This window comes from Achromobacter sp. ISS7 (assembly GCF_056523125.1).
In genome coordinates this window covers 4,609,204-4,722,207 of the sequence record NZ_JAWRZD010000001.1, presented here as the reverse complement: position 1 = coordinate 4,722,207, position 113,004 = coordinate 4,609,204, and the positions used below count along the sequence as shown (strand labels likewise).

The following is a 113,004-nucleotide window of genomic DNA, read 5'->3' as shown; positions in this document are numbered from 1 at the left end:
GCGTCGCCACCGGCTTCGGCGGATTCGTGACGCTGAACGACTACTAGATCCGCGCCCATGGCAGATGCCGCCGACTCCAACGACCGGGCCTCGCGATCAGGCCTGTGGTTGACGGTGGCGCTGGCGCTGCTGGCCGCGCTGCTCGGTTCCTTCAACGGCCTGGGACGCATCGACCAGATCCTGTATGACCGCGCCGTCGCGCTGACGGGCCGCGACATGTCGCCCGACATCGTGATCGTGGCGATCGACGACACCAGCATCGACGCGCTCGGCCGCTGGCCCTGGCGCCGGGCGGTGCACGCCGCCCTGCTGGACCGCCTGCAGGGCGCGCGCGCGGTCGGCCTGGACCTGATCTTCGCCGAACCCGACACCACCCATCCCGGCGACGACGCGATCCTCGCCGACAGCCTGCGCCGCAATGGCCGCACCGTGCTGCCGGTGGTGCTGGACCGCCTGGCCTACCCCTCCTCCATCAGCACGCCCATCCCGATCCTGGCGCAGGCCGCGGCGGGCAGCGGCTTCATCAACGCCAACCTCGATGCCGACGGCGTGCTGCGCTCGGCGATGCTGACGGCGCGCTTCGCCGGCGAGCGCTGGCAGCATTTCGCGTTGAGCATGCTGGACGTGGGCGGCCAGACGGCGATGGCCGACCGGCTGCTGCGCCGCGCGGGCAAGGACGGCGGCATCCTGATCCCCTACGCCGGCCCGGCGGCGCATACCCGCGCGGTGTCCTACCTGTCGGTGCTGCGCGGCGACGTGCCGCCCGAGCAGTTGCGCGGCAAGTACGTGCTGGTGGGCGCCTGGGCCACCGGCCTGGGCGACGCCTACACCACGCCGGTCTCGCACGAGGTCAGCGGCATGCCGGGCGTGGAGATCATCGCCAACCTGCTGCAGGCGGCCAACGACGACATCGCTTTCCGCCCCCCCGCCCCCTGGCTCAATGCCCTGTTCTCGGCCCTGCCGGTGCTGCTGGCCTGCCTGGCGCTGTGGCGCCTGTCGCCCAACCTGGCGCTGCTGGTCAACATCGGGCTGCTGGCGCTGGTACTGCTGGCCAGCCTGCTGCTGCTGGGCCACAGCTATCAATGGTTCGCGCCCACCGCCGCGCTGGTGGGCGTGGCGCTCTGCTATCCGCTATGGAGCTGGCGCAGCCAGGAAGCCGCGCTGCGCTACATGGACAACGAATTGCGCCGCCTGCAGCGCGAATACCCGCCGGTGCTGAACGAAGCCCGGGCGCAATCGGGCGGCCCCAGCGCCTCGCTCGAAAGCCGCGTCGGCGAACTGCGGCGCGCGCTGGCGCGGGTGCGCAACCTGCGGCGCTTCCTGGCCGACGGGCTCGACGGCATGCCCGACGCGACACTGGTGTTCGACCAGGACGGCCGCATGCAATTTCGCAACCAGGCCGCCGTGATGTACTTCCAGCGGCTGGGCATGCGGCCACCGCGGGTCGGCCATCCCGCCATCCACCTGCTGGAAAAGACCATCGGCGACGACGCCACCCGACAACGCGTGGCCCAGGTGCTGAGCGGCCAGGGACCGGCCGCCGAACAGTCGCCCTGGAGCGCCGACCTGGAAGTGCGCGACCACGCCGGCCGCGACCTGATCCTGAAATGCGTGCCGATCCATACCGCCGAGGGCAACTTCGCCGGCACCGTCGCCACCCTGACCGACATCTCCGGCATCCGCCAGGCCGAACGCCAGCGCGAAGAGACGCTGCGCTTCATCTCGCACGACATGCGCGCGCCGCAAAGCTCGATCCTGGCGCTGGTCGAAATGAAGCAGGATGGCGCGCCGCGGGATGGCCGCGACGACACCCTCACCCGCATCGCCGCGCTGGCCAACCGCACGCTGCATCTGGTCGACGACTTCGTGCACCTGACGCGCGCCGAATCGATGGCCATCAACGCGGTCGACCTCGACCTGGGCAGCCTGCTGCAGGATGGCGTCGATGAATTCTGGGCGGCCGCGCACAAGCGCGGCATCACGCTGGCGGTCGCGCCGTCTTTGCCGGTGGCGTACGTGCGCGGCGACCAGACGCTGCTGATGCGGGCCTTGAGCAACCTGATCGACAACGCCATCAAGTACAGCCCGGCCGACAGCCGCATCACCTGCGACATCGACCAGGCATCCGGCTACTGGCGCGTGCACATCCGCGACCAGGGGCAAGGCATCGCGGCGCAGGACCTGGCGCGGCTGTTCGAACCGTTCGCGCGGGTCGGGGTCGCCACCCGCGGGGACGTGGGCGGCGCGGGATTGGGATTGGCCTTCGTGCGCACCGTGGCGCAACGCCACGGCGGCGAGGTCGAGGTGACCAGCGAAGCGGGCGCCGGCTCGGTGTTTACGTTGCGCCTGCCGATGGCGCCCGAGGACGGCACGGCCCAGGATTAGGGCCTGGCGGCGTTCACGTCACTGGAAGGCGTGCGAGATGACGGCCGGCTTGCCCGGCTTGACTTCCAGCGTCGCCCGATAGGGCGGCAGATCGGCGTTGCGCAGCAACACCTGGTACTTGCCGGGGATCAGCCGCAATTCCTTGACCGGCGGACTGATGCCGCGCGCCACGCCATTGATCCACACCTCGCCCCACGGCCGGATGTCCAGGCGCACCAGCACGGGCACGGGCTTGGGTTTGGGCGCCTCTTCCGGTGACGCCGCGGCCGGCGCGGCGGGTTCCTGCGCGCCCGGCGTCGCGGGCGCCGCATTGGCGTCCGGCGCCGCCGTGGCGGGCGCCGCGGCGGGCGTGGCGGGTCCAAGTCCGGCAGGCGGGGCGGCGGGCGGCGTCGCCGTGCCGCCCGCGTCCGGCGCGGATGTCTCGGGCAAGGCGGCCTGCGGCGCGGGCGCCGCCGCCTGCGGTGGCGTCGGTTCGGTGGCGGGCGGCGCGGGGCTCGCGGCGGGTGGCGCAACGGGCGCCGCCGGCGGATTCGGCTGCACCACTTCGGAACGGGTGATCAAGGCATTGCCGGTGCCGAGCCCGGAACGGATCCAGGCGTAGGCGCCGGCCCCGATCAACGCCACCAGCAGCAGCAGAAGCAGCAGCGGCCGCCCGCCGCCACCGCGCGGCTTGTCGACGACTGCCGCCGGCGCGGCGGGCGCGGCCATCACCTCGGCCGCGGCCGCTTCCGGCGCGGCGGGCGACTCATCCACGTAGACCGCGATGTCCAGCAGGGCGGCCAGCTCGCCCAGGGTCTGCGGCCGGTCGGCCGGCAGCATGGCCAGGCCGCGATCGATCGCCTCCAGGAACGCCGGGCTGTATTTCGTCAGGCCCAGCGAGGCCAGCGGCTCGTAACTGTCCGTGGCGCGGCGCTCGGGCGCCGGCGGCGGGCGCAGCCCGATCACCAGCGCGTGCATCACCGCACAGAGCGCGTAGACGTCGGTCCAGGGGCCGCGCGGCCATTCGGCCGAATCCGTGTACAGCTCGAACGGCGCGAAGCCCGGCATCGGAGTCAGCCCCGAGCGGCGCGACCGGGGCACCGACAGCTCCGGCAGCAGGTGCGCGCGCGCGCCTTCGTCCATGCCCACCGTATCCAGCGAGATGTCGCCACATATTTCGCCCTGCGCATGCAGGCCCATGAGCGAAGGCAGCAGATCCGACAACAACCGCTTGATGCGGGTTTCCGGCACCCCGCCCGCCGCGCTGGCGGCGATGGCGCTCAAGGGGCGCAACGCGAGCGGCGCGGCGCCTGAAAAAGGGCTGCGCGGCGTATGCAGGCCGGCGGGTGAGGACATGTTCAACATACTGCGCAAGGGGCGCGAAAACGGGTTGAGGGCGGATAGGCGGAATATTATCCAATCCGTTACGCAAGGACATTGCCGAAAATGTCGGAGCGCATCAGGCTGTGGCACGATAGCGTATCGCCAAATTCCCCCACCTAGATGAAAGCCCATGAAAATTCGCCTGCTCGGCAGTTTGCTCGGATTATCGTTCGCCCTGGCCGGCTGTTCCGGCCTGCCGGTCACCCAGCCCGACCATCCGCCCACGCCCGAGGCGCTGGAGCAGTTGCAACAGGTTCGTGACCAATATAGCGCCGGGCATTACGGCGAGGTCATCCGCCGGGTGGCCAAGTCCGACGAGCTGGCCGGCTCCAGCAAGGCCGTGCGCATCGAGGCCTACAAGCTGCAGGCGTTCAGCTACTGCGTCAGCAAGTACCCGCAACTCTGCGAAGACAGCTTCAGCCGCATCCTGCAGCTGGACCCCGCCTTCGAACTGGCGCCGAACGAAGCCGGCCACCCGGTCTGGGGCCCGGTATTCCAGCGCGCCAAGGGCCAGGCGGCCAAGTAGCGCCAGCGCCCCGCCGCGCAGACAAAAAAAGGCCGCTGATTCGCATCAGCGGCCTTTTTGTTTCTGGCCTCCCCCGCCGGTCCCGCGCGGGGGGTGCACCGGACGTCGCCCTTATTCGGCGGCGTCCTCGCTGCCCAGGTCGGACGACGGGGCATCGGCGTCCGAGCCCACCGTGACCGGCGAGTCTTCGAACGGGTTGGCCAGCTGGCGGGCGGCTTCGCGTTCCGCGGCCTCCAGGGCTTCCTTGTCCTTGCGGGCATGGTGGTACGCCAGGCCGGTACCAGCCGGGATCAGGCGGCCGACGATGACGTTTTCCTTCAGGCCACGCAGGTCGTCGCGCTTGCCCATGATGGCGGCTTCGGTCAGGACACGCGTGGTTTCCTGGAACGAGGCGGCCGAGATGAACGAGTCGGTCGACAGCGAGGCCTTGGTGATACCCAGCAGCACGTTTTCGTACGAAGCCGGACGCTTGTCTTCAGCGTTGACGCGGTCGTTCTCGTTCAGCAGCTCGGAGCGCTCGACCTGCTCGCCCGGGATGAACTCGGTATCGCCCGCATCGACGATGTTCACACGGCGCAGCATCTGACGAACAATCACTTCGATGTGCTTGTCGTTGATCTTCACGCCCTGCAGACGGTACACGTCCTGCACTTCGTCGACGATGTAGGTCGCCAGCTTCTCGATGCCCTGCAGGCGCAGGATGTCGTGGGGATCGGCCGGGCCGTCCACGATCATTTCGCCCTTGTTCACCACCTGGCCGTCGTGCACCAGCACCTGCTTTTCCTTCGGAATCAGGAACTCGTGGCTGACGCCTTCCAGGTCGGTGATGACCAGACGCTGCTTGCCCTTGGTGTCCTTGCCGAACGAGACCGTGCCGGTGACGTCGGCGAGCATGCCGGCATCCTTGGGCGAACGGGCTTCGAACAGCTCGGCCACGCGCGGCAGACCGCCGGTAATGTCGCGGGTCTTTTGCGATTCCTGCGGAATACGCGCCAGGACTTCACCCACGGCAACCTGCTGGCCGTCACGCACGGTGATCAGCGCGCCGACCGGGAACGAGATGTTCACCGAGTGATCGGTGCCGGCGATCTTGACGTCTTCGCCGTTCTCGTTGGCCAGCTTGATCTGCGGACGCATGACGATCTTGCCGCCACGGGTCTTGGGCGTGATGACGACGAGCGTCGACAGGCCGGTGACTTCGTCCACCTGCTTGGCCACGGTCACGCCTTCTTCGATGTTCTCGAAGCGGACGGCGCCACCGTATTCCGACACGATCGGACGGGTCAGCGGATCCCACGTCGCCAGGCGCGCGCCGGCCTTCACGGCCTCGCCATCGCCCACCAGCACGGTCGCGCCGTACGGGATCTTGTGGCGTTCGCGTTCGCGGCCGTTGTCGTCGAAGATCGCCAGTTCGCCCGAGCGCGAAATCGCGACGCGTTCGCCCTTGGCGTTGGTGACGTAGCGCATGGTGCTGGCAAAGCCGACCACGCCGCTGGACTTGGTTTCCACCGCGCTGGCCAGGGCCGAACGCGACGCCGCGCCACCGATGTGGAACGTACGCATCGTCAGCTGCGTGCCCGGTTCACCGATGGACTGGGCGGCGATGACGCCAACCGCTTCGCCCTGGTTGACCGGCGAGCCGCGGCCGAGGTCACGGCCGTAGCAGTGCGCGCACAGGCCGTGGCGCGTTTCGCACGTCAGCGGCGTGCGGACCTTGACTTCGTCCACGCCGATGCGGTCGATCATGTCGACCATGTCTTCGTCCAGCAGGGTGCCGGCGGTGATCGCCGTTTCCTGCGTGTCCGGGTTGACGATGTCGATGGCAGCCACGCGGCCCAGGATGCGGTCGCGCAGCGGCTCGATGACTTCACCGCCTTCCACCAGGGCCTTCATGTTGTAGCCCTGCGACGTACCGCAATCGTCCTCGGTGATCACCAGGTCTTGCGTCACGTCGACCAGACGACGGGTCAGGTAACCCGAGTTCGCGGTCTTCAGTGCCGTGTCGGCCAGACCCTTACGCGCGCCGTGAGTCGAGATGAAGTACTGAAGCACGTTCAGGCCTTCACGGAAGTTCGCGGTAATGGGCGTCTCGATGATCGAGCCGTCAGGCTTGGCCATCAGGCCGCGCATGCCGGCCAGCTGGCGGATCTGGGCGGCCGAACCGCGGGCGCCCGAGTCAGCCATCATGTAGATGGAGTTGAACGATTCCTGGCGCACTTCCTCGCCGTGGCGGTTGACCACGGGTTCGGTTGCCAGCTGTTCCATCATCGCCTTGCCGACCTTGTCGCCGGCCTTGCCCCAGATGTCCACCACGTTGTTGTAGCGTTCCTGGGACGTGACCAGACCCGACGAGTACTGCTTGTCGATTTCCTTCACTTCGCGGCTGGCTTCGGCCAGGATGCCTTCCTTGGCCGACGGGATCAGCATGTCGCCCATGGCGATCGAGATACCGCCGCGGGTGGCCAGGCGGAAGCCCGACTGCATCAGCTTGTCGGCGAAGATCACCGTGTCGCGCAGGCCGCAACGGCGGAACGACTGGTTGATCAGGCGCGAGATTTCCTTCTTCTTCAGCGCCTTGTTCAGGACGGTGAAGGGCAGGCCCTTGGGCAGGATCTCGGACAGCAGCGCGCGGCCGACGGTGGTTTCGTGGCGGCGGATCACCGGCTGCCATTCACCCGCTTCGTCGCGCTCGTGTTCCTTCAGGCGCACGGTGATGCGCGTCTGCAGTTCCACTTCGCCGTTGTCGTAGGCGCGTTGCACTTCGGCGACGTCGGTGAAGAAGATGCCTTCGCCCTTGCCGTTGATGCGCTCGCGCGTCGTGTAGTACAGACCCAGCACGATATCCTGGGACGGCACGATCGACGGTTCGCCGTTGGCCGGGAACAGCACGTTGTTCGAAGCCAGCATCAGCGTGCGCGCTTCGAGCTGGGCTTCCAGCGACAGCGGCACGTGGACGGCCATCTGGTCACCGTCGAAGTCGGCGTTGAACGCCGCGCAAACCAGCGGGTGCAGCTGGATGGCCTTGCCTTCGATCAGCACCGGCTCGAACGCCTGGATGCCCAGGCGGTGCAGCGTCGGCGCGCGGTTCAGCATCACCGGGTGTTCGCGGATGACTTCTTCCAGGATGTCCCAGACCACCGGTTCCTGGCTTTCCACCAGTTTCTTGGCGGCCTTGATGGTCGTGGCCAGGCCCATCATCTCCAGGCGATTGAAGATGAACGGCTTGAACAGTTCCAGGGCCATCAGCTTGGGCAGGCCGCACTGGTGCAGCTTGAGCTGCGGACCCACCACGATGACCGAACGGCCCGAGTAGTCGACGCGCTTGCCCAGCAGGTTCTGACGGAAACGACCGCTCTTGCCCTTGATCATGTCGGCCAGGGACTTGAGCTGGCGCTTGTTGGCGCCGGTCATGGCCTTGCCGCGGCGACCGTTGTCCAGCAGCGAGTCGACGGCTTCCTGCAACATGCGCTTTTCGTTGCGCAGGATGATTTCAGGGGCCTTCAGCTCCAGCAGGCGCTTCAGACGGTTGTTGCGGTTGATGACGCGGCGGTACAGGTCGTTCAGGTCGGAGGTCGCGAAGCGGCCGCCGTCCAGCGGCACCAGCGGACGCAGGTCCGGCGGCAGCACGGGCAGCACTTCCATGACCATCCACTCGGCCTTGATGCCGGACTTCTGGAAGCCTTCCAGCACCTTCAGGCGCTTGGAGATCTTCTTGATCTTGGCTTCCGAGCTGGTGGCCTTCAGTTCGCCGCGCAGCGTTTCCACTTCGCGGTCGATGTCGATGGTGCGCAGCAGTTCGCGCACGGCTTCGGCGCCCATCAGGGCACGGAAGTCGTCGCCGTATTCCTCGGTCTTGGCCAGGAAATCGTCATCCGACATGATCTGGCCGCGCTTGAGCGGCGTCATGCCGGGTTCGATCACGCACCAGGCTTCGAAGTACAGGACGCGTTCGATGTCGCGCAGGGTCATGTCGAGCACCATGCCCAGACGCGACGGCAGGCTCTTCAGGAACCAGATGTGCGCGACGGGGCTGGCCAGCTCGATGTGGCCCATGCGTTCACGGCGAACCTTGGCAACGGTGACTTCAACGCCGCACTTCTCGCAGATCACGCCACGGTGCTTCAGGCGCTTGTACTTGCCGCACAAGCACTCGTAGTCCTTGATCGGGCCGAAGATCTTGGAGCAGAACAGACCGTCGCGCTCGGGCTTGAACGTGCGGTAGTTGATGGTCTCGGGCTTGCGAACTTCGCCGTAGGACCACGAACGGATCTTCTCGGGCGAGGCGATGCCGATCTTGATGGCATCGAATTGCTCGTCTTGCGAGACTTGCTTAAAGAGGTCGAGTAGCGCTTTCATTAGTTACGCTCCAAATCCATGTCCAGGGCCAACGAGCGGATTTCCTTGACCAGCACGTTGAACGATTCCGGCATGCCGGCATCGATGACGTGATCGCCCTTGACGATGTTTTCGTATACCTTGGTGCGGCCGGTGATGTCGTCGGACTTCACCGTCAGCATTTCCTGCAGGGTGTAGGCGGCGCCGTATGCTTCCAGCGCCCACACTTCCATTTCCCCGAAGCGCTGGCCACCGAACTGCGCCTTGCCGCCCAGCGGCTGCTGGGTCACGAGCGAGTACGGGCCGGTCGAACGCGCGTGCATCTTGTCGTCGACCAAGTGGTGCAGCTTCAGGTAGTGCATGTAGCCGACGGTGACCGGGCGCTCGAACTTCTCGCCGGTGCGGCCGTCGTACAGCCACGCCTGCGTGCGCGAGGGCGTCAGCGCCATGCGCTTGGCGACTTCGTCCGGATAGGCCAGTTCCAGCATCTTGGTGATTTCCTCTTCGGTCGCGCCGTCGAAGACGGGCGTCGCGAACGGCACGCCGTTCTTGAGGTTCTGGGCCATTTCCATGACTTCTTCGTCGGTCAGCTCGTCGATGCGCGCGCCGGTGCCGGTCGTGTTGTAGACCTTGTCCAGGTACGCACGGACGTTCTTGACCTGCGCGGTGCGCTCGTCGCGCAGCATGTCGGCGATGCGGTGACCCACGCCCTTGGCAGCCCAGCCCAAGTGCACTTCCAGCACCTGACCCACGTTCATCCGCGAGGGCACGCCCAGCGGGTTCAAAACGATGTCGGCCGGCGTGCCGTCAGCCATGTGCGGCATGTCTTCCACCGGGGTGATGCGCGAGACCACGCCCTTGTTGCCGTGACGGCCTGCCATCTTGTCGCCAGGCTGCAGACGACGCTTCACGGCCAGGTAGACCTTGATCATCTTCAGCACGCCCGGGGGCAGCTCGTCGCCCTGCGTCAGCTTCTTGCGCTTCTCTTCGAAGGCCAGGTCGAACTGGTGACGCTTCTGCTCGAGCGATTCCTTGGCCTGCTCCAGCACCACGGCGTGGGGCTCGTCGGCCAGGCGGATGTCGAACCACTGCCAGCGATCCAGGTCGGCCAGGTAGGCCTTGGTGATCGTCGCGCCCTTGGCCAGCTTGCGCGGGCCGCCGTTGACGGTCTTGTTGACCAGCATCTTCTCGATACGGTCGAACTGGTCGTTTTCAACGATGCGCAGCTGGTCGTTCAGGTCCTGGCGGTAGCGGCGCAGTTCATCGTCGATGATGGACTGGGCGCGCTTGTCGCGCACGATGCCTTCACGCGTGAACACCTGCACGTCGATCACGGTGCCGGTCATGCCCGAAGGCACGCGCAGCGAGGTGTCCTTAACGTCGGACGCCTTTTCACCGAAGATGGCGCGCAGCAGCTTTTCTTCCGGCGTCAGCTGGGTCTCGCCCTTGGGCGTGACCTTGCCGACCAGCACGTCGTCGGCGCTGACTTCGGCGCCGATGTAGGTGATGCCGGAATCGTCCAGGCGGTTCAGTTGCGTCTCAGCCAGGTTGCTGATGTCGCGCGTGATTTCTTCCGGACCGAGCTTGGTGTCGCGGGCGACAACCGTCAGTTCCTCGATGTGCACCGAGGTGTAGCGGTCATCGGCAACGACCTTTTCGGAGATCAGGATCGAGTCTTCGAAGTTGTAGCCGTTCCAGGGCATGAACGCGATCAGCATGTTCTGACCCAGGGCGAGTTCGCCCAGGTCGGTCGATGCGCCGTCGGCCAGCACGTCACCCTTGGCGACCTTGTCGCCACGCTTGACGATGGGACGCTGGTTGATGTTCGTGTTCTGGTTGGAACGCGTGTACTTGATCAGGTTGTAGATATCGACACCGACTTCGCCGGCGACGTTTTCTTCGTCGTTCACGCGGATAACCACGCGCTCGGCGTCGACGTGGTCGACCAGGCCGCCACGCAGCGCCTGCACGGTGGTGCCCGAGTCAACGGCCACGGTGCGCTCGATACCCGTACCCACGACCGGCTTTTCCGGACGCAGGCAAGGCACGGCCTGGCGTTGCATGTTGGCGCCCATCAGTGCGCGGTTCGCGTCGTCGTGCTCCAGGAACGGAATCAGCGAGGCGGCGACCGACACGATCTGCGACGGGGCAACGTCCATGTAGTGCACGTTGGCCGGCGAGGTCAACATCGTTTCGCCCGCTTCACGGCAAGCGACCAGGTCGTCGACAAAGGCGCCCTGCTCGTCCAGCGCGGCGTTGGCCTGCGCGATGACGTAGTGGCTTTCTTCGATGGCCGACAGGTAATCGATCTGCTCGCTGACGCGACCGTCGATGATCTTGCGGTAAGGCGTTTCCAGGAAGCCGTACTCGTTCAGGCGAGCGTACAGCGCCATGGAGTTGATCAGACCGATGTTCGGGCCTTCCGGCGTTTCGATCGGGCAGACGCGGCCATAGTGGGTCGGGTGCACGTCACGGACTTCGAAGCCGGCGCGCTCGCGGGTCAGGCCGCCCGGGCCCAGTGCGGAAACGCGACGCTTGTGCGTGATTTCCGACAGCGGGTTGGTCTGGTCCATGAACTGCGACAGCTGGCTCGAACCGAAGAACTCCTTGATGGCGGCCGAGATCGGCTTGGAGTTGATCAGGTCGTGCGGCATCAGGTTTTCGGTCTCGGCCTGGCCCAGACGTTCCTTGACGGCGCGCTCGACGCGCACGAGGCCGGCGCGGAACTGGTTCTCGGCCAGTTCGCCGACGCAACGCACGCGGCGGTTGCCCAGGTGATCGATGTCGTCGATCTGGCCACGGCCGTTACGCAGCTCGACCAGCACCTTGATGGTTTCAAGGATGTCTTCGTTGGTCAGCGTCATCGGGCCGGTGATGTCTTCACCACGGCCCAGGCGGCTGTTGACCTTCATGCGGCCGACGCGCGACAGATCGTACGTTTCTTCGCTGTAGAACAGGCGCTGGAACAGCGCTTCCACCGCTTCTTCGGTGGGCGGTTCGCCAGGACGCATCATGCGGTAGATGGCAACGCGCGCGGCCATCTGGTCGGCGGTTTCATCGGTGCGCAGCGTTTGCGAGATGTACGGGCCGCGATCCAGGTCGTTCGTGTAGAGCGTCTGGATGTCGTGCACGTTGGCGGCGCGCAGGGCGCCCAGCACGCTTTCGGTGATCTCGTCGTTGGCGTTGGCGATGACTTCGCCGGTATCGGCGTCAACGATGTTCTTGGCCAGCACGCGGCCGTACAGGAAGTCTTCCGGCACGGAGATGCGCTGGATGCCACCGGCAGCCAGGTCGCGCAGATGCTTGGCGTTAATGCGCTTGTCTTTTTCGACGATGACCTTGCCGGAGCGGTCCGCGATGTCGAAACGGGCCATTTCGCCCTTCCAACGCTCGGGCACGAACTCCATCATGCCGCCTTCGCTCTTCAGTTCGAAGTTGTCGAAGTCGAAGAAGTTGGCCAGGATCGATTCGGGCGTCATGCCGATCGCCTTGCACAGGATCGTCACGGGCATCTTGCGGCGACGGTCGACGCGGAAGAACAGGACGTCCTTGGGGTCGAACTCGAAGTCCAGCCACGAGCCGCGGTAGGGAATCACGCGGGCCGAGAACAGGAGCTTGCCCGAGCTGTGCGTCTTGCCGCGGTCGTGCTCGAAGAACACGCCAGGCGAGCGGTGCAGCTGCGAGACGATGACACGCTCGGTGCCGTTGATGACGAACGAACCGGTGCCGGTCATGAGCGGAATTTCGCCCATGTAGACTTCCTGTTCCTTCACTTCCTTGACGGTGGGCTTGCTGACTTCGCGGTCAAGCAGCACCAGGCGAACCTTGGCTCGCAGGGGCGAGGCATAGGTCAGGCCACGTTGCTGACATTCCTTGACATCGAACACCGGTTCGCCGAGCACATAGCTCACGAACTCCAAGCGCGCCATACCGTTGTGACTAACGATCGGGAAAATCGACGAGAACGCCGCCTGCAAACCGTCGGCTACGCGATCGGACGGGGCGGTATCCGCCTGCAGGAAAGTTAGGTAGGATTGAAGCTGAGTCGCCAAAAGGAAGGGAACGTTTTGAACGTCTTCACGCTTGGCGAAGCTTTTGCGGATGCGCTTTTTTTCGGTGTACGAGTAAGGCATGAGCACTCCGACTCGAGGTTGCATGGGCCGTCAACCACGGCCCCAGGTGATACGACTCCAGGAAACCCCTCTGGAAAGGGCCTGACCCCAGCAGGGGTTTCCTGGAAACGCAAAAGCCCGGGGACGGCAAATTGCGCTGTCCCCGGGCAAGTTGACGCAGGTCTTACTTGACTTCGACCTTGGCGCCAGCTTCTTCCAGCTTCTTCTTGGCGGCTTCGGCGTCAGCCTTGGCCACAGCTTCCTTGACGGGCTTCGGAGCGCCGTCGACCAGGTCCTTGGCTTCCTTCAGACCCAGACCGGTCAGCTCGCGCACGGCCTTGATGACGGACACCTTGTTGGCGCCGGCTTCAGCCAGGATCACGGTGAACTCGGTTTGCTCTTCAGCAGCGGCGGCAGCGCCACCAGCGGCGGGAGCAGCGACAGCGACAGCGGCGGCAGCAGCCGACACGCCGAACTTCTCTTCCATTTCCTTGATCAGCTCGGACAGCTCGAGCACGGTCATGCCAGCGATGGCGTCAAGGATTTCAGCTTTGTTAAGTGCCATTTTTCAGAACTCCAAAAATTTTGGTAATGCCAGGGTTTGGGTGTCGCTCGGTCGTTCAGCGAATTCCGTGAAGGGCGGGGATTAAGCCGCGGCCTTCTGGTCGCGCACGGCGGCGAGGCCACGGGCGAACTTGGTCGGAACTTCGTTGAGCGTACGCACGAATTGCGCGATGGGGGCTTGCATGGTGCCCAGCAGTTTCGACAGCAACTCTTCGCGCGAGGGCATGGTGGCCAGGGCCTTCACGCCGTCTTGGTTCAGCAGGCTGTTGGGCAGAGCGCCCGCCTTGATGACCAGCTTGTCGTTGCTTTTCGCGAAACCTGCGAGGACCTTGGCCGCCGAAACCGGATCAGTGCTGATGCCATAGATCAGCGGACCGGTCAGTTGCTCAGCCAACGGCTCGAAAGCCGTGCCGGCAACAGCACGACGGGCCAGCGAGTTCTTCAGAACACGCAGATACACGCCCGATTCACGCGCAGTTTTGCGCAGTACGGTGACAGAGGCGACGTCCAGACCACGGTACTCGGCGATAACAATCGATTGCGCCTTGGCCACTTCGGCCGAGACTTCCTCGATTACCACCGCTTTCTCTTGACGATTGAGACTCACGGTTTGAACACTCCATCAAAAGACGCTTGGGGCCGAAGCCTTGCACGTCAACCGAATGCGGCGCCTGGTCGAGTTCTTCATATAAAGAAATCTTCCTGGGGACGCCGTCTACGCTGGATCCGAACTGTGCGAGCTTCGGGATTAAGCGGGGCAGCGGGGGTACTGCTTCCAGCGGAAGGAGAACCTTCGCGCCGACCTGCTCCAGCGGTCTTTGACAGCAGCATCCGGAGGAATCCGGATGCGGCCCAAAGTACGTTTACAGCTGTTGGCTTAGTTGGAAGCCGACAGCGAGGCAATTTCCACGCGCGCACCGCCGCCCATCGTGGACGAAACGGCCAGCTTGCGCAGGTAAATGCCCTTGGCAGCGGCGGGACGAGCCTTTTGCAGGGCGTCGACCAGAGCGGCCAGGTTGGTTTGCAGCTGTTCCACGCCGAACGACGCGCGGCCGATCGTGGCGTGGATGATGCCGGCCTTGTCGGTACGGTACTGAACCTGACCGGCCTTGGCGTTCTTGACGGCGGTGGCGACGTCGGGGGTCACGGTGCCGACCTTCGGGTTCGGCATCAGGCCACGCGGGCCCAGGATCTGACCCAGGGCGCCGACGACACGCATCGTGTCGGGCGAGGCGATGACCACGTCGAAGTCCATTTGACCGGCCTTGATCTGGTCAGCCAGGTCGTCCAGGCCGACGATGTCGGCGCCAGCGGCCTTGGCGGCTTCAGCCTTGTCGCCTTGGGCGAACACGGCGACGCGGACCGACTTGCCGGTACCGGCGGGCAGCACGACCGAGCCGCGGACCAGTTGGTCCGACTTCTTCGGGTCGATGCCCAGCTGCACGGCCACGTCAATCGATTCGTTGAACTTGGCGACAGCGGTTTCCTTGACCAGGGTCAGGGCTTCGGCGACCGGGTACAGCTTGGTGCGGTCGATCTTTTGCGCAATGGCGGCGGCGCGCTTGCTCAGTTTTGCCATGATTAGATCCCCTCAACCGTGATGCCCATGCTGCGGGCGCTGCCAGCGATCGTGCGGACGGCGGCGTCCAGATCAGCGGCGGTCAGATCGGGGCCCTTGGCCTTGGCGATTTCTTCAGCTTGCGCGCGGGTCAGCGTGCCGACCTTGTCGGTATGCGGCTTGGACGAACCCTTTTGCACGCCGGCGGCCTTCTTGATGAGGACCGTCGCGGGCGGGGTCTTCATGATGAAGGTGAAGCTCTTGTCGGCGAAAGCGGTGATCACCACCGGAATCGGCAGACCAGGCTCCATGCCTTGGGTCTTGGCGTTGAACGCCTTGCAGAATTCCATGATGTTCAGGCCACGCTGACCCAGGGCCGGGCCAATCGGGGGGGAGGGGTTAGCCTTACCAGCCGGCACTTGCAGCTTGATAAAGCCGACGATCTTCTTCGCCATGCTTTGCTCCTTGCGGGTTATATCGCCCTAGCGCGCGGCCAGGGCTCCCCGGGGGTTGAAATCAGGTCTTTTCGACCTGGCTGAAATCCAGTTCGACGGGGGTGGCACGACCGAAAATCGTGACAGACACGCGAACCTTGCTCTTTTCGTAGTTGACTTCTTCGACGTTGCCGTTGAAGTCCGCAAACGGACCTTCCTTGACCCGAACCATCTCGCCCACTTCGAACAGGATCTTGGGGCGGGGTTTCTCGACGCCCTCTTCCATCTGGGAGAGGATCTTTTCGACTTCCTTTTCGGAAATCGGGGTCGGACGATTGCCCGAGCCACCCAAAAAGCCGGTGACGCGGTTGGTGTTCTTGACCAGGTGCCACGTTTCGTCGGTCAGGTCCATTTCAACCAGGACGTAACCGGGGAAAATGCGGCGCTCGGTGATCGACTTCTGGCCACCCTTGACCTCGACGACTTCCTCGGAGGGCACAAGAATGCGGCCGAAAGACGTTTGCAGGCCCGCGCGCTCGATGCGCTCGTTCAGGGCCTTGTGTACGCTTTTTTCCATGCCGGAGTACACATGGACGACATACCAACGCTTACTCATTCGCCGTCCTTATTTCCAGCCCAGCAGCAGGCCGTAGAGAATCCATTCGATGCCCTTGTCGAGCACCCACATGAAAATGCCCATGACCGCCACGAACGCGAAAACGATGCCCGTCATCTGGGTCGTTTCCTTGCGGGTGGGCCACGAGACACGCTTGACTTCGTTGTAGGACTCGCTGGCAAAGCTCAGCGTGCGACGACCCGGTTCGCTGAACCAGGCGATCACGGCCGCGATCACGAGGCCGCCGACAAAGACGCCGATACGAGCAGGCATCGGTTGTGCGCTGAGCACGGAAAACCCGACGATGCCAGCAATAACGACAAGAACCGCCAGCCCGAGCTTGACCCGGTCGGCGGTACTGGTTACGGTTTCTACGCTGGTATTAGACATATTGCGACGCGAGCCGCCGTGAATGCGTAACTCGCGATGATCTCCCGCGGGTTTATCCTGGCGGTGGCAGGGGCAGTAGGAATCGAACCTACAACCTTCGGTTTTGGAGACCGACGCTCTGCCAATTGAGCTATGCCCCTAAAACACTCACATTCGCACTCACGTGCACTGCACTTTCATCGTTCCGCTTCATCTATCTAGCCACTACCATGCGTAGCGGCTTGCGGAACCATACATCATACTACTTTTACAGCAAAGATGGATAGAGGGGCTTGAGAGCCCACTCTACCCATCCGGGTATTGCTTACTTCAGGATCTTGGCGACGACGCCGGCGCCGACGGTACGACCGCCTTCACGGATGGCGAAACGCAGACCTTCTTCCATGGCGATCGGGGCCAGCAGCTTGACGGTCATCGTCACGTTGTCGCCCGGCAGAACCATTTCCTTGTCGGCCGGCAGGTCGATCGTGCCCGTCACGTCCGTCGTGCGGAAGTAGAACTGGGGACGGTAGCCGTTGAAGAACGGGGTGTGGCGGCCGCCTTCTTCCTTGGACAGGATGTACACCTCGGACGTGAAGTCCGTGTGCGGGGTGATCGAGCCCGGCTTGGCCAGAACCTGGCCGCGCTGGACGTCTTCACGCTTGGTGCCGCGCAGCAGGATGCCCACGTTGTCGCCGGCTTGACCTTGGTCCAGCAGCTTGCGGAACATTTCCACGCCGGTGCAGGTCGTCTTGACCGTCGGGACGATACCGACGATTTCGATTTCTTCGCCGACCTTGATGATGCCGCGTTCGATACGGCCGGTCACCACGGTGCCGCGACCCGAGATCGAGAACACGTCTTCAACCGGCATCAGGAACGCGCCGTCAACGGCACGCTCGGGCGTCGGGATGTAGGTGTCCAGGGCTTGGGCCAGCGACAGGATCGCTTGCTCGCCCAGTTCGCCCTTGTCGCCTTCCAGCGCCAGCTTGGCCGAACCCTTGACGATCGGGGTGTCATCGCCCGGGAAGTCGTACTTCGACAGAAGTTCGCGAACTTCCATTTCCACCAGCTCCAGCAGCTCGGCGTCGTCAACCATGTCGGCCTTGTTCAGGAAGACGATGATGTACGGCACGCCAACCTGGCGGCTCAGCAGGATGTGTTCGCGCGTTTGCGGCATCGGGCCGTCAGCGGCCGACACGACCAGGATCGCGCCGTCCATCTGGGCGGCGCCCGTGATCATGTTCTTGACGTAGTCAGCGTGGCCCGGGCAGTCAACGTGCGCGTAGTGGCGCGATTCCGTTTCGTACTCGACGTGAGCCGTGTTGATCGTGATGCCGCGTGCCTTTTCTTCAGGAGCCGCGTCGATCTGGTCGTAGCCCTTGGCTTCGCCGCCGAACTTGGTCGACAGAACGGTCGTGATGGCCGCCGTCAACGTCGTTTTGCCGTGGTCAACGTGACCAATCGTACCCACGTTCACGTGCGGCTTGGTACGTTCAAACTTGCCTTTTGCCATGGCTGACTCCTGACCTGGATTGCGCTTTTGACTGAAGCTGCTGACTGAAGATAAGACTTTGGAATTTGTGGTGCCCATGGCGCGGATCGAACGCGCGACCTCTCCCTTACCAAGGGAGTGCTCTACCACTGAGCCACATGGGCATGTGTACTGCTTGGAGCGGGTGAAGGGAATCGAACCCTCGTCGTAAGCTTGGAAGGCTTCTGCTCTACCATTGAGCTACACCCGCGGCTGTCCTTTCACCACCTCACTACTCTTTCCCAGACTTTCAAAATCAAGGCCCGGAGAACTTACCACCTTCGTTGCGAAGGCCGCTCAGTTCCCTAGGCCTACATTTTAAAATCCAGGCAAACATCGCCTGGATTCAGGTTTGGGTCTCTGGTGGAGGAGGTTGGATTCGAACCAACGTAGGCGCAAGGCCAACAGATTTACAGTCTGCCCCCTTTAACCACTCGGGCACCCCTCCAGCGGAGAACTTGAGATTATGAACACTTTCAAATCCGCTGTCAAACGCCTGGGACGAAAAATATTCAAATCTTTTGTTCTTCCTGCCGCGTTTCCGCGCAGAGGGGGCGAAGCTTACAAGATTCCGCGAACGGCTGCACGAAAAAGTTCAGCGTACTGCTCCGGCGTGTAGGCGACGGGGTTGGTGCCGCCCGACGGATCCTCGCTTGCCATGCGCCCCACCCGCTCCGCCTCGGCGTCGTCAATGCCGATGTCGGCCAGGGTGTGCGGGATGCCGACGGTCTCTCGCAGCGCCAGCACCCAGTCGAGCACCGCGCCCGGGCTGTCGTCCGCCAAGGCCAGGTAACGCGCCAGCGCCTGCAGCCGCGGTGCGACCGCGTGCTGGTTGGCCTTGAGCACGTAGGGCATGAGGATGGCGTTGAGCATGCCGTGGTGGGCGTCGTACAGCGCCCCCAGCGGGTGCGCCAGCGCATGCATCGCGCCCAGTCCGCGCTGGAACGCGGTGGCGCCCATGCTGGAGGCCACCAGCATCTGCTGGCGCGCCTGCAGGTCGGCGCCGTCGGCCACGGCCTGCGGCAGGTACTCCTTGATCATGCGCATGCCTTCCAGCGCGATGCCGGCGGCCATCGGATGGAAGAACGGCGAACAGTAGGCCTCGAGGTTGTGCGACAGCGCATCCATGCCGGTGGCGGCGGTGATGCGCGGCGGCAGGCCGACGGTGAGTTCGGGATCGAGGATGACGATGGCGGGCAGCATGCGCGCATGGAAGATGATGCGCTTGACCTGCGCCGCCTCGTCGGTGATGACCGAGGCGCGCCCCACTTCCGAACCGGTGCCCGCGGTGGTCGGCACCGCCACCACCGGCGCCATGCCGGCCACGTTCACGCGCAAGTAGTTGTCGCCCACGTCTTCGAAGTCCCACAACGGACGCTTCTGGCCGGCCATCAGCGCGATGGCCTTGGCCGCGTCCAGCGCCGAGCCGCCGCCGAACGCGATGACGCCGTCGTGGCGGCCTTCGCGATAGCGCGCCACGCCATCGTCCACGTTCCTGCCGGTGGGGTTGCCCTTCACTTCGTGGAACAAACCGCATTCGAGTCCGGCCTGGCGGCAGCCGCGTACCGCCTCGGCAATCATGGGCAACGCGGCCAGGCCGGGATCGGTGACCAGCAGCGGCCGCGCCATGCCGAGTTCGCGGCACCAGTCGGGCAATTCCTTGATGCGGCCGGGGCCCGCCTTGATGGCGGTGGGATAGTTCCAGTTGACGCTGGGGACGGTCATGTCGGCTCCTGGTCGCGCTCAGACGTTGCGGCGCAGATGGAAGGATTTGGCTTGGGTGAGCTGTTCGTAGCCGACGCGCGATAGCGAAACGCCGCGGCCGGTGTGCTTGACGCCGGTCCACGCCAGCGCGGGGTCGAGGTAGTCGCAACGGTTCATGAAGACGGTGCCGGTGCGCAGCTGGCGGCCGAGATGCAATGCGGCCTCCTCGTCCTGCGTGAAGACGGCGGCGGTCAGGCCGTAGGGACTGTCGTTCATCAAGGCCACGGCCTCTTCGTCGCTGTCGACCGGCATCACGCCGACCACGGGGCCGAAGCACTCGTCGTTCATCACGCGCATGCGGTGATCCACCTGCGTCAGCAGCGCCGGCGCCACGTACGGCGTGCCGGCACGCGCGGCGTCGAAACGCGCCGCCTCGACCAGGTTGCGGGCGCCGCGCGATTCGGCTTCGGCGATGACCTCGCGCACCTCGTCGGCGGCGCGTGTGCGCACCACCGGACCCAGCGTGGTGTCTGGCTGCAGGGGATCGCCCAGCACATATTCGCGGGTCAGGGCCGCGGCGCGGTCGATGAAGTCCTGGTAGCGCTCGCGCGCCACGTAGATGCGCTGGATGCCGCAGCAGGACTGGCCGGAATTGAAGAAGGCGCCGTCCACCAGCGTCTCGACCGCGTGCGCCAGGTTGGCGTCGGCGCGCACGTACGCGGGATCGTTGCCGCCCAGCTCCAGGCCCACGCCGATGAAGCGGCCGGCGGCGGCCTGTTCCACGCTCTGGCCGCCGCGCACGGAACCGGTGAAGGACACGTAGCCGATTTCGGGCGCGCGGATCAGGCGCTGCGCGATGTCGTGGTTCGCGTGCAGGTACTGGAACACGCCATGCGGCACGCCGGCTTCGCTGAAGGCGCGGCCGATGAGCTCGGCGCACAGCGGAGTCTGGTCGGAGTGCTTGAGCATGACGGTGTTGCCGGCCATCAGTGCCGGCACGATGCTGTTCACCGCCGTCAGCAGCGGATAGTTCCACGGCGCGATGGTGAGCGCCACGCCGATCGGCTCGCGGCTGATGAAGCGGGTGAAGCCCGCGATCTCCGGCACCTGGATCGGCGCCAGCGCCTCGGCGGCGATGCCGATCATGTGGCGCGCGCGCGCTTCGAAGCCGTCCACTTCGCCGGGCGTGTAGCGCAAGGGGCGGCCCATCTGGATCGTGATGGCGCGCGCGATCTCGGCCTTGCCCGAGACGAAGCGCGCTACCGCATCGGACAGGATGCGGCCGCGCTGCTCGATGCCGAGCGCGTGCCAGGCGCCCTGCGCGGCCTGCGCGTCGGCCAGCGCCTGCGCGACCTGCGCCTCGCTGGCATAGGGGCGGCGCACGACTTCGCGGCCGTCGATGGGACTGATGGTGATGAGTTCCTGCGTCATGGCGACCCTGTGCATGCGTGGTGGAAGGGTGAAGCGGCGGTGTTCAGATGATCTCGAAGTAGCGCGCCAATTCCCAGTCGGTGACGTGGCGGCGGAACTGGCGTTCTTCCCATTCGCGCGTGGCGGCGTAGTGCTCGACGAAGGCAGCGCCGAACAGCTCGCGCGCGGCCTCCGACTGCCGCAGGCGCTGCGCCGCTTCCCACAACGTCGTGGGCAGGCGCAGGTGTTCGGGGAACTGCTGCGTGTAGGCGTTGCCCTGCACCATCGGCTCGGGTTCGAGGCCCTGCTCGATGCCATACAAGCCCGACGCCAGCGCGGCGGACAGCGCCAGGTACGGATTGGCGTCGGCCGAGCCGATGCGCACTTCGACGCGCTGCGATTTGTCGCTGCCGGGAATCAGGCGTAGCGCGGTGGTGCGGTTCTCCATGCCCCAGGTGGCGTCCAGCGGCGCCCAGTAGCCCGGCACCAGGCGCGAATAGCTGTTGATGGTCTGCGCGTACAGCGCCATGAATTCGGGCAGGTAGCGCTGCACGCCGGCCATGAAGGCGGTCTGCGTCGCGCTCATGCCATGCGGGCGCGACTCGTCGTAGAACGCCGAGCGGCCGCTGGTGCGGTCGCGCAGCGACAGGTGGATGTGGCCGCTCTGGCCCGGATGATCGTGCGACCACTTCGCCATGAAGGTGGCCATCAGGCCGTTCTGCTGCGCCAGCGCCTTGGTGAAGGTCTTGAAGAGGAAGGCCTTGTCGCCCGCGGCGGCGGCCTGGTCGACGGCGATGGCCGCTTCCAGCACGCCGGGACCGGTCTCGGTATGCAGGCCTTCGATCGGCATGTCCATGCGTTCGCACATGTCGAGCAGCTTGCGATAGAAATCGCCCTGCACGGTGCTGCGCAGCACCGAGTAGCCGAAGTTGCCGGGGGTCCAGTTCTCCATGTCGCGGTAGTGCTTGGCGCGCACCGAGTGCGGCGTTTCGCGGAACATGAAGAACTCGTATTCGAGCGCGGCGTAGACCTCGAAGCCCATGCCGGCGGCGCGGTCCAGCGTGCGGTGCAACAGGCGGCGCGGGCAGATGTCGGCCGCGGGCCCTTCGAACTCGGCCAGGAACAGCAGCATGTCCTCGCCGCCTGGCCCCTGCTCCAGCGGCAGCCGGCGGCAGGTGCTGGGCACGATGCGCAGCTTGGCGTCGGGATAGGCCGTGTGCCAGCCGGTGTACTTGGTGTTGTCGTAGAGCTGGTCGTCCAGGTCCCAGCCGAACACCACGTCGCAGAACGCCAGCCCGCCGCGCAGCGCGGCCAGGAACTTGTCGCGCCTGACGTACTTGCCCAGCATGACGCCATCGACGTCGGACAGGCCAATCTTGATATGCGAGAGCGTGCTGGCCTGGACCAGCCGCTCCGCGTCTTCCACCGTTGCTACCCCTAGTGCATGCATGGCTCGTTCACCTTGTCGTGGCTGAAGCGTTGCGTTGACGTGCGGGGTCGCGGGGCGCGGTGTTTCAGGTCACGGCCGCCCCCAGCACCCGCATCGCCTCGCGATGCAGTTGCGGCGTGGCGGCCGCGATCACGCGGCCCTGCGACGCGAGGCCTAACGGCTGCCCCGACCAATCGGTAATGACGCCGCCCGCGCCTTCGATCACGGGCATCAGCGCCAGATAGTCATACGGCTGCAGGCCGGCCTCGACCACCAGGTCGACATGGCCGCTGGCCAGCAGGCCATAGCTGTAGCAATCGCCGCCATAGCGGCGCATGCGCACCGAGCGCGCCAGCGCGTCGAACGCGCCCAGGTCGGCGCCTTCGAAGATGTCGGGCGAGGTGGCGTAGAGAATCGCCTGGTCCAGTTCGGTGCACTGGCGCGCGCGGCAGGGCTCGCCATTCAGGCGCGCGGGCGAACCGGCGACGCCGAGCCAGCGCTCGGCCATCATGGGAATGTCGATCAGGCCCAGCACCGGGCGGCCGCGGTGCAGCAGGCCCAGCAGCGTGCCCCACAGGGGATTGCCGGAGATGAAGGCCCGGGTGCCGTCGATGGGATCGAGCGACCACACCCACTCGGCCTCCGCATGGCTGGCGCCGTATTCCTCGCCAAAGATGCCGTGGTCGGGATACTGGCGGGCGATGGCTTCGCGCAGCGCCGCCTCGACCTCGCGGTCGGCACGGGTGACGGGACTTTCATCCGCTTTGGTTTCCACCATCAGGGGGTGGCGGAACCACTGGCGCGACAAGGGCCGGACCTGGTCCGCCAGCGTCTGGGCGAACGAGGAAAACGCGGCCAATTGCTGCGCATTGAGCGGCGGCGAAGTTTGCATGACGAGCTCCGAGGCGTGGCGCGGCGCTGAAAGACCCATGCGATTCGGGTTTTTCCAGTCTAGACACGTTGCCACAAATTTGCAAATATACCTAAAAACGCAACCCGGGAAACGCAACGTTTCCTCGCGCAACCCTACCGCCCCGCCCGCAGGTCGCCGTCCGCAGAAAAGCAGCTCATCGCCGTTGCCGTGTATTCCTTTCCGGAGTTCCATCATGCAATGTAAGAAGAAGCTTGGTCTCGTGGTTGCAGTAATTTCCCTAGGTTTTGCCCAGGCCGTCCACGCCGGCGCCATCACCGTCTACACGGCGCTGGAGGAAGACGAGATCGCCGCCTACCTGAAGGCCGCCAACGCCGCCCTGCCGGACGTGAAGGTGAACGTGCTGCGGCTGTCCACCGGCGACCTGGGCGCGCGCCTGATCGCCGAGGCCGGCAATCCGCAGCAGGACGTGATCTGGGGCTTCGCGGTCAGCAACATGCTGGATCCGCGCCTGCAGAAACTGCTGGAACCGTATGCGGCCAAGGGCATCGACGCCCTGCCCGCGCAATACAAGGCCGCCGACAACAAGTGGTTCGCCGCCACCGGCTACGTGGCCGCGTTCTGTGTCAACACCGACCGGCTCAAGTCCAAGAACCTGCCGATGCCGACCTCGTGGGAAGACCTGGCCAAGCCGGTCTACAAGGGCGAGATCGTCATCCCCAGTCCGGCGGCATCCGGCACCGGTTATCTGCAGATCGTCGCGCTGCTGCAGGGCCTGGGCGCCGAGAAAGGCTGGGCGCTGCTCAAGGACCTGGACAAGAACGTGGCGCAGTACACGCCATCGGGGTCGCGCCCCTGCAAGATGGCGCGCGCCGGCGAGTATGCGATCGGCGTGTCGTTCGCGTTCCCGGCGATGCAGTCGATCGAGGAAGGCTTTCCCGTGAAGATGGTGATCCCGTCGAAATGGGTCGGCTACGAACTCGAGGCCTCGGGCCTGATGAAGACCGCCAAGAATCCCGCGGACGCCAAGCGCTTCCTGGACTGGACCCTGTCGGCGCAGGCCGGCGGGCTCTACAGCAAGTACAAGGAACTGGTGACGATTCCCGGCGCCGCCCCCAACAAGGCGGCCGAGGCCGCGGGCTTGCCCAAAGACCTGACCACCGTGCTGTACCCGGTGGACTTCCAGAAATCGGCGGCGGAACGCGACGCTACCATCAAGACCTGGCAGGACACCATCAAACGCTGACGGCGCGCGCGGCCGGCGCCCCCGGCCGCCACGCCACCGCCTGGAGCGGCCATGTACCTGGAATTGCGCGGGATCCGCAAGACCTTCGACGGCGCGGTGGCGCTGGAAGGCATCGACCTGTCCGTCGGCGAACACGAATTCGTCTGCCTGCTGGGCCCCAGCGGCTGCGGCAAGACGACCCTGCTGCGCATCGTCGCCGGGCTGTTGCCATTCGACAGCGGCACCATCACGCTGGGCGGACGCGACCTGTCGGCGCTACCGGCGCGCAAGCGCGGCTTCGGCATCGTGTTCCAGTCGTATTCGCTGTTTCCCAACATGACCGTGGCCGAGAACGTCGGCTACGGCCTGCGCATCCGCGGCGAGAGCCGCGAGCGCATCGACGCGCGGGTGCGGGAATTGCTGGCGCTGATCAAGCTGCCGGATTATGCACAGCGTTATCCCCATCAGCTGTCCGGCGGCCAGCAGCAGCGCGTGGCACTGGCGCGGGCGCTGGCGGTGGACCCCGCGCTGATCCTGCTGGACGAACCGCTGTCGGCGCTGGATGCGCGCGTGCGCACCGACATGCGCGCCGAGATCCACGACGTGCAGCGCCGCCTGCAGATCCCGACCATCATGGTGACGCACGACCAGGAGGAAGCGCTGACGCTGGCCGACAAGATCGTGTGCATGAACGATGGCCGCGTCGAGCAGGTGGGATCGCCGTCCGACCTGTACCTGCGACCGCGCACGCGCTTCGTCGCCAACTTCGTCGGCCTGAGCAACCTGCTGCCGACCGACTGGGTGCGCGAGGCCATGCCGGCGCTGCTGGCCACGCGGCCCGATGGCGCCAGCGAGCGTTTCGAGGCCTGCCTGCGGCCGGAAAGCCTGCGCATCGCCGCCGATGAACGCGGGCCGGGCCGGGTGCGCGAAATGACCTTCATGGGCAACCTGACGCGCGTGCGGGTGGCGTGGCAGGGCCGCGAGCTGCTGGTCGAACAGCAGGGCGCGGCGGGGTTGTCGCAAGGCGCGCCGGTGCGCCTGGACATGGCGCCGGAACAATGCGCCTGGGTCCGCGTATGACTGCGTCCGCCACGCCGGCACGCGCGGGAGCCATGGCATGAACACGGTTCGTATCGGCGCCGCCACCTCGCCTCGCGCCCACCGCGCGCCGGCCTCCCTGGACCGCCTGCTGCTGTGGACCTGCGTCGGCATCCCGATGGCGGGCCTGGCGCTGTTCTTCCTGTATCCGCTGGCCACGGTCGGCTGGCGCAGCCTGGTGGAAAAGGACGGCGGCATCGGCCTGGGCAATTACGCCGAGGTGTTCGCCACCCGCGGCATCCTGACCGCCACCGCCAACAGCCTGACGATGAGCGCGGCCACCACCGCCGTCAGCCTGCTGCTGGGCTTTGCCATTGCCTTCGGACTGGACCGCAGCCGCATGCGCGGCAAGGCGCTGGTCAAGCTTGCGCTGGTGCTGCCGCTGCTGGCGCCATCGCTGGTGCAGGGCCTGGGGCTGATCTTCATCCTCGGGCGCAACGGCCTGGTGCATCGCTGGACCGGCTGGGAGTTCGACATCTACGGCTTCTGGGGCCTGCTGATCTCGAACGTGTTCTATGCCCTGCCCCAGGCCGTGCTGATCCTGCAGGCGGCGCTGCGCAATACCGATGCGCGCTACTACGACGCGGCCGAAGTGATGGGCGCGTCGAGCCCGCGCCAGTTCTTCGACATCACGCTGCCCAACTGCAAGTTCGGCCTGCTGAGCGCGGCGTTCGTGGTGTTCGTCATCACCATCACCGACTTCGGCAACGCCGCGGTGATCGGCGGCAACTACCGCGTGCTGGCCACGGAGATCTACAGCCAGGTGTCGGGGCAGATGAACTTCGGCATGGGCTCGGTGGTCGGCATCCTGCTGCTGCTGCCGTCGCTGATCTCGGTGCAGATCGAACGGGTGGCGTCGCAGCGCCAGTTCGGCGCCGCCTCGCCCAGCGGGCTGCGGGTCACGCCGCAACCGGCGCGCGGCCGCGACCTGGCGTTCACGGCCGGCGTGCTGCTGTGCGCCAGCACCATCGTGGTGACGGTGGGCACGGTGGTGTTCGCCAGCTTCATGCGGTTGTGGCCATACCGCATGGAGTGGACCTTGAAGCATTACGACATCACGGTCAGCGGCGGCTATGCGCCGCTGTGGACCTCGCTGTACCTGTCGCTGGCGGCCGCGGCCGGCGGCGTGCTGCTGCTGTTCTTCCTGACCTTCGGCGTGTGCCGCATCCCGCGCGCCTGGGCCAAGCTGGTGTACCTGGTGTCGGTGCTGCCGGTCGGCGTGCCGGGGCTGGTGCTGGGGCTGTCGTACATCTTCGCGTTCAACTCGCCCGCCACGCCGCTCTACGCGCTGTACGGCAGCGCCGCGCTGATCGCGCTGTGCAACTTCTACCACTATCACACGCAGGGCTTCCTGACGATGATGACCGGCATGCGCGCCGTGCCGCAGGCGCTGGAGGAAGCGGTGAGCTGCCTGGGCGGCGGCACCTTGCAGGTGCTGCGCGACGCGGTGCTACCGCAGATCGCCGCGACGGTGCTGGGCGTGTTCTTTTTCCTCTTCATGCGTTCCATGGTGACGCTGTCGGCGGTGATCTTCCTGGTCACGCCGTCGGTCAGCGTCGCGCCGGTTTCCGTACTGCGGCTGGACGAAGCGGGGTTCGTCTCGCAGGCGGCGGCCTATTCGACGCTTATCATGCTGGTCGTGGGCGGCTCGCTGCTGGCGATGCGCGCGTTGATCGCGCTGCCGGCGCGCCGCCGCAAATAGATTAGGAAGCATCCGATATGTGGCAAGAAGAGCGGTATCAGAGAATCCGCGCCCTGCTGTCTTCCCTGCAGCAGGTATCGACCGACCGTATCGTCGGCGAACTGGGGGTATCGCGGGAGACCGTCCGGCGCGATCTGCTGGAGCTGGAAGCGATGGGCGAGCTGCGCCGCGTGCATGGCGGCGCGGTGCCGGTGCACAGCGAACCGCCGATCACCGAGCGCGTGCACACCCGCGTCAAGTACAAGCGCGCCATCGCCCGCGCCGCCGCCGGCCTGGTCAGCAGCGGCCAGACGCTGTTCCTGGACGCCGGCAGCACCACCAGCATGCTGGCCGACGAACTGGCCAAGCTGAGCGGCCTGACCATCATCACCAATTCGTTCGACGTGGCGCTCAAGGTCGGCGCCGCAGGCAGCGGCGCCAACGAACTGCTCATGCTCGGCGGCTCGGTCGGCGGGCCGGTCTGCGCCACCGCCGGCGACATCACCATCTCCGAGATCCACCGCTACCGCGCCGACGTGGCGCTGCTGTCGCCGGTGGGCGTGGACGCCGAGTGCGGCGCCACCAGCTACGACCTGCGCGAGGCCGAGGTGGCGCGCGCCATGGCGGCCAACGCCAAGCAGCGCATCCTGCTGGCCGACTTCAGCAAGATCGGCCTGTGCAGCCGGGTGTCGTACTGCGAGGTGAACCGCATCGATCACCTGGTGACCAACAGCAACGCGCAGAAGCAGCCCGCCTATGCAGCCGTGAAGGCCGCCGTGGGCAAGCTGCTGGTGGTGTAGTTCAATCCACCGAGACGCCGGCGACCTTGACCATGTCGGCCCAGTACGCGGTGTCCTGCTGCAACCGCTTGCCGAAGGCGTCGGGCGCGCTGCCCACGGGCTGGCTGCCGCCGGCCTGGATCTTGGCGATGACGTTGGGCGACTTCATCGCCTGCGCCACCGCCTGGGCCAGATAGGCGACGCGTTCGGGCGGCGTGCCGGCCGGCGCGAACAGGCCATACCAGTCGTCGGCCGTGATGCCGTCCATGCCGGACTGCCCGAGCGTGGGCGCGCCCTTGAAGATGCCGATGCCGTTCTCATGGCTGAGCGCCAGGATGCGCAGCTTGCCGGCCGCCACCATCGGCTCGGCCGAAGCCGGCGACGTGATCAGCATGTCGACCGTGCCGCCCATCAGGTCGGTGATGGCGGGCGCGGCGCCGCGGTACGGCACGTGCACCAGCTTCACGTTGGCCTTCTGCGACAGCAGCGCCCCCATCAGGTGGCTCATGGTGCCGTTGCCGGGCGTGGCGTAGGTGATGACGCCCGGCTGCTTGCGCGCGGCCTCCAGGTAGTCGCCGAGCGATTTGTAGGCGCTTTCGCTGCGCGCCACCAGCACCAGCGGCGCCGAGGTGATCTGCGAGATCGGCACGAAGTCCTTGAGCGGATCGAAGCCCACGTTCTTGTACAGGCGCGGGTTGACCGCCATGACGCTGGTCTGCGACATCACCAGCGTGTAGCCGTCGGGCTTGGCGCGCGAAACCTGCGAGGTGCCGACGTTGCCGCCCGCGCCGGAACGATTTTCCACCACCACGCTCTGGCCGATGAGCGTGCCCAGTTCCTGCGCGATCAGACGCGCCACGCCATCATTGCCGCCCCCGGGCGGGAACGGCGACACCACGGTGATCGCCTGCTTCGGATAATCGGCCAGTGGCGCCGGCGCCTGGGCGTGGGCATTCATCCCCCAAGCCAGGCAGGCCAGGGCCGCGGCGGTCTTGCAGGCATGCTGCAGGTTGAGCTTGTTCATCGGTATTTCCCCTTGTGGTTGGCGGCCGGATGCTCGGCCGTCCATTGCATTTCGGTTCGCCATGAACCGTCCGCGCCCCGCCGGCGAAAGCGCCGGGGCGTGCTGATCGGATGAAGCGTTGCGCGCGGCCGCCGTGGCGGCCGCGAGGGTCATTCAGTCCCGGCGGTCACCCGACCGGGAAGCGGTACGCGGCGCGCTCGCGCGCGTCGATCTGCTTGACCAGGTTGGTTTCCCAGGCGAGGTATTGACGCGCCGCGGCCTTGTTGCCGTCGTGACGGTCGTGCACGAAAAACAGGTAGTCGATGCAATCGGCATCGGCCGGTTCGGCTGGCGTCGACACCAGCGCCAGGCCGGACGCCGACCAGCCCGCGGGCGTGCCCAGGTTGGCCTGGACGTCGCGCACGCCGAGCGCGCGCAGGTCCGCCGCGGCCCACGCGGCCACCGCGCGTTCTTCGGCCAGCAGCACCAGCGGACGCGCGGGTTCCAGCGCCAGGTCGGCGAAGCGCGGCCGCACCGACCAGCGCGCGCCGTCGATGTGCTGCGCGCGATAGCGCATGCTGGAACGGATGTCGAGCAGCTGCGCGCCTTGCGCCAGCGCGGCGGCCAGCGCCGCGTCGTCGAGCACCGGCAACGCCGGCTCCGCCACCGGGGCGGCGGGCGCTTGCAGATCGGCGGCCACGCCTTCCTGCAGCACGCTCGCGTCCCACCCCATCTGGCGCAGCCAGCTGGCCACCACCGGCGCGCGCACGCCTTCGCCATCGAACACCACGATGCGCGCGCCGCGCACCGCCAGGTATTGGTCGGTGGCCTGCACCAGCTGGCCGCCAGGCGTGTGCTGCGCGCCGGGCAGCGAGCCGCGCGCGAATTCCTCGGCGCTGCGCACGTCGCACAGGAAAGTGCTGCGGCTGGCATCGTTCAGCCAGGCGCGCACCTGCGCGGCATCCACCTCTGGCACGCCGTGACGACGGGCCAGGCCGGCCGAGCGCTGCGCCAGGTCGGGCAGGTCCGCCGGCGCAACGGCGTCGTCGTAGCGGCGGCTGGCGCCGTGGTCCAGCTTGAAGTCCGCCAGGTACCAGCCCTGGGTGCCGTTCTCCAGCGCATAGACCGGATTGGGCACGCCCAGGTTGATGAGTGTCTGCGCGCCGATGATGCTGCGCGTGCGGCCGGCGCAATTGATCACGATGGTGGTGTTGGGGTCGCGCGCCAGCGTGTGGGCGCGCAGCGCCAGCTCGCCGTTCGGGCAGCAGACGCCGCCGGGAATGCTCATCTTCTGGTATTCGCTGTAGGGCCTGCCGTCCAGCACGATCAGGTCATCGCCGCGGCGCTGGCGTTCGGCCAGTTCGGCGGCGCTGATGCGCGGGGTGTGGAAAACTTCCTCGGCCAGTTCGCCGAAAGTCTTGCTCGGCACATTGACGCCAGCGAAGGCGGCGTAGCCATCACGCTGCCATTGCGCGATGCCGCCGGCGAGGCGATAGACCCGCGTGTAGCCCAGCGCGCGCAAGGCCGTCGCCGCACGCGTGGCGACGTTGTCATCGCCGCCTTCGTCGTAGACCACTACGCGCACGTCGCGGCGCGGCGCCAGGCGCGCGATGTCGGCCTCGAGCCGGCTGAACGGCACGGGCGCCGCATAGAACAGGTGGGACTCGCCGTACTGGCCATGCTCGCGCACGTCCAGCAGCGCAATCTCGCCGCCGTCATGCAGCCAGCCCTTGAGGGTGTGCGAGTCGATATCGGCCAGTTTCAGGTCGGAATGGGAATGCATCGTTAAATCCGCAGGGAATCGGGGGAATGGGAGTTCAGGGCCTTCTGGGCAGGCCGCAATTGGCCGAATGCCTGTTCGAGGTCGGCGATCAGGTCGTCCGGATCCTCCAGCCCGATATGCAGGCGCAGCATGGCGCCATGCAGGGCGACGGGCAGGGATCGCGCCTTGGCCAGATTGACGGGAATCACCAGGCTTTCGAAGCCGCCCCACGAGGCGCCAATGCCGAACAGGCGCAGCGCGTCGATGGCGCGTTCCATGTCGGCGTCAGCGATGCCGGCGGCGAACTCCAGCGTCAGCAGGCCGTTGGCGCCCGAGCATTCGCGCCGCCAGACCGCATGCGCGGGATCGTCGGGCAGGGCCGGGCACAGCACGCGCGCCACCTCCGCCCTGCCCTGCAGCCACTGCGCCACGCGCAGGGCGCTGCGGGCGTGCTGTGCCATGCGCAGCGGCAGCGAACGCATGCCGCGCAGCACAAGGTAGGCGTCGTCGGCGCCGACGGTCTGGCCGAAGTCGATGCTGGCGCGTTCCAGCGCGCGCCAGGCGCGGGCATTGGTCACGACCGCGCCCATCATCACGTCGGCGTGGCCGCCCAGGTACTTGGTGGCGGCGAGGATCGAGATATCCGCGCCCAGCGCCAGCGGCTGGCACAGCAATCCCGACGCCCAGGTGTTATCCACAGCCAGCCAGCAATCGTGGCGCCGCGCCAGGTCGGCCAGCTGCCGCAGGTCCGGCATTTCGTAGGTCAGCGAGCCGGGCGACTCGGCATAGATCATGCGCGTGTTGGGACGCAGCAGCTGCGCCAGGCCGGCACCGTCCGGCGGATAAAACGTGAATTCGATGCCCAGCCGCGCCAGGTGCTCGGCGCAGAAGCGGCGCACCGGTTCATAGACCGCGTCGGTCACCAGCACGTGGTCGCCGGCGCGCAGATAGGCCAGCAGCACGACGGCGATGGCGGCCTGCCCCGTGGGATACAACTGCGCGCGATGGCCCTGCTCCAGCTCGACCAGCGCGTCTTCCAGCGCGTGCGTACTGTCGGTGCCGCGCGCGCCATACGACGGCAGGCGTTCCTGTTCGCGGCGGGCGCGGGTGTCACGCCAGGCCGCGACACTGTCGAACACATACGTGCTGGCGCGCGTGACCGGGGTGTTGACCCAGCCGGCATGGGGACGCCCGGCGCGCAGCAGGCGCGTCGCGGGCCGCAGGGGCTTGTTCATGATGGTCAGCGGCGGGTCTGCACGCCGATCTGCATGACTTTGCAGGTGCCGGCGGCCAGGTCGAAGGCCAGGCGCTCGGTCAACGTCTCGAGGGCGCGGCCGTACATGTGCAGGTGGCGGATGACGCTGTCGCCCTGGATCTCGACGGCGTGGATGTCGTCGGGCATCAGCGCGATGCCGGCGCCCGGTCCCACCACCACCGTGCCGGTCTTTTCCAGGTGGCCCACGCCCGGCACCGAGCCATCGTCGGTGCGGTCGTAGACGTAGTTGTATTCCACGCCTTCCACGGCGGCGATACAGGCCCAGGTGGTGTGGTTGTGCGGCACGATCTGCTTGCCCGGGCGCATCACGTTCAGGTAGAGCGCGTAGCTCTTGTCGGCGTCCTCGGCGATCAGGTAGCGCGCCTGGCGCTCGCCCTCTTCCGGCGCCGGGTAGCGGTCCTGGGCCCACCAGTCGGCATGGCCGGCCAGGCCGATCAGCTCGTCCAGCACGACCTTCAGGCTGTCGCGGTTCAGGCCCTTATTTCCTAAAGTATTTTTAATATTTCCGATGGCGCTGTCGATGCCCTGCTGCTGGGGGTGCGTGGTGCTCACAATGACTTTCCCTCTTGTTTCATGAGTTATTGCAGTCACTGTATCGCCGCACCGGGGCGCCAACAATTTAAATTGCCTTAATATTCCATAAGCATCCCTAATACTTTCGGCCCCGCCGCTCCCATGCGTAATCTCGATCTGGACCTGCTGCGCACGCTGACCGCGATCGCGCGCTACGAAACGTTTTCGGAAGCGGCCAACCGGCTGCACAAGACCCAATCGGCGGTGACGCAGCAGATGCAGCGGCTGGAAGCGGCCATCGGCCTGCCGCTGTTCGAGAAACAGGGGCGCAACAAGGCGTTATCCACGCATGGACGGCGCCTGGTCGAATATGCGCGCCACATGCTGGCCATCAACGATGAAGCGCTGCGCGCGCTGCAGGATGCGCCGCTGGAAGGCGATCTGCGGCTGGGCGCGCCGCTGGACGTGGCCGACACCATCCTGCCGACCCTGCTGACCCATATCGCGCGCTCGGCGCCGCGCGTGAAACTGGAGATCCGCACCGATCGCAGCCCGTTCCTGATGGACGCGTTGCGCGCCGGCGAACTGGACCTGACCATCTCGACCCGCTTCGACCAGGAATTCGAGGGCGTGGCGCTGCGCACCTCGCCCACCGTGTGGCTGGCCTCGGCCGACTATGTGCATGACATCAACGCGCCGGTGCCGCTGGTGCTGGCCGACGAACCCAGCATCTTCCGCCGCCTGGCGCTGACCGCGCTGGAACAGGCGCAGGTGCGCTGGCACACCAACTACGTGGCGCCCAACCTGGTCGGCATCAAGGCCGCGCTGCGCGCGGGCCTGGGCGTGACGGCGCGCAGCGTCGAGCTGCTGGCGCCGGAAATGCGGGTGCTGGGGGAAAAGGAAGGCCTGCCGCCCCTGCCGGACGTGACGTACTTCCTGTGGATAAGGCGCGACCTGATCAATCCGCTGACGCGGCAGGTCTACGACATGCTGCGCACCAGCCTGGGATTGGCGCACGGCGCGGACGCGCCGCCCAATCCGTGACGACGGCGTGCAACGGAAGGGCCCGTTGCGCGCCGCCCTGCGCGGCGCTCAGTAGCGGTCGAAGCAGCGCTGCAGCGCCGCGGGTTCGCGCGTGACGCACAAGGCCAGCATCAGCAGGACGCGGGCCTTTTGCGGATTGAGGTCGCCGGCTGCGACGAACCCCAGCACCGCGTCATCCAGTTCGACATCGCGCGCGACGAAACCGCTGCCGGTGCGGCTGGATCGCACCACCGCGACGCCGTCGGCGGCCGCGCGGGTCAGGGCGTCGATGGCCAGGTCGGTGGCGTTGCCGTCACCCACGCCCGCCAGCACGATGCCGTCGGCCTGCCGCGCGATGAATTCGATGACGTCGCCTTGCAGGTCGGCGTGCGCATGAACGATGTCCACGCGCGGCCAACCGGCCTTTTCCAGCAATGCGAGTGAAAACTCGCTTTGTGTGGTGTGCGTGGTGGTGTTGCGCGAATAGAAGCACGGCGTGCCGCCATGCATCACGCCGGCGCGGCCGCGATTGGGCGAGGCAAAGGCGTTGATGCCGGCGCTGGCGATCTTCTGCAGTTCGCGGGCGTAGTGCACGTCTTCGTTCATGACGACCAGCGGCCCGCGGCCGCGCGCGTCGGGGTGGCGCGCCAGCGCCACGGCGTTGTACAGGTTCGCCGGGCCTTCGGCGCCCAGCGCGGTGGCCGGACGCATCGCGCCCACCAGCACCACCGGTTTGTCGTGCTGGATCACCAGGCTGAGGAAGTACGCGGTTTCCTCAAGCGTATCGGTGCCATGCGTGATGACGATGCCGGCCACCGACGGATCGGCGCACAGCGCATCGACACGGCGCGCCAGCGCAAGCCAGACATCGTGCGTCATGTTCTGGCTGCCGACGTTGGCGACCTGTTCGGCGCGGATGTCGGCCAGGCCGGATAGCTGCGGCACCGCCGCCAGCAGGTCGCTCACCGAGAACGAGCCCGACTTGTAGCCGGCGGACGTGGCGTCGGCCTGCGCGCCGGCGATGGTGCCGCCGGTGGCCAGGACCGCGACGACCGGCAATGCCTGCTCAGGCATCGACCACTCCCGACAGGCCCTGCCGTTCGAGCAGCGAATTCAGGTGTTCCCAGCCATGGAAGTCGATGACGATCTGGCCCTTTTCCTTGGCGCCGACCTTCAGCGCCACGCGCGTGCCCAGATGGTCGGACAGCGCCTCTTCCAGGCGCGTCAGGTCGCGCGAGACGCCGTTGGCCTTCTTCTTGGGCGAGGCGGCGCTCTCGGCTTCCTTGGCGGTCTTGGCGACCAGCTTTTCGGCTTCGCGCACCGACAGGCGGCGCGCGATGATCTGGTTGGCCAGCTGGATCTGCGTGGCGGCGTCCACCGCCAGCAGCGCGCGCGCATGGCCCATGTCGACGTCGCCGGCCAGCAGCATGGTCTGCACCGCGGAAGCCAGGTTCAACAGGCGCAGCAGGTTGCTGGTGGCCGAGCGCGAGCGGCCGATGGCCTGGGCGGCCTGCTCGTGGGTCAGGCCGAATTCGTCCAGCAGGCGGCGCACGCCATGCGCCTCTTCCAGCGGGTTCAGGTCTTCGCGCTGGATGTTCTCGATCAGCGCCATGACGGCCGCGTTTTCGTCGGCGACTTCGCGCACCAGCACCGGCACTTCCTTCAGGCCGGCCAGTTGCGCGGCGCGGAAACGGCGTTCGCCCGCGATGATTTCGTAATGGCCGGGCGCATCGCCCAGCGCGCGCACAAGAATGGGTTGCATGATGCCTTGTGTGCGAATCGACTCGGCCAGCTCGCCCAACGCGCCCTCGTCCATGCGGGTGCGCGGCTGATACTTGCCGGCCCGCATCTTCGAAACAGGCAGGGTGGACGGCAGACCCTCGGGCTTGGCCGGGGCCTTGCCGATATTGTCGATGGCGGGCGCGTCGGCGCCCAGCAAAGCGTCAAGTCCGCGACCCAATCCCTTGGGTTTCTTGGTGGCCATAGTTAAATCCTCTTTCCTTCTGTTTTTGGTATCCCGAGCGGAGCTCAGGCGGCCGCCTGCTCGGCGGGCAGGCGGTACCAATACGCATAACAGTCTTTGAAACCGTAGCGGCCATACAAAGCGCGCGCGGCGGTGTTTTGCGGCTCCACCTGCAGATAAGCCGTGGTGGCGCCGTCTTCGACGCACACAGCCAGCAGATGCTCGACCAACATCGCGGCATGGCCCTTGCGCCGCTGCGCGGGGTCCGTCACGATATCGAACAGCCCCGCGAGATCGCCATCCCGCACGGCCATGCCACCCGCCACGCATTCGCCGGCGGCGTCGAACGCCAGCACCGGCGAGATATCCACAGCCAGTCCCTCCAGGCGCGCCTGATGCTCGGCGACATGCTCGGGCCGGGAATCGCGCATGCGTCCGACCGCCGCCGCGAAGCGGGCAGCGTCCACTGTCCTGAAAAGCAGATCGCCCCGGGCGGCCAGCCTGGGGGCGAGCGGCATGCTCATGACTCGGGTCTCTTCGGTGAGGAGGTAGCCCCGCGACGCCAGTTCGGCATCCAGGGCGAAATCGGGGCCGATGGAGGTCAGGCGCAGCACCATGGGCAAGCCATGGCGCGCGTACAACGTTGAACAATACGCCAGCCGCTCATCGAGCGGACGTGTGGATAACCCCAGCACATTGATGCTGCGTACCCGTTTGGCGGACGACGGCGCGAAACGCACCAGCCAGCCGTCGTAGAGCACCTGCGCGCGCACCGCGGTGGCGTTGAGCGCGGCCTCTTCCAGCCGCACGCGCAGCCCGTCCCGCACGTCGACGGGCGGCGTGTGGGTGGAGTCCGGGGACAGGCGCGTGACGGCGGACATGCGGGCGGCTCAGCTGAGTTCGCGGACGCGCTCGATCATTTCGGCGCCAAAAGAGATGTACGCCTGCGCGCCACGCGAGGCACGGTCGTACACCACGCCGGGCATGCCGTAGCTGGGCGCTTCGGCCAGGCGCACGTTGCGCGGCACCACGGTCTTGAAGACCTTGTCGCCGAAGTGCGATTCGAGCTGCGCCGACACCTGCTGCTGCAGGGTCATGCGCGGATCGAACATCACGCGCAGCAGGCCGATGACGCGCAGATCGTCGTTGATATTGCGGTGCACGCGCTTGATCGTGTTGACCAGGTCGGACAGGCCTTCGAGCGCGAAGTACTCGCACTGCATCGGAATGATGACGCCATGCGCCGCGGCCAGGCCGTTCAGCGTCAGCAGCGACAGCGTCGGCGGGCAATCGATCAGCACGAAGTCGTACTGGCTGCCGACCGTGTCGATGGCGGCCTTGAGCTGGCGCTCGCGTTCATCCATCTGCACCAGGTCGATCTCGGCGCCGGACAGTTCGCGGTTGGCGGGCAGCACGTCGTAGCCGCCCGACTCGGAGCGCACGCGCGCCTGCTCGATGGTGGCTTCGCCGATCAGCACCTGGTACAGGTTCGACTCGAGCGAATTCTTGTCGATGCCGCTGCCCATGGTGGCGTTGCCCTGCGGGTCCAGGTCCACCAGCAGCACGCGTTGCTTGTGCGTGGCCAGCCCGGCCGCCAGATTGATGGCGGTGGTCGTCTTGCCGACACCGCCCTTCTGGTTGGCGATGCAAAAGACGCGGGCGGTCGAGCTGGGGGGTAAGTTCTTCATAGGGTTCCTTGACTGCGGCGCATCCAGATCAGGCAGCGTTCTGCTTGCAGCTCCGGCACCCGGAGCGGCTGAATATGGTCGACTTGCCATTCCCCACGCGCGTGCAGCGCCTGGATTTCATCATCCGGGACCTTGCCCTTCATGGCGACGAGGGTACCACCGTTGTCCACATGTCTGCCCGCGAGCATCGCAAAATCCTCCAAGGAGGCGAATGCGCGCGACGTCACAATGTTGCAGCCGGCGGGTTCCAGCGTTTCGATGCGCGCGTGGCGCGCCTGCAGGTTGGGCAGCGCCAGCGCGCCGCTCATCTGCCGGACGAATGCGGTTTTCTTTTCAACGGCGTCGATGCAGGTCACCGACCACTCGGGCCGCATGACCGCCAGGACGACGCCAGGCAGGCCGCCGCCGGAGCCGACGTCGTAGACCTTGGCCGGCGTGCCGGGCGCGCCCAGCGCCTCGCTGAACGGGCCCACGGCGGCCAGGCTGTCGAACAGGTGCTGCACCAGCATCTGTTGTGGATCGCGGATGGCGGTCAGGTTGTAGGTGCGGTTCCAGCGCTGCATCTGCGCCAGGTAGTCGAGCAGCTTGGCGGCCGCGGCGGCATCCGCCTGCAGTCCGAGCTGCTCGAAGGCATGCGAGAGGCGGCCGGCCATGTCCGCGCCGGCCGGTTGGGGATGGGCGCTCATGCGGCTTGCTTGCGCGAGCCGTAATGCAGGCGCTTCAGGTGGATCAGGAGCAGCGAGATCGCCGCCGGCGTCACGCCCGAAATACGGGCGGCCTGGCCGATGGTCTCGGGGCGATGCGTCTTGAGTTTCTGGCGCACTTCGAACGACAGGCTGGTCACGGCGTCGTAGTCGACGTCGGCCGGAATCGGCTGTTGTTCGTGCGCGATCTGTTTCTGTACTTCGTCCTGCTGGCGGGCGATGTAGCCGGCGTACTTCACCTGGATCTCGACCTGCTCGGCCAGGACTTCGTCCTCGACCACGCCCGGACCGGCCAGCAACGTGCCGTCGGTGTTGCGGGCGGCCATCAGCGCTTCATAGGAAACATTGGGCCGTTTCAGGAGGTCTGCAAGTGAGTACTCACGTTCAATTGCCTTGCCCAGCAGCGGTTCGGCCACTTCCAGCGGCAGCACGCGCGGATTGACCCACGACGATTTCAGGCGCTCGACCTCGGCCGCGACGGCGTCGCGCTTGCGGTTGAAGGCATCCCAGCGGGCGTCGTCGACGATGCCGAGCTGGCGGCCGATCTCGGTCAGTCGCAGGTCGGCGTTGTCTTCGCGCAGGCTCAGGCGGTATTCGGCGCGCGAGGTGAACATGCGGTAGGGCTCGGTCACGCCACGGGTAACCAGGTCGTCCACCAGCACGCCGAGATAGGCTTCGTCGCGGCGCGGCGTCCATTGGTCGCGGCCGAGCGACGACAGCGCGGCGTTGAGCCCGGCCAGCAGGCCCTGGGCCGCGGCTTCTTCGTAGCCGGTGGTGCCGTTGATCTGGCCGGCGAAGTACAGGCCGGAGATCGCCTTGGTTTCCAGCGTGCTCTTCAATCCACGTGGATCGAAGTAGTCGTATTCGATGGCGTAGCCGGGGCGCAGGATGTGCGCGTTCTCCAGGCCGGGCAAGGAATGGATCAGGTCCAGCTGCACATCGAACGGCAGGCTGGTGGAAACGCCGTTCGGGTAGACCTCGTGCGTGTCCAGCCCTTCGGGTTCCAGGAAGACCTGGTGCGATTCCTTGTCGGCGAAGCGATGGATCTTGTCTTCGATCGACGGGCAGTAGCGCGGGCCGATGCCCTCGATGACGCCGCTGTACATCGGCGAACGGTCCAGGCCGCCGCGGATGATGTCGTGGGTCCGGGCATTGGTGTGCGTGATCCAGCACGGCAGCTGCCGCGGGTGCATGGCCACGTTGCCCATGTACGAGAACACCGGGATCGGATCCAGGTCGCCCGGCTGCTCTTCCAGGATGCTGTAGTTGATGCTGCGGCCGTCGATGCGCGGCGGCGTGCCGGTCTTCAGGCGACCTTGCGGCAGCTGCAGTTCCTTGAGGCGCTGCCCCAGCGAAATGGCCGGGGGATCGCCGGCACGGCCGCCGGAATAGTTCTGCAGTCCCACGTGGATCAGGCCGTTCAGGAACGTGCCGGCGGTCAGGACCACCGTCTTCGCCCGGAACTTCAGGCCGACCTGGGTCACGGCGCCGACCACGCGGTCGCCCTCCACCATCAGATCTTCCACCGCCTGCTGGAACAGCCAGAGATTGGGCTGGTTTTCCAGGCGGCCACGAATGGCCTGCCGGTACAGCACCCGGTCCGCCTGCGCGCGGGTAGCGCGCACGGCCGGCCCCTTGGAGCCGTTCAGGATACGGAATTGAATCCCCGCCTCGTCCGTCGCCAGTGCCATGGCACCGCCGAGGGCGTCGACTTCTTTGACGAGATGGCCCTTGCCAATCCCGCCGATGGAGGGATTGCAGGACATTTGGCCTAGGGTCTCGATGTTGTGGGTCAGCAGCAGCGTCTGGGCACCAGTGCGTGCCGCAGCCAGCGCCGCTTCGGTACCGGCGTGGCCGCCACCGACGACGATGACATCGAATTCGCGGGGATAATCCATGATGGGGAGATAAGAGAGCGTTCGGTGCTCATTATAGAGGCAGGGTGTGCATGTTTCACGTGAAACATGGTTCGGTGCAGCAATGGAGGTAGTAACACTCGCCTTCGTGTGCAGATTGGCAACGAGGAAGGGTGGATCGGCGTTTGAATATGTCGGCATCTGCCGCTGTTAGGGGGTGATGTTTCACGTGAAACACCGGATACCCACGGGGGCGGGGCGATGTTTCACGTGAAACATGCCAGACTGCGGAGCCAGGTGCAGTGTCCAATACCGTTCATCAAAGACATCCTGGCCTGAGTTGGGACCAGGCTATCGTCGCCTGAAGTCTCCCCTGCCCCAGCGCTCGCTACCTGGCCGGCTGATGTTTCACGTGAAACATGCGAAGCGTGGGTCACGTATGAAGGATTTCCAACTCGTCCAGTACGGGGATTCCGGTCAAGCAGCCGCCAATGCATCGGTAGTGCACCCCTCATCGGTTGCCGTACTCCACCCTCGATAACTGCCAATGTTTCACGTGAAACATCGCTTCATAGCGCACCGTCGGCTAAAGATACATGCCTCCTAGCAAGCTGGCGAACAAAGCTGCAACTCAAAAGGCCGGTGCTTTGATTCGATGTTTCACGTGAAACATGCCGCACCTGAACCTTAGATTCGGTGCTCCAACCGGCTGCCGGACCGAGCACTGATAGCTGTTTCACGTGAAACATAGCGAGAGCACATCGATCCCGGGCAGCCCATCACATTGAAAATGCCACGGAAGCAAGCACTTCATCTTCTGGATTTCCCTCAAGCCCGCCCGATAAGGGAGGAACGACGCTCCCGTTGCACAACAAAGCGGAGCCTGGGCTCATGCAGAAAAAAAGCTTTTTATCACCCCTACCCTACCCCTATCCCCAAAACATCATCATTTTTCCTGTTCCACGTGAAACAGCACGTCGATTCAGCTCAACTTGCGTGCCCTGAATCTCACAATCTTCACCATCGCATTCGCCGCTATTCGTCTTGAATATCTCCCGTCATTCAGCTGAAACACTAAGCCCCTATGACAATTCCAGCACGTCGACCAACAGCCACAAGCCGGCACCCGCAAGTACGTGGCCCGGAAATGGCGTGATTGGAAATCGGGTTCACGCGGAACGCCGGAGCAACCCCAGCCCGCCCGCACTTTATGCACAACGCCATCCACAGCCACGAACACCTCCCGTGGCCTGGGTTTCACGTGGAACAACTTTGGGGATAACTCGGAGAGGTGGTCGACGCCAGAAGTGGAAAATGCAGGCCCGAGGCGACCCGAGGGAGAATTACCCAGATTGCGGAAAGCGCACAAATTCACAACGCGCTACCCGGGGAAAGGCGGACGACAAGCGCGAAATCGCCATGCCTGCAACGTCTGCGATCTGGCCGCCAGGTATACCCGGGACGATACAGAAGGAGGGAGAAAAAACAGTGGAAAAGATTGTGGATAAGCTGCCGCTATCGATTCGATAAGCGCCGCCAAAACCCGAATCCCAAAGCCGCCGCGGAAAAAAATCTATCTCTGCTCCGGCCGCGCAGGTGAGACATTGCCGCGACTTCACGGGGAACTTCAAACCCGGTCAAAAGTCCAACCGCGCCTTAAGCGGACGCCGGCACCTTATTCACATATTTATCCCGTGCCGCCGGTTCGCATCACGCGGCTGTGCACAAGTCAGGGCAGGACGCTTGATCGGACAATCATATTGCCCGTCCTGGAAGTTTCGCGCCATCATCCATTCGGCTGACACGCTTCCATCCCCACGGCCAACTCGCCGCCAACTGTGGAAAACTCGTTGGCGGAAAATCCCGGCGAAAATTCGCCTTCACATGAAATCCACAGCCAGGCGGCCAGATGCAAAAGCCGACGACAGCATGCCGCCGGCCGATCCGGAAAACCCGATTTTCGATTCGCTATCCCCATTTCTATCCACAGGCTGAGCACCCACCTTTTGGCTATCCAAGGTGTCATTCTGTGCATAACCGGGATGGGGATATCTTTGTGAACAACCACGGCGCGAAAGGACAAAAATGCGTCATGACGAGCATCAATGCTTCCCCGCCCGCACCGGATTCAGCGCCGCCAGGCACACCAAAAAAAGCCGTAAACGCCCGGTTTTCCTAGGGAAACGCCCGGTTTCCCATGAAGCGTGCCCAGGCGGGAAGCAGGCCACCGATGACATGCGAATCACAATTTCACGTCGACGGATCTTTCCAGAAATTGTGCAAAACTACCTCGCGCAAAAGCGGTGTGCTTCATTACTGCGCAGCGCAATGCACATGCCTGAAAATAATTATCCACAAACTTATCCAACGCTCGAGGATATGTTAGTAATCACTAACATCATGGCGAGAACGGGCCACGGAAACCCGCGCCGCAAATGAAACAACGCCCCAGACCGCGAGGTACTGGGGCGTTGTAGCCAGGCCAAGCCTGGCGGACGGGAAATTGGGATTTCCCGATTTAGAGCGGGCGAATTTCGGCCGCTTGAGGTCCTTTCGGACCATCCTTGACTTCGAATTCGACTTCCTGCCCTTCGTTCAGGCTGCGATAGCCGCGGCCCTGGATGGCGGAAAAGTGTGCGAAAACGTCGGTGCCACCGGCATCCGGCGTAATGAAACCGTAACCCTTGTCAGCGTTGAACCACTTGACTTTGCCCTTCTGAGCCATTTTCCTAGCGTCCTGTAATTAACGAAATGCAATGAATCAAGGACGCCGTGAGAACTGAACGACCGGTAGGGATACCTGCGTTGCTGCTGCGTTCTCGCATGCCGCAAAAGCGGCAGAACAAGTCCGCGCGCTGCTTGAATCAACTGCGGAACCAGCATACTCATCCCGCATTACAGACTCATATAGTTGTTTTCCCCAATGTCGTATTTTTCTGACTGGAACGCCAGTACCGCTACGCGGAATTTGCCTGCCGCCGCGCCAGAAACGCGTACATCGGACCGGTCACGATCACCACGAACACCATGCGCGATACGTGGAACGCGGTCACCACCGGCACGCCCAGCTGCAGCACCTTGGCGGTGATCGCCATCTCCGCAATGCCGCCCGGCGTGGTGCCCAGGATCAGCGTCGGCACCGGCGCCGCGGACCACAACGACAACAACGCGCCCAGGCCGAATGCCAAGGCCAACGCGATCACCGTGAACACCGCCACCGCCGCGATGAAGCGCGGCGCCGCGCGGAAGAAGTCCGGCCGATAACGATCCCCCAGCGACCAGCCGATGAAGAGCTGGCCGATCTTCGGCACGAAGTCCGGCAACGCGGACAACTCGATGCTGCTGGCCGTCAGGATCATCGCCACCAGCATCGGCCCCAGCACCCACGGATTGGGCAGGCGCAGCTTCATGAAGCACAGGCCGCCAACGCAGGTCAGCGCCACCAGCGCGGCCAGGCCGGCGCCATGCACGGTTCTGGGCCCCGGCACCGTGGGGTCGATGCCCGCGACACCCCACCACTGGAAAATGAACGGCACCGTCACCACCACCAGCAACACGCGCACGCTGTGCGCCGTCGCCACGCGGTCGATACGGGCGCCATGGCGTTCCGCCAGGCTGGCCATTTCGCTGGCGCCGCCCATGGCCGACGAGAACCACGCCGTCTTGAAATCGGCATCGGTGTAGCGCCGCAGGATGGCCGTGCCGATGAACGCCAACCCCAACGCGAACAGCATGCCGACGATGATGGGGCCGGCATTGCTGCCGATGTGCCCGATCACCTGCGGCGTGAAATACAGGCCCAGCGATGTGCCGATGACCCATTGCCCGGCATTGCGCGCCGGCCGCGGGCACACCGTGCCGCCGCCCGCGATCCGCACCGCCGCCGTCAACAGCAACGCGCCCAGCATCCACGGCAACGGCAAATGCGCCCACAGCGCCAGCACGGCGCCCGCCAACGCGATCGCCAAGCCGCCGACGACCCTCCACAACATGTTTTGAACCACGATACCGCCCACGCCAATAAGCTCATGAGAAAACCGAATTATGAGTTAGTGGGATACTTACGAAAACTCTCTTGCACACCCAGCGTTCCACTTCGCGTCCACCATGATCCGATCCAAACTTCCCGACGTCGGCACCACCATCTTCACCGTGATGAGCCGCCTGGCCATCGAGCACAAGGCCATCAACCTGGGCCAGGGCTTTCCGGACTTCGATCCCGATCCGGCGCTGTGCGCGCTGGTCAGCAAGGCCATGGCCGACGGCCATAACCAATACCCCTACATGCCCGGCGTGGCGCCGCTGCGCGAAGCCATCGCCGCCAAGACGCAGGCCCTGTACGGCCGCGCCTACGATCCCGAAACCGAGATCACCGTCACCAGCGGCGCCACCGAAGCGCTGATGGCCACCGTGGCGGCCGCGGTCAACAGCGGCGATGAAGTCGTCGTCATCGAGCCGTGCTACGACTCCTATCTGCCGGCCATCCGCCTGGCCGGCGGCACCGCGGTGCCGGTGCCGCTGCGCGCGCCCACCGCGGACGATCCGTACTACCGCATCGACTGGCAGCGCGTGCGCGACGCCATCACGTCCAAGACCCGCCTGCTGATGCTGAACTTCCCGCACAACCCCACCGGGGCGGTGCTGGACGACAGCGACCTGGACGCGCTCGAAGCCATCGTGCGCGACACCGGCGTGCTGCTGGTGTCTGACGAGGTGTACGAACACATCGTGTTCGACGGCAAGCCGCACGCCAGCATCGCGCGTCGCCCGCTGCTGGCCGAACATGCGTTCGTGATCTCGTCGTTCGGCAAGACCTATCACACCACCGGCTGGAAGATCGGCTACTGCTGCGCGCCGCGCCAGCTCAGCGCCGAGCTGCGCAAGGTGCACCAGTTCATGGTGTTCACGGTGCCCTCGCCGATGCAGTTCGCGTTGGCCGAATTCATGCGCGATCCCAAGCCCTACCTGGAGTTGCCGGCGTTCTACCAGGCCAAGCGCGACCGCCTGTCGCAAGGCCTGGCCAAGACGCGCTTCAAGCCGCTGCCCAGCCCCGGCACGTTCTTCCTGCTGGCCGACTACAGCGAGATCTCCAGGCAGAACGAAGCGGACTTCGCGCGCGACCTGACGGTGCGCCACGGCGTCACGGTGATTCCCGTTTCCGCCTTCTACCAGAAGCCCGACGCGGCCGAATCGAACCATCGCATCGTGCGCTTCTGCTTCGCCAAGAAAGACGCCACGCTCGATGCCGCGCTGGAGCGCCTGGCGCAGGTCTGACGACGCGCCGCGCAGCACGACAAAGCGCCCTGCCAGGGCGCTTTTCTTTTGTCTCGACACAACACGCGGCGATGAAAAAAAGGAGCGCCGCGGCGCTCCTGAACAACCGCCGGCGTGACACGCTCCGACAGCACGCGGCCCCGTGCCGGCGGGGCCGCGGCGCGGAACCCGTCACACCGGTTCGGCGGCAACCTTGCGGGCGCGGCGCACGCGGCGCAGGATCTGCGGCACCACCACCACGGCGATCGCGGCGGTCCAGAGCGCGATGGCGACGGGGCTGGCGAACAGCACCGACAGGTTGCCATCGGTGATCGACAAGGCGCGGCGCAGGTTCTGCTCCATCATGTTGCCCAACACCACGCCAAGCACCAGCGGCGCCATCGGCACGCCGAACTTGCGCAGGAAGTAGCCCAGCGCGCCAATGCCCGTCACCAGCAGCAGATCGAACGTGCCGGCGTTGATGGCATACACGCCGATGTAGCTGATGCACAGGATGCCCGGCACCATCAGCCAGCCCGGCACCGACAGCACTTTCGAGAACAACCGCACCATCGGCACGTTCATGACGAACAGCAGCACGTTGGCCACGAACAGCGACGCGATCAGGCCCCACACCAGTTCCGGCTTGGTGTCGAACAGCACCGGGCCCGGCGTGATGTTGTAGAGCGTCAGCGCCCCCATCATGACCGCGGTGGTGCCCGAACCCGGCACGCCCAGCGTCAGCATCGGCACGAACGAACCGATCGCCGACGACGTGGCGGCGGCTTCCGGCGCGACCAGGCCGCGCATGTCGCCCTTGCCGAACTTGGCGTTCGGATCCTTGGCTTCGATGATGCGTTTTTCCTGCGAATAGGCCACGGCCGCGGCCACGCTGGCGCCGGCGCCCGGCAACACGCCAACGCCGAAGCCGACCAGCGCGCTGCGCACCACGCTCCACCAGGTGAAAGCCAATTCCTTCAGGTTGAACAGCTTGCGGCCGCTGGGCTTGACCTCGACGCTGTGGCCCGCCATCACCTTCTCGAGCATTTCCAGCATCTCGCTGACCGCGAACAACGCGATCACCACGACCACGAAATCGATGCCATCGGCCAGGTGCACGGAGTCGAAGGTATAGCGGTATACGCCCGAGTTCGCGTCCACGCCAATGACCGAGATCGACAGGCCGATCATGGCCGCCAGCACACCCTTGATGGGTTGCTTGCCGAGCAGGCTGGTGAGGCAGCAGAAGGCGAAGATCATCAGCACGAAATACTCGGCGGGGCCGAACGCCAAGGCCCATTTGGCCAGCAGCGGCGCCAGCAAAATGATGCCCACCACCGACACGATCGCGCCGAAGAAGGCGGACCACGCCGACAGCGACAACGCGACGTTGGCCAGGCCCTGGCGCGCCAGCGGATAGCCGTCCAGCGTGGTCATGATGGCGCTGGCCTCGCCCGGCACGTTCAGCAGGATCGAGGTGATGCGGCCGCCGTATTCCGCGCCCACGTACACCGCCGCCAAGAGGATCAGCGCGGTCTCGGGCGGCAGGTTCATGGCGAAGGCGATCGGGATCAGCATCGCCACGCCATTGATCGGCCCCAGGCCCGGCAGCACGCCCACCATGGTGCCGAAGAACGAGCCGATCGCGGCCACCAGGATGTTGTTCCACGACAGCGCGACGCCAAAGCCGATCGACAGATGATCGAGGATTCCGCTCATATCAGGTTCTCCAGCAAACCACCGGGCAGGACCACGTCCAGCACCTTGTCGAACAACACGAAGAAGAAGACGCTCATGACCACGCCGCCAAGCGCGCACTTGGCCCAGCCGCCACCGAACAGGCGGCCGACGAACACCGTCATCAGCGAAGTCGCGATGATGAAGCCGAGCCACTGGAACAGGAACGCGTAGGCGGCGGCGAACACCACCATCAGCACGATGCGGCCGTTGGCGCCGGCGGGGTTGGGTTCGACCGCGTTGCCGCCCTTGTAGGCCAGCCGCAACCCGCACAGGCCGATGATCAGCGCCAGCAGCAGCGGGAAGGCGCGCGGCCCCACCGGTTCGTAGGCGAACGGGGCTTCGATGCCCCACCCCGCCCAGGTCATGAAGGCCGCCAGCAGCAACGCCGCGATGCCGAGGATTCGATCGTTCATGATTGGCGGCCTACTTCTTGACCAGGCCGAAGGAGCCGGCCAGTTCGGCGTACTGCTTGACCTGCTGCTTCACGTAGGCGTCCAGGTCGGCGCCCGTCTTGTTGAAGGGGAACAGGCCCTGCTGTTCGCGCAGCTTGGCGAACTCGGGCGCCTCGGTGACGCGGTTGAAGGCGTTGACCCAGAACTGGTAGTCGGCGTCCGACACCTTCGGGCCCACGTAGAAGCCGCGGATGATGGGCCAGACGATGTCGTAGCCCTGCTCTTTCGCGGTCGGCACGGTGCCGAGCTTGCCCGGCAGGCGCTGGTCGTTGAACACCGCCAGCACGCGGATGGGGGCTCCGCCCTCGAGCATGGTGAAGGCTTCCGCGGCGTCGCCCATGTAGGCCTGGATGTGGCCGCCGCGCAGGGCGGTGACGGCCTCGCCGCCGCCTTCGAAGGCCACGAAGCGCATCTTCTTGAAATCGACGCCGGCCGCCTTGGCGGTCAGCGCGGCCTTCATCCAGTCCTGGCTGCCCACGGTGCCGCCGGCGCCCAGCACGATCTTGGTCGGATCCTGCTTGAAGGCCTCCATCAGGCCCTTGAGGTCGGTGTACGGCGAATCGTTGCGCACCACGGCCACGCCGTAGTCGGTGCCGATGGCCGCCAGCCAGCGCACGTCGTCGACGTTGTACTTGCCGAACTTGCCTTGCGCCAGGTTGAGCAGCGAACCGCCCGAGAACGCGACGATCGTGCCGGGCTCGTTGGGGTGCTGGGCCACGATGTTGTTGTAGGCCACGGCGCCGATGCCGCCCGGCATGTAAACGATGCGCATGGCGCTCTTGAGCGCCCCGCTCTGCTTGAGGCCTTCGGTGGCCAGGCGGCAGGTCAGGTCGAAACCGCCGCCGGGCTGGGCGGGGGCGATGCACTCGGGGCGGCGCGGCTCGTCGGCGGCATGGGCGGCGCCCAGGGACAGGGTGATCGCGCCGAGGGCCGCGACGGCGGCCAGGCGCAGCTTGAGGCTGGTCTGCATTCTTGCGTCTCCGAATTTATAGGTCTAGGCATGGCTGGCGATCCCGGCGGTGTTCCGCCGGTCAGGGGTCCAGCGGATGCCACCGTACAAAATCGAAGCTTTCCAAAAGCTTTCAAAAATCGCTGTTTTCCTGGTGCGGCGCAACATCCACGGCCGTTTTCAGGGAAAACACCAGCGAGGCGCGCAGGCCCGGCCCGGGAATCCGGTTCTCCAGCACCAGGCGGGCGCCCAGCAGCTCGGCGATGGTGCCGACGATGGCCAGCCCCAGTCCGGCGCCCGGCTTGTTCTTGCCGGCGGCGCCGCGGCGGAAACGCACGCCGGCGCGGGCGATGTCCTCGGCCGACATGCCGGGACCGTCGTCTTCCACCGTCAGCCAGGCCTGGCCGGGCAGGTTGCGGACCTGCACCGTGACCATGCCGCCGGGGGCGGTGTAGCGGATGGCGTTGTCGACCAGGTTGCTGACCGCCTCCCGCAGCAGCCAGTCGGCGCCGTTGACCACGACCGGACCGGTTTCGGCGTCCAGGCCGATGTCCAGCTGACGGGCGCGGGCGGTCGGCAACAAGCCGCGGATCACTGCGTGGGCCAGTTCGGCCAGGTCGACCGGTTCGGGCGCGAAACCGGCTTCGGGCAGGGAAGCGTCCTTGGCGCGCGCCAGGGCGAGCATCTGGTTGGTGGTGCGTACGGCCCTGTCCAACCCCTCCTGCATCGCCAGAAGGGCTGTACGGACCTCCTGAGGGCATGTTTCGCGCAAGGCATATGCCGTCTGGGTCCGCAAGACCGACAGCGGCGTGCGCAATTGATGCGAGGCGTCGTCCAGGAACTGGCTCTGGACCCTCGCCTGAGCCGCGTAGCGGGCCATGTGGAGGTTTACGGCCGCGACCAGGGGTAGGACCTCCCCTGGCATCTCCGACGCGCTGACGGGGCTTAAATCGTCCGCAGAGCGCCTTTCCACTTCCTGCTTCAGGCGCTGCAGGGGGCGCAGGGCCATGAAAACCCCCAGGACGATCACCAGGACGCTGATCAGGATCACGGCCAGGTCGCGCTCGACCGAGCGCACCAGCACCTGGTGCAGGAACGCCTGGCGGCTCTGCAGGCCCTCGGCGACCTGCACGATAACCCGTCCCCCATTGTTCGCATAGAGCGGCGGATCCATCGCCCGCGCCAGCGCGGCGACCCGCACCGGGGTGCCCAGGTAGGTCGCGTAGAAAAACTGGGCCTCGCCGGATTCCAGCGGCTGGGTCGGCATGGGCAGCCCCGGATGGCCGATTTCGGCCAGCCCGTCCTCGGTGGCCACGCGGTAGAACACGCTGCCATTGGCCGTCAGCTCGAAAAATTCCAGCATCAGGTAGGGCTGTTCCATGGCTAATCCACCGCTGGCTGTGGATATGTTGTGGTCGATCGCGCGCAGCGCGCCAGCGAGCGACCGGTCATAGGCGATATCGACCTGGTTTCGCAGCTGGTGGTTGGACAGCCAGAGCGCGCCGACCATGACCAGCACCAGGGTCGGGATCAGCCACCAGAGCAACTGCGTTTTCAGGGTCCGGTTGCGGCTTTTTTTTCTGGAAACCGGGGTTTTTTCCGGAAAACTAGTTGTCAACAGCGTTCTCCAGGCAGTAGCCCATGCCGCGCATGGTGGTGATCTGCACGCCGGTTTCCGCCAATTTTTTGCGCAATCGGTGCACCAGCACCTCGATGGCCTCGAGGTTGATGTCGGCATCGTCGGTCACGATCCGATCCAGGATCTGCTGCTTGTTGATCGGTTCGCCGCTTTTCTGGATCAACACCCGCAGGACCGCGTGTTCACGTGGGGATAACTGCAAAGCCTGTCCGGAGACCGTGAATTTTTGCGCGGAAGTCTCGAAAACCAGGTTTCCCAGGGTGAGTCGCGGATGGTCGCGGCCGCGGCTGCGGCGTACGAGTGCGATCAGGCGCGCTTCCAACTCTTCCACGACAAACGGTTTCGGCAGGAAATCGTCCGCGCCTTCGTGAAGTGTCCCGATTTTTTCGGCCAGTGAATCGCGCGCGGTCAGGACCAGCACCGGCGTACGGTCGTCTCGCGCGCGAATCTTCGCCAGCAAGGTATGGCCATCCATGCCCGGCAGTCCCAGGTCGAGGATGACCGCATCGAATTCTTCGACCGCCAGTCTTCTTTCGGCGACCAGGCCGTCGTCAGCCCAGTCGACCACGAAGCCCGCATGTCGGGCCAGGCTTCTTGCAAGCCAGCGAGCAAGTTCGGCTTCGTCTTCTATGAGAAGGATGCGCATGGACGGAGTCCGGGGGGGCGTGGCTGGGAGATAGGAGAAAGCATGTTTGTCTTTTCCCTGTATTTCTCTTTATATAAAGACTAATGATTAATAAGGCCTGTGGATAACTACCTTAACCTTGGAAACCTGTTTTTTTTCATCAGGTTGCGAGCGTTTTTGGCTGTGCAAGAACTCTGTGTGGGAAAAGAGTCGAAGTTGGACAAGATTTCGGACCCGGTCGAAAACCCCCGCTTGTTCAACTTGCCTCCACACAATGTGCACAACCTGCCGCCTTAGGAGTTATCCACAGCCCTTTTCTGCCGAACCGGGTCGGGAAGCGGCACTTTTACCCCGAAAAAACGCCCCTTGCCTACCCTGGTTTTCGCCTCTTTCCAGGCCCGTAAAAGCCCCTGGAGGCGCTGCTGGAATCAGCCATGTGAGGGGTGGCGTCCCCGTGCGGTTGACGTTGGGCTGAACAAAAAGTGAGCAGATTTCCGCCGTAGAATTCCGCCCATGGCACGACAACTCAGAATCAAAAAACCGGCCTGGGCGACTTGGCTGAGAGGCCGTTTGCTGGCCGACAACCTGCCCGCGACCCTGTGCGCGGCCGCCCTGATGGGACTGGCCGGCGCGCTGGCGACGGTGATCTTTCGGGAATTGCTGGGCTGGATCCAGATGGTGCTGGGCGGGTTCGATTCGCCGCACGGCATGGTGTCGCTGGCGCGCGGGATGTCGCCCTGGGAACGGCTTCTGCTTCCGGCGGCCGGGGGCGCGATCGCGGGGGTGATCCTGCAGGCGGCCGCCCGGTGCCTGCCGCCGCGAGGGGCCGCCGACTATATGGAAGCGATCTCCATCGGCCGCGGCGTGATCGGTTTTCGCCAGACCGTGGCGCGCAGCATTTCTTCTTTGTTTTCAATCGGTTCGGGCGCATCGATCGGCCGCGAGGGGCCGATGGTGCAGCTGGCGGCGATGTTCTCGTCGCTGTCGGGCCGCTACCTGGTCCTGCCGCCCCGGCATCTGCGGCTGCTGGTGGCCTGCGGCGCCACCGCCGGGATCACGGCCGCCTATAACGCGCCGATCGCCGGCGCGTTGTTCATTTCCGAGATCGTCTACGGCGCCATTTCGTCGGCGACGCTGGTGCCGCTGGTGGTGTCATCGGTGGTCGCCAATATCGTGACGCGCCAGATCCTGCACTACGACGCGGTCTTTCACATGCCGCCGTTCGAGTTCGTGTCGGGCTGGGAAGTGGTCAATTACCTGGGGCTGGGCTTGATCGCCGGGATGGTGGCGCCGCAATTCCTGCGGTTTCTCGATGGGTCGAAGGCGCTGTTTCGCCGCCTGACCCTGCCGCTGTGGGCCAAGATGGCGCTGGGCGGACTGATGGTCGGCGCCCTGTCGGTGTTCAAGCCCGAGGTCTGGGGCAACGGCTACAGCGTGGTCAACAGCATGCTGCATACCGAATGGGCCTGGCAGGCGGTGGCGGCGATCCTGCTGTTCAAGATCGTGGCCACCGGCGCCAGCGTCGGCTCCGGGGCGATCGGCGGCGTGTTCACGCCGACCCTGTTCGTGGGCGCGGCGGTCGGGGCCCTGTATGGTTCCGGCCTGCATGCGCTGTTTCCCGCTGGCGACCTGTCGGCGGTGTCGAGTTATGCGGTGGTCGGCATGGGGGCGCTGCTGGCGGCCACGACCTACGCGCCGCTGATGTCGATATTGATGATCTTCGAGATGACGTTGAGCTACGAGGTGATGTTGCCGCTGATGCTGGCGTGCATCACGGGCTTCGTGATCGCGCAGCGCATCCGGCCGGATTCGGTGTATGCGAAATCGCTGGCGAGCAATCGCATTGCGCGCGAGACGTTGAAGGCCGCGCCGGTGCTGCCGGCGGATAAGCCGCGGGATTCTTGATCGGCGTTTTTCGCTAAAAAACCCCTTAAAAATAGGTATGAGCAAAAGCTCATATTATTCGGTTTGCAGGCAGCGGTTGACCGGCGTCAGGGTTAAACAATTAAGTGAGCTATTGCTCACTTATTGTGATTTGATCAATCCAGGCGTTTTGTCATGAACACGCGCTTCAAGCCGATCTCTTCGGCGCGATGCGTTTCGACATAGCCATAGCGCTGGTAGATGGCGATGTTCTCGCTCATCGCTTCCTGCGTGTACAGCCGGATACGCGGGTAGCCCGCCTGCCGCGCCGCGGTTTCCGCCCATTGCATCAGCACGCGGCCATAGCCGCGCCCTTGCGCGCCCGGCGACACCGCCACATTGTCGAGCAGCAGGCAATCCGCTTCGCGCACCAGGACCAGCACGGCCTGGATACCGGTTTGGTCCTCCAGCACCTGCGCCTGTCCTTGCGCGATGCGGGCGCGGTAATCGTCGCGCATTGGCCCCGGCGTGGCGCCGATGCGCGCCACGTAATGTTGGTAGGCGTCGTGGACGATGCGCTCGACCGCCGCCAGATCGTCGGCCGTCGCCAGGCGGATCCGGTGGGGCGTGCTGGCGGCCGTGGCCATGCGCTATTTCCCGATGCAGAAGCTCGAGAAGATCTCGCCCAGCAGGTCGTCGCTGGTGAACTTCCCGGTGATGCTCGACAGGCTGTCATGCGCCAGCCGCAGTTCCTCGGCGAACAGGTCCAGCACGCGGTCGTCCTGCTCGGCGTGTTCGGCCGCCAGGGCCAGGTGGTCGGCGGCGTCCTGCAGCGCGTGCAGGTGACGTTCGCGTGCCAGCCAGGGCGATTCGGCGCCGGGATTCCAGCCGGCGATCCGCAGCAGTTCGGCGCGTAGCGCGTCCAGGCCGGCGCCGCGCTTGGCTGAAATGCCGAGTTCGCCGGGGCCGGCCGCAAACGCTGTGGATAACAAATCCACCTTGTTGAAAACCTTCAGCACCGGCGTGCGCGGCGGCAGGCGCGCGGTGATCTGCGCGTCCAGTTGATCGCCCGGCTGGGTGGCGTCCTGCAGGTGCAGGATGACGTCGGCGCGCTCGATTTCCTGCCAGCTGCGGGCGATGCCGATGCTTTCCACGGTATCTTCGGTTTCGCGCAGGCCGGCGGTGTCGACGATGTGCAGCGGCACGCCGTCGATATGGATCTGCTGCACCACTTTGTCGCGCGTGGTGCCGGCGATCGGCGTGACGATGGCGACGTCGTCGCCGGCCAGCGCGTTCAGCAGGCTGGACTTGCCCACGTTGGGCTGGCCCGCCAGCACCACGTGCAGGCCTTCGCGCAGGATCACGCCCTGGCGCGCCTGGGCGATCAGGTGGCCGAGGTCGCCGGCCAGCTTTTCCAGCGTGGGGCGCGCCTGATACTTTTCAAGGAAGTCGATTTCCTCTTCCGGAAAATCGAGCGTGGCCTCGACCAGCATGCGCAGGTGGATGATGCGGTCGGACAGGTCGTTGACGCGCGCCGAGAATTCGCCCGACAGCGAGGCCATGGCGCCGCGCGCGGCGGCCACCGAGGAGGCCTCGATCAAATCGGCGACGGCCTCGGCCTGCGCCAGGTCCATGCGATCGTTGAGGAAGGCGCGGCGGGTGAATTCACCTGGTTCGGCCAGCCGCAGGCCCAGGTCGCGGCCCGCGGCGAGGCAGCTTTCGAGCACGCGGCGCAGCACTGCGGGGCCACCGTGGCCTTGCAGCTCAAGCACGTCTTCGCCGGTGTAGGAATGCGGCCCCTTGAAGTACAGCGCGATGCCTTCATCGAGCAGTTCGCCATCGACCGCCTTGAACGGCAGATAGTGCGCGTGGCGCGGTGTGAGGTCGCGTTGAAACAGGCGCCGCACCAATTCGGACAGGTCCGCACCAGAAACGCGCACGACGCCGATGCCGCCTCTTCCGGGGGCGGTTGCAATGGCGGCGATGGGGGCATGGACGGACATATCGGGGATAACGCGAAGCTAGGACAATAGGGGAATATAACTGTTGCGCGGCGGCTTGTTTGCTGGTTACTGTGCCCCAGAGGTTTAAAACCCGAAACAACCCTGGGAGATCACGATGGCATCTCGGTTTTCGCGTGTGTTGGCCTGTAGTTCGGTCGCGGTCATGTTGGCGTTCGGCACCTGCAATTCGGCGCTTGCGCGCGACCTGGTGATCGGCCTGAAGACCGAGCCGTCGTCGATGGATCCGCAGTACCACGCGCTGACACCGAACACCCAGATCTCCCAGACCATCTTCGACACGCTGGTGGCCACCGACGCGCAGCTCAAGCCGGTGCCGGCGCTGGCCGAATCCTGGACCGTCGATGGCAAGGTGTGGACCTTCAAGCTGCGGCCCGGCGTCAAGTTCTCGGATGGTTCGCCGTTCACGGCCGAAGACGTGGTCTTCACCTACGATCGCGTGCCGAAGGTGCCCAACAGCCCCTCGCCGTTCACGCTCTACCTGGGCTCGGTGGCCAAGGCCGAAGCGGTGGATCCGATGACGCTGCGCATCACCACCAAGGAAGTGGCGCCGAACCTGCTGGTGAACCTGGCGCAGCTGCCCATCATGTCGAAGAAGGCCGCCTCCGGCCCCGCGGCCGAAGGCAAGACCACCACGGAATTGAACAGCGGCGATGGCCTGATCGGCACCGGCCCGTACAAGTTCGTGTCGTGGAAGCGCGGCGCCGAATTCGTGCTGGCGCGCAATGAAAACTACTGGGGCAAGAAGCCCGCCTGGGACAAGGTGATCTATCGCCCGATCAGCAACGCCGCGGCGCGCGTGGCGGCCCTGCTGGCCGGCGACGTCGACATGATCGAGGATCCCCCGACCGATGACCTGCCCAAGCTCAAGGGCGACAAGAAGCTGTACGTCGAAGAGACGCCGTCGGTGCGCGTGGTGTACGTGGCGCTGGACCAGTACGCCGAGCCCTCGCCCGGCATCCAGGGCACCGACAAGAATCCGCTGAAGGACAGGCGCGTGCGCGAAGCGCTGTCGCTGGCCATCAACCGCGATGCGCTGGTCGAGCGCGTGATGGGCGGCGTGGCGCTGCCCGCGGGCAACCTGCTGCCCTACCCCATGTTCGGGTCGAGCAAGGAGCATTCCAAGGCGCCCAAGGCCGACGTGGAAAAAGCCAAGGCGCTGTTGAAGGAAGCCGGCTATCCCAACGGCTTCTCGATCACGCTGGGCTCGCCGTCGGGCCGCTACGTCAACGACTCCAAGGTGGCGCAGGCCATCGCCTCGATGTGGACGCGGGTGGGCGTGAAGACCAGCGTCGACGCCATGGCGCCCCCGGTGTTCTTCAAGAACCGCGACAGCTACGCGTTCTCGGCCTACCTGGCCGGCTGGTCGGTGACCAGCGGCGAGATGTCGAACGCGCTGACCTCGCTGCTGGTGACGCGCAATCCCGAGGCGGGCCTGGGCACCACCAACCGCAGCCGCTACTCGAATCCCAAGATGGACGAACTGGTGAAGGAAGCCTCGTCCACCATGGATGACGCCAAGCGCGCCGAGCTGCTGTCCAAGGCCAGCAACATCGCCATGGACGACTTCGCGATGCTGCCGGTGCACTTCGAGCTGTCGGTGTGGGCGATGAAGAACGACATCCGCTACCAGGGCCGTCCCGACCAGGTCACGCTGGCGCAGTTCGCAACGCTGAAGAAGTAATGCGCGCAGCGGGCGGTATGACGTGCTAGCGACAATCGTACGAAGACTGCTGCAAACCATCGTCGTCATGCTGGTCATGTCGGCGCTGGTCTTCGCCGGCATCTACATGGTCGGCGATCCGGTGTCGATGCTGGCCAGTCCGGAGGCCACCGAAGCGCAGCGCGCCGCCATCCGCGCGTCGCTGGGCCTGGACCTGCCGCTGTGGCGGCAGTACCTGATCTTCATGGGCCAGGCGGTGCGCGGCGATTTCGGCAACAGCTTCCTGACGGGCGAGCCGGCCATGCGCCTGATCCTGGAGCGCATGCCGGCCACGGTCGAGCTGGCCTGTGTGGCCATGCTGCTGTCGGTGCTCATCGGCGTGCCGCTGGGCATCATCGCGGGCCTCAAGCCCAAGGCGGCCGGCTCGCGCGCCATCATGACCGGATCGGTGCTGGGCTTCTCGCTGCCGAACTTCTGGGTCGGCCTGATGCTCATCATGGTGTTCGCGGTGATGCTGGGCTGGGTGCCGGCCGGCGGCCGCGGCCAGACCGTCAGCATCGGTTCGCTGCAGCTGAGCGTGCTGACGCTGGATGGCTGGCTCAGCCTGGCGCTGCCGGCGGCCACCATCGCCTTCGCCAAGTGCGCCATGATCATCCGCGTGACGCGCGCCGCCACGCGCGAGGCGCTGCCGATGGACTACATCAAGTTCGCGCGCGCCAAGGGCCTGTCGGAAAAGCGCGTGCTGGGCGTGCACCTGCTCAAGAACATCCTGATCCCCGTGGTCACCGTGGCGGGCCTGGAGTTCGGCCAGGTGATGGCCTTCGCGGTGGTGACCGAGACGGTGTTCTCGTGGCCCGGCATGGGCAAGCTGCTGATCGATTCCATCATCAACCTGGATCGTCCGGTGGTGGTGGCGTATCTGCTGCTGATCGTGTTCTTCCTTGTGATGCTGAACCTCGTGGTGGACATCATCTATACGGTGCTGGATCCCCGCGTACGCCTGGATAGCCGCCGATGACCGCCCCCGCGACCGCCACCGTACCGACCGCCGCCGCCAAGGAACAGACGCCGTGGCGCCGCTTCCTGGGCGATTTCTTCGCCAGCAAGCTGGCCACGCTGGGCCTGGTGATGCTGGTGCTGATCGTCGGCGCCGCGCTGCTGGCGCCGTGGATCGCGCCGCAGAATCCGTATGACCTGGCGACGCTGGACATCATGGATTCCAAGCTCAAGCCGGGCAGCGAAAGCGGCGACGGCAGCATGCATTACTGGCTGGGCACCGATGGCCAGGCGCGCGACCTGCTGTCGGCCATCCTCTACGGCATGCGCACCAGCCTGATGGTGGCCGCCGTATCGGTGCTGGCGGCCTTCGGCATCGGCGCCACGGTGGGCCTGATCGCGGCCTACTTCGGCGGCCGCATCGACGCGCTGCTGATGCGCATTGTGGATATCCAGTTGTCGTTCCCGGCGATCCTGGTGGCGTTGATGCTGCTGGCGATCCTGGGCAAGGGTGTGGATAAGGTGATCATCGCGCTGATCGTGGTGCAGTGGGCCTATTTCGCCCGCGCCGCGCGCGGCGCGGCGCTGGTCGAGCGCGGCAAGGAATACGTCGAGGCGGCGCGCTGCATGTCGCTGTCGTGGGGGCGGGTGCTGTTCCGCCACGTGCTGCCCAACTGCATGCCGCCGCTGATCGTGATCGCCACCATCGACCTGGCGCACGCCATCGCGCTGGAAGCCACGCTGTCGTTCCTGGGCGTGGGCGTGCCGGTGACCGAGCCGTCGCTCGGCATGCTGATCTACAACGGTTTCGAATACCTGCTGTCGGGCCAGTACTGGATCTCGTTCTTCCCCGGCATCGCGCTGGCGCTGGCCATCATCGCCATCAACCTGGTGGGCGACCACCTGCGCGATGTGCTCAACCCGCGCCACGCGAATTGAAGGCGGACGCGATGCAGACGCAAGCTGTGGACAAGTCGCCCGCCCCCGCCGTGCTCGATGTGCGGGGATTGAAGACGCATTTCTTCACCCGCAACGGCGTGGTGAAGGCGGTCGATGGCGTCGACCTGACGGTGGCCGAAGGCGAGATCCTCGGGCTGGTGGGCGAGTCGGGGTCGGGCAAGAGCATCACCGGCTTCTCGCTGATGGGCCTGCTGGATGAACCGGGCCGCATCGTCGAGGGCGAGCTGCGGTTGAACGGCGAGGACCTGCGCGGCGCCTCGCCGGCGCGCTGGCGGCAATTGCGGGGCCAGGAGATCGCCATGATCTTCCAGGATCCGATGATGACGCTGAACCCGGTGCTGCGCGTCGATACGCAGATGATCGAAGCCGTGCAGGCGCACCACAAGGTATCGCGCGACCAGGCGCGTGAACGCGCCTTGCAGACGCTGACGATGGTCGGCATTCCGTCGCCGCAGGAACGCCTGCGCACCTATCCGCACCAGTTGTCGGGCGGCATGCGGCAACGCGTGGCGATCGCGATCGCGCTGCTGAATTCACCGCGCGTCATCATCGCCGACGAACCCACCACGGCGCTGGACGTGACCATCCAGGGGCAGATCCTGTTCGAAGTGCAGAAGCTGTGCCGCGAGACCGGCACCGGCCTGGTGTGGATCACGCACGACCTGGCGGTGGTGGCGGGCCTGGCCGACCGCGTGTCGGTGATGTACGCGGGCCGCGTGGTCGAGACCGGCAGCACGCGCGACGTCATCAGCCATCCGATGCATCCGTACACGCACGGCCTGATCGCCTCGATTCCCACGCCGGAATCGCGCGGCCGGCCGCTGGTGCCGATTCCCGGCATGACGCCGTCGCTGCTCAACCTGCCGCAGGGCTGTGCGTTCCGCGGGCGCTGCCCGCGCGCCAGCGACGCCTGTCTGGTCGAACCGCAGCCGGTGCAAGTGCGCCCGGCGCAATGGGTGCGGTGCTGGCATGCCGGCGCGCCGGAGGTCCAATGAGCGCCGCCGATCGCAACGCCCCCCCCATCCTGTCGCTGCGCGGCGTCGAGCTGCGTTTCACGCAGCACGTGGACCTGGCCGGACGCATCGCCAACCTGCTGGGCGCGGGCCTGAAAACACAGGTGGTGCACGCCGTGGCCGGCGTGGACCTGGACGTGCAGCCGGGCGAGGTCATCGGCATCGTCGGTGAATCCGGTTGCGGCAAGTCGACGCTGGGACGCATCGTCTCGGGCATCCTGCCGCCCTCTTCCGGCGAGGTGCACTACCAGGGCCAGGCGGTGAAGGCCATGGCGGGCCCGCAACGGCGCGCCTATGAGCTGGGCGTGCAGATGATCTTCCAGGACCCCTACGCCTCGCTCAACCCGCGCATGCGGGTGCGCGAGATCATCGGCGAGGCGCCGGTGGCGCATGGCCTGATCCGCGCGCGCGACAAGGCCGAGTACGTGGCCGGACTGATGCGCCAGGTGGGACTCGACCCGGCCTTCGCGCAGCGCTATCCGCACCAGTTCTCGGGCGGCCAGCGCCAACGCATCGGCATCGCGCGGGCCCTGGCGCTGAAACCCTCGGTGATCGTCTGCGACGAGGCCGTCGCGGCGCTGGACGTGTCGATCCAGGCGCAGGTATTGAACCTGTTCGAGAAACTGCGTGACGAGCTGGACCTGACGTACCTGTTCATCAGCCACAACCTGAGCGTGGTCAGCCACATCTCGGATCGCGTCGCCATCATGTACCTGGGCCGCGTGGTCGAGCTGGCGCCGACCGACACGGTGTTCCAGCGCGCCAATCATCCGTACACGCAGGCGCTGCTCAAGGAACTGCCGACGCTGACGCCCGGGCGCCGCAGCTACCAGCCGATCAAGGGCGAGCTGCCGTCGCCGCTGGATCCGCCCGGCGGCTGCGCGTTCCATCCGCGGTGTCCCCAGGCCATGCCGCGCTGCAAGACCGAACGGCCGCTGCTGCGCGAGGTCGCGCCGATGCAGTTCAGCGCCTGCCACCTGAACGACGCGGCCTGAGGCCAATCCGTAACAACGCTGGACGCGGCCGGCGACGGGCGCGAGAATTTCCCGGTACCCTGTCATACGACATCCGTTCTCTTTCTTTCGCCCCCATTCCCTTCCGCCTATCCTCCGCCATGAAAACCCTAGCCGAAATCGAACGCGCACACGGTGAACTGACCGAACTGCGCCGTGACATCCACGCCCATCCCGAACTGGCCTTCCAGGAAACGCGCACCTCCAACCTGGTGGCCGAGCGCCTGCGCCAGTGGGGGCTGGAAGTCCACACGGGGCTGGGGAAAACCGGCGTGGTCGGCGTCCTGCGCGGCGGCAACGGCGGCAAGACCATCGGCCTGCGCGCCGACATGGACGCGCTGCCCATGCCTGAGCACAACCGCTTCGCGCACAAGTCCACCATCAGCGGCCGCATGCACGGTTGCGGCCACGACGGCCATACCACGATGCTGCTGGGCGCGGCGCAGTACCTGTCCACGCATCGCGATTTCGACGGCACCGTGGTGTTCATCTTCCAGCCGGCCGAGGAAGGCGGCAACGCCGGCGCGCGCGCCATGATGCAGGACGGCCTGTTCGAGAAATTCCCCTGTGATGCGGTGTTCGGCATCCACAACATGCCCGGCATGCCGGTCAACCAGTTTGGCTTTCGCGCCGGCCCCACCATGGCGTCGAGCAACCGCTGGGACATCGTCATCAAAGGCGTGGGCGGCCACGCCGCGCAGCCGCACGCGTCGGTCGACCCGATCATCGTCGCGGCCGACATGGTGCATGCGCTGCAGACGGTGATCTCGCGCAGCAAGAACCCGCTGGAGCAGGCGGTGCTGTCGATCACGCAGATCCACGCCGGTGATGCCTATAACGTGATTCCCGGCGAAGCGGTGCTGCGCGGCACGGTGCGCACCTATTCGGTCGAGGTGCTCGACAAGATCGAGGAAGACATGCGCCGCATCGCCACCACGCTGCCGCAGGTGTATGGCGGCACCGGCACGCTGGACTTCGTGCGCGCCTACCCGCCGCTGGTGAACTGGGACAAGGAAACCGCGTTCGCCGCGCAGGTGGCCGAGGACGCCTTCGGCGCCGAGAACGTGGTGCGCGACATGCCGCCCTTCATGGGCGCCGAGGACTTCTCGTTCTTCCTGGAAGCCCTGCCCGGCACCTACCTGTTCCTGGGCAACGGCGACGGCGACCATCGCATGGAGACCTATCACGGCATGGGCCCGTGCCAGTTGCACAACCCGAACTACGACTTCAACGATGCGCTGCTGCCGGTGGGCGCGACGTATTGGGTCAAGCTGGTCGAAGCCTACCTGCCCAAGCACAAGTAGCGCGCCACGGCGCTTCAGGCATTTCGGCTATTTGCTTATGCGCGATGCCGCCACGAACCGCCCGGCGCCCCGGGCGGTTTTTCTATATGACGCCAGGCTTTGTTCAAACGCCGATAACTTCGTTTGAGATACAAGGCGCGCTTTCCATAATCGGTCATTCCTGATCCATCCGAGGATGGATCGCAGCGCCGGCGGCAACGCCGCGACGCCAACCGGAGTGACCCATGTCCCAGAGCAACGCCGTGCGGCGCGAAGAGGCCGCCCCCGTCCCGCCGCCCCCGGCCGCGCAGGCGTTCGAGCTGCGGCCGCTGCCGGGCCCCGTGGGCGCCGAGCTCATCGGCCTGGACCTGGGGCGCGAGCTGTCGTCCGCCGATTTCAAGCGCGTGCACCAGGCGCACCTGGACCACCACCTGCTGGTGTTCCGCGACCAGCGCATCACGCCGCAGCAGCACATCGATTTCAGCCGCCGCTTCGGCCGCCTGATGATCCACGTGCTGCACCAGTTCCACCTGGCCAACCACCCCGAGATCCTGATCGTCTCCAACATCGTCGAACACGGCAAGCCGGTCGGCCTGGGCGATGCCGGCAAGTACTGGCATTCGGACATTTCGTACAAGGAACTGCCCAGCCTGGGGTCGCTGCTGCACGCGCAGGAATTGCCGGCGCAAGGCGGCGACACGCTGTTCGCCGACATGCACCTGGCCTACGACACCCTGCCCGCCGCATTGCGCAACGCGGTCGAGGGCAAGCGCGCGGTGCATTCCTACCTGGCCAAGTACGGCCAGCTGCAAAAGGAAGGCAACTGGCGGCCCAACCTGAGCGCGCAACAGGTGGCGCAGGTGCAGGCGGTGTCGCACCCCGTGGTGCGCACGCACCCCGAGAATGGCCGCCGCGCGCTGTTCGTCAGCGAAGGCTTCACCACCCATATCGAAGGCCTGCCGGAGGACGAGAGCCGGCAATTGCTGGACGAACTGTTCGCGCACAGCGTGCGGCCCGAGCACATCTACCGCCACCACTGGCAGCCGCACGATCTGGTGTTCTGGGACAACCGCTCGCTGATCCACCTGGCGGGCGGCACGCCGGACCACCTGCGCCGCAAGCTGTACCGCACCACCATTGAAGGCGACGTGCCGTTCTAGGCCGCCCGCGACTTATCCACAAGGAACGCCATGCATCTGTCACCTGATCTGCGCGAACGACTGGTCCGCACCGCCACCGCGGCGGGCGTGGCATTGGCGTTGGCCCTGATTGCCCTGGCCGCGCCCACGCCCGCGCTGGCCGCCCCGGCCACCGACGGCGTCCACGCCGCGCCGGCGCACGATACGGCTCTCGCGCCGTCCGCGATCGCGCCCCGCCACGGCTGATCGGCGCCCGAGCCGACCTGTGGATATCCCAGCATCCCTAAAATAGTCCGGTACGCATCAACCGCGTCCCCGCATCCGCCGGATGCGCGCGGGCGCGCCTACCGGACTCGACATGCTGGCAACCTCCTCGATTGAACTCATCGGCAACACCCCCCTGATCGCGCTCGGCCGCGTGCACGACGGCCCCGGCCGTATCGTCGCCAAGGCCGAATTCCTGCAACCGGGCGGCAGCGTCAAGGATCGCGCCGCCAAGGCCATCCTGCTGGCCGCGCGCGCCGACGGCCGGCTGCGGCCCGGCATGCCGGTGATCGAGATGACCAGCGGCAACATGGGGGCGGGCCTGGCCGTGGCCTGCGCCGCGCTGGGGCATCCCCTGGTGGTCACCATGTCGGCGGGCAACAGCCCCGCCCGCGCCCGCATGCTGGAAGGACTGGGCGCCGAGGTGGTGCTGGTGCCGCAGGTCGATGGCGCCCCCGGCCAGGTCACCGGCGCCGACGTCGAGGCGGCGGCCCGGGTGGCGGCCGCCCTGGCGGGCGAACGCGGCGGCTTCTACGTCGACCAGTTCAATGCCGTCGAATGCATCGCCGCGCATGAAACCGGCACCGGCCGCGAAATCCTGGAGCAATTCGGCGCCCCCGTGGATGGCTGGGTCGCGGCCGTCGGCACCGGCTGCACTTTCATGGGCGTGGCGCGCGCGCTCAAGGCGGCGAGCGCCGCGACGTTGTGCGCGGCGGTCGAACCGCTGGGCTGCGAGGTGCTGGCGGGAGAACCGGTGACCAAGGCGCGCCACCTGATCCAGGGCACCAGCTACGGCGCCGTGCCGCCGCACTGGGATCCGTCCCTGATGGACCTGAGCCTGTCGGTCACCGACGACGAGGCAGAGCAATGGCGGCGCCTGCTGGCCGTGCGCGAGGGCCTGTACGTGGGCTATTCCGCCGCCGCCAACGTGTGCGCGGCCGCCAAGCTGTTGCGCTCGGGCCGGCTGCGTCCGGACGCGACGGTCGCCACGGTGCTGTGCGATACGGGCCTGAAATACTAGCAAGCAGGTTTTCCCCAGCGTTCCCCGATAACGCTATCCACAGCGCTTGTGGAATTCCTGTGGATTGCCTGTGAATTGCCTGTGGACGGATGGGGATAACTTTTTTCCGCCTTGTTGTGGAAAAGTCGCTTGCGGTGGCTTTCGGAGCAAAACGCAGGCGGAACACGCAGGCGTGAACGCGAAACCCGCCGAAAAAGCAGCCAAAAAATAGCGGCAGAAAGAAAACGGGCGGCCCCGTGGGGCCGCCCGATACGCGCCGCGCGGCGCCTGCCGCGCGCGAATGCCGCGCCTACAGCTTCAACCCCAGCGCCTTGGCCACGCCCGCCGCGTAGGCCGGATCGGCCTTGCGGAAGTGCTCCAGCTGGCGACGCTGGATTTCCTCGGGCACGCCCGCCATGTGGCGGCCGATGTTGCCGAACAGCAGCTCCTGCTGCGCCGGCGTCATCAGGCGGAACAAGGCGCCCGGCTGCGAGTAGTAGTCGTCGTCGACGCGGTGGTTCCAGCGCGCGGCGGCCTGGCCGTCCAGCGGCAGCGGCGGTTCGCCGGCCGACGGGGTTTCCTTCCATTCACCGGCGCTGTTGGGCTCGTAGTTGAGCGTGCCGCCGGCGTTGCCGTCCACGCGCGCCGCGCCATCGCGGTGGTAGCTGTGGAACGGGCAGCGCGGCGCGTTCACCGGGATCTGGTGGTGGTTGATGCCCAGGCGGTAGCGGTGCGTGTCGCCGTACGAGAACAGGCGGCCCTGCAGCATCTTGTCCGGCGAGAAGTCGATGCCGGGCACCACATTGGCGGGCGTGAAGGCGGCCTGCTCGACCTCGGCGAAGTAGTTCTCCGGGTTCTTGTTCAGTTCCAGCACGCCCACTTCGATGAGCGGGTAATCGCCGTGCGGCCACACCTTGGTCAGGTCGAACGGGTTGATGTGATAGGTCTCGGCGTCGGCCGCGGGCATGATCTGCACCTTCAGCGTCCACTTCGGGAAGTTGCCCTGCTCGATGTTCTCGAACAGGTCGCGCTGCGAGCTTTCGCGGTCGTGGGCCACCACCTGGGCGGCGTCTTCGTCGCTCAGACAGGCGATGCCCTGCTGCGACTTGAAGTGGAACTTCACGTAGAAGCGTTCACCGCCGGCGTTGACGAAGCTGAAGGTGTGCGAGCCGAAGCCATGCTGCTGGCGCAGGTTGGCGGGAATGCCGCGGTCGCTCATCAGGATCGTGACCTGGTGCAGCGATTCGGGGCTGAGCGACCAGAAATCCCAGGCGGCGGTGGCGCTGCGCAGGTTGGTCTTGGGGTCGCGCTTCTGGGTGTGGATGAAGTCGGGGAACTTGAGCGGATCGCGGATGAAGAACACCGGGGTGTTGTTGCCCACCAGGTCCCAGTTGCCTTCGTCGGTGTAGAACTTGATGGCGAAGCCGCGCACGTCGCGTTCGGCGTCGGCCGCGCCGCGTTCGCCGGCCACGGTCGAGAAGCGCAGGAACAGCGGGGTCTGCTTGCCGATCTTGGAGAAGATGCTGGCGCGGGTGTACTGGGTGATGTCGTGAGTGACGGTGAAGGTGCCATAGGCGCCCGAGCCCTTGGCATGCACCACGCGTTCGGGGATGCGTTCACGGTCGAAATGGGCGAGTTTTTCTATCAGCCAGAAGTCCTGCAACAACGCCGGACCGCGCGGGCCGGCGGTCAAGGTGTTGTTGTTGTCGGCCACCGGCGCGCCAGAGGCGGTGGTCAGATGCTTCTTATCGGTCATGGCACACTCCCTACGAAATTCCTGGAATGCGCGGCGCCTGGGCCGCGCTGCGTGATCGGACACCGTCCCGGACATTGCCGGCCGGGGGATATCTCCGACACATCATAGGGGTCAATTTTTTCGTTGTGAAGTTGATTGATCTACCAAATTTGATTGAAAATAACTATCAAGAAACTTGCCTGACGCGCATCATCCCCAAACGCCGCGGCAACGCGGACGAAAAAAAACCGGCCCCTGGAGGCCGGTTTTTCATGGCGCGAGCCGGAATCAGCGGTTGGCCGCGGCTTCCGTCTTGCGCTGCATGGCGCGGGTGATGGACCACTGCTGCGCGATCGACAGGGTGTTGTTGACGCACCAGTAGAGCACCAGGCCGGCCGGGAAGAAGAACATCATCCCGCCGAACACCAGCGGCATGATCATCATGACCTTGGCCTGGACGGGGTCCGGGGGCGTCGGGTTCAGTTTGATCTGCAGGAACATGGTGGCCATCATGATGGCGGGCAGAATGAAGAACGGGTCGCGGATCGACAGGTCGTGCACCCACAGGATCCACGGCGCGCCGCGCATTTCGACGCTGGCCAGCAGCACCCAGTACAGCGAGATGAACACCGGGATCTGCACCACCATCGGCAGGCAGCCGCCCAGCGGGTTGATCTTCTCGGTGCGGTACATCTCCATCATGGCCGCGTTGAGCTTCTGCTTGTCGTCGCCGTACTTTTCCTTCAGGGCCTGCAGGCGCGGAGCAACCTGTTTCATGCGGGCCATGGAGCGGTAGCTGGCGGCGGCCAGGGGGTAGAACAGGGCCTTGATCAGCACGGTCAGGGCGACGATGGTCCAGCCCCAGTTGCCCAGGATGGAATGCAGCCAGGTCATCAGCGTGAACAGCGGCTTGGCGATGATGGTCAGCCAGCCGTAGTCGACCACCAGTTCCAGGCCGGGGGCGAGCGCCGCCATGGCCTTCTGGTCCTGCGGACCGACCCACAGGTGCGAATCGACGCGGGCGGCGGCGCCCGGGGCGATCTCGCCGACGGCTTCGATGGTGCGCGCGGCGTACAGGTTCTTCTGCACTTCCAGCACTTCGTTGTTGCGCGGCTTGCCTTGCGGCGGCACCCAGGCGGTGGCGAAGTAGTGCTGCACCACGGCGATCCAGCCGTTGTCGGCCTGCTTGATGTAGTTGGCCTTCTTCTTCTCGATGTCGGCGAAGGTCATCTTCTGGAACTTGTCCTGTTCCGAGTAGACGGCCATGCCGGTGAACGTGTGATAGAAGCTGGACGTATCGGCCGGATCGTTGCCGTCGCGCTCGAGCTGCAGGTACAGCGCGGGCGTCACGGGGGCGGCGCCGACGTTGGCCAGGTCGTGGCGCACGTCGATGTCATAGCGGCCGCGATGCAGCGTGAAGGTCTTGGTGACTTTCACGCCACCCGATTCGGCTTCGAACGCCACCACCAGGCTGTCGCCGGTCATCTGGCGGTCGGTCGAGACCACGCGGAACGGCGTCTGGTGGGTGGGGAAGTTCTGGCCGTTGGCGGCGCCGACGACGCCGGTCTGGGCAACGTAGTTCAGGCCCGCGGTGCGGTCGAGCAGCACGGTGGGCTTGTCGGGTTGGCCGGTGGCCGGGTACTTCAGCAGCTCGGCGCGCACCAGTTGGGCGCCCAGCGTGTCGAAGGTCAGGCGCAGCACGTCGGTGGTGATGACGACTTCTTCCGAGCGCGTCGGCACCGGCGCGGCGGCGCCAGGCACGGCCGAGGGCGCGGTGGTGGCGGTCGCGGGCGGCGCATTGGGCACCGACGGCGTCGCGCTGTTCGCGTCGGCTGCCGGCGTGCCGTTGGCGGGCGTGCTGGCCGCGGGCGTGGGGCCCCCGAACAGCGACGGTTTGCCGTTATGGATCTGCCAGTTGTTCCAAAGGAGCAACAGCGAGAAGGAGAAAATCATCCAGAGGACGGTTCGTCGGATATCCATGGTGCCTACTGAAGTGAATACGGGCCAGCAAAGCCCGCCAGTTTAGCGTCAATCATGCTCGGTGCGGTGGCCATGGGAGCAGCAGGCCCCGCGGTTGGTTCCCTTGGACGGCGGAACCGGGTCCCAGCCGCCGGGCGACCAGGGGTGGCAGCGGCCGATGCGTCGCAGCATCAGCCAGAAGCCGCGCCAGGGACCGTGGCGTTCGATCGCCTCGATCGCATACGCCGAGCAGGTCGGGGTGAAGCGGCATTGCCGGCCGATCCAGGGACTCAGGAAAAACCTGTAGAACCGGATCGGGGCAATGAGTATTGCGGCCCCCACGGAACGCCCGCGTCGCGGACGGCCTGCCTGCCGGGGGGATGACCCGTTCATCGCGCGATCCGCTCGAAGTGAGCGTCCGCTTCGGCCCGGGCCGCCTGTTTCAGCGCGGTGAGCGTGGCGGGCGTGACCTTGCTGTGCAGCCGGACGACGTAGTCTTTCGCCGGCAACCCCAGCCGCCGGTGGCGGAACGCTTCGCGGATGACCCGCTTGAGCGCGTTGCGCGTGGTGGCGTGGGCGGCGAAGCGCTTGGCGATCACCAGGCCCAGCCGGGCACAGGCGTCCTGGCCGGGGGGCAGGTCGTTGGAAGCGGCGCTCACAACGAAAAACGCCCCTCGGGCCAGACGCCGGCCTTTGAGGGCGGCGGCGAACTCGGAGGGGCGATGCAGCCGCGCCTCCGGCGGAAGCGTGGCGCGCGGCATGGACTGCGGGGTCAGCGGGTCAGGTGTCTGCGCAAGAAGCGAGACTTAGACAGCCAGACGCTTGCGGCCCTTGGCGCGGCGAGCGTTCAGGATGGCGCGGCCAGCGCGGGTCTTCATGCGCACGCGGAAACCATGGGTGCGCTTGCGGCGGGTAACGGAAGGTTGGTAGGTGCGTTTCATGGACGATCCACAAAAAGAACAAAAGTCAGAAGGGACCTGCCCGGAGGGTTCCTGGTCGCAAATCCGGTAGCGGGTATCTAGTAAGCGCCTCGCTGCGAATTCGCACATGACATGCGGATTCACTGGCAAAGACAGGCTTGTAGACGGGGCTCTGGTCCGGGGTAACCCCGGGCGACCTATTCAGCAAGGCACAGTTCCGGGGGCGGGGGTAAGTGTAACCATTACCCTATTACCCGTGTGAACCTGGGCCTTCTGCGAAACCTTCTGACAGACAGAATTCGGAAAAGCCCACCATTTCAGCAAGTTTTCCCTGTCTTGTCAAACAGTTAAGGGGGCAGGTTGTGCACGCTCATGCCCTACCCTGTGGATAACCCATGCCCAGGCAAGGTAGAATCGAGGTTTGAATAAGAGCGACATGAAAGAATTCTGGCAGACCTGCGTCAGTCGTCTTGAGCAGGAACTCCCCCCCCAACAAATCAGCGCGTGGATACGACCGCTGGTCCCGCTTGCGTATGACGAAACGCAGGCGGTGCTGCGCGTTGCCGCCCCCAACCGGTTCAAGCTGGACTGGGTGCGCAAGAACTTCTCCCACCAGATCGAAGCGTTGGCCGCGGAGTGGTTCGAGCGTCCGGTACAGGTCCTGTTCGAATTGCCCTCGCAGGGCGCGACGCCGCGCATGCCGGTGGCGCCCGTGCGCGCGCAGCCGCCCGTGCCGACCGCGCCTTCGGCCGCCACGCCCCTGGGCGGCGCGCCGCCGCCAGGCATGCCGGCGCAGCCCGCCGCGCCCGCTCCCGTCGCGACCACCGCGGCGGCCGCGGCCGTGAACGCGGACGCCGCCAACATCGTGTACGAGCGCTCGCGCCTGAACACCGACCTGACGTTCGAGAACTTCGTGACGGGTAAGGCCAACCAGCTGGCGCGTGCCGCCGCGCTGCAGGTGGCCGAGAACCCGGGCACCTCGTACAACCCGCTGTTCCTGTACGGCGGCGTGGGCCTGGGCAAGACCCACTTGATCCACGCCATCGGCAACGCCATGGTGGCGGCGGGCACCGGGGTGCGCGTGCGCTACGTGCATGCCGACCAGTACGTGTCCGACGTGGTCAAGGCCTACCAGCGCAAGGCGTTCGATGACTTCAAGCGCTACTACCATTCGCTCGACCTGCTGCTGATCGACGATATCCAGTTCTTCTCCGGCAAGAACCGCACGCAGGAAGAATTCTTCTATGCGTTCGAGGCGATGGTGGCCCAGCGCAAGCAGATCATCATCACCAGCGATACGTATCCGAAGGAACTGTCGGGCATCGACAGCCGCCTGATCTCGCGCTTCGATTCCGGCCTGACGGTCGCGATCGAGCCGCCCGAACTCGAGATGCGCGTGGCGATCCTGCTGCGCAAGGCCGAGTCCGAAGGCGTGCCGATGCCCGAGGAAGTGGCGTTCTTCATCGCCAAGCACCTGCGCAGCAACGTGCGCGAACTCGAAGGCGCGTTGCGCAAGGTGCTGGCCTACGCCCGTTTCCACGGCCGCGACGTGCTCACCGTGGACGTCTGCAAGGAAGCCTTGAAGGATCTGCTGTCCGTGTCCAACGGCCAGATCACCGTCGAGAACATCCAGAAGACGGTGGCGGATTTCTACAAGATCAAGGTGGCCGACATGTATTCGAAACGCCGGCCGGCCAATATCGCGTTGCCGCGCCAGGTCGCCATGTACCTGGCGAAGGAGCTGACCCAGAAAAGCCTGCCGGAAATCGGCGATCTGTTCGGTGGCCGTGATCACACCACCGTACTGCACGCCGTACGCAAGATTTCCGACGCCCGCGCCAAGCAAGCGGAGCTCAACCATACCCTGCACGTGTTGGAACAAACTCTAAAAGGATGACCATGCAACTCGTACAAACCACACGCGATGCATTGCTGAAACCGCTGTCGACCGTGGCGGGCATCGTCGAAAGACGCCATACCCTGCCCATCCTGGCGAACATCCTGATGCGCAAGGAAGGCAACAAGGTTGCCTTCATCGCGACCGACCTGGAAGTGCAGATCACCACGCACGCCGACTTCGGTGTGGGCCACGACAACGAGTCCACCACGGTCGCGGCGCGCAAGTTGCTGGACATCCTGAAAGCCCTGCCGGACACCGGCGACGTGCGCCTGGCGCTGGCCAGCAACAAGCTGTCGGTGCAGTCGGCCAAGAGCCGCTTCGCGCTGCAGACGCTGGCCGCCAGCGAATTCCCCACCGTGGCCCAGCCCGAGCAGTGGGACGTGTCGCTGAGCATGCCGCAACGCACGCTGCGCCACCTGTTCAACATGGTGCACTTCGCCATGGCGCAACAGGACATCCGCTACTACCTGAACGGCATGCTGCTGGTGTTCGAACCGGGCCGCGTGCGCGCGGTCGCCACCGACGGCCACCGCCTGGCGCACTGCTCCACCGAAGCCGACGGCATCAGCGAGCGCCACGAAGTCATCGTGCCGCGCAAGACCGTGCTGGAAATGCAGCGCCTGCTGGAAGACTCCGACGAACTCGTCTCGATCGACGTGGCGCCGGGCCAGATCCGTTTCCGCTTCGGCGACGTCGAGCTGGTGTCCAAGCTGGTCGAAGGCAAGTTCCCCGACTTCACCCGCGTCATCCCGACCAACTACTCGCGCCACTTCCTGGTGGGCCGCGAAGCCCTGCAGGGCAGCCTGCAGCGCGCCGCCATCCTGACCACCGACAAGTTCAAGGGCGTGCGCCTGCAACTGGCGCAGAACCAGATGAAGATCTCGTCCTCCAACGCCGAGCAGGAAGAGGCGCAGGAAGAAATCGACATCGACTACGGCCATGAGCCGCTGGACGTCGGCTTCAACGTCGGCTACCTGCTCGACGTGCTGGCCAACGTCAAGGTCGACAACATCCAGTGGTCGGTCATGCCCGATGCCAACGCGTCGGCGCTCATCACCCTGCCCGAAGACGACCAGTTCAAGTACGTCGTCATGCCCATGCGGATCTAAGTCCGCGCAGACGTGGGTTTGTGCCGCCCGCGGGCCCGATGGCCCGCCGGCGGTCCGGCCGCCAGGCCGTTCTTTAAAGCGTTATCGATACAGACATGTCAGATCAGCAGAACACCACTCCCGAGAACGGCGGCTACGGCGCCGACTCGATCAAGATGCTCAAGGGGCTGGAGGCCGTGCGCAAGCGCCCCGGCATGTACATCGGCGACACGTCGGACGGCACCGGTCTGCACCACATGGTGTTCGAAGTCGTCGACAACGCCATTGACGAAGCGCTGGCCGGCTATTGCGACGACATCGTCGTCACGATCCACACCGACAACTCGATCTCGGTCACCGACAACGGCCGCGGCATCCCCACGGACATCCACAAGGACGACGAATTCCACCGCAGCGCGGCGGAAATCGTCATGACCGAACTGCACGCCGGCGGCAAGTTCGACCAGAACTCGTACAAGGTGTCCGGCGGCCTGCACGGCGTGGGCGTGTCGTGCGTGAACGCGCTGTCCGAGTGGCTGCGCCTGACCATCCGCCGCAACGGCGAAGTGCACCAGATGGAATTCCGCCAGGGCGAGCGCGTCGCGCCCCTGGCCGTGACCGGCACGACCGACAAGCGTGGCACCGAAGTGCGCTTCCTGGCCGACCCGATCATCTTCAACAACATCGAGTACCACTACGAGATCCTCTCCAAGCGCCTGCGCGAGCTCTCGTTCCTGAACAACGGCGTCAAGATCCGCCTGATCGACCAGCGCCAGGGCAAGGAAGAGAACTTCGCCTTCTCCGGCGGCGTGAAGGGCTTCGTCGAATACATCAACCGCGCCAAGACGGTGCTGCACCCGAACGTGTTCTCGGTCACCACCGAGTCGGCCGCGGGCGGCGTGCCGGTGGGCGTGGAAGTGGCGATGCAGTGGAACGACAGCTACAGCGAAAGCGTGCTGTGCTTCACCAACAACATCCCGCAGCGCGACGGCGGCTCGCACCTGACCGGCCTGCGCGCGGCGATGACCCGCATCATCAACAAGTACATCACCGACAACGAACTGGCCAAGAAGGCCAAGGTCGAGACCTCCGGCGACGACATGCGCGAAGGCCTGGCCTGCGTGCTGTCGGTGAAGGTGCCCGAGCCCAAGTTCAGCAGCCAGACCAAGGACAAGCTGGTCTCGAGCGAAGTGCGCCCGGCCGTCGAAGAAGCCGTGGCCCGCACGCTGGAAACCTGGCTGCTGGAGCATCCGAACGACGCCAAGGCGCTGTGCGCCAAGATCGTCGAAGCCGCCCGCGCGCGCGAAGCCGCCCGCAAGGCGCGCGAAATGACGCGTCGCAAGAGCGTGCTGGAAGGCGCCGGCCTGCCCGGCAAGCTGGCCGACTGCCAGGAAAAGGATCCGGCGCTGTGCGAGCTGTACATCGTCGAGGGTGACTCCGCAGGCGGCTCGGCCAAGCAGGGCCGCGACCGCAAGTTCCAGGCCATCCTGCCGCTGCGCGGCAAGGTGCTGAACGTCGAGAAGGCGCGCTTTGACCGCCTGATCGCCAGCGAGCAGATCGCCACGCTGATCACCGCACTGGGCACCAGCATCGGCCCCGACTTCAACGTCGACAAGCTGCGCTACCACCGCCTCATCATCATGACCGACGCGGACGTCGACGGCGCGCACATCCGCACGCTGCTGCTGACGCTGCTGTACCGCCAGATGCCCGAGCTGGTGCAGCGCGGCTACGTCTACATCGCGCAGCCGCCGCTGTACAAGGTCAAGGTCGGCCGCGAAGAGCGCTACCTGAAGGATGACCAGGAAGAAGCGCAGTTCATGCTGCAGCTGGCCCTGAAGGACGCCGAGATCATCTCCGGCGGCAACATCATCCGCGGCGACGAACTGAACGAGCTGGCGCGCCAGTACGTGGCCGCCGACGGCGTCATCGCGCGCCTGTCGCGCGTGTTCGACGTGGCCGCGCTGTCGGCCATGGCCGAGGGCGTGGAGATCAACCTGGAGTCGGCCGAGGCCGCCGCCGATTCGGCCAGGCGCCTGGCCGACGCCATGCGCGATCCGGTCAGCGGCAACGGCGTGGAAGTGGTGCCCGAGTTCGACGAGGCCACCGAACGCCATCGCCTGTCGATCCAGCGCATGCACCACGGCAACGTGCGCGTCAGCATCATCGACGCCGACTTCGTTGGCGGTTCTGACTACGCCATCCTGTCGCGCGCCGCCAAGAGCTTCTCCGGCAAGGTCGGCCCGCGTTCGCTGGCCGCGCGCGGCGAAGGCGAAAAGCGCAAGGAACAGAACGTCTCCGACTTCCGCGAAGCCATGCAGTGGCTGCGCAGCGAAGCCGACCGCGGCATCTCCAAGCAGCGCTACAAGGGCCTGGGCGAAATGAACCCGGAACAGCTGTGGGAAACCACCATGGACCCGAAGGTGCGCCGCCTGCTGCGCGTGCAGATCGAGGACGCCATCGCGGCCGACGAGGTCTTCACCACGCTGATGGGCGACGACGTCGAACCGCGCCGCAACTTCATCGAGGCGCATGCGCTGTCGGCGGGCAACATCGACGTCTGACCGGCACGATTCGCCGCAAGCCCGTCAGGGCTTGGCGGCGTGCATGAAAAAGGGGCTGCCTGCGCAGCCCCTTTTGTTTTGATGGACCCCGTGGGCCCGCGGGGCGGCCGCGCCCTACCCCTGCACGTCGCTGGCCCACGGCTCGGCCGTCAGGCGTTCCGCCAGGTACTCGATCAGCGCCTGCACCCGCGCCGGCCGCCGGCGGCCCGGCGGGGTGACGATGTGCAGCGCGATCGGGTCGATCTGCCAGTCGTCCATGGCGGTCTCCAGCGCGCCCGATTGCAGGTCTTCCCAGGCCAGGAATTCCGGCTGCAGCGCCAGGCCCAGGCCGGCCTGCAACGCGGGCGAGAGGGCCTCGGCGTTGTTGACGTTCAACTGCACCGGCAGCGATTGCGAAAACTCGCCGTGCTTCTCGTGGCGGAAGCGCCAGCTCGAGCCGTTGCGCGCATACATGTACTGCAACGCGGTGTGCTGGGCCAGGTCGCGCGGATGCTTGGGCTTGCCGGCGCGCTTGAAGTAGCTGGGCGCGCCCACCAGCAGGATGCGCACCGAGCACAGGCGCCGCGCCAGCAGCGTCGAGTCCACCAGGTTGGAGATGCGCAGGGCCAGGTCGAAGCGTTCCGACACCAGGTCGGCCTGCTTGTCGTTGAATTCGATTTCCAGGTCCACGTCGGGATGCGCCTGCATGAAGGGCGGCAGCATCGGCGCCAGGTGCGTGACGCCGAACGACATGGGCGCGGCCAGCCGGATCTTGCCGCGCAGGCTGGTCGATTTCTCGGTCACCTCGGCCTCGACCGCCTCGCCCTCTTCCAGGATGCGCGCGGCGCGTTCCAGCGCCGCATAGCCGGACTCGGTCAACGACATGCTGCGCGAGGTGCGATGGAACAGCATGGTCTTCATCTTGGTCTCCAGACGCGTGATGGTCTTGGACACCGTGGCCTGTGACAGGGACAGTTCGGCCGCGGCCTTGGCGAAGGAACCCGTCTCGGCGACCTTGGCAAAGATCGCCCACCCTTCGAGATCCGGCAATTTGTTCATGTCATGCACCCGTAAAAAAGTCGGGTCGATGATAGCGGCTGAGTATGTGACGGACAAGAAAACCCGGCGATCGCGTCACCCGGAAAAGGGCCCGCCCATAGGGAGCATGCAAAAAATGGAAAGGATGGAATTCCCTGGCGCGGGTTCTCAGCCCGGCGGCCGATCCCTACTATGCACATACCGACAGACGACGTGAACGAAACCCCTCAAGCGGCATTTCGGACACGGCGGAAACGGGGCAAGCCAGGCTGGTTTGCGCAGTCCCCCGAATTCACTTTGCCGCATTCCCTGAAACGATTCCTTGAAAGAGAGACCCGCCATGTCCGCCAACAAATACCTCGAAGTCCTGACCCCGCAGAACAGCCAGATCATCTTCATCGACCAGCAGCCGCAGATGGCTTTCGGCGTGCAGTCGATCGATCGCCAGACGCTCAAGAACAACGTGGTGGGCCTGGCCAAGGCCGCGCGCACCTTCAACATCCCGACCACCATCACCACCGTCGAGACCGACGGCTTCTCGGGCAACACCTTCCCCGAACTGCTGGCCGTGTTCCCCGAGAACAAGATCCTGGAGCGCACCTCGATGAACTCGTGGGACGACCAGAACGTGCGTGACGCGCTGGCCGCCAACGGCCGCAAGAAGATCGTCGTGGCCGGCCTGTGGACCGAGGTCTGCAACACCACTTTCGCCCTGTGCGCCATGCTCGAAGGCGACTACGAAATCTACATGGTGGCCGATGCGTCGGGCGGCACCTCGGCCGACGCGCACAAGTACGCGATGGACCGCATGATCCAGGCCGGCGTGGTGCCGGTGACCTGGCAGCAGGTGATGCTGGAATGGCAGCGCGACTGGGCCCGCCAGGAAACCTACGACGCCGTGACCGGCATCGCCAAGGAACACTCCGGCGCCTACGGCATGGGCATCGACTACGCCGTCACTCACGTGCACAAGCTGGCCGAGCGCGTGACGCACGGCGAGCGCATCGGCCCCAACCCGGCCAAGTAAGCCCCGCGCCCGGGCCGGCAACGGTCCGGGCCGCTTCTTTTTCCGAACACGGCAGGCGGCATGATGCACGGCCCCTGGCGACCCAGCCCGATCCCGGAGCATTCCATGCCGACCCCCTCTTCCCCTTCCGCGGGAGGCAGCTTTGCGCCTCTGCGCCAGCCCGTGTTCGCCGTCCTGTGGGCGGCCGCGGTGCTCGGCAACGTGGGCAGTTTCATGCGCGACGTCGCCAGCTCGTGGCTGGTGACCGACCTGTCGGCCAGCCCGGCGGCCGTGGCGCTGATCCAGACGGCGGCGACGCTGCCGATCTTCCTGCTGGCGATTCCGGCCGGCGTGCTGTCGGACATCCTGGACCGCCGGCGTTTCCTGATCTTCGTGCAGTTGCTGCTGGCCTCGGTCAGCGGCACCTTGCTGCTGCTGTCGCATTTCGGCGCGCTGACGGTGGACTACCTGATCGCGTTGACGTTTGTCGGCGGCATCGGCGCGGCGCTGATGGGCCCCACCTGGCAGTCGATCGTGCCCGAGCTGGTGCCGCGCGAGAGCCTCAAGGGCGCGGTGGCGCTCAACTCGCTGGGCATCAACATCGCGCGCGCCATCGGCCCGGCCGCGGGCGGCCTGATCCTGGCCAGCTTCGGCGCGGCGGTGACCTACGGCATGGACGTGTTGAGCTACGTGTTCGTGATCGCCGCCCTGTTGTGGTGGAAGCGGCCTGCGGCCACCGACAGCGCGTTGTCGGAGAACTTCCTGGGCGCGTTCCGGGCCGGCCTGCGCTATACGCGGGCCAGCAAGGAACTGCATCGCGTGCTGCTGCGCGCCGCCGTGTTCTTCCTGTTCGCCAGCGCGGTGTGGGCCTTGCTGCCGCTGGTGGCGCGGCAGATGCTGGGCGGCACGTCGGGCTTCTACGGCATGCTGCTGGGCGCGGTGGGTGCGGGAGCGATCCTCGGCGCGCTGGTGATGCCGAAGCTGGGCGCCAAGCTGAATGCGGATGGGCTGGTGCTGCTGGCCTCGCTGGTCAGCGCGGTGGTGATGGGCGTGCTGGTGTTCGCCCCGCCCAAGTGGCTGGCGGTGGTGATGCTGGTGCTGCTGGGCATGGGCTGGATCACGGCGCTGACCACCTTCAATGGCGTGGCCCAGGCGATCCTGCCCAACTGGGTGCGCGGCCGCGGCCTGGCGGTGTACCTGATGGTGTTCAACGGCGCGATGGCGGCCGGCAGCCTGGGCTGGGGCCTGGTGGCGCGTGAAATCGGCGTGCCCTATGCCCTGGTGGCCAGCGCCGCGGGCCTGGTGATCGTGGCGCTGCTGTTCCATCGGGTGCGGCTGCCGGTGGGCGAAGCCGACCTGCAGGCGTCGAATCACTGGCCGGAGCCGCTGGTGTCGGAATCGGTGGCGCACGACCGCGGGCCGGTGCTGATCCAGGTCGAGTACCGCATCGCGCAGCAGGACCGCCCGGCCTTCCTGGAAGCGATGCAACGCCTGTCGCAGGAGCGCCTGCGCGACGGCGCCTACGCCTGGGGCGTGGCCGAGCACACGAGCGATCCGGAGCGCGTGGTGGAGTGGTTCTTCGTGGAGTCCTGGGCCGAGCACCTGCGCCAGCACCATCGGGTCTCGCATGCCGATGCCGACCTGCAGGCCGAGACGTTGCGCTTCCATATCGGCCCCGGCGCGCCCGAGGTGCACCACTTCCTGGCGCTGAAACGCTGAACTTGCCGGACATGACGCCTTGTTTTCCGATCAACCTGGAGGCTCGCCATGATTGAGCGCCGACCCTTGAGAACCCTGGGCCATGCCCGCCGCGGCTGGCTCGATGTGAAACACCATTTCTCGTTCGCCAACTACCTGGACCCGCAGCGCATGAATTGGGGCGCGCTGCGCGCCTGGAACGACGAGACCATCGCGCCGGGCGCCGGTTTTCCCGCGCTGATGCATGCCGACGTGGAAATCATCACCTGCGTGCAGGAAGGCGCGCTGACCCACGAGGACGACCTGGGCAATGGCGGCCGCACCCGCGCCGGCGACGTGCAGGTGATGAGCGCGGGCAGCGGCCTGACGCACGCCGAGTTCAACATGGAAGGCGGCCCGGCCCGCGTGTTCCAGATCTGGATCGAGCCGGATCGCCGCGGCGCGCCGCCGAGCTGGGGGCGCAAGTCGTTTGCGCGCGAGGCCTGCAACGGACGGTTCGTCACGCTCGCCAGCGGCATCGAGGGCGACGAGGACGCGCTGCCGATCCGCAGCGACGCCCGCGTGCTGGCGGTGGCGCTCAAGGCCGGCGAAGCCGCCACCTATCGCTTTGCACGCGGCCGGCGCCGCGGCTACCTGGTCGCGTCCAAGGGCCGGCTGACCGTCAACGACGTCGAGATCGGCCTGGGCGATGGCGCCGCCATCGAGGACGAGACCGATGTGCGCATCACCGCGCTCGATGACGCCGAGCTGCTGCTGGCCGACACCCACGCCTGATTCCAATGACGAGGACATCCATGAAGATCTATCTGCTTTCCCTTGGCGCCGGCCTGCTGGTCGGCGTGGTCTACAGCCTGCTGCAAGTGCGTTCGCCGGCGCCGCCGCTGGTGGCGCTGATCGGCCTGCTGGGCATCCTGGTCGGCGAACAGATCGTGCCGGTGGGCAAACAGATGCTCAACGGCACCGCCTTCGCCGCCGCGTGCGACAAACAGAAGACGGTGAGCCATGTGTTCGGGCAACTGCCCGGCCATCAGCCCCGCGACAAAGACCAAAGCTGAATTCTTTCCACACCCAGGGAGATAATCGTATGCCTACCCGCCGCGACCTCATCGGTGTTGCTTCCACATTGGCGCTCAACGGCCTGCTGGGCCGATCCGCCCTCGCCCGTTCCCAAGGAGAATCCTCCATGTCAAACCCCGCCCCCGACGTCATTTATCACAATGGCCGCATCACCACGCTGGACCGCGCCAGGCCGCTGGCCAGCGCCGTGGCGATCAAGGATGGCAGGTTCGTGGCCGTCGGCGACGATGCCGAAGTGATGGCGCTGGCCGGCGCCGGCACCCGCCGCATTGACCTGAAGGGCCGCGGCGTGCTGCCGGGGCTGTTCGACAACCATACCCACGTGGTGCGCGGCGGCCTGAACTACAACATGGAGCTGCGCTGGGACGGCGTGCGCTCGCTGGCCGACGCCATGGCCATGCTCAAGCGCCAGGTCGCCATCACGCCGGCGCCGCAATGGGTGCGCGTGGTGGGCGGCTTCACCGAGCACCAGTTCGCCGAGAAGCGCCTGCCGACGATCGAGGAGATCAACGCCATCGCGCCCGACACGCCGGTGTTCCTGCTGCACCTGTACGACCGCGCCCTGCTCAACGGCGCCGCGCTGCGCGCGGTGGGCTACACCAAGACCACGCCCAACCCGCCGGGCGGCGAGATCATCCGCGACGCGCAGGGCAACCCCACCGGGCTGCTGCTGGCCAAGCCTAACGCGACCATCCTGTACGCCACGCTGGCCAAGGGCCCCAAGCTGCCGTTCGACTACCAGGTCAATTCCACGCGCCATTTCATGCGCGAGCTGAACCGGCTGGGCGTGACCGGCGTGATCGACGCGGGCGGCGGCTTCCAGAACTATCCCGACGACTACGCCGTGATCCAGAAGCTGGCCGACGAAGGCCAGATGACGGTGCGGCTGGCCTACAACCTGTTCACGCAGAAGCCCAAGCAGGAGAAGGAAGACTTCCTCAAGTGGACCTCGAGCGTGAAGTACAAGCAGGGCAGCGACTACTTCCGCCACAACGGCGCCGGCGAGATGCTGGTGTTCTCGGCCGCCGACTTCGAGGACTTCCGCGTCGAACGGCCGGACATGCCGCCGGAGATGGAAGGCGAGCTGGAGGAAGTGGTGCGCGTGCTGGTGCAGAACAAGTGGCCGTGGCGCCTGCACGCCACCTATGACGAGACCATCTCGCGCGCGCTGGACGTGTTCGAGAAAGTGCACCAGGACACGCCGCTGACCGGCCTGAACTGGTTCTTCGACCACGCCGAGACCATTTCCGACAAGTCGATCGACCGCATCGCCGCGCTGGGCGGCGGCATCGCCGTGCAGCACCGCATGGCCTACCAGGGCGAATACTTCATCGAGCGCTACGGCGCGGCCGCGGCCGAGGCCACCCCGCCGATCGCCAAGATCCTCGATCGCGGCGTGAAGGTGTCCGCCGGCACCGACGCCACCCGGGTCGCGTCGTACAACCCGTGGGTGTCGCTGTCGTGGATGGTGACCGGCAAGACCGTGGGCGGCACCCGCCTCTATCCGGCGCGCAACTGCCTGGACCGCGAGACCGCGCTGCGCATGTGGACCGAGAACGTGGCCTGGTTCGCCAACGAGGAAGGCAAGCGCGGCCGCATCCAGCCGGGCCAGCTGGCGGACTTCATCGTGCCGAGCAAGGACTACTTCCGCTGCGCCGAGGACGATATCTCGTTCCTGACCTCGGAGCTGACCGTGGTTGGCGGGCGGGTGGTCTACGGCGCGGGGGAATTCGGCCCGCTGGACGACAACGCGCTGCCGCCCGCCATGCCGGACTGGTCGCCCACGCGCCTGTTCGGCGGCTATGCCGCCTGGGGCGACCCCGACGGCGCCGGCCGTAATTCGCTGGGCTACCGCAACATGGCGGCCTGCGGCTGCGCCAGCAGCTGCGGACTGCACGGGCATGACCATGCCAAGGCCTGGGCCTCGAGCGCGCCCAGTTCCGACCTGCAGGGCTTTTTCGGCGCCCTGGGTTGTTCCTGCTGGGCCGTGTGAGGGAGCCGGCCATGAATGCGACCTTTCAATGGGAGCAGCGGCTGGCCGGCCTGGCGCGGCCGCTGTTCGGATCGCCGGCGGTGCGGTTCCTGGCCTATCTGGGCCTGTGCGCGGCCTATCTGCAGGGCGGGCTGGTCAAGCTGACCGACTTTCCCGGCGCGCTGGCAGAGATGGCGCATTTCGGCCTGGCGCCGGGGCCGCTGTTCGCGGTGCTGGTGATCGTGCTGGAACTGGCGGCGTCGGCCATGATCCTGGCCGGTCGCCTGCGCTGGCTGGGGGCGCTGGCGCTGGCGGGCTTCACGCTGGTGGCCACGGGCATCGCGCTGCGCTACTGGGAGATGGCGCCGGGGCAGGAGCGTTTCATGGCGGCCAATGCGTTCTATGAACACCTGGGGCTGGCGGGGGGATTGCTGCTGGTGGCGTGGCTGGACCTGCGCGAGTCCCTGCCGGACGCGGCGGCGGCCTGAGCGGGCCCGCTTCATAGACCCACTTCATAGACCCACTTCACGGACCCGCTTCACGGACCCGCTTCAGTGGCAAAAAGACCCCTTCAAGGGGCCTTTTTTCATTCGCCGCACGGGGATATCCACGCTCACCGCCCCGGCCGCGCCTTCAGGTCCGCCATTTCCTCCTGCATCAGCTGGTGCGCATAGCGCGAAAACACGCTGACCAGCCGGGTGCGGGTGTGGTACGGCGGGTACAGCAGCGCCACCGTGACCGGCACCGCCGGACTGAACGGACGCACTTCGACGCCGTTGGCCTCGTATTCCTCGCGCGCGGCCAGCGGGTTGATCAGCGCCACCCCCAGGCCGGCGCCCACCAGCGCACAGACCGACGAGCCCAGGCCGGCCTCGGCCACGGTCTGGCGCTCGACCTTGGCGGCCTTGAAGACCGCGTCGATCTTCTCCCGCAGCGGCGTGGCGCTGGGGAAGGCGATGAAGGGTTCGCCGGCGAAATCGGCCGGCTTGAGCTTTTTCAGCTTGGTCAGCCGGTGGCCCTTGGGCAGCACCGCCACGCAGTTCATGGTCAGCACCGGCTCGACCTGGATGCCGGGGCTGTCGCCCGACAGCATGGCCAGGCCGGTGTCGCAGAAGCCCGAGCTGATCCAGTTGTGCACCGCGCTGGCGTTGCCGGAGTGGATCGACACCATGACGTCGGGGTATTCGGTCTTGAAGGCGGCCACGATGCGGGCCAGCAGGCCGCCGGCCAGGCGTGGCATGGCGGCCACGCTCAGGCGGCTGGCGCTGAACGAGCGGATGCTGGCCGCCGCCGATTCCAGGCCGGCCAGGCCGATGAAGGTCTTTTCGACCTCCTGGAAGAAGCGCGAACCGTCCTGGGTGGGGGTCAGGCGGCTGCCGTTGCGGTCGAACAGGGGAAATTGGGTGATTGCTTCCAATTGCGCTATTAAGCGGCTAACGTGCGGCTGCGAGGTATGCACTCTGCGTGCCGCGGCGGTCATGGATCCGGTCATCATGACGGCTCGGAAAGCCTCGATGTGTCGCAAGCCCATTCGTGTAATGGCCATATCAAATCCGTATAGAGGAATACCCGATTGGAACTGGATAAAACCATAACGCTAGTTGATACTTTTTGCCAGCCGCGGGGCTCATCGCGGGACGCGGCGGGTCGTATGCAATCCGGCACCGCTGTTCGTGAACATAAGCACGCGCCGCTCGACCGGCGCCAAGGGAATAAGATGAAAGCATTTGCCGCGATTTCGGTCGCCGCCGCCCTGTTCGGCAGCGCCGCCGCCCACGCCGAAGGCCCCAGCCGCCTGGACAAGATCCGCGACACCGGCGTGATCACCATCGGCCATCCCGAGACCTCCGTGCCGTTCGCCTACCTGGACGGCAACCAGAAGCCGATCGGCTACACCGTCGAGATCTGCCAGGAAATCGCCCAGCACATCAAGACCGCGCTCAAGCTGCCCAAGCTGGACGTGCGTTACAACCCGACCACCTCCGCCACGCGTATCCCGTTGCTGGCCAACGGCACCATCGACCTGGAGTGCGGCAACACCACCAACAACCTGGAACGCCACAAGCTGGTGTCGTTCGCGCCCACCACGTTCGTGGCGCAGGTGGTGCTGGTGGCGCGCAAGGACGGCGGCGTCGACCCGAACAACCTGGCCTCGTTCCGCGGCAAGTCGATCGCGGCGCAGGCCGGCGGCCAGACCTTCAAGCTGATTTCGCGCTTGAACGCCGAGGGCAACCTGGGCATCACCATGGCACCCACCAAGGATACGGCGGAAACGCTGCTGATGGTTGAATCGGGCCGCGCCGCGGGTTCGGCCAACGACGACGGCATCGCCTATGGCGTGGTGGCTTCGTCCAAGAACCCCGACGCCTTCGTGATCGGCACCAAGGGCCTGGAACTGGCGCCCTACGGCATCATGCAGCCCAAGGACGACCCGGCCTTCAAGAAGGTGGTGGACGACGCCGTGCTGGACCTGATGAAGAGCGGCCGCGTCGCGGCGATCTACGACAAGTACTTCAATTCCCCGATCCCGCCCAAGCAGATCAACCTGAAGTACCCGATGAGCGACGCGCTCAAGCGCGCCCTGGCTCATCCGACCGACTCCGGCGACCCCAAGGCCTACGAGTAAGCCGGTCCGCCGCCGCGGCCCCTCGCGGGCCGCGCGGCGACGCGCTAAACCGGGCGCCGGCCGCCGGCGCCCGTTTCTTTAGTTGTCCACAGGTCCTCAAAGCATGAATTACAACTGGAGCTGGAGCGTCTTCCTGGAGATGTCGCCCGACGGCGTGCATACCTTCCTGCAGACCATCCTGATCGGCGTGGGCTGGACCCTGGCGCTGGCCCTGACGGCGTGGGTGTTCTCGCTGCTGCTGGGCTCGTGCCTGGGCGTGATGCGCACCGCCTCGTCGCGCCTGGCCAACGCGGTTGGCGCGACCTACGTCGAGATTTTCCGCAACGTGCCGCTGCTGGTGCAGATGTTCCTGTGGTATTTCGTGCTGCCCGAGCTGCTGCCGCACGCCTGGGGCCTGGCCATGAAGCAGATGCCGCAGCCGTGGGGGCAATTCCTGCCGGCGGTGCTCTGTCTGGGCTTCTACGGCTCGGCGCGCGTGGCCGAGCAGCTGCGCGCCGGCATCCAGTCGCTGCCGCGCGGCCAGTTCCAGGCCGGCACCGCGCTCGGCCTGACCGAAAAGCAGGTCTACCGCTACATCATCCTGCCCGAGGCCTACCGCATCGTGCTGCCGCCCCTGACCTCCGAGTTCATGGGCACCATCAAGTATTCGTCGGTGGCGCTGACCATCGGCCTGCTGGAACTGACCGGCCAGACCCGCTCGATGGCGGAGTTCAGCTTCCATATCTTCGAGGCGTTTTCGGCGGCGACCGTGATCTACCTGATCCTGAATGGCATGGTGGTGCTTGGCATGCGCCTGCTTGAACGCCATGTGGCGGTTCCCGGCCTGATCGGCGCGGCGACCAAGAACGGACGCTAGGAATCGACATGGGCAAATTCGATTTCGACGTCATCGGCAGCGCGCTGCCGTACCTGTTCCAGACCGGCATGACGTTCACGCTGACCCTGACGCTGCTGGCGGCGGTGATGGGGCTGGTGCTGGGCACGCTGCTGGCGATGATGCGCCTGTCGCGCTACCGGATCCTGTCGGTGCCGGCGGGCATCTACGTGAACGTGATGCGTTCCGTGCCGCTGCTGCTGGTGATCTTCTGGTTCTACTTCCTGGTGCCCTACATCGCCGCCTGGATCGTGGGTTCGCCCACGCCGCTGCGGGTGGGGGCGTTCAACTCGGCGGTGGTCACGTTCACGCTGTTCGAGGCCGCGTACTTCTGCGAGATCATGCGCGCCGGCATCCAGTCGATCGCGCGCGGCCAGGTCTCGGCCAGCATGGCGCTGGGCCTGAACCACTGGCAGGGCATGCGCTACGTGATCCTGCCGCAGGCGATCCGCAACATGGTGCCGGCGTTGCTGACGCGGGTCATCATCCTGTTCCAGGACACCTCGCTGGTGTACGTGCTGTCGCTGACCGACTTCCTGGGCGCGGCGTCCAAGATCGGCCAGCGCGACGGCCGGCTGGTGGAACTCTATCTCTTCGTGGCGGTGGTGTATTTCGTGATCTGCTTCACGGCATCCCGTCTGGTCAAACGGCTGGAAAAGCGCGTCCGGGTGCTGCGCTAGGCGCCCAGGTTATCCACAGGTCCAACGATGCAACTCTCTTCGAAACCCCCGATGATCGAGATCAAGCAGGTCAGCAAGTGGTATGGCGATTTCCAGGTACTGGATGATTGCAGCACCACCGTTGGCCGCGGCGAGGTGGTGGTGGTGTGCGGTCCCTCCGGGTCGGGCAAGTCGACGCTGATCAAGACCGTGAACGCGCTGGAGCCCTTCCAGAAGGGCAACATCGTGGTCAACGGCATCGAGGTGGGCGATCCGCGCACCAACCTGCCCAAGCTGCGTTCGGTGGCCGGCATGGTGTTCCAGCACTTCGAGCTGTTCCCGCACCTGTCGGTGACCGAGAACCTGTGCCTGGGCCAGATGAAAGTGCTCAAGCGCGGCAAGGTCGAGGCCCGCGCCCGCGCGCTGGCGCTGCTGGAGCGGGTCGGCCTGTCGGCGCACAAGGACAAGCACCCGGGTGAGCTGTCCGGCGGCCAGCAGCAGCGCGTGGCGATCGCCCGCGCCCTGTCGATGGATCCGGTGGTGATGCTGTTCGACGAACCGACCTCGGCGCTGGACCCGGAGATGGTCAACGAGGTGCTGGACGTGATGACCGACCTGGCCGGCGAAGGCATGACGATGATGGTGGTGACCCATGAAATGGGGTTTGCCCGCCGCGTCGCCGACCGCGTGATCTTCATGGACGGCGGCAAGATCGTCGAAGACTGCCCGAAGGATGCGTTCTTCGGCGATGTAGAGGCGCGCGCCCCGCGCACGCGCCAGTTCCTTTCCAAAATTTTGCAGCACTGATAGCCATGAGCCAGCGGATCTCCGTCGACCCCTCCCACCCGCTCGTCGACCTGCGCAGCGACACGGTCACCCACCCCACCGAGGCCATGTACGAGCGCATGCGCACGGCGCCCATCGGCGACGACGGGCTCGATGGCGACCCCAGCGTGCGGGCGCTGGAAGCGCACGTGGCCACCCGCCTGGGCAAGGAAGCCGGGCTGTTCGTGCCCAGCTGCACCATGGCCAACCTGCTGGCGGTGCTGGCGCAGACCCAGCGCAACGAGCAGGTGGTGCTGGAGTCGGCGGCGCACATGTACACGTCCGAGCGCGGCGCCGCCACGTTCACCGGCCTGTTCTACCAGGGCGTGCCCGGCACCGACGGCGCGATGGACCTGAACCGCCTGGAAGACGCGATGCAATCGGGCGGCCACAAGCTCAAGACCTCGCTGGTGGCGATGGAGACCTCGCACAACAACGCCGGCGGCGCGGTGCTGCCGCTGGATCACATGCAGGCGGTATACGGCATGGCGCAGGCCTGTGGCGTGCCGGTGCACCTGGATGGCGCGCGCCTGTTCAACGCCGCGGTGGCGCTGGGCGTGGCGCCGGCCGAGATCACCCGCCATGCCGATACCGTGTCGCTGTGCCTGTCCAAGGGCCTGAGCGCGCCGGTGGGCGCGGTGCTGACCGGTCCGCGCCAGGTGATGGCGCGGGCGCGGGTGCTGCGCCGCATGCTCGGCGGTACCCAGCGCCAGGCCGGCATCATGGCCGCGGCCGGGCTGGAAGGCGTGCAGACCATGGGCGACCGGCTGGTCGAGGACCATGCGCGCGCCCGCCGCCTGAGCGACGGCCTGAACCGCCTGGACCCGGTGCTGTCGGCCACGATGCCGCAGACCAACATCGTGCAGGTCGAGACCGCCGACACCGGCATGACCAACGCGCACTGGGTCACGGCGCTGGAAGCGGCGGGCCTGCTGACGCGTCCGTGGGGCCGCACGCGGCTGCGCTGCGTGACCCACCGCCACATCGGCGACGAGGACATCGACCGCGCCATCGAGGCCTTCAAAAAAGTGCTGGCGAGCCGCTGATCCGCCGTTTCGCGGGGGCGGGCGATGCGATAATGCGGGATGTCCGCCGCTACCCAACTTTCCAGGAAAGACTATCTCTGCGCCCTGACGGTGGTGGTGATCTGGGGCCTGAACTTCGTCATCATGAAGATCGGCCTCAAGGGCCTTTCGCCGATGATGCTGGGCGCCCTGCGCTTCGCCCTGGCCGCCTTCCCCCTGGTGCTGTTCGTGCGGCCGCCGCGCCTGCCGTGGCAGTGGATCGCCGCCTACGGGCTGGTGCAGGGGCTGGGCCAGTTCGGCCTGCTGTTCACGGCCCTCAAATTCGGCATGCCGGCGGGCATGGCCTCGCTGGTGATCCAGACCCAAGCCTTTTTCACTTTGCTGCTGGCCGCGCCGGTGCTGCGCGAACGCGCGCGTCCGCATCACTGGCTGGGGCTGGGCGTGGCCGCGCTGGGGTTGGCGGTGATCGCCGCCGGCCGTGGCGAGGGGCCGGGCCAGATGACCATGCTGGGGTTCGTGCTGACGCTGGGCGCCGCCTCGATGTGGGCGGTCTCGAACATCATCGTGCGCCTGGCCAGCCGCAAGGCGCCCGGCTACGACCCGTTCGCGTTCATCGCCTGGAGCAGCGCCGCGCCGGTGCTGCCGTTCGTGGCGCTGGCGGTGCTGGCCGATGGCTGGGACGCGGTGGCGGGCATGATCCTGGGCATCGGCTGGGCCGAGGCGCTGTCGGTGCTCTACCTGGCGGTGCTGGCCACGCTGCTGGCCTATACGCTGTGGACGCAGCTGCTGACGCGCCATCCGGCGGCCAAGATCGCGCCGTTCTCGCTGCTGGTGCCGGTGGTGGGCCTGTGGGCGGCGTCGGCCGCCTTCGGCGAGCGGCTGCAGCCGCTGCAATGGCTGGGCGCGGGCTGCGTCCTGGCCGGCCTGATCATCAACCAGGTCGGCGGGCGCTGGCTGCGCAACCGCTGACCTCATCCTTCCTCCCGCCGCGTCTCCTACCCGCTTTCGGATGAGCGGCGTAGGCCGTGGCGCGCCGCCTACAGCTGTTCGAAATGGGCATACCGCTTGTCGGTGTACTCCCGGCGCGTGACCATCTCGATGACCTCGGCCCCGGGCGGGCCGCGCCGCAGCCATTCCAGCATGTGATCGACCTGGTCGGGCGTGCCCTGCACCAGGGCCTCGACCGTGCCGTCCAGCATGTTCTGCACCCAGCCCTTGGCGCCCAGCAGGTGCGCGCGCCGCACCGCCGCATGGCGGTAGCCCACGCCCTGCACGGCGCCGCTGACGGTGACGTGGACGGTCTCGATATGGGTGTCTTGCATTGGTTTTCCTTCGGATGATGCGCCGCAGCGCGCCGGTGACCTAGGCGGTTCCGGCTACAGCGGATGGTCGATAGGCCCCTCGGGCATCGAAGCGATACGTTAGAGCACATGTCAAAACGTGCCAACGGGAACACCCGCAAGCAAAGCTTGGAGAAGCCATTATGGAAGAGACCAGTTTGTTGTCGGAAGCAGAAACAGCACGCTATCGGGACCAGGGCTACCTGGCCCTGCCGGACATGTGTCCGCAGGACGAGGTGGGCTACATCCGGCGCACGCTGCTGGAACTGTTCGCGAACAAGACGGGCTACAACGAGGGGGCGCAATACGACTTCATCAGTCGCGACGACCCGTCCAAGCCGGCCAAGTTTCCCAGTTTGCACGATCCGCGCCATTATGCCCCGGGCCTGCTGAAGACCGCCTATCACGAGCGCACGCTGGAGCTGGCGCGCCAGCTGCTGGGCGAGGATGCCGCGCTGTACGGCGAGCACGCGCTGCTCAAGCCGGCGCTGATCGGGCCGGAGACGCCGTGGCACCAGGACGAGGCGTTCCGCTCGCCCGACTTCGTCTACAACGAGCTGAGCATCTGGCTGGCGCTGCAACCGGCCACGCTGGAGAACGGCTGCATGCAGTTCATCCCGGGTTCCAACAAGAGCGAGGTGCTGGAGCATCGCTCGCCGGGCGGCGACAAGACGCTGCATCCGCTCGAATGCTGCGCCGATTTTCCGCGCGACCAGGCGGTGGCCGAGCCGCTGCAGCCCGGCGGCTGCACCGTGCACGATGCGCGCACGCTGCATTTCACGGGCGCCAATACGTCGCCGCAGCCGCGGCTGGCGTACATCCTGATCTACAACACGCCGCCGGTCTACAAGCCGGGACGGCGCGAGTTTCCGTGGCTCGAAGGCCGCTGGACCGACAGCCAGACCCGCAAGAAGGAATGGCATCGCCGCGGCGGCCTGGCGGTGGACGTGCTGCGGCGCCTGCCGGGGGCGCGCCTGACCAGCCCGCGCTGGGTGGCATGGGCCACGATCCGGGCGGTGACCAAGGTCTGGCCGCGCTAGCGGCGGGGGGCAGCGGCCGCGTCGGCAGCGGCGCGAAAGCGGTCGCGATGAAGGGGGAACCGGGGCCGGCAAGGGGCGCTTGCCGGCCCCGGCGCGTATACTGGGCGGCGCCGCGGGGCCTTGCCGCCCGGCGTGAACGGCAGGTGTCTGGACGACGCGTGCGGGTTCGCGCGGGGCCGGTCGTCGCGGGGTCGCGTCCCACTTTCCCCAGAAAAATAACCATGACCGCTAACCTCTCCACGATCACCTGCATCGAAGACCTGCGCGCGATCGCGCGCAAGCGCGTGCCGCGCATGTTCTACGACTACGCCGATTCGGGCGCCTGGACGGAAGGCACGTACCGCGCCAACGAAAGCGATTTCCAGAAGATCAAGCTGCGCCAGCGCGTGGCGGTGAACATGGAAGGCCGCTCGCTGCGCACGACGCTGGTGGGCCAGGACGCGGTGATGCCGCTGGCGATTTCGCCGACGGGCCTGACCGGCATGCAGCATGCCGATGGCGAGATCCTGGCGGCCAAGGCGGCGGCCGACTTCGGCGTGCCGTTCACGCTGTCGACCATGAGCATCTGCTCGCTGGAAGACGTGGCGGCGGCCACCGGCAAGCCGTTCTGGTTCCAGCTGTACGTGATGCGCGACCGCGAATTCGTCGGCGACCTGATCGACCGCGCCAAGGCCGCGGGCTGCTCGGCGCTGGTGCTGACGCTGGACCTGCAGATCCTGGGCCAGCGCCACAAGGACATCAAGAACGGGCTGTCGACGCCGCCCAAGCCCACCATCCGCAATCTCATCAACCTGGCGACCAAGCCGCGCTGGTGCATGGGCATGCTGGGCACCAAGCGCCGCACGTTCGGCAACATCGTCGGCCACGCCAAGGGCGTGAGCGATCTGTCGTCGCTGTCGTCGTGGACGGCCGAGCAGTTCGATCCGCGGCTGAGCTGGGACGATGTAGAGTGGATCAAGCAGCGTTGGGGCGGCAAGCTGATCATCAAGGGCATCCTGGATGTCGAGGATGCGCAGCTGGCGGCCAACAGCGGCGCGGATGCGCTGATCGTCAGCAACCATGGCGGGCGCCAGCTGGATGGCGCGATGTCGTCGATCGCGGCGCTGCCGTCGATCGCGGACGCGGTGGGCTCGAAGATCGAAGTGTGGATGGATGGCGGCGTGCGGTCGGGGCAGGACATCCTCAAGGCGGTGGCGCTGGGCGCGCGGGGCGCGATGATCGGGCGGGCGTTCCTGTACGGGTTGGGGGCTTACGGGCAGGCGGGCGTGACGCGCGTGTTGGAGATCCTTTACAAGGAAATGGATACGACGATGGCGCTTTGCGGGCGGCGCAATATTGAGGTGGGGGATCGGAGTATTTTGTTGCCGGGGACTTATCCCGTCTGAGGGTTTTTTGATTGGCTGGAAGCCGGTGGGTCGCTATGGGCGGCTTGCCGGCTTTTTGCTTTCTTGCTTGTGCGGTTGGTGCTTCGTAGGTCGGCCGGCGCGGCGAGGGGCAGGCGGGGCGCGCCTACGATTGCGGTCCGGAGCGTTCGCTCCGGACTGCCCCTTCGTCATCCTCGTACAGGCCTTCGGCCTTCCCTACGGATTCCCTCGGGCGCATCTACACGGCGCGCCCCGCCTGCCCCTCGCCGCGCCGGCCTGCGTGTGTCGAGCGTTGTGGCGTTGCTGGGTTGGCGGGGCATGCGAAAGGCTTGTTTTGCCCGTCACTGGCGGCTGCGCGGGCAGCCGGCAGTGACATACGCGGTGTCTTGGGGGGCGCGATGTGCGCTGCGCGGTGTTGACGCGGGGCTTGTAGTGGTCCGGCCGTGGGTGGGGAGAGAGGGTGTTTTGGCCGGGTGTCTTACTCGCGGTTGCCTGTGCCCAGGAACTGGCTGGGGCGGCGTAGCGCCGGGTCGAAGGGGTTGAGTTGGGCGCTGATGCCGGCGGCTTCGCGGCGCAGGATTTCCACGATCAGGGGGAGGCGTTCGTCGCTGATGCGTTCGACGGGGGCGGCGATGCTGAGGGCGGCGACGGTGACGCCGTTGGGGTCGTGGACGGGGACGGCCAGGCCGGCGATGTTGGGGAAGATGCCCTGGCCCTTGCTGCGGGCGTATTGGAGTTCCTGGCATTCCTTGATGCCGGCGCGCATCGAGATTTCGTCGACGAAGCCCAGGTGGTGCAGGCGCGGGATGTTGAAGCGCAGGACTTCCTCGCGTTCGGCTTCGGGCAGGTTGGCGAGCAGCAGCAGGCCGCCCTGGCCCAGGCCGAGCGGGACGCGGCCGCCGATGTCGCCGGTGTGCGAGCGCACCGGGAAGGCGCCGTCGATGCGGTCCAGGCAGACGGCGTCGAAGCCGCTGCGCACCAGCAGGAAGATGGTGTCGTTGAGCATGCCGCTCAGGCGCAGCATGACGGGGCGGTAGATCGAGCGCAGGGTCGACTGGTGGTTGCCGGCGGCCGCGGCCAGGGAGAAGAAGGCGACGCTGAGCTGGTAGCCCTTGCTCTGGGCGGGCTGTTCGACCATGCCTTCCTGCACCAGGCCCTGCAGCACGCGGTGGACGGTGGCCTGGGCCTGGCCGGTGCGGGCGGCGATGTCGGTCAGGCGCAGTTTTTCGCCCTTGGCGTCGGACAGGACGCGCAGCACGGCGAAGGCGCGTTGCAGCACGCCCTGGGCGCCGGCGTCGTCGGCGGGTTCTGATTTCTTCATTATTCAATTCCGATAATCAAAATATGTTGCTGTATTTTTATCAGGAAATTCAGCTATACGGAAATAATACTTAGAAAATTCGATTCTTCGGAAAACCCTAATTGACCGGCCTTTTCGGCGACTCCTAGACTGCCCTGCATCGATTGCTTCGCGGGGGTCTGCCTCGCGCACTGCTCCTCACCGGGCACGGGGTTTGGAATATGTCATTTCTGCGGTTGGACAACGTCTCCAAGAATTACGGCGACCTGCGGGTCGTCTCGGACCTGAACCTGGCGGTCGAGAAAGGGGAATTCGTGTCCTTGCTGGGGCCGTCGGGCTGCGGCAAGACCACCACGCTGCAGATGATCGCGGGCTTTGCCGACGTCACGCGCGGCAGCATCACGCTCGATGGCCGCGACATCACGCATGCCAAGCCGAACACGCGCGGGCTGGGCATCGTGTTCCAGAGCTATGCGCTGTTCCCGCACCTGACGGTGGCGGACAACGTCGCGTTCGGACTGAAGATGCGCAAGGTCGAGCGCGCCGAGCGCCAGGCGCGGGTGCGCGAGGCGCTGGCGCTGGTCAAGCTGGACAAGCACGCCGACCGCTTTCCGCGCGAATTGTCGGGCGGCCAGCGGCAACGGGTGGCGCTGGCGCGCGCGCTGGTGATCCGGCCGCCGGTGCTGTTGCTGGACGAGCCGTTGTCGAACCTGGACGCCAAGCTGCGCGAAGACATGCAGTTCGAGCTGCGCAGCATCCAGAAGCAGATCGGCACCACCACCGTGATGGTGACGCACGACCAGGCCGAGGCGCTGTCGATCAGCGACCGCGTGGTGGTGATGCAGGACGGCCGCGCCACGCAGGTGGATGCGCCCTATCGCATGTACGAGCATCCGCAGAGCGAATTCATCTCGCGCTTCGTCGGCAAGACCAACCTGCTGCCGGGCCGCGTGACGCGCTGCGGCGCGCAGGCGGAGGTGGAAACCGGCGCGCTGCGCGTGCTGGTCGACGGCGCGGGGCTGCGCCATGGCGACAGCGTGCAGCTGTCGCTGCGCCCGGAAAAGCTGGTGCCGGTGCCGGCCGGCCAGGGCAAGCTGTCCTGTGTGGTCAGCACGCGCTACTTCCTGGGCAGCCAATGGATGTACGGGCTGGATTCGCCGGTGGGGGCGCTGACGGTGCTCACGCCCAACGACGGCCGCCGGCCGCACGACGATGGCGACCAGATCGGGCTGGACTGGGCCGAGGGCGTGCTGCGCGTGCTGCCGGTGGCGGCCGCCGCCGAAGAGGCCTGACATGGCGACGCTGACCCGACCCGGCGCCGCCAGCGCGCCCAAGCCGCACACCGACGGCCTGCTGGCCATCCTGGGCTCGATCCCGCTGGCGATCGTGTTCCTGACGCTGGTGCTGACGCCACTGGCGTTGACGCTGGTGCTGTCGTTCCGGCCGTTCGACTACAGCGCCGGCATCCTGCCCGGGCATACGTTCGAGCACTACCTGGCGGTGGTGACCGACGGCTATTTCCTGGAGATCTTCTGGCGCACGTTCTGGATCGCGGGCGTGACCACGCTGATCTGCGTGCTGATCGGCGCGCCCGAGGCCTACATCCTGTCGCGCATGGGCAAGCCGTGGCGCTCGATCTTCCTGCTGGTGGTGCTGTCGCCGCTGCTGATCTCGCTGGTGGTGCGCGCCTTCGGCTGGAGCATGCTGCTGGGGCCGGGCGGCGCCATCGGCCGCGCGGCCGCGGCGCTGGGCCTGGGGCCGCTGCTGTACACGCCCACCGCGGTCATCATCGGCCTGGTGCACGTGATGCTGCCGTTCATGGTGATTCCGGTGTGGACCTCGCTGCAGAAGCTGGATCCGACGGTCGAGCACGCCGCGTTGTCGCTCAACGCCTCGCGTTTCCAGACGCTGCTGCGCATCGTGCTGCCGCAGGCCATGCCGGGCATCCTGTCGGGCAGCCTGATCGTGTTCGGGCTGTCGGCCAGCTCGTTCGCGATTCCCGCGCTGCTGGGCGGACGGCGCCTGAAGATGGTGGCCACCGTGGTCTACGACGAGTTCCTGACCGAACTGAACTGGCCGCTGGGCGCGGCCATCGCCATCGTGCTGCTGGTGGTCAACGTCGTCATCATGATGGCCTACAACCGCGTGGTGGAACGTTCCTACCGGCGCAGCCTGGGTTGAGCGAGGACAGCGATCATGCAGAAAAACGGTCCCTTCGCCCTGGCCTTCAATGCGCTGGTGGTGCTGTTCGTGCTGGCGCCGCTGGCCATCGTGTGCCTGGTGGCGTTCACGCCCGAGTCGACGCTGACGGTGCCGACCACGCAGTTCTCGCTGCGCTGGTTCCACGCGGTGTTCGAGCATCCCAACTTCATGCAGGCGTTCAAGAACAGCCTGTGGCTGGCGTTCCTGTCGGCCAGCATCGCCGTGTGCCTGGCGGTGCCGGCGGCCATCGCCATCACGCGCTACCGCTTCCCCGGGCGCGACGCGCTCAACGGCCTGTTCCTGTCGCCGCTGATGATTCCGCACCTGGTGCTGGGCGTGGCGCTGCTGCGCTTTTTCGCGCTGCTGGGCACCACCGGCAGCTTCGGCTGGCTGGTGTTCAGCCACGTGGTGGTGATCACGCCCTACGTGATGCGGCTGGTGATCGGCGCGCTGGTGGGCTTTGACCGCTCGGTCGAGCACGCCGCGCTGTCGCTGGGCGCGAGCCGCGCCACCGTGTTCTTCCAGGTGACGCTGCCGCTGATCATCCCGGGCGTGTCGGGCGGCTGGCTGCTGGCGTTCATCAACAGTTTCGACGAGCTGACCATGTCGGTGTTCATCACCGCGCCGTCGACCATCACGCTGCCGGTGCGCATGTACATGTACGCCACCGAGTCGATCGACCCGATGATGGCCGCGGTGTCGGCGCTGGTGATCGGCCTGACCGCGGTGACCATGCTGCTGCTGGACCGGGTGTACGGCCTGGACCGCGTGCTGGTGGGACAGAAATGACGATCAAGCCGGGTACGCAACGGGAGACCCCGCCATCATGGCAATACTGAAACGCCTGGCCGAAACGGCCCGGCCCCCTGTCGCCTTTACGCTCGACGGCAAGCCGTGCACCGCGCTGGCCGGCGATACCGTGCTGACGGCGGTGTTGACGCAGGCCGAGCGCCTGCGCGTGTCGGAATTCGGCGGCGGCCCGCGCGCCGGCTTCTGCATGATGGGCGCCTGCCAGGACTGCTGGATGCAGCGCGAGGACGGCACGCGGCTGCGCGCCTGTTCCACCTATATCGAGGCGGGCATGCGTCTGCGCAGCACGCCGCTGCGCGCCGAGCAGGTGCCGGGCACGCTGGCCGCGGCCGCGGAGGGCGGCGCATCATGAAGCTGATCCTGCCCGTGATCGTGGGCGCCGGCCCGGCCGGCATCCGCGCCGCGCAGACGCTGGCGGCGCAAGGCCTGCGGCCGGTGGTGCTGGACGAGGCGCCGCGCGCCGGCGGCCAGATCTATCGCCAGCCGCCGCCAGGCTTCGCGCGGCCCAAGGCGGCGCTGTACGGCTTCGAGCATCGCAAGGCCGACGCCCTGCACCGCAAGATGGATGAACTGGCGCCGCGGCTGGACTACCGTCCCGGCAGCCTGGTGTGGAACGCCGAGGGCAAGACGCTGGATGTGCTGCGCGATGGCCAGAGCACGCCCGTGCCCTACACCCACCTGATCCTGGCCACCGGCGCCACCGACCGCGTGCTGCCGTTTCCGGGCTGGCTGACGCCGGGCGTGTACACGCTGGGCGGTTCGCAGGTGGCGTTGAAACACCAGGGCTGCGCCATCGGCGAGCGGGTCGTGTTCCTGGGCACCGGCCCACTGCTCTACCTGGTCGCCTACCAATACGCCAAGGCCGGCGCCCGCGTCGCCGCGGTGCTGGACACCTCGCGCTTCGCCGACCGGCTGGCCGCGTTGCCCGGCATGCTGCGCGCGCCGCGCCTGCTGGCCAAGGGGCTGTACTACATGGCCTGGCTGCGCGCGCATGGCGTGCCCATGGCCAGCGGCGTGCGGCCGGTGCGGGTCGAGGGCGCGGCGCGCGTCGCCGGACTGGTCTACCGCCAGGGATCGCGGCAGCGGCGGGTGGATTGCGACGCGTTGGGCTACGGCCTGTCGCTGCGTTCCGAAACGCAGCTGGCGAGCCTGGTGGGCTGCCAGTTCGCCTTCAACGTCCGCGACCGTGGCTGGACGCCGCGCCTGGATGCGGCCGGGCGCAGCAGCGTGGCCGGCGTGTACGTGGCGGGCGATGGCGCCGGCATCGGCGGCGCGGACGCGGCCGAGCTGGCCGGCGAGCGCGCCGCGCTGGCCTTGCTGGAGGATGCAGGGCATGCCGTGCCGGCGGCGCGTGCGCGCGAACTCGAATCGCGCCTGGCCGCCAACGGCCGGGTGCGCGACGCGTTGGAGCGGGCCTTTCCGTTTCCCGAGGATTGGGCCGCCGACATCGCCGACGACACCGTGGTGTGCCGGTGCGAGGAAGTCACCGCGGGCACGCTGCGCGCCGTGATCCACGCCACCGGCGCGCACGAACTGAACCGCCTGAAGGCGTTGACGCGCGTCGGCATGGGCCGCTGCCAGGGCCGCATGTGCGGCGCGGGCGCGGCCGAGGTGCTGGCGCATGCGTGCGGCGCCGGACCCGACGCGGTCGGCCGCCTGCGCGGCCAGCCGCCGGTCAAGCCCATCCCCGTGGATATCGTCTGCCTGGACCGTTCCGGAACGCCCGCGCCATGACCGAACGCATCGAAACCGAAGTCGCCATTCTCGGCGGCGGCATCGTCGGCGGCAGCGCCGCGCTGTTCCTGCGGCGCCAGGGCGTGCCGGTGGTGCTGCTGGAAGCCGCGCTGTGCGGCGCTCGCGCCAGCGGCGTCAACTACGGGGGCGTGCGCCGCCAGGGCCGCGGCCTGGAGCAGATGCCGCTGGCGCGTCGCGCGCACGAACTGTGGGGCCAGCTGCCGCAGCTGATCGGCATCGACGGCGAGTACGTGCGTTCGGGCCACCTGAAGCTGGCGTGTTCCGACGCGGATCTGCAGGCCCTGCACGCCTATCGCGCGCAGACCCGCGGCTTCGGCATGAACCTGGAAATGCTGGACCGCGCCGCGCTGGCGCGGCGCTTCGGCTGGTTGGGCGCGCACGTGGTGGGCGGCTCGTTCTGTCCCGAGGACGGCCACGCCAACCCGCGCCTGGTCTCGCCCGCCTTTGGCCGCGCGGCCCGCGCGCTGGGCGCAGACGTGCGCGAATCGACCCGCGTCACCGAAGCGGTCCATGACGGCGACCGCTTCATCCTGCGCGTCGGCGATGCGCTAGAGGTGCGTTCGCGCTTCCTGCTCAATTGCGCCGGAGCGTGGGCCGGACGCTTCGCGCAGGACTTCGGCGAGACCGTGCCCGAGACTTCCATCCATCCGCTGATGATGGTGACCGAGCCGCTGCCGCTGTTCATGGATGTGAGCCTGGGCATGCAAGGCGGCGGCATCTACGCGCGCCAGGTGGCGCGCGGCAACTGCGTCATCGGTGGCGGCCGCGCCGTGTCGTCCGGCCCCGACTATGCCCGGCCCGGCCGCGAGGCGCTGGGCACGCTGATGGCCAACGCCGAACGCCTGCTGCCGCCGCTGCGCGGCGCGCAGGTGATCCGATTCTGGACCGGGGTGGAGGGCAACATGCCCGACCACAATCCCGTGCTGGGCCCCAGCGCCACCGTGCCGGGCCTGTTCCATGCCTTCGGCCTGTCGGGCGCGGGCTTCCAGATCGGCCCCGCCGTGGGCGAAGTGCTTTCCGAACTGGTCGTGAACGGCCGGTCTTCCATTCCCATCGACGCCTTCGGCATCGGACGATACACGGGGGCCGCTCACGGCGCCGTGGCTCGGTTGGGGCCTGTTCGTGAGCAAACGCTGGAGTCACCATGAAGCACAACAAACAGGGCGTTCGCCGCCCGTCCAAGGGGAAGTGGTTGCTGGGCCTGGCGCTGGCCGCGCTGTCGGCGGGCGCCATGGCGCAGCAGAAGACGCTGTACGTCGGCATGAACGGCGGCGACATGGAACGCGCCTTCACGCAGTACGTGTTCCCGGATTTCGAGAAGGCCAACAACGTCAAGGTCGTGGTGGTCCCCGGCACCTCCACCGACGTGCTGGCCAAGGCCCAGGCGTTCAAGGACAAGCCGCAGATGCACGTCATGTTCCTGGACGACGGCATCATGGCGCGCGCCATCTCCATGGGCCTGTGCGAGCCGCTCAATGACGATCCGGTGCTCAAGGATCTCTACCCCACCGCCGTCATGAAGGACCGCATGGCCGCCGGCATCGACATCGGCATGACCGGGCTGGGCTACAACACCCGCCTGTTCAAGGACAAGGGCTGGGCGCCGCCGACCTCGTGGATGGACCTGGCCGATCCCAAATTCAAGGGCAAGGTGGTGTTCCAGTCGGCCTCGGGCAGCACCTTCGGCCTGCACGGCTTCCTGATGTTCAACCGCATCCAGGGCGGCAACGACCAGAACACCGAGCCCGGCTTCAAGCAGTGGCCGTCGACCATCGGCCCCAACGTGCTGGAATACATTCCCAACTCGGCCAAGCTGGCCGAGATGATCCAGTCCAACGAAGCCGCCATCTTCCCGCTGACTCCCACCGCCATCGCGCGCCTGAAGAAGCGTGACATTCCGGTGGAATACGCCCAGCCCAAGGAAGGCTCGGTGATCCTGATGGTGGCCGAGTGCGTCATCGCCAAGAACAGCGAACCGGAGCTGGCGCAGAAGCTGGCGCTGTACCTGCTGTCGCCGCAGGCGCAGGCCAAGGCACTGGAAATGGGCGGCCATTTCCCGTCCAATAAGAACGTTCAACCGCCGGCCGGCAGCGAAGAGGCGCTCAAGCGCTTCCAGGGCTACATGGCCAACGCCAAGATCCTGGACTGGGACCAGATCAACGCCACCCGTCCCGCCTTCAACGCGCGCTGGAACCGCACGGTCGAACGCTGACGACAGGCGCGCCGCGCCGTTCGCGACCTCGTGCGTCGCGGGCGGCCGCGGCGCCGATCACCCAGGGCGCGCGCGCCCGCAATGGAGTAAGCGAGGCATGCGGCTCATCATCAGGTCTGGCGGCGAATCGGCCATGCAGGAATGGCGCGAGCAATTCAGGGTGCACGCGCCCGATCTGGAGATCGTGAGCTGGTACGACGACGTCGACCCCGCCTCGATCGACTACGCCCTGGTGTGGGCGCCCGACCACGGCCGCCTGGCCACCTTCCCCAACCTCAAGCTCATCATCAGCGCCGGCGCCGGCGTCGACCACATCGTCTCGGACCCCGCCTGGCCGCGCCACCTGCCCATCGCCCGCATGGTCACGCCGCGCACCGAGACCGAGATGGCCGAGTTCGTGCTGACCAGCGCCCTGATGCTGACGCGCGACCTCAAGCGCGCCATCGACCAGCAAACCCGCCGCCACTGGGAGCTGTACGACTCGCTGCGCGTGGCCGCCGACGTGCGCGTCGGCATCATGGGCCTGGGCCACCTCGGCATCGCCGCCGCCCGCCTGCTGGCCAAGGTCGGCTTCCCCGTCAGCGGCTGGTCACGCGGCGCCAGCACCCTGCCAGACGGCCTGCCGTCCTACGCCGGCCCCGACCAGTTCCCCGCATTCCTGTCCCGGACCGACCTGCTGGTCTGCCTGCTCCCCGCCACCGAAGCCACCCGCGGCATCCTCAACCGCGACACCTTCGCCCACCTCCCCCGCGGCGCCAGCCTCATCAACGCCGGCCGCGGCACCCACATGGTCACCCAGGACGTCCTCGACGCCCTCGACTCCGGCCACCTCCACCAGGCCCTCCTCGACGTCTTCGACCCCGAACCCCTGCCCCCCGAGTCCCCCCTCTGGACCCACCCCAGCATCATCATCACCCCCCACTGCGCCGCCATCCCCGACCGCCAGGAACGCGCCCGCCACACCGCCTGGCTCATCACCGCCAACGAACGCGGCGACCCGCTCCCCAACATCTACGACCCCACCCGCGGCTACTGAAAACCCCGCAAAGCACTTATCCACAGCCTGCGCGTTCCGCAAAAAAAGCGAAGCCCTGTGGACAACCCGCTTAAGCCCCCAGCGCCCGTCAAGTGAAAGCAACAAGAGCCCGGCGCGCCGTCGCATGGGGGTGCGGGGCGTGTAGATGCGCCCGACGGAAACCGTAGGGAGCCGCAGGCGGACGAGGTTGAGTATGGGGCAGTCCGGAGCGAACGCTCCGGACCGCAATCGTAGCCCCGCACCCCCATGCGACGGCACGCCGGGCGTCTAAAGAACCCCACACCCCACCAGCAAACCAACAACTGTCCAACAGAAAAAAACCGCAAAATCTGCAAACCACGCCCGCCTACATTAGCTCCCCAAGGAGCCACCCAATTGAAACCCCAAACTCGCACCACGTACGCCCACCGCCTGGACCCCGTCCTGCGCTGGCTGGCAAGCCACCCCGACGCCGACCCCGACCTGTACCGGTTGGCCGACCTGGCTTGCCTCTCGCCCTACCACTTCCACCGCGTCTACCGCGCCGTGATGGGCGAAACCGTGAACGCCACCGTGCAACGCATCCGCATGCACCGCGCGGCCGTCTCGCTGGGCAGCACCGGGGATTCCTTGCGTGACGTCGCGCAGCGCGCCGGCTATGAGTCGGACGCTGCCTTCAACCGCGCGTTCGGCGCGACCTTCGGCATTTCGCCGGGGCGCTACCGCGCGACCCGCTCCCGACCCTTCGACCCCAAGGAGCTAGGCATGTATCCCATCACCATTGAAACCTTTCCCGGCGCCGTGCTGGCCGCCCTGCCGCATCACGGCAGCTATCAGGAAATCGGCCCGGTCTTCACCCGCGCCTTCATGCTCGCCGCCAGCCGCGGCCTGGCGCGTCCCGAGGCCATCGGCTTCGGCGTCTACTTCGACGATCCCGAGCAGGTGCCGCCGGCCCAGCTGCGCTCGATGGCCGGCATGTCGGTCGCGCCCGACGCCGAGCTGGGCGACGAACTGGAACGCTTCGAGATTCCCGCCATCCGCTGCGCCATCCTGACCTACACCGGCCCGTACAACGAGATGGACAAGCCCTACAACTGGATGTTCTCGGAATGGCTGCCCGGCAGCGGCAGGGTGCCGGCGGACTTTCCCATGTTCGAGCAGTACCTGAACGACCCGCGCACCACGCCGCCGGCGCAGTTGCAGACGCGCATCTGCATGCCGTTGAAATAGGCGTCGCACGCCGCGCGACGGCCCGCAAGGCGGCGCCGCCGTGCGCGGCATGGGCGCGGCGGCCCTGATATCGAGGGCCGCCGTTACCCCAGCACGCCCGCCAGGTACTGCCGCAACCACGCGTGCGCCGGATCGTCCTGGTAGCGCTCGTGCCAGTACAGCGACACGGTGATCGCCGGCAGGCTCAGCGGCGCCTTCAGCGTCACGATGCGCGCACTGCCCGACATGGCCTTGGCGATGCTCACGGGCATCGTCGCGATCAGGTCCGAGGCCTCGACGATGAAGGGGCACACCATGTAGCTCGACAGGGTCGCGACGATGCGGCGGCTGCGGTTCTGCCCCATCAGGATGCGGTCGATGGCCTTGCTGAAATAGCGCGTGTGGGCCGCCAGGTCCAGGTGCCCGTAGCTCAGGTAGGCATCCAGGTTCCAGCGCTTGCGCAGACAGGGATGGCCTTCGCGCACGATGCACACCGCCGGTTCCTGGTACAGGAAACGCGTGCGCAGGTCCGGCGCCGGATCCGGGAAGTAGCCGGCGATCAGTTCCACATGATTGGTGTCCAGCATGCTCAGGCCGTGCTGCGGCCGCGCCGGCACGATCAGCAGCTGGAAGTGCGGCGCATCCACCGCCAGGCGCGGGATCAGCTTGGGCAGCAGCGTGTACTGCACGTAGTCGGTGGCGTAGAACGACAGGCTGCGGGCCGAGTGAGCCGGGTCGAACACCTCGCGCGTGCGGGTGGCGCGGCGCCAGCTTTCCAGCAGCGGCAGAAAGCCCTGGTGCAGTTCGTGCGCGCGCTGCGTCGGCTGCCACGCGCCGCCCTCGCGCACCAGCAGCGGATCGCCGAACAATTGCCGCAGGCGGTTCATCGCGGCGCTCATGGCGGGCTGGCTGATGCCCAGCTGTTCGGCCGCGCGCGACACGTTGCGGCAGCCCATCAGCGCGTCGAAATGCAGAAGCAGATTCAGGTCCGGATTCTTCACCGCCGCCCACCTATAAATGGCATCTATACCAATATAAACCGCCAGGACTGCTGGCGTGCGCCCGCCGGGCCTAGGATGTTCCCGTTGTTGCAGTGAACCCGAGGCAACGCCTCTCAGGTCCGACATCCATGATCGGGCCGCAAGGAAGTTCTATCAACAAGGGGAAGTCATGAACGCAGCGTTCATTCGCAGTTGCTGTCTTGCATTCGGGGCGGCCGCGCTGGCCGCCGCCGCGCTACCGGCCCGCGCCGAGTGGCCGGATAAAGTGATTCGCATCGTGGTGCCGTTCGCGGCGGGCGGCTCGACCGACCTGATCGCGCGCAAGATCGCCGAGGGCCTGGGCCAGCGCCTGTCGGCCAACGTCATCGTCGAGAATCGTCCCGGCGCCGGCGGCACCGTCGGCACCGAGTACGTGGCGCGCCAGCCGGCCGACGGCTACACCATCCTGATGGGCTCGGTCAGCACGCACGGCAGCGCGCCCTGTGTGTACACCAAGCTGCCGTATGACGCGCTCAAGGATTTCACGCCGCTGACCGTGGTCGCCACCATTCCCAACGTCATGTCGGTGAACAAGTCGGTGCCGGCCAGCAACCTGCAGGAGTTCGTGGCGCTGCTCAAGAAGGAGCCCGAGAAGTATTCGTTCGCCTCCAACGGCCAGGGCACCTCCAACCACCTGGCCGCCGAGCTGTTCAAGAGCACGGCCGGCGTGTCCATGGTGCACGTGCCCTACCGCGGTTCGGGCCCGGCGCTGATCGACCTGGTGGGCGGCCAGATCAACATGATGATGGACGTGGTGATGACGTCCTATCCGTACATCAAGGACGGCAAGATCAAGGCGCTGGCGGTGACCTCGCCGCAGCGCTCGCCGATGCTGCCGGACGTGCCGACGGTGGCCGAGTCCGGCTATCCGGGCTACGAGGCCATGGTGTGGTTCGGCATGCTGGCGCCCGCCAAGCTGCCCGAGCCGCTGAGCGCCAAGCTCACCGACGCGCTGGTGCAGACGCTGCACGCGCCCGCCATGAAGACCTATCTGGAGCAACAGGGCGCGCAGGTCTCGGACGTGGCCGGCCCGGCCTTCGGCACCATGATCAAGAGCGAAATCGACAAATGGTGCGGCGTGGTCAAGCAGGCCGGAATCAAGCTGGACTGAGCGCGGCCGCGCCCTTCTTTTCTTTCAGGGAAGCACAAGCATGTATCGCATAGGGATAGACGTCGGAGGCACGTTTACCGACTTCACGATGATCGACGAAGATCAAGGCATCGTGCATTTTCACAAGGTGCCGTCGACACCGTCGGATCCATCGGAGGCCATCGCCACCGGCATCGGGCAGATGCTCAAGGACCATGGCGTGTCGCCGTCGCAGGTGTCGCACGTGGGCCACGGCACCACGGTGGCGACCAACCTCATCATCGAGCGCAAGGGCGCGCGCGTCGGCCTGATCACCACGCAGGGCTTTCGCGACGTGCTGGAGATCGGCCGGCAGACGCGGCCGCACCTGTACGACTACAGCGTCGGCAAGCCGCCGGTGGCGGTGCCGCGCGAGTTCCGCGCCGAGGTGGGCGAGCGCGTCAATGCGCAGGGCGAGGTGCTGACGCCGCTGGATGTGGACGCGGTGCGCGCGGCGGCGCGGCGCTTTGCCGCCGCCGGCATCGACGCGGTCACGGTCTGCTTCCTGCATGCCTACCGCAACCCGGCGCACGAGCAGCAGGCCGCGCGCATCGTGGCCGAGGAAATGCCGGACGCCTACATCAGCCTGTCATCGGAGGTGCTGCCGGAATTCCGCGAATACGAGCGCCTGTCGACCACCGTGCTGAATGCGGCGGTGGGTCCGAAGATGGCGCGCTACCTGGAACGCTTCCTGCAGCGCGTGCGCGAACTGGATATCGGCCACGAACCGCACACCATCCATTCCAACGGCGGCCTGATGTCGATCGCCACGGTGCGCCAGTATCCGGTGCGTACCTGCCTGTCGGGGCCGGCCGCCGGCGTGGTGGGCGCGGCCGCGGTGGGCCGCGCCATCGGCAGCCTGAACCTGGTGACGTTCGACGTCGGCGGCACCAGCACCGACGTGTCGCTGATCTGCGATGGCCGGCCGCTGTTCACCTCGCATCGCCAGGTGGCGGGCTATCCGGTGAAGACGCCGATGGTGGACATCCACGTGATCGGCGCGGGCGGCGGCAGCATCGCCTGGCTCGACGACGCGGGCGCGCTGAAGGTCGGGCCGCACAGCGCCGGCGCGGTGCCGGGGCCGGTGGGCTATGGCCGCGGCGGCACCGAGCCGACCATCACCGACGCCGAGATCGCGTTGCAGCGCCTGAATCCGGTGGCGCTGCTCAACGGCCGCATGCCGGTGCACGCCGAGGCCGCGCGCCAGGTGATCGACGAACGCGTGGCGCGGCCGCTGGGCCTGACGCGCGAGGCGGCGGCCGAGGGCATCCTGCGCATCGCGGCGGCCAACATGAGCCGCGCCATCCGCGCCGTGTCGACCGAGCGCGGCTACGACCTGTCGCAGTTCGCCCTGTATGCCTACGGCGGCGCGGGGCCGTTGCACGCGGTCGAGGTGGCCGAGGAATGCGGCATCCCCACCGTGATCGTGCCGCAGGAGCCGGGCACCATGTGCGCGCGCGGCATCCTGCTCAGCGACATCTCGTTCGACTTCGTGCGCAGCGAGATTTCGCTGGCCGGCGCCGACACCTGGAGCGGCGTGTCCCGCATCTTCGAGAGCCTGCGCGAGCAGGCCGAACGCTGGCTGGAAGAGGAACGCGTGGAGCCGGCGCTGCGCCTGTACCGCAGCGCCATCGACGCGCGCTACGAGGGCCAGAACTTCGAGGTGCAGGTGGCGCTGGACGACACCGGCGCGGCCGGCTACGCCGAATTCGCGCGCCGTTTCGCCGAGGCGCACGAGCGCGAGTACGGCTACACCGTCGACGACCGCAAGGTGCAGATCATCAACTGCCGCATGCAGGCCGTGGGCCAGGTGGTGAAGGCGCCGCTGGCGCCGCGCCAGGTCGATGGCACGCTGGACGGCGCTCGCATCGGCGAACGCCGCGCCTATTTCGGCGAGCGCCACGGCTGGCTCGACACGCCGGTCTATGACCGCGACCGCGTGCCCACCGGCGTGCGCTTCAGCGGCCCGGCGCTGCTGGAGGAAATGAGCTCGACCACCGTGGTCGGCGCGGGCCAGGACGTCGAGGTCGACGCCTACGGCAACCTGATCATCCGTTTGCAAGGAGGCTCCCATGCGTGAAGCCCAAGAAACCCGTCAAGCCCGGCAAGACACCGGCGTGGCGCTGGCCGACCCGGTCGGCATGGAGGTGTTCTGCAACCGCCTGCTGTCGATCACCGAAGACATGAACAACACGCTGGTGCGGGCCTCGTTCTCCACCAACATCAAGGAACGCAAGGACTGCTCGGTGGCGCTGTTCGACGCCGCCGGCCGGCTGGTGGCGCAGGGCACGCAGATTCCGCTGCACCTGGGCTCGCTGGACGGCGCCATGGGCGCGATCCTGCGCATGTTCGCGGCCGACGAGATCCGCGACGGCGACGTGTTCATCTGCAACGACCCCTACCTGGCCGACGGCAGCCACCTGCCCGACATCAACATCGTCACGCCGGTGTTCTGGGAAGGCACGCTGCGTTTCTTCGCCGCCAACATCGCCCACCATTCGGATGTGGGCGGCGCGGTGCCCGGCTCGATCGCCGGCGGCCTGAAGTCGATCTTCGAGGAAGGCATCCGCATCCCCGCCTGCCGCATCGCGCGCGCCGGTGAAGTGGACGAGGACATGCTGCGCCTGATCTGCGCCAACACCCGCGACCCGGAGGAACGGGTGCTGGACCTGCGCGTGCAGATGGCCACCAACCGCCGCGGTGCGGCCGCGGTGCAGGGCCTGATCCGGCAGATGGGCCTGGCGGCGGTGTTGCGCTCGGTGGACGACGTCATCACCTATACCCGCCGCCGCCTGCTCAACCGCATCGGCGAACTGGCGCAAGGCAGCTACACCTTCCGCAGCGATCTGGACGATGACGGCATGGGCGGCGATCCGGTGCCGATCCAGGTGACGCTGACCGTCAGCCGCGACCGGCTGCATTTCGATTTCGAGGGCTCCGGCAAGCAGGCGCGCGGCGCCATGAACCTGCCGTTCAACGCGCTGCGGGCCTGCGTGTACTACGCGGTCAAGGCGCTCCTGGATCCGGACCTGGCGCCTAACGCCGGCCTGTTCGATCCGATCAGCGTGTCGGCGCCAATGGGCACCATCACCAACCCCGAACACCCGGCGGCGGTGGGCGCGCGCTCGATCACCGCGCAGAAAGTGGCGGGCGCGATCTTCGGCGCGTTCCGCGGCCTGCTGCCGGCGGAAAAGACCATGGCGTCCAGCAACGACTGCTGCCCGGCCATCGTGTTTTCGGGCCGCTGGCGCGAGCGCGCGGGCCACTTCGTCTACCTGGAAACGCTGGGCGGCGGCGCCGGCGCGCGCCATGACAGCGACGGCATGGATGCGGTGCACGTGCACATGACCAATACGTCCAACTTGCCGGTGGAGGCGCTGGAAAACGAATATCCGCTGCTGATGGACGAGTACGCGATGATCCAGGATTCCGGCGGCGCCGGCCGCACGCGCGGCGGCATGGGCATCGCCAAGCAGATCCGCGCGGTCGGGCCCGGCATCGTGTTCTCGGCGCGTTCGGACAGCCACACCGTGGGCGTGGCGGCGGGCGTCGATGGCGGCGCCGATGGCCGCCGCGCCCGCCTGGTGCGCAACCATGGCACGCCGGCCGAAGAGGAACTGTTCTCCAAAACCGCCAACATCGCGCTGGCGCCGGGCGAGAGCGTGCGCATCGAGACGCCGGGCGCGGGCGGCTATGGGGCGCCGGCCGAGCGTTCGCGCGCCCGCATCGAGCGCGACCTGGCCGACGGCAAGATCAGCGCCGCGGCGGCGCGCGCGGCCTACGGCTACGAGGCCCCGGCTACGCCACGTTGAGCGACATCGAGTACTTCATCTTGTCGTGCGGGAAGGTGGTGATGGTGGCCAGCAGCAGCACCCCGCCGCCGCCGTAGTAGCGGCGGGTGATGACAAAGCCCGCCGTCTGCGGCTCGACCTGAAGCTGCCTGGCGATGGCGGCCGCGATGGGCGTGGCCGAGAACTCCTGGTTGACCTCGTGGATGCGGTTGCCGAAGTGGTCCTCGATCAGCCGCAGCAGCGAGATGCGCGGCTGGATGTCGGCGCGCAGGTCGGAATGCGCCGGATCGGCGTAGATCAGCGTGCACGCCACCGGCGTGTCCTGGTCGCCCAGCGTCTTGATGGAGTTGATGTGCAGCCACGACTGGCCGGGCTCGGCGCCCAGGGTCTCGGCCAGCCGCCTGGTGAGCTTGACGGTGCGCACGTCCTGCACCAGCAGCGCGGCATTGCGCGCGTACTGCAGCAGGTCCGGAAACTGCGAGATGCGTTGCGTGAAGCGCGTGCTGGCGCTGGCGGTCTCGACGCGCGTGCCCACCCCCGGGCGGCGCGACACCATGCCGGCCACCGTCAGCATGCGGATGGCTTCGCGGATGGTGTGGCGGCTGGCGCCGAACTGGTCGCACAGCTCGTGCTCGGTCGGCAGCAAGGTCATGACCGGATAGCGGCCGGCGCCGATGTCCCGCGCCAGCTGCTGGTAGATGCTTTTGTAGCGCGGGCCGCCGGCATCGCCGTCCGGCGCCGCGGACTGGCCACGCGCTTCGCGCGCGCCGCCCGCGGCCGGCGCGCGTTCGGAGGATCGGGTCATGGGGTGGCTCCTTTTCTCGTTCTATCGGGGTTTGTACGGACAATAACCGATTGACAAGGCGGTCTCGGCGGATCCATTATTTGTCCGGACATTCATGTACGGACAAATTGTACGGCGGACATGAGGTCGCGGGGCAAGCGGGGCCGCGTTTTTTTGTGCGGCGAGTCCACCCCCGGATTCAGGCAGCACCGGCAGTTCTTGCAGTTCTCTTCCAATAACGGGGGTTTTCATGGGCAAGGTACTCGCAGTCCTGGCGGCGGCCACAGTGGCCGTCGGTGTGTGCGCCACGGCGCAGGCGCAGCAGAAATTGGTGGTGGCCGGCTACGGCGGCTCGTTCGAAGACATCATGCGCAAGGACATCTTCCCGCCCTTCGCCAAGCAGCACGGCGTCGAGCTGGATTACGTGGCCGGCAACTCCACCAACACGGTGGCGCGGTTGCAGGCGCAGAAAAGCAATCAGCAGATCGACGTCGCCATCATCGACGACGGCCCGATGTACCAGGCCATCGCGCTGGGCTTCTGCGCGCCGATCCAGGGCCTGCCGGCCGACGACATCTACGGCACCGCGCGCTACAAGGACGACAAGGCGGTGGCCATCGGCATCGTCGCCACCGGCATCATGTACAACAAGAAGGTCTTCGACGAGCGCAAGTGGGCCGCGCCCACCTCGTGGAAGGACCTGAAGGATCCCAAGTACAAGAAGCAGCTGGTGGTGCCGCCGCTGAACAACACCTATGGCCTGCACGCGCTGGTGGAATATGCCCGCGAGGGCGGCGGCGGCGAGAAGAAGATCGACGCCGGCTTCAAGACCTTCAAGGACGAGGTCGGCCCCAACGTGCTGGTCTACGAGCCGTCGCCCGGCAAGATGACCGAGCTGTTCTCCAGCGGCCAGGCCACCATCGCGGTATGGGGCAGCGGCCGCGTCAAGGCCTTCGCCGACACCGGCTTCCCGGTGGGCTTCGTCTATCCGCAGGAAGGCGCCTACGCGCTGCTGTCGTCGGTGTGTCCGGTGGCCAAGGCCAACGCCAATCCGCTGGCGCAGGCCTTCGTCAACTACCTGGTCAGCCCCAAGGTGCAGGAGCAGCTGGCCACCGCCTATGGCTACGGCCCGGTCAACAAGCAGGCCAAGGTGGCCGACGATCCGCGCGTGCCGCTGCCGATCGGCAAGCGCGCCGCCGACCTGATCGTGATCGACTGGGACACCGTCAACCAGAACCGGGACGACTGGAACAAGCGCTGGACGCGTGAAATCGAGCGCTGAGGTTCGTACACCAGCACGCAACGGCGGCGCGGGCGCGCCGCCAGCGGGAGCATCCATGAGTTATCTCGTACTGAACCGCCTGTCCAAGCGCTACGGCGACCTGACGGCGGTCGAGGACCTGAGCCTGTCGGTCGAACGCGGCGAGTTCATTTCGCTGCTGGGGCCGTCGGGCTGCGGCAAGACCACCACGCTGCAGATGATCGCCGGCTTCGTCGAGCCCAGCGGCGGCAGCATCGTGCTGGACGGCAGGGACGTCAGCCGCACGCCCGCCAACAAACGCGGGCTGGGCATGGTGTTCCAGAACTACGCGTTGTTCCCGCACATGACCGCGGCCGAGAACGTGTCGTTCGGCCTGGAGATGCAGCGGGTCGGCAAGGAGGAACGGCAGGCGCGGGTGGCCGATGCGCTCAAGCTGGTGGGCTTGTCGCACCTGGCCGACCGCCACCCGGCGCGCATGTCGGGCGGCCAGCAGCAGCGCGTGGCGCTGGCGCGGGCGCTGGTGATCCGCCCCAGCGTGCTGCTGCTGGACGAACCGCTGTCGAACCTGGACGCCAAGCTGCGCGAGGAAATGCAGCTGGAACTGCGCAGCATCCAGCGCACGGTCGGCACCACCACCATCCTTGTGACGCACGATCAGTCCGAGGCGCTGGCGCTGTCCGATCGCATCGTGGTGATGAACCAGGGGCGGGTCGAGCAGGTGGCCGAGCCGTTCGCCGCGTATGAAGGGCCGTCCAACCGCTTCGTCGGCGGCTTCCTGGGCAAGGCCAATGTATTCACGCCCTCGCCGCAGCCTTATGACGGCGAGGTGCGGGCGCGCATCGGCGAGGCCCACATCGCCATGGACGGGCAGCCCGTGCCGCAGGGCGCGGTGATCGTGCGGCCGGAAAAAATCCTGTTTGCCGAGGCCGGCGCCTGTGCCCTGCCCGGCCGCATGAAGACGCGCGTGTTCCAGGGCAACCACTGGCTGTGCCAGGTCGAGACCTCGGTCGGCGAAGTCATGGTGATCCGCCAGAACGACGGCGTGCCGGTGCCCGCCGAGGGCGAGACCGTGCACCTGCGCTGGCGCGGGCAGGACATGTGCGCGGTGGCCGGCCAGGAGCCGGGCAAATGAGCGCGCGCGCCAACCCCTGGCTGCTGAGCGCGCCGGCGCTGGCCGTCTACGCCACCTTCCTGGTGGTGCCGATGGCGCTGGTGCTGCTGATCAGTTTCTTCGACTTCCAGTTCTACGGCGGCATGCAGGCCACCTTCACCTGGAAGAACTACATCGAGATCCTGGGCGACGGCTATTACTACGAGATCTACGCCCGCACCTTTGGCGTGGCGGCGCTGGTGACGGTGGCCTGCCTGGTGCTGGGCACGGCCGAAGCCTATGTGCTGTCGCGCATGGCCAATCCGTGGAAGGGCCTGTTCCTGATGGTGGTGCTGGGGCCGCTGCTGATCTCGGTGGTGGTGCGCACGCTGGGCTGGGCGCTGCTGTTCGGTTCCACCGGCCTCATCAACAAGGTGCTGATGGGCATCGGCCTGGTGTCTTCGCCGATCGACCTGATGTACAGCAACCTGGGCGTGGGCATCGCGCTGACGCACGTGCTGGTGCCATTCATGGTGATCTCGGTGTGGGCGTCGTTGCAGCGGATCAATCCGTCGACCGAGGCCGCCGCGCTGTCGCTGGGCGCCAGCCAGTTCACCGTGATCCGGCGCGTGATCGTGCCGCAGGTCATGCCGGGCATCCTGTCGGGCTCGATCATGGTGTTCGCGATGGCCGCCAGTTCCTTCGCCACGCCCGCCATCATCGGCGGCCGGCGCCTGAAGAACGTGGCCACCGCCGCCTACGACGAGTTCCTGAACACGCTCAACTGGCCGCTGGGCGCGGCGCTGGCGGTGGTGCTGCTGGTGGCGACCGTGGTGGTGCTGCTGTCCGCCAACCGGTTGATCGAGCGCCGCTATGGCGCGGTCTTCAATCCGTCGGGAGCCTGACATGAACTTCCGCAATGGCCCCATCGGCCTGCTGTTCCACACGCTCTTCATCCTGTTCATCCTGGCGCCGATCGTGATGGTGTGCGCGGTGGCGTTCACCTCGGAAGGCTTCATCTCGCTGCCCAGCGGCGGCCTGTCGCTGCGCTGGTTCCGCGCGATCCTCGACAACCCGCGCTTCATCGAGGCGTTCTGGTTCAGCCTGGGGCTGGGCACGCTGTCGGCGACGCTGGCGATCGGGCTGGCGGTGCCGAGCGCGCTGGCGCTGGCGCGCAACCGCTTCCGTGGCCGCGAGGCGCTGGTGGCGTTCTTCCTGTCGCCGCTGATGATCCCGCACGTGGTGCTGGGGCTGGCGTTCCTGAAGTTCTTCACCACGGTGGACCTGGCCGGCACCTACGTGGGGCTGGTGGTGGCGCACGTGATCCTGGTGATGCCGTATGCGCTGCGATTGGTGCTGGCATCGGCCACCGGCATCGACCCGGCGCTGGAGCGCGCGGCGCAGTCGCTGGGCGCGTCCAACTGGACGGCGTTCCGGCGCGTGGTGCTGCCGCTGCTGCTGCCGGGCGTGGTTAGCGGCTGGGTGATCGCCTTCATCACCAGTTTCGACGAACTGACCATGTCGATCTTCATCGCCTCGCCGTCCACCACCACGCTGCCGGTGCGCATCTTCCTGCACATCGAAGACACCATCGACCCGCTGGTGACGGCCGTGTCGGCCGTGCTGATCTACGTGACCATCATCGCCATCTTCATCCTGGACCGCCTGGTCGGCCTGGAAAAGCTGTTTGTAGGAAAGGGACGCTAATGACGGACGAAACACAAGGGGCGCCGCGCGCGCCGAGGCATCGCGGCATCCACGACGCCGTGGTGATCGGCGGCGGCCTGGTTGGCTCGGCCGTGGCCTACGGGCTGCGGCGCGAGCTGGAGCACGTCGCGGTGCTGGACGAAGGCGACGTGGCCTATCGCGCCTCGCGCGGCAACTTCGGCCTGGTCTGGGTGCAGAGCAAGGGCATGGGCCTGCCGCGCTACGGCGTGTGGACCATGACCTCGGCCGGCGCCTGGCCGCAACTGGCGGCCGAGTTGCTGGAACAGACCGGCGTGGACGTGCACCTGGAGCAGCGCGGCGGCCTGCACGCGCTCCTGAGCGACGAGGAAATGGAAGCGCGCGCCACCTTCATGCGCACGCTGCTGGCGCAGCCCGGCATGGCGCAGTACGACTGGAAAATGCTGGATCGCCACGAGGTGGCCGACATGGTGCCGGGCATCGGCCCGGAAGTGCGCGGCGCCACCTGGACGCCGGTGGACGGCATCGCCAATCCGCTCAAGCTGCTGCGCGCGCTGCACATGAGTTTTGCACAGCGGGCTGTGGATTACCTGCCGCGCTGTCCGGCGCAGCAGATCCGGCAGCGCGACGGCGTGTTCGAGGTCACCACGCCCGGCGGCACGGTGCGGGCGCGCAAGCTGGTGCTGGCCGGCGGGCTGTCGAACAAGGCGCTGGGCGAACAGGTCGGCCTGGCGGTGCCGGTGCGGCCGCAGCGCGGCCAGATCGTGGTGCTGGAACGCACCCGCCGCCTGCTGGAAACGCCGCTGTCGACGCTGCGCCAGACCGACGAAGGCACCTGGCTGATCGGCGACTCGCAGGAAGAAGCCGGCTATGTGGATAACCAGGTGGGCCTGCCGATCCTGGGCACGCTGGCGGACCGGGCCGTGCGCACGCTGCCCGCCTTGCGCGAGGTGCGGGTGGTGCGCAGCTGGGCCGCGCTGCGCGTGATGTCCAGGGACGGCTTCCCCATCTATCAACAATCCGAGACGTGCCCCGGCGCTTTCGTCGCCACCTGTCACAGCGGCGTGACCCTGGCCGCCGCGCACGCGCTCAACCTGGCGCCCATGATCGTCGCCGGCCAACTGGCCGACGACATGGCGCCCTTCTCGACCCGGAGGTTCCATGTTCAAGAGGCTTGACGAGGCGCAGCGCCAGGCGCAGGGCGCGCCGGTGCGGGTGACGGTGAACGGCGCCGAGCTGCAGTGCCGCGCCGGAGACAGCGTGGCCGCGGCGCTGTTCGCCGGCGGCATGCAGGCCTGTCGCGATACCGCGGTGGGCGAGGTGCCGCGCGGACCCTATTGCATGATGGGCGTGTGCTACGACTGCCTGGTCACCATCG

Annotated in this window: 99 protein-coding genes and 4 tRNA genes (2 of these 103 cut by a window edge); 55 read left to right on the top strand and 48 right to left on the bottom strand. The window is 66.6% G+C overall.

Annotation, left to right across the window (positions count from 1 at the left end):
* A protein-coding gene (locus AC1HFW_RS21370) for a FecR family protein (RefSeq protein ID WP_035359781.1) crosses the window boundary here: on the top strand, positions 1-47 show its 3' end. It extends 1,063 nt beyond the left edge of the window; the window shows 47 of its 1,110 coding nt (coding positions 1,064-1,110); its start codon lies beyond the left edge, outside the window; it ends in the stop codon at positions 45-47.
* Between the two features lie 10 nt (positions 48-57).
* On the top strand, positions 58-2,385 hold the full coding sequence (locus AC1HFW_RS21365) for a CHASE2 domain-containing protein (protein WP_479285165.1): 2,328 nt from the start codon (positions 58-60) through the stop codon (positions 2,383-2,385).
* An 18-nt stretch (positions 2,386-2,403) separates the two neighbouring features.
* On the opposite strand, the gene AC1HFW_RS21360 is transcribed toward AC1HFW_RS21365, so the two are convergent.
* On the bottom strand, positions 2,404-3,720 hold the full coding sequence (locus AC1HFW_RS21360) for a serine/threonine-protein kinase (protein ID WP_479285164.1): 1,317 nt from the start codon (positions 3,718-3,720) through the stop codon (positions 2,404-2,406).
* A gap of 157 nt (positions 3,721-3,877) precedes the next feature.
* Between AC1HFW_RS21360 and AC1HFW_RS21355 the strand changes: the two genes are divergently transcribed.
* Positions 3,878-4,273 (top strand): TssQ family T6SS-associated lipoprotein, encoded by a 396-nt coding sequence (locus AC1HFW_RS21355; RefSeq protein ID WP_006392083.1) that lies wholly within the window; start codon positions 3,878-3,880, stop codon positions 4,271-4,273.
* Between the two features lie 111 nt (positions 4,274-4,384).
* Here AC1HFW_RS21355 and rpoC read toward each other — a convergent pair whose 3' ends face one another.
* The 17 genes from rpoC to hisN all read right to left on the bottom strand — a co-directional run bounded on the left by rpoC (position 4,385) and on the right by hisN (position 23,230).
* The gene (gene rpoC / locus AC1HFW_RS21350) at positions 4,385-8,629 is read right to left on the bottom strand and encodes a DNA-directed RNA polymerase subunit beta' (RefSeq protein ID WP_006392084.1); all 4,245 of its coding nucleotides are present in this window, start codon (positions 8,627-8,629) and stop codon (positions 4,385-4,387) included.
* On the bottom strand, positions 8,629-12,741 hold the full coding sequence (rpoB, locus tag AC1HFW_RS21345) for a DNA-directed RNA polymerase subunit beta (protein ID WP_006392085.1): 4,113 nt from the start codon (positions 12,739-12,741) through the stop codon (positions 8,629-8,631). Before rpoB ends, rpoC begins: the two co-directional genes overlap by 1 nt.
* A 163-nt stretch (positions 12,742-12,904) precedes the next feature.
* Positions 12,905-13,285 carry a 50S ribosomal protein L7/L12 gene (gene rplL / locus AC1HFW_RS21340; protein WP_035359782.1) on the bottom strand — a complete coding sequence of 127 codons (381 nt, stop codon included), beginning with the start codon at positions 13,283-13,285 and terminating at the stop codon, positions 12,905-12,907.
* 81 nt (positions 13,286-13,366) lie between these two features.
* Entirely contained in the window at positions 13,367-13,891 is a 525-nt protein-coding gene (gene rplJ, locus AC1HFW_RS21335) for a 50S ribosomal protein L10 (RefSeq protein WP_006392087.1), read from the bottom strand.
* Positions 13,892-14,161: 270 nt separating this feature from the next.
* Complete coding sequence (gene rplA, locus AC1HFW_RS21330) at positions 14,162-14,863, bottom strand: 50S ribosomal protein L1 (RefSeq protein ID WP_006392088.1); 702 nt, start codon at positions 14,861-14,863, stop codon at positions 14,162-14,164.
* A gap of 2 nt (positions 14,864-14,865) precedes the next feature.
* Positions 14,866-15,297, bottom strand: coding sequence for a 50S ribosomal protein L11 (gene rplK / locus AC1HFW_RS21325; protein ID WP_006389587.1), 432 nt, complete (start codon positions 15,295-15,297; stop codon positions 14,866-14,868).
* Between the two features lie 61 nt (positions 15,298-15,358).
* The gene (gene nusG, locus AC1HFW_RS21320) at positions 15,359-15,892 is read right to left on the bottom strand and encodes a transcription termination/antitermination protein NusG (protein WP_006389586.1); all 534 of its coding nucleotides are present in this window, start codon (positions 15,890-15,892) and stop codon (positions 15,359-15,361) included.
* Between the two features lie 9 nt (positions 15,893-15,901).
* Positions 15,902-16,282, bottom strand: a complete 381-nt coding sequence (gene secE / locus AC1HFW_RS21315; protein WP_006389585.1) for a preprotein translocase subunit SecE — start codon at positions 16,280-16,282, stop codon at positions 15,902-15,904.
* A 64-nt stretch (positions 16,283-16,346) separates the two neighbouring features.
* A tRNA-Trp gene (locus AC1HFW_RS21310) sits at positions 16,347-16,422 on the bottom strand.
* 164 nt (positions 16,423-16,586) lie between these two features.
* The gene (tuf, locus tag AC1HFW_RS21305) at positions 16,587-17,777 is read right to left on the bottom strand and encodes an elongation factor Tu (RefSeq protein ID WP_061072899.1); all 1,191 of its coding nucleotides are present in this window, start codon (positions 17,775-17,777) and stop codon (positions 16,587-16,589) included.
* 68 nt (positions 17,778-17,845) lie between these two features.
* Positions 17,846-17,920, bottom strand: a tRNA-Thr gene (locus tag AC1HFW_RS21300).
* 12 nt (positions 17,921-17,932) lie between these two features.
* A tRNA-Gly gene (locus tag AC1HFW_RS21295) sits at positions 17,933-18,006 on the bottom strand.
* Positions 18,007-18,156: 150 nt separating this feature from the next.
* Positions 18,157-18,243 (bottom strand) — tRNA-Tyr (locus AC1HFW_RS21290).
* 113 nt (positions 18,244-18,356) lie between these two features.
* Complete coding sequence (locus tag AC1HFW_RS21285; protein ID WP_479285163.1) at positions 18,357-19,520, bottom strand: iron-containing alcohol dehydrogenase; 1,164 nt, start codon at positions 19,518-19,520, stop codon at positions 18,357-18,359.
* A gap of 18 nt (positions 19,521-19,538) precedes the next feature.
* Complete coding sequence (locus AC1HFW_RS21280) at positions 19,539-20,930, bottom strand: aldehyde dehydrogenase family protein (RefSeq protein ID WP_479285162.1); 1,392 nt, start codon at positions 20,928-20,930, stop codon at positions 19,539-19,541.
* Between the two features lie 43 nt (positions 20,931-20,973).
* Complete coding sequence (locus tag AC1HFW_RS21275; RefSeq protein ID WP_479285161.1) at positions 20,974-22,359, bottom strand: glutamine synthetase family protein; 1,386 nt, start codon at positions 22,357-22,359, stop codon at positions 20,974-20,976.
* Positions 22,360-22,423: 64 nt separating this feature from the next.
* A complete protein-coding gene (gene hisN / locus AC1HFW_RS21270; protein ID WP_006392094.1) occupies positions 22,424-23,230 on the bottom strand; it encodes a histidinol-phosphatase in 807 nt (268 codons plus the stop codon).
* 214 nt (positions 23,231-23,444) lie between these two features.
* Here hisN and AC1HFW_RS21265 point away from each other — a divergent pair, with 214 nt between their 5' ends.
* The 4 genes from AC1HFW_RS21265 to AC1HFW_RS21250 are packed head-to-tail and all read left to right on the top strand — an operon-like array spanning position 23,445 to position 28,013.
* Positions 23,445-24,455, top strand: a complete 1,011-nt coding sequence (locus AC1HFW_RS21265) for an ABC transporter substrate-binding protein (protein ID WP_479285160.1) — start codon at positions 23,445-23,447, stop codon at positions 24,453-24,455.
* Between the two features lie 51 nt (positions 24,456-24,506).
* Positions 24,507-25,514 (top strand): ABC transporter ATP-binding protein, encoded by a 1,008-nt coding sequence (locus AC1HFW_RS21260; protein ID WP_006392096.1) that lies wholly within the window; start codon positions 24,507-24,509, stop codon positions 25,512-25,514.
* 37 nt (positions 25,515-25,551) lie between these two features.
* Positions 25,552-27,234 carry an ABC transporter permease subunit gene (locus tag AC1HFW_RS21255; RefSeq protein WP_479285159.1) on the top strand — a complete coding sequence of 561 codons (1,683 nt, stop codon included), beginning with the start codon at positions 25,552-25,554 and terminating at the stop codon, positions 27,232-27,234.
* 17 nt (positions 27,235-27,251) lie between these two features.
* On the top strand, positions 27,252-28,013 hold the full coding sequence (locus AC1HFW_RS21250) for a DeoR/GlpR family DNA-binding transcription regulator (protein ID WP_006392098.1): 762 nt from the start codon (positions 27,252-27,254) through the stop codon (positions 28,011-28,013).
* Position 28,014: 1 nt separating this feature from the next.
* Here the strand turns inward: AC1HFW_RS21250 and AC1HFW_RS21245 are convergent, their stop codons facing one another.
* The 4 genes from AC1HFW_RS21245 to AC1HFW_RS21230 all read right to left on the bottom strand — a co-directional run bounded on the left by AC1HFW_RS21245 (position 28,015) and on the right by AC1HFW_RS21230 (position 32,585).
* On the bottom strand, positions 28,015-29,016 hold the full coding sequence (locus tag AC1HFW_RS21245; protein WP_006392099.1) for a Bug family tripartite tricarboxylate transporter substrate binding protein: 1,002 nt from the start codon (positions 29,014-29,016) through the stop codon (positions 28,015-28,017).
* Positions 29,017-29,182: 166 nt separating this feature from the next.
* Positions 29,183-30,778 carry a rhodanese-like domain-containing protein gene (locus tag AC1HFW_RS21240; RefSeq protein WP_479285158.1) on the bottom strand — a complete coding sequence of 532 codons (1,596 nt, stop codon included), beginning with the start codon at positions 30,776-30,778 and terminating at the stop codon, positions 29,183-29,185.
* A gap of 2 nt (positions 30,779-30,780) precedes the next feature.
* Positions 30,781-31,992, bottom strand: coding sequence for a cystathionine beta-lyase (gene metC, locus AC1HFW_RS21235; protein WP_479285157.1), 1,212 nt, complete (start codon positions 31,990-31,992; stop codon positions 30,781-30,783).
* A gap of 5 nt (positions 31,993-31,997) precedes the next feature.
* A complete protein-coding gene (locus AC1HFW_RS21230) occupies positions 31,998-32,585 on the bottom strand; it encodes a cysteine dioxygenase family protein (protein ID WP_479285156.1) in 588 nt (195 codons plus the stop codon).
* Between the two features lie 123 nt (positions 32,586-32,708).
* Between AC1HFW_RS21230 and AC1HFW_RS21225 the strand changes: the two genes are divergently transcribed.
* The gene (locus AC1HFW_RS21225) at positions 32,709-33,590 is read left to right on the top strand and encodes a LysR substrate-binding domain-containing protein (RefSeq protein ID WP_061072889.1); all 882 of its coding nucleotides are present in this window, start codon (positions 32,709-32,711) and stop codon (positions 33,588-33,590) included.
* A gap of 48 nt (positions 33,591-33,638) precedes the next feature.
* Here the strand turns inward: AC1HFW_RS21225 and AC1HFW_RS21220 are convergent, their stop codons facing one another.
* Genes AC1HFW_RS21220 through mnmG form a run of 6 tightly spaced genes read right to left on the bottom strand, consistent with a single transcriptional unit; the run spans position 33,639 to position 39,822 of the window.
* On the bottom strand, positions 33,639-34,643 hold the full coding sequence (locus tag AC1HFW_RS21220; protein ID WP_238891725.1) for an asparaginase: 1,005 nt from the start codon (positions 34,641-34,643) through the stop codon (positions 33,639-33,641).
* Positions 34,636-35,553, bottom strand: a complete 918-nt coding sequence (locus tag AC1HFW_RS21215; RefSeq protein ID WP_006389566.1) for a ParB/RepB/Spo0J family partition protein — start codon at positions 35,551-35,553, stop codon at positions 34,636-34,638. The genes AC1HFW_RS21220 and AC1HFW_RS21215 overlap by 8 nt, the downstream gene beginning before the upstream one ends.
* Positions 35,554-35,597: 44 nt before the next feature.
* Positions 35,598-36,413, bottom strand: a complete 816-nt coding sequence (locus AC1HFW_RS21210; protein ID WP_006392107.1) for a GNAT family N-acetyltransferase — start codon at positions 36,411-36,413, stop codon at positions 35,598-35,600.
* A gap of 9 nt (positions 36,414-36,422) precedes the next feature.
* A complete protein-coding gene (locus AC1HFW_RS21205; protein ID WP_006392108.1) occupies positions 36,423-37,220 on the bottom strand; it encodes a ParA family protein in 798 nt (265 codons plus the stop codon).
* Positions 37,217-37,906: a 16S rRNA (guanine(527)-N(7))-methyltransferase RsmG gene (gene rsmG, locus AC1HFW_RS21200; protein WP_054430986.1), complete on the bottom strand. Its 690-nt coding sequence runs from the start codon at positions 37,904-37,906 to the stop codon at positions 37,217-37,219. The genes AC1HFW_RS21205 and rsmG overlap by 4 nt, the downstream gene beginning before the upstream one ends.
* Positions 37,903-39,822 (bottom strand): tRNA uridine-5-carboxymethylaminomethyl(34) synthesis enzyme MnmG, encoded by a 1,920-nt coding sequence (mnmG, locus tag AC1HFW_RS21195; protein WP_479285155.1) that lies wholly within the window; start codon positions 39,820-39,822, stop codon positions 37,903-37,905. Before mnmG ends, rsmG begins: the two co-directional genes overlap by 4 nt.
* A 2,043-nt stretch (positions 39,823-41,865) precedes the next feature.
* Between mnmG and AC1HFW_RS21190 the strand changes: the two genes are divergently transcribed.
* Entirely contained in the window at positions 41,866-42,219 is a 354-nt protein-coding gene (locus tag AC1HFW_RS21190) for a hypothetical protein (protein ID WP_479285154.1), read from the top strand.
* A 79-nt stretch (positions 42,220-42,298) separates the two neighbouring features.
* Here the strand turns inward: AC1HFW_RS21190 and AC1HFW_RS21185 are convergent, their stop codons facing one another.
* Together AC1HFW_RS21185 and AC1HFW_RS21180 are read right to left on the bottom strand one after the other, a co-directional pair.
* Positions 42,299-42,505 carry a cold-shock protein gene (locus AC1HFW_RS21185; protein WP_006389561.1) on the bottom strand — a complete coding sequence of 69 codons (207 nt, stop codon included), beginning with the start codon at positions 42,503-42,505 and terminating at the stop codon, positions 42,299-42,301.
* Between the two features lie 232 nt (positions 42,506-42,737).
* Positions 42,738-43,772, bottom strand: coding sequence for an AbrB family transcriptional regulator (locus tag AC1HFW_RS21180; RefSeq protein ID WP_479285153.1), 1,035 nt, complete (start codon positions 43,770-43,772; stop codon positions 42,738-42,740).
* A 115-nt stretch (positions 43,773-43,887) separates the two neighbouring features.
* On the opposite strand from AC1HFW_RS21180, the gene AC1HFW_RS21175 reads away from it, so the two are divergent.
* Positions 43,888-45,054 (top strand): pyridoxal phosphate-dependent aminotransferase, encoded by a 1,167-nt coding sequence (locus AC1HFW_RS21175; RefSeq protein WP_479285152.1) that lies wholly within the window; start codon positions 43,888-43,890, stop codon positions 45,052-45,054.
* A gap of 171 nt (positions 45,055-45,225) precedes the next feature.
* On the opposite strand, the gene AC1HFW_RS21170 is transcribed toward AC1HFW_RS21175, so the two are convergent.
* From AC1HFW_RS21170 to AC1HFW_RS21150, 5 genes are all read right to left on the bottom strand, one after another.
* Positions 45,226-46,752, bottom strand: coding sequence for a tripartite tricarboxylate transporter permease (locus tag AC1HFW_RS21170; protein ID WP_479285151.1), 1,527 nt, complete (start codon positions 46,750-46,752; stop codon positions 45,226-45,228).
* Positions 46,749-47,186: a tripartite tricarboxylate transporter TctB family protein gene (locus tag AC1HFW_RS21165; RefSeq protein WP_241074680.1), complete on the bottom strand. Its 438-nt coding sequence runs from the start codon at positions 47,184-47,186 to the stop codon at positions 46,749-46,751. The genes AC1HFW_RS21170 and AC1HFW_RS21165 overlap by 4 nt, the downstream gene beginning before the upstream one ends.
* A 10-nt stretch (positions 47,187-47,196) precedes the next feature.
* Positions 47,197-48,195: a Bug family tripartite tricarboxylate transporter substrate binding protein gene (locus AC1HFW_RS21160; protein WP_006392116.1), complete on the bottom strand. Its 999-nt coding sequence runs from the start codon at positions 48,193-48,195 to the stop codon at positions 47,197-47,199.
* A gap of 112 nt (positions 48,196-48,307) precedes the next feature.
* Positions 48,308-49,684 (bottom strand): sensor histidine kinase, encoded by a 1,377-nt coding sequence (locus tag AC1HFW_RS21155; protein ID WP_479286533.1) that lies wholly within the window; start codon positions 49,682-49,684, stop codon positions 48,308-48,310.
* A gap of 97 nt (positions 49,685-49,781) precedes the next feature.
* Positions 49,782-50,459: a response regulator gene (locus AC1HFW_RS21150; protein WP_006392118.1), complete on the bottom strand. Its 678-nt coding sequence runs from the start codon at positions 50,457-50,459 to the stop codon at positions 49,782-49,784.
* A 492-nt stretch (positions 50,460-50,951) separates the two neighbouring features.
* On the opposite strand from AC1HFW_RS21150, the gene AC1HFW_RS21145 reads away from it, so the two are divergent.
* Entirely contained in the window at positions 50,952-52,343 is a 1,392-nt protein-coding gene (locus AC1HFW_RS21145; RefSeq protein ID WP_479285150.1) for a ClcB-like voltage-gated chloride channel protein, read from the top strand.
* A gap of 134 nt (positions 52,344-52,477) precedes the next feature.
* On the opposite strand, the gene AC1HFW_RS21140 is transcribed toward AC1HFW_RS21145, so the two are convergent.
* Positions 52,478-52,948: a GNAT family N-acetyltransferase gene (locus AC1HFW_RS21140; RefSeq protein WP_241074678.1), complete on the bottom strand. Its 471-nt coding sequence runs from the start codon at positions 52,946-52,948 to the stop codon at positions 52,478-52,480.
* A gap of 3 nt (positions 52,949-52,951) precedes the next feature.
* Positions 52,952-54,304 (bottom strand): tRNA uridine-5-carboxymethylaminomethyl(34) synthesis GTPase MnmE, encoded by a 1,353-nt coding sequence (mnmE, locus tag AC1HFW_RS21135; protein ID WP_479285149.1) that lies wholly within the window; start codon positions 54,302-54,304, stop codon positions 52,952-52,954.
* Between the two features lie 115 nt (positions 54,305-54,419).
* Between mnmE and AC1HFW_RS21130 the strand changes: the two genes are divergently transcribed.
* The 9 genes from AC1HFW_RS21130 (at position 54,420) to AC1HFW_RS21090 (ending at position 63,674) form a co-directional block, all read left to right on the top strand.
* A complete protein-coding gene (locus AC1HFW_RS21130) occupies positions 54,420-56,006 on the top strand; it encodes an ABC transporter substrate-binding protein (protein WP_479285148.1) in 1,587 nt (528 codons plus the stop codon).
* A gap of 22 nt (positions 56,007-56,028) precedes the next feature.
* The gene (locus tag AC1HFW_RS21125) at positions 56,029-57,003 is read left to right on the top strand and encodes an ABC transporter permease (RefSeq protein WP_006389548.1); all 975 of its coding nucleotides are present in this window, start codon (positions 56,029-56,031) and stop codon (positions 57,001-57,003) included.
* Positions 57,000-57,920: an ABC transporter permease gene (locus tag AC1HFW_RS21120; protein WP_006392123.1), complete on the top strand. Its 921-nt coding sequence runs from the start codon at positions 57,000-57,002 to the stop codon at positions 57,918-57,920. Before AC1HFW_RS21125 ends, AC1HFW_RS21120 begins: the two co-directional genes overlap by 4 nt.
* An 11-nt stretch (positions 57,921-57,931) precedes the next feature.
* Positions 57,932-58,936: an ABC transporter ATP-binding protein gene (locus AC1HFW_RS21115; protein WP_116520732.1), complete on the top strand. Its 1,005-nt coding sequence runs from the start codon at positions 57,932-57,934 to the stop codon at positions 58,934-58,936.
* Positions 58,933-59,949, top strand: a complete 1,017-nt coding sequence (locus tag AC1HFW_RS21110; protein ID WP_241074675.1) for an ABC transporter ATP-binding protein — start codon at positions 58,933-58,935, stop codon at positions 59,947-59,949. Before AC1HFW_RS21115 ends, AC1HFW_RS21110 begins: the two co-directional genes overlap by 4 nt.
* 119 nt (positions 59,950-60,068) lie before the next feature.
* Positions 60,069-61,271, top strand: coding sequence for a M20 aminoacylase family protein (locus AC1HFW_RS21105; protein ID WP_479285147.1), 1,203 nt, complete (start codon positions 60,069-60,071; stop codon positions 61,269-61,271).
* A gap of 224 nt (positions 61,272-61,495) precedes the next feature.
* On the top strand, positions 61,496-62,410 hold the full coding sequence (locus AC1HFW_RS21100) for a TauD/TfdA dioxygenase family protein (RefSeq protein ID WP_116520730.1): 915 nt from the start codon (positions 61,496-61,498) through the stop codon (positions 62,408-62,410).
* A 30-nt stretch (positions 62,411-62,440) separates the two neighbouring features.
* On the top strand, positions 62,441-62,635 hold the full coding sequence (locus AC1HFW_RS21095) for a hypothetical protein (RefSeq protein WP_479285146.1): 195 nt from the start codon (positions 62,441-62,443) through the stop codon (positions 62,633-62,635).
* Positions 62,636-62,747: 112 nt separating this feature from the next.
* Positions 62,748-63,674 (top strand): PLP-dependent cysteine synthase family protein, encoded by a 927-nt coding sequence (locus AC1HFW_RS21090; protein WP_479285145.1) that lies wholly within the window; start codon positions 62,748-62,750, stop codon positions 63,672-63,674.
* A gap of 289 nt (positions 63,675-63,963) precedes the next feature.
* Here AC1HFW_RS21090 and AC1HFW_RS21085 read toward each other — a convergent pair whose 3' ends face one another.
* The 5 genes from AC1HFW_RS21085 to rpmH all read right to left on the bottom strand — a co-directional run bounded on the left by AC1HFW_RS21085 (position 63,964) and on the right by rpmH (position 68,288).
* On the bottom strand, positions 63,964-65,409 hold the full coding sequence (locus AC1HFW_RS21085; protein ID WP_061072873.1) for a catalase: 1,446 nt from the start codon (positions 65,407-65,409) through the stop codon (positions 63,964-63,966).
* A 267-nt stretch (positions 65,410-65,676) separates the two neighbouring features.
* Positions 65,677-67,368, bottom strand: a complete 1,692-nt coding sequence (gene yidC / locus AC1HFW_RS21080) for a membrane protein insertase YidC (protein WP_006392131.1) — start codon at positions 67,366-67,368, stop codon at positions 65,677-65,679.
* 48 nt (positions 67,369-67,416) lie between these two features.
* Entirely contained in the window at positions 67,417-67,740 is a 324-nt protein-coding gene (yidD, locus tag AC1HFW_RS21075; RefSeq protein ID WP_081105109.1) for a membrane protein insertion efficiency factor YidD, read from the bottom strand.
* Positions 67,737-68,108 (bottom strand): ribonuclease P protein component, encoded by a 372-nt coding sequence (locus tag AC1HFW_RS21070; protein WP_006392133.1) that lies wholly within the window; start codon positions 68,106-68,108, stop codon positions 67,737-67,739. Before AC1HFW_RS21070 ends, yidD begins: the two co-directional genes overlap by 4 nt.
* A gap of 45 nt (positions 68,109-68,153) precedes the next feature.
* Complete coding sequence (rpmH, locus tag AC1HFW_RS21065) at positions 68,154-68,288, bottom strand: 50S ribosomal protein L34 (protein ID WP_003816025.1); 135 nt, start codon at positions 68,286-68,288, stop codon at positions 68,154-68,156.
* Between the two features lie 415 nt (positions 68,289-68,703).
* Here rpmH and dnaA point away from each other — a divergent pair, with 415 nt between their 5' ends.
* From dnaA to gyrB, 3 genes are all read left to right on the top strand, one after another.
* On the top strand, positions 68,704-70,164 hold the full coding sequence (dnaA, locus tag AC1HFW_RS21060) for a chromosomal replication initiator protein DnaA (protein ID WP_061072872.1): 1,461 nt from the start codon (positions 68,704-68,706) through the stop codon (positions 70,162-70,164).
* Between the two features lie 2 nt (positions 70,165-70,166).
* Positions 70,167-71,276 (top strand): DNA polymerase III subunit beta, encoded by a 1,110-nt coding sequence (gene dnaN / locus AC1HFW_RS21055; protein WP_061074447.1) that lies wholly within the window; start codon positions 70,167-70,169, stop codon positions 71,274-71,276.
* A gap of 95 nt (positions 71,277-71,371) precedes the next feature.
* A complete protein-coding gene (gene gyrB / locus AC1HFW_RS21050) occupies positions 71,372-73,819 on the top strand; it encodes a DNA topoisomerase (ATP-hydrolyzing) subunit B (protein WP_006392136.1) in 2,448 nt (815 codons plus the stop codon).
* A 114-nt stretch (positions 73,820-73,933) separates the two neighbouring features.
* Here the strand turns inward: gyrB and AC1HFW_RS21045 are convergent, their stop codons facing one another.
* Positions 73,934-74,857 carry a LysR family transcriptional regulator gene (locus AC1HFW_RS21045; RefSeq protein ID WP_006392137.1) on the bottom strand — a complete coding sequence of 308 codons (924 nt, stop codon included), beginning with the start codon at positions 74,855-74,857 and terminating at the stop codon, positions 73,934-73,936.
* Between the two features lie 319 nt (positions 74,858-75,176).
* Between AC1HFW_RS21045 and AC1HFW_RS21040 the strand changes: the two genes are divergently transcribed.
* The 6 genes from AC1HFW_RS21040 to AC1HFW_RS21015 all read left to right on the top strand — a co-directional run bounded on the left by AC1HFW_RS21040 (position 75,177) and on the right by AC1HFW_RS21015 (position 81,077).
* The gene (locus tag AC1HFW_RS21040; protein ID WP_006392138.1) at positions 75,177-75,863 is read left to right on the top strand and encodes a hydrolase; all 687 of its coding nucleotides are present in this window, start codon (positions 75,177-75,179) and stop codon (positions 75,861-75,863) included.
* A 105-nt stretch (positions 75,864-75,968) separates the two neighbouring features.
* A complete protein-coding gene (locus tag AC1HFW_RS21035; protein WP_035359801.1) occupies positions 75,969-77,561 on the top strand; it encodes an MFS transporter in 1,593 nt (530 codons plus the stop codon).
* A gap of 48 nt (positions 77,562-77,609) precedes the next feature.
* Positions 77,610-78,314, top strand: a complete 705-nt coding sequence (locus tag AC1HFW_RS21030) for a pirin family protein (RefSeq protein WP_061072869.1) — start codon at positions 77,610-77,612, stop codon at positions 78,312-78,314.
* Positions 78,315-78,334: 20 nt separating this feature from the next.
* Positions 78,335-78,595 (top strand): XapX domain-containing protein, encoded by a 261-nt coding sequence (locus tag AC1HFW_RS21025; RefSeq protein ID WP_479285144.1) that lies wholly within the window; start codon positions 78,335-78,337, stop codon positions 78,593-78,595.
* A gap of 128 nt (positions 78,596-78,723) precedes the next feature.
* Positions 78,724-80,610 (top strand): amidohydrolase, encoded by a 1,887-nt coding sequence (locus tag AC1HFW_RS21020; RefSeq protein WP_241074669.1) that lies wholly within the window; start codon positions 78,724-78,726, stop codon positions 80,608-80,610.
* Between the two features lie 11 nt (positions 80,611-80,621).
* Positions 80,622-81,077 carry a DoxX family protein gene (locus AC1HFW_RS21015; RefSeq protein WP_479285143.1) on the top strand — a complete coding sequence of 152 codons (456 nt, stop codon included), beginning with the start codon at positions 80,622-80,624 and terminating at the stop codon, positions 81,075-81,077.
* Between the two features lie 125 nt (positions 81,078-81,202).
* Here AC1HFW_RS21015 and AC1HFW_RS21010 read toward each other — a convergent pair whose 3' ends face one another.
* The gene (locus tag AC1HFW_RS21010; RefSeq protein WP_006389526.1) at positions 81,203-82,135 is read right to left on the bottom strand and encodes a LysR substrate-binding domain-containing protein; all 933 of its coding nucleotides are present in this window, start codon (positions 82,133-82,135) and stop codon (positions 81,203-81,205) included.
* A gap of 171 nt (positions 82,136-82,306) precedes the next feature.
* Between AC1HFW_RS21010 and AC1HFW_RS21005 the strand changes: the two genes are divergently transcribed.
* The 6 genes from AC1HFW_RS21005 to AC1HFW_RS20980 all read left to right on the top strand — a co-directional run bounded on the left by AC1HFW_RS21005 (position 82,307) and on the right by AC1HFW_RS20980 (position 87,567).
* Positions 82,307-83,215 carry an amino acid ABC transporter substrate-binding protein gene (locus AC1HFW_RS21005; RefSeq protein ID WP_006392145.1) on the top strand — a complete coding sequence of 303 codons (909 nt, stop codon included), beginning with the start codon at positions 82,307-82,309 and terminating at the stop codon, positions 83,213-83,215.
* Between the two features lie 103 nt (positions 83,216-83,318).
* The gene (locus tag AC1HFW_RS21000; protein ID WP_035359805.1) at positions 83,319-84,071 is read left to right on the top strand and encodes an amino acid ABC transporter permease; all 753 of its coding nucleotides are present in this window, start codon (positions 83,319-83,321) and stop codon (positions 84,069-84,071) included.
* 8 nt (positions 84,072-84,079) lie between these two features.
* Entirely contained in the window at positions 84,080-84,769 is a 690-nt protein-coding gene (locus AC1HFW_RS20995) for an amino acid ABC transporter permease (protein ID WP_006392147.1), read from the top strand.
* A gap of 51 nt (positions 84,770-84,820) precedes the next feature.
* A complete protein-coding gene (locus AC1HFW_RS20990; RefSeq protein WP_479285142.1) occupies positions 84,821-85,555 on the top strand; it encodes an amino acid ABC transporter ATP-binding protein in 735 nt (244 codons plus the stop codon).
* A gap of 5 nt (positions 85,556-85,560) precedes the next feature.
* Positions 85,561-86,619 (top strand): threonine aldolase family protein, encoded by a 1,059-nt coding sequence (locus tag AC1HFW_RS20985; RefSeq protein ID WP_479285141.1) that lies wholly within the window; start codon positions 85,561-85,563, stop codon positions 86,617-86,619.
* Positions 86,620-86,658: 39 nt separating this feature from the next.
* Entirely contained in the window at positions 86,659-87,567 is a 909-nt protein-coding gene (locus tag AC1HFW_RS20980) for an EamA family transporter (RefSeq protein WP_241074666.1), read from the top strand.
* A gap of 68 nt (positions 87,568-87,635) precedes the next feature.
* Here AC1HFW_RS20980 and AC1HFW_RS20975 read toward each other — a convergent pair whose 3' ends face one another.
* Positions 87,636-87,920 (bottom strand): acylphosphatase, encoded by a 285-nt coding sequence (locus AC1HFW_RS20975; RefSeq protein WP_479285140.1) that lies wholly within the window; start codon positions 87,918-87,920, stop codon positions 87,636-87,638.
* A 161-nt stretch (positions 87,921-88,081) separates the two neighbouring features.
* On the opposite strand from AC1HFW_RS20975, the gene AC1HFW_RS20970 reads away from it, so the two are divergent.
* Together AC1HFW_RS20970 and AC1HFW_RS20965 are read left to right on the top strand one after the other, a co-directional pair.
* Positions 88,082-88,978, top strand: coding sequence for a phytanoyl-CoA dioxygenase family protein (locus AC1HFW_RS20970; RefSeq protein WP_006392152.1), 897 nt, complete (start codon positions 88,082-88,084; stop codon positions 88,976-88,978).
* Between the two features lie 221 nt (positions 88,979-89,199).
* Positions 89,200-90,363: an alpha-hydroxy acid oxidase gene (locus AC1HFW_RS20965; RefSeq protein WP_006392153.1), complete on the top strand. Its 1,164-nt coding sequence runs from the start codon at positions 89,200-89,202 to the stop codon at positions 90,361-90,363.
* A gap of 457 nt (positions 90,364-90,820) precedes the next feature.
* Here the strand turns inward: AC1HFW_RS20965 and AC1HFW_RS20960 are convergent, their stop codons facing one another.
* Complete coding sequence (locus AC1HFW_RS20960) at positions 90,821-91,663, bottom strand: IclR family transcriptional regulator (protein ID WP_006392154.1); 843 nt, start codon at positions 91,661-91,663, stop codon at positions 90,821-90,823.
* A 200-nt stretch (positions 91,664-91,863) separates the two neighbouring features.
* Here AC1HFW_RS20960 and AC1HFW_RS20955 point away from each other — a divergent pair, with 200 nt between their 5' ends.
* From AC1HFW_RS20955 to AC1HFW_RS20915, 9 genes are all read left to right on the top strand, one after another.
* A complete protein-coding gene (locus AC1HFW_RS20955; RefSeq protein ID WP_061072864.1) occupies positions 91,864-92,934 on the top strand; it encodes an ABC transporter ATP-binding protein in 1,071 nt (356 codons plus the stop codon).
* Between the two features lies 1 nt (position 92,935).
* The gene (locus AC1HFW_RS20950; RefSeq protein ID WP_061072863.1) at positions 92,936-93,823 is read left to right on the top strand and encodes an ABC transporter permease; all 888 of its coding nucleotides are present in this window, start codon (positions 92,936-92,938) and stop codon (positions 93,821-93,823) included.
* Positions 93,824-93,838: 15 nt separating this feature from the next.
* Positions 93,839-94,633, top strand: coding sequence for an ABC transporter permease (locus tag AC1HFW_RS20945; RefSeq protein ID WP_061072862.1), 795 nt, complete (start codon positions 93,839-93,841; stop codon positions 94,631-94,633).
* A gap of 37 nt (positions 94,634-94,670) precedes the next feature.
* On the top strand, positions 94,671-95,006 hold the full coding sequence (locus AC1HFW_RS20940; RefSeq protein WP_061072861.1) for a (2Fe-2S)-binding protein: 336 nt from the start codon (positions 94,671-94,673) through the stop codon (positions 95,004-95,006).
* Entirely contained in the window at positions 95,003-96,388 is a 1,386-nt protein-coding gene (locus AC1HFW_RS20935; RefSeq protein WP_479285139.1) for an FAD/NAD(P)-dependent oxidoreductase, read from the top strand. Before AC1HFW_RS20940 ends, AC1HFW_RS20935 begins: the two co-directional genes overlap by 4 nt.
* Complete coding sequence (locus tag AC1HFW_RS20930; protein ID WP_479285138.1) at positions 96,385-97,557, top strand: NAD(P)/FAD-dependent oxidoreductase; 1,173 nt, start codon at positions 96,385-96,387, stop codon at positions 97,555-97,557. The genes AC1HFW_RS20935 and AC1HFW_RS20930 overlap by 4 nt, the downstream gene beginning before the upstream one ends.
* Positions 97,554-98,621 (top strand): ABC transporter substrate-binding protein, encoded by a 1,068-nt coding sequence (locus AC1HFW_RS20925; RefSeq protein ID WP_198486148.1) that lies wholly within the window; start codon positions 97,554-97,556, stop codon positions 98,619-98,621. Before AC1HFW_RS20930 ends, AC1HFW_RS20925 begins: the two co-directional genes overlap by 4 nt.
* 97 nt (positions 98,622-98,718) lie before the next feature.
* Positions 98,719-99,657 carry a 2-hydroxyacid dehydrogenase gene (locus AC1HFW_RS20920; RefSeq protein WP_479285137.1) on the top strand — a complete coding sequence of 313 codons (939 nt, stop codon included), beginning with the start codon at positions 98,719-98,721 and terminating at the stop codon, positions 99,655-99,657.
* Positions 99,658-100,032: 375 nt separating this feature from the next.
* The gene (locus tag AC1HFW_RS20915) at positions 100,033-100,866 is read left to right on the top strand and encodes an AraC family transcriptional regulator (protein WP_006392163.1); all 834 of its coding nucleotides are present in this window, start codon (positions 100,033-100,035) and stop codon (positions 100,864-100,866) included.
* An 83-nt stretch (positions 100,867-100,949) separates the two neighbouring features.
* Here AC1HFW_RS20915 and AC1HFW_RS20910 read toward each other — a convergent pair whose 3' ends face one another.
* Positions 100,950-101,846, bottom strand: a complete 897-nt coding sequence (locus AC1HFW_RS20910) for a LysR family transcriptional regulator (protein WP_225856519.1) — start codon at positions 101,844-101,846, stop codon at positions 100,950-100,952.
* Between the two features lie 169 nt (positions 101,847-102,015).
* Here AC1HFW_RS20910 and AC1HFW_RS20905 point away from each other — a divergent pair, with 169 nt between their 5' ends.
* The 3 genes from AC1HFW_RS20905 to AC1HFW_RS20895 are packed head-to-tail and all read left to right on the top strand — an operon-like array spanning position 102,016 to position 106,826.
* Entirely contained in the window at positions 102,016-102,996 is a 981-nt protein-coding gene (locus AC1HFW_RS20905) for a Bug family tripartite tricarboxylate transporter substrate binding protein (protein ID WP_479285136.1), read from the top strand.
* A gap of 40 nt (positions 102,997-103,036) precedes the next feature.
* The gene (locus AC1HFW_RS20900) at positions 103,037-105,094 is read left to right on the top strand and encodes a hydantoinase/oxoprolinase family protein (protein WP_479285135.1); all 2,058 of its coding nucleotides are present in this window, start codon (positions 103,037-103,039) and stop codon (positions 105,092-105,094) included.
* Positions 105,087-106,826, top strand: a complete 1,740-nt coding sequence (locus tag AC1HFW_RS20895; RefSeq protein ID WP_479285134.1) for a hydantoinase B/oxoprolinase family protein — start codon at positions 105,087-105,089, stop codon at positions 106,824-106,826. The genes AC1HFW_RS20900 and AC1HFW_RS20895 overlap by 8 nt, the downstream gene beginning before the upstream one ends.
* Here the strand turns inward: AC1HFW_RS20895 and AC1HFW_RS20890 are convergent.
* Positions 106,813-107,610 carry a GntR family transcriptional regulator gene (locus AC1HFW_RS20890; protein ID WP_479285133.1) on the bottom strand — a complete coding sequence of 266 codons (798 nt, stop codon included), beginning with the start codon at positions 107,608-107,610 and terminating at the stop codon, positions 106,813-106,815. The genes AC1HFW_RS20895 and AC1HFW_RS20890 overlap by 14 nt on opposite strands.
* A 229-nt stretch (positions 107,611-107,839) precedes the next feature.
* On the opposite strand from AC1HFW_RS20890, the gene AC1HFW_RS20885 reads away from it, so the two are divergent.
* The 6 genes in view from AC1HFW_RS20885 to AC1HFW_RS20860 are tightly spaced (at most 55 nt apart) and all read left to right on the top strand, a layout consistent with a single transcriptional unit that may run on beyond the window.
* Positions 107,840-108,871: an ABC transporter substrate-binding protein gene (locus AC1HFW_RS20885; protein WP_006389500.1), complete on the top strand. Its 1,032-nt coding sequence runs from the start codon at positions 107,840-107,842 to the stop codon at positions 108,869-108,871.
* A 55-nt stretch (positions 108,872-108,926) separates the two neighbouring features.
* Positions 108,927-109,982 (top strand): ABC transporter ATP-binding protein, encoded by a 1,056-nt coding sequence (locus AC1HFW_RS20880; RefSeq protein ID WP_479285132.1) that lies wholly within the window; start codon positions 108,927-108,929, stop codon positions 109,980-109,982.
* Entirely contained in the window at positions 109,979-110,845 is an 867-nt protein-coding gene (locus AC1HFW_RS20875; protein ID WP_006392171.1) for an ABC transporter permease, read from the top strand. Before AC1HFW_RS20880 ends, AC1HFW_RS20875 begins: the two co-directional genes overlap by 4 nt.
* Before the next feature lies 1 nt (position 110,846).
* Positions 110,847-111,647, top strand: coding sequence for an ABC transporter permease (locus AC1HFW_RS20870; RefSeq protein WP_006392172.1), 801 nt, complete (start codon positions 110,847-110,849; stop codon positions 111,645-111,647).
* Positions 111,647-112,804 (top strand): NAD(P)/FAD-dependent oxidoreductase, encoded by a 1,158-nt coding sequence (locus AC1HFW_RS20865; protein ID WP_479285131.1) that lies wholly within the window; start codon positions 111,647-111,649, stop codon positions 112,802-112,804. Before AC1HFW_RS20870 ends, AC1HFW_RS20865 begins: the two co-directional genes overlap by 1 nt.
* Positions 112,788-113,004, top strand: partial view of a (2Fe-2S)-binding protein gene (locus AC1HFW_RS20860; RefSeq protein WP_006389495.1) — the 5' portion only. 92 nt of this gene lie beyond the right edge of the window; only the first 217 of its 309 coding nucleotides appear in the window; the start codon lies at positions 112,788-112,790; its stop codon lies off the right edge, out of view. The genes AC1HFW_RS20865 and AC1HFW_RS20860 overlap by 17 nt, the downstream gene beginning before the upstream one ends.

Bases quoted from the DNA above. Each gene is read 5' to 3' on its own strand.
- AC1HFW_RS20995 (WP_006392147.1), top strand. From the start codon at position 84,080: ATGGGCAAATTCGATTTCGACGTCATCGGCAGCGCGCTGCCGTACCTG.
- AC1HFW_RS21140 (WP_241074678.1), bottom strand. From the start codon at position 52,948: ATGGCCACGGCCGCCAGCACGCCCCACCGGATCCGCCTGGCGACGGCC.
- AC1HFW_RS20970 (WP_006392152.1), top strand. From the start codon at position 88,082: ATGGAAGAGACCAGTTTGTTGTCGGAAGCAGAAACAGCACGCTATCGG.
- AC1HFW_RS20865 (WP_479285131.1), top strand. From the start codon at position 111,647: ATGACGGACGAAACACAAGGGGCGCCGCGCGCGCCGAGGCATCGCGGC.
- AC1HFW_RS21095 (WP_479285146.1), top strand. From the start codon at position 62,441: ATGCATCTGTCACCTGATCTGCGCGAACGACTGGTCCGCACCGCCACC.
- AC1HFW_RS21130 (WP_479285148.1), top strand. From the start codon at position 54,420: ATGGCATCTCGGTTTTCGCGTGTGTTGGCCTGTAGTTCGGTCGCGGTC.
- rpoB (WP_006392085.1), bottom strand. From the start codon at position 12,741: ATGCCTTACTCGTACACCGAAAAAAAGCGCATCCGCAAAAGCTTCGCC.
- AC1HFW_RS20900 (WP_479285135.1), top strand. From the start codon at position 103,037: ATGTATCGCATAGGGATAGACGTCGGAGGCACGTTTACCGACTTCACG.
- AC1HFW_RS21085 (WP_061072873.1), bottom strand. From the start codon at position 65,409: ATGACCGATAAGAAGCATCTGACCACCGCCTCTGGCGCGCCGGTGGCC.
- AC1HFW_RS20920 (WP_479285137.1), top strand. From the start codon at position 98,719: ATGCGGCTCATCATCAGGTCTGGCGGCGAATCGGCCATGCAGGAATGG.
- AC1HFW_RS20870 (WP_006392172.1), top strand. From the start codon at position 110,847: ATGAACTTCCGCAATGGCCCCATCGGCCTGCTGTTCCACACGCTCTTC.
- AC1HFW_RS21250 (WP_006392098.1), top strand. From the start codon at position 27,252: ATGTGGCAAGAAGAGCGGTATCAGAGAATCCGCGCCCTGCTGTCTTCC.
- AC1HFW_RS21010 (WP_006389526.1), bottom strand. From the start codon at position 82,135: ATGGCCATTACACGAATGGGCTTGCGACACATCGAGGCTTTCCGAGCC.
- AC1HFW_RS20890 (WP_479285133.1), bottom strand. From the start codon at position 107,610: ATGACCCGATCCTCCGAACGCGCGCCGGCCGCGGGCGGCGCGCGCGAA.
- AC1HFW_RS21155 (WP_479286533.1), bottom strand. From the start codon at position 49,684: ATGGTCGGCGCGCTCTGGCTGTCCAACCACCAGCTGCGAAACCAGGTC.
- mnmG (WP_479285155.1), bottom strand. From the start codon at position 39,822: ATGGATTATCCCCGCGAATTCGATGTCATCGTCGTCGGTGGCGGCCAC.
- AC1HFW_RS21115 (WP_116520732.1), top strand. From the start codon at position 57,932: ATGCAGACGCAAGCTGTGGACAAGTCGCCCGCCCCCGCCGTGCTCGAT.
- AC1HFW_RS20985 (WP_479285141.1), top strand. From the start codon at position 85,561: ATGAGCCAGCGGATCTCCGTCGACCCCTCCCACCCGCTCGTCGACCTG.
- AC1HFW_RS20930 (WP_479285138.1), top strand. From the start codon at position 96,385: ATGACCGAACGCATCGAAACCGAAGTCGCCATTCTCGGCGGCGGCATC.
- AC1HFW_RS21245 (WP_006392099.1), bottom strand. From the start codon at position 29,016: ATGAACAAGCTCAACCTGCAGCATGCCTGCAAGACCGCCGCGGCCCTG.
- rplL (WP_035359782.1), bottom strand. From the start codon at position 13,285: ATGGCACTTAACAAAGCTGAAATCCTTGACGCCATCGCTGGCATGACC.
- AC1HFW_RS20925 (WP_198486148.1), top strand. From the start codon at position 97,554: ATGAAGCACAACAAACAGGGCGTTCGCCGCCCGTCCAAGGGGAAGTGG.
- mnmE (WP_479285149.1), bottom strand. From the start codon at position 54,304: ATGTCCGTCCATGCCCCCATCGCCGCCATTGCAACCGCCCCCGGAAGA.
- AC1HFW_RS20955 (WP_061072864.1), top strand. From the start codon at position 91,864: ATGTCATTTCTGCGGTTGGACAACGTCTCCAAGAATTACGGCGACCTG.
- AC1HFW_RS21220 (WP_238891725.1), bottom strand. From the start codon at position 34,643: ATGCCTGAGCAGGCATTGCCGGTCGTCGCGGTCCTGGCCACCGGCGGC.
- AC1HFW_RS21020 (WP_241074669.1), top strand. From the start codon at position 78,724: ATGTCAAACCCCGCCCCCGACGTCATTTATCACAATGGCCGCATCACC.
- AC1HFW_RS21355 (WP_006392083.1), top strand. From the start codon at position 3,878: ATGAAAATTCGCCTGCTCGGCAGTTTGCTCGGATTATCGTTCGCCCTG.
- AC1HFW_RS21090 (WP_479285145.1), top strand. From the start codon at position 62,748: ATGCTGGCAACCTCCTCGATTGAACTCATCGGCAACACCCCCCTGATC.
- AC1HFW_RS20945 (WP_061072862.1), top strand. From the start codon at position 93,839: ATGCAGAAAAACGGTCCCTTCGCCCTGGCCTTCAATGCGCTGGTGGTG.
- hisN (WP_006392094.1), bottom strand. From the start codon at position 23,230: ATGCAAACTTCGCCGCCGCTCAATGCGCAGCAATTGGCCGCGTTTTCC.
- tuf (WP_061072899.1), bottom strand. From the start codon at position 17,777: ATGGCAAAAGGCAAGTTTGAACGTACCAAGCCGCACGTGAACGTGGGT.
- metC (WP_479285157.1), bottom strand. From the start codon at position 31,992: ATGAACAAGCCCCTGCGGCCCGCGACGCGCCTGCTGCGCGCCGGGCGT.
- yidC (WP_006392131.1), bottom strand. From the start codon at position 67,368: ATGGATATCCGACGAACCGTCCTCTGGATGATTTTCTCCTTCTCGCTG.
- AC1HFW_RS21240 (WP_479285158.1), bottom strand. From the start codon at position 30,778: ATGCATTCCCATTCCGACCTGAAACTGGCCGATATCGACTCGCACACC.
- AC1HFW_RS21280 (WP_479285162.1), bottom strand. From the start codon at position 20,930: ATGACGCAGGAACTCATCACCATCAGTCCCATCGACGGCCGCGAAGTC.
- AC1HFW_RS21100 (WP_116520730.1), top strand. From the start codon at position 61,496: ATGTCCCAGAGCAACGCCGTGCGGCGCGAAGAGGCCGCCCCCGTCCCG.
- AC1HFW_RS20975 (WP_479285140.1), bottom strand. From the start codon at position 87,920: ATGCAAGACACCCATATCGAGACCGTCCACGTCACCGTCAGCGGCGCC.
- AC1HFW_RS20885 (WP_006389500.1), top strand. From the start codon at position 107,840: ATGGGCAAGGTACTCGCAGTCCTGGCGGCGGCCACAGTGGCCGTCGGT.
- rpmH (WP_003816025.1), bottom strand. From the start codon at position 68,288: ATGAAACGCACCTACCAACCTTCCGTTACCCGCCGCAAGCGCACCCAT.
- AC1HFW_RS21365 (WP_479285165.1), top strand. From the start codon at position 58: ATGGCAGATGCCGCCGACTCCAACGACCGGGCCTCGCGATCAGGCCTG.
- AC1HFW_RS20940 (WP_061072861.1), top strand. From the start codon at position 94,671: ATGGCAATACTGAAACGCCTGGCCGAAACGGCCCGGCCCCCTGTCGCC.
- AC1HFW_RS21030 (WP_061072869.1), top strand. From the start codon at position 77,610: ATGATTGAGCGCCGACCCTTGAGAACCCTGGGCCATGCCCGCCGCGGC.
- AC1HFW_RS20905 (WP_479285136.1), top strand. From the start codon at position 102,016: ATGAACGCAGCGTTCATTCGCAGTTGCTGTCTTGCATTCGGGGCGGCC.
- AC1HFW_RS20875 (WP_006392171.1), top strand. From the start codon at position 109,979: ATGAGCGCGCGCGCCAACCCCTGGCTGCTGAGCGCGCCGGCGCTGGCC.
- AC1HFW_RS21145 (WP_479285150.1), top strand. From the start codon at position 50,952: ATGGCACGACAACTCAGAATCAAAAAACCGGCCTGGGCGACTTGGCTG.
- AC1HFW_RS21260 (WP_006392096.1), top strand. From the start codon at position 24,507: ATGTACCTGGAATTGCGCGGGATCCGCAAGACCTTCGACGGCGCGGTG.
- AC1HFW_RS20965 (WP_006392153.1), top strand. From the start codon at position 89,200: ATGACCGCTAACCTCTCCACGATCACCTGCATCGAAGACCTGCGCGCG.
- rsmG (WP_054430986.1), bottom strand. From the start codon at position 37,906: ATGAGCGCCCATCCCCAACCGGCCGGCGCGGACATGGCCGGCCGCCTC.
- dnaN (WP_061074447.1), top strand. From the start codon at position 70,167: ATGCAACTCGTACAAACCACACGCGATGCATTGCTGAAACCGCTGTCG.
- AC1HFW_RS21170 (WP_479285151.1), bottom strand. From the start codon at position 46,752: ATGAGCGGAATCCTCGATCATCTGTCGATCGGCTTTGGCGTCGCGCTG.
- AC1HFW_RS21150 (WP_006392118.1), bottom strand. From the start codon at position 50,459: ATGCGCATCCTTCTCATAGAAGACGAAGCCGAACTTGCTCGCTGGCTT.
- AC1HFW_RS21360 (WP_479285164.1), bottom strand. From the start codon at position 3,720: ATGTCCTCACCCGCCGGCCTGCATACGCCGCGCAGCCCTTTTTCAGGC.
- AC1HFW_RS21160 (WP_006392116.1), bottom strand. From the start codon at position 48,195: ATGCAGACCAGCCTCAAGCTGCGCCTGGCCGCCGTCGCGGCCCTCGGC.
- secE (WP_006389585.1), bottom strand. From the start codon at position 16,282: ATGTCTAATACCAGCGTAGAAACCGTAACCAGTACCGCCGACCGGGTC.
- AC1HFW_RS21165 (WP_241074680.1), bottom strand. From the start codon at position 47,186: ATGAACGATCGAATCCTCGGCATCGCGGCGTTGCTGCTGGCGGCCTTC.
- AC1HFW_RS21285 (WP_479285163.1), bottom strand. From the start codon at position 19,520: ATGACCGTCCCCAGCGTCAACTGGAACTATCCCACCGCCATCAAGGCG.
- AC1HFW_RS21070 (WP_006392133.1), bottom strand. From the start codon at position 68,108: ATGCCGCGCGCCACGCTTCCGCCGGAGGCGCGGCTGCATCGCCCCTCC.
- AC1HFW_RS21175 (WP_479285152.1), top strand. From the start codon at position 43,888: ATGATCCGATCCAAACTTCCCGACGTCGGCACCACCATCTTCACCGTG.
- AC1HFW_RS20880 (WP_479285132.1), top strand. From the start codon at position 108,927: ATGAGTTATCTCGTACTGAACCGCCTGTCCAAGCGCTACGGCGACCTG.
- nusG (WP_006389586.1), bottom strand. From the start codon at position 15,892: ATGAGTAAGCGTTGGTATGTCGTCCATGTGTACTCCGGCATGGAAAAA.
- AC1HFW_RS20895 (WP_479285134.1), top strand. From the start codon at position 105,087: ATGCGTGAAGCCCAAGAAACCCGTCAAGCCCGGCAAGACACCGGCGTG.
- AC1HFW_RS21275 (WP_479285161.1), bottom strand. From the start codon at position 22,359: ATGCATGCACTAGGGGTAGCAACGGTGGAAGACGCGGAGCGGCTGGTC.
- AC1HFW_RS21255 (WP_479285159.1), top strand. From the start codon at position 25,552: ATGAACACGGTTCGTATCGGCGCCGCCACCTCGCCTCGCGCCCACCGC.
- AC1HFW_RS21025 (WP_479285144.1), top strand. From the start codon at position 78,335: ATGAAGATCTATCTGCTTTCCCTTGGCGCCGGCCTGCTGGTCGGCGTG.
- AC1HFW_RS20950 (WP_061072863.1), top strand. From the start codon at position 92,936: ATGGCGACGCTGACCCGACCCGGCGCCGCCAGCGCGCCCAAGCCGCAC.
- rplA (WP_006392088.1), bottom strand. From the start codon at position 14,863: ATGGCAAAACTGAGCAAGCGCGCCGCCGCCATTGCGCAAAAGATCGAC.
- AC1HFW_RS21190 (WP_479285154.1), top strand. From the start codon at position 41,866: ATGCGTCATGACGAGCATCAATGCTTCCCCGCCCGCACCGGATTCAGC.
- AC1HFW_RS21035 (WP_035359801.1), top strand. From the start codon at position 75,969: ATGCCGACCCCCTCTTCCCCTTCCGCGGGAGGCAGCTTTGCGCCTCTG.
- AC1HFW_RS21000 (WP_035359805.1), top strand. From the start codon at position 83,319: ATGAATTACAACTGGAGCTGGAGCGTCTTCCTGGAGATGTCGCCCGAC.
- AC1HFW_RS20990 (WP_479285142.1), top strand. From the start codon at position 84,821: ATGATCGAGATCAAGCAGGTCAGCAAGTGGTATGGCGATTTCCAGGTA.
- AC1HFW_RS21205 (WP_006392108.1), bottom strand. From the start codon at position 37,220: ATGAAGAACTTACCCCCCAGCTCGACCGCCCGCGTCTTTTGCATCGCC.
- AC1HFW_RS21215 (WP_006389566.1), bottom strand. From the start codon at position 35,553: ATGGCCACCAAGAAACCCAAGGGATTGGGTCGCGGACTTGACGCTTTG.
- rplK (WP_006389587.1), bottom strand. From the start codon at position 15,297: ATGGCGAAGAAGATCGTCGGCTTTATCAAGCTGCAAGTGCCGGCTGGT.
- AC1HFW_RS21210 (WP_006392107.1), bottom strand. From the start codon at position 36,413: ATGTCCGCCGTCACGCGCCTGTCCCCGGACTCCACCCACACGCCGCCC.
- AC1HFW_RS20935 (WP_479285139.1), top strand. From the start codon at position 95,003: ATGAAGCTGATCCTGCCCGTGATCGTGGGCGCCGGCCCGGCCGGCATC.
- gyrB (WP_006392136.1), top strand. From the start codon at position 71,372: ATGTCAGATCAGCAGAACACCACTCCCGAGAACGGCGGCTACGGCGCC.
- AC1HFW_RS20960 (WP_006392154.1), bottom strand. From the start codon at position 91,663: ATGAAGAAATCAGAACCCGCCGACGACGCCGGCGCCCAGGGCGTGCTG.
- AC1HFW_RS21185 (WP_006389561.1), bottom strand. From the start codon at position 42,505: ATGGCTCAGAAGGGCAAAGTCAAGTGGTTCAACGCTGACAAGGGTTAC.
- AC1HFW_RS21110 (WP_241074675.1), top strand. From the start codon at position 58,933: ATGAGCGCCGCCGATCGCAACGCCCCCCCCATCCTGTCGCTGCGCGGC.
- AC1HFW_RS21265 (WP_479285160.1), top strand. From the start codon at position 23,445: ATGCAATGTAAGAAGAAGCTTGGTCTCGTGGTTGCAGTAATTTCCCTA.
- AC1HFW_RS21180 (WP_479285153.1), bottom strand. From the start codon at position 43,772: ATGTTGTGGAGGGTCGTCGGCGGCTTGGCGATCGCGTTGGCGGGCGCC.
- yidD (WP_081105109.1), bottom strand. From the start codon at position 67,740: ATGAACGGGTCATCCCCCCGGCAGGCAGGCCGTCCGCGACGCGGGCGT.
- AC1HFW_RS21105 (WP_479285147.1), top strand. From the start codon at position 60,069: ATGAAAACCCTAGCCGAAATCGAACGCGCACACGGTGAACTGACCGAA.
- dnaA (WP_061072872.1), top strand. From the start codon at position 68,704: ATGAAAGAATTCTGGCAGACCTGCGTCAGTCGTCTTGAGCAGGAACTC.
- AC1HFW_RS21225 (WP_061072889.1), top strand. From the start codon at position 32,709: ATGCGTAATCTCGATCTGGACCTGCTGCGCACGCTGACCGCGATCGCG.
- rpoC (WP_006392084.1), bottom strand. From the start codon at position 8,629: ATGAAAGCGCTACTCGACCTCTTTAAGCAAGTCTCGCAAGACGAGCAA.
- AC1HFW_RS21015 (WP_479285143.1), top strand. From the start codon at position 80,622: ATGAATGCGACCTTTCAATGGGAGCAGCGGCTGGCCGGCCTGGCGCGG.
- AC1HFW_RS21005 (WP_006392145.1), top strand. From the start codon at position 82,307: ATGAAAGCATTTGCCGCGATTTCGGTCGCCGCCGCCCTGTTCGGCAGC.
- AC1HFW_RS20980 (WP_241074666.1), top strand. From the start codon at position 86,659: ATGTCCGCCGCTACCCAACTTTCCAGGAAAGACTATCTCTGCGCCCTG.
- AC1HFW_RS21045 (WP_006392137.1), bottom strand. From the start codon at position 74,857: ATGAACAAATTGCCGGATCTCGAAGGGTGGGCGATCTTTGCCAAGGTC.
- AC1HFW_RS21120 (WP_006392123.1), top strand. From the start codon at position 57,000: ATGACCGCCCCCGCGACCGCCACCGTACCGACCGCCGCCGCCAAGGAA.
- AC1HFW_RS21040 (WP_006392138.1), top strand. From the start codon at position 75,177: ATGTCCGCCAACAAATACCTCGAAGTCCTGACCCCGCAGAACAGCCAG.